The organism is Nostoc sp. CMAA1605, from assembly GCF_021596505.1.
Lineage (GTDB): Bacteria > Cyanobacteriota > Cyanobacteriia > Cyanobacteriales > Nostocaceae > Trichormus.
Map to the genome: position 1 here is coordinate 1 of NZ_PJIZ01000023.1, position 88,779 is coordinate 88,779.

The window sequence follows — 88,779 nt, forward strand, 5'->3', positions numbered from 1 at the left end:
TTCTATATTTTAATGTCTTCAGGTTGGACTGTTACAACAATTCATCCATCAAGGTCATGACTTTGATTGCCCCTGGTGACAATTCTAGGGGTGTGGTGAATTTTAGTTGTGCTTCCAATACACCTTTTAGTGATATCAACTTGAGGCTATTTTCTGCTAGGGTTTGGGCGATCGCATCGGCTGCTGGTAAGTATCCAATCGCACCTAAATCTGCTAATACAGCGCGTCGCAGTTGTAAGTCATCATTAGCTAGGGCTTGTACTAAGCGATCGCCATACTGACTCGCCAATTGTGGCTCTGGAGTCAGTTGATACATAGCACGGGCGGCGGCAAACTGCACACGGGGAACAAAATGATCAAGAAAAGGCAAAATATCAGGAATCGCTTCCTGTGCGCCGAGAGTTCCCAAGGCTTCTAAAATTGCATCAAAGGGTTGAGCTAGTTGAGGCGGTTCTGGTGCAGGTAATGTACCGGGAACTTGATCATTAAGTAACTCGATTAATCTGGGAATGCAAGATAAATCTCCCAACATTTCTAAGGATTGGGCGGCTGCTTCCCTGACATAAAAATCAGAACATTCCAACGAGTGGATTAATGCTGGAACAGCTCGCTTGTCTCCTAATTTGCCTAAAGCTCTAGCTGCATTACGTCGCAGAGGATAACCACCTGCATCTGTGCGATCGTCCTCATCTTCTAAGGAGGCGATTAAAACATCAATTGCTACCGGCTCATTCACCCGAAACCGTCCCAACCACCAAGCAGCATACACACGCAAACCCAAATCCTCTCCTTGCAGATTGGCGATCGCCTGTTCTACCGTTAATGAACCATCACTTTGAATTTCAGAGACTTCATCCATAACTTTTAATTGGGAAGGGCTTGATTATATCTTGGAGTTGAAGGGGTGTAGGGGTGTGAGGGTGTAAGGGTGTAAGGGTGTGAGGGTGTGAGGGTGTAAAGATTTAATTGATTATTTTCTCCTAAACCCCTAAACCCCTACACCCCTACACCCCTATACCCCTACACCCCTACACCCCTAAAAATAGCAATGCCCGGAGGAGTAAACAACAACTAACCTGAGTCAGCAATTGCATACCCCTCCGGGCAAAGAACTATCGCTAATTAGCTTAATGCGTTGATAGCGTAGTCAATGTAGGAGTTTGCTTCAACAGCAGGATCACCGCTCAAACCGTGGTTAGCTTTGATGTACTTGAGAGCCTCAATGTACCAGCTAGGAGACAAGTCGAAGGTGCGGTTGATTTCAGCAATACCACTGATGAGGTAGTCATCCAATGGGCCTGTACCACCAACAACTAAGCAGTAGGTGATCATCCGCAAGTAGTAGCCGATGTCACGTACACACTTGTCTTTACCTGTTTGGGTAGAAGCGAAGTTAGGCCCTTGCATGGAGGTGGTGTAAGGGAATTTTTGGTAAACTGCGTTAGCAGCACCAGAAGCCAAGCTAGAAGACTTTTCGGTCAATGCTTTAGCAGCTTGGATGCTAGCAGAAGCTTGACGGAAGCGACCAAAAGCGATTTGAATTTCGGTGGAGCTGAGGAAACGGCCTTGGGAATCAGCAGCTGCTACTGCTTCGGTTAGAGGGGTTTTCATTGTCGGATTCTCTCCAAATAATCTTGTTTTAAGGATTTTATTGATGACTCAAAACCGCTTGTGGCGGGTTAAATGATTGGCTCAGTCGCCTTCTTATGCAACTGCTGATGCAGCCTTATCAAAGTAGCTAGCTACTTCAGCCATCAATGCAGAGCAGTCACCACGGGTAATACCATTGGTATCACCTGCGATCGCCAATGCAGCATCCTTCATTTTTTGAACGCCAACTGCTACGGAAGCACCAGGAGTTCCCAAAGCCAAGTAGGTTTCTTTCAAACCGTTGAGGCAGCGATCGTCTAATACACTTGCGTCACCAGCGAAGATTGCGTAGGTGATGTAGCGTAAGATGATTTCCATGTCGCGCAAGCAAGCAGCCATACGACGGCTTGTGTAAGCATTTCCACCAGGTGCGATCAATGCAGGCTGTTCTGCGAACAATGCACGAGCTGCATTTGCAACGATTGTAGAAGCATTGCTGGTGATGCGGTTTACGGTGTCCATGCGCTTGTTGCCATCTGCAACCATTGCGCTCAGAGCATCTAGTTGAGAAGTGGTGAGATAGTCACCGCGTGCGTCAGCTTGGGAAACCACTTTTGCAAAAGCGTCGAACATATAACGTCAATCTCCGTAATGGATTTATTCGAGTCTGGTTCAGGTTACAGCCAAACTGGATTCAGCTCAAATGCTTTCGCCAGTGGATGACAACCCTTGAAATGCTCCCTGATCTTCCACAGGGAAGCTTGGGAAAATTTACATTTCTTTAATAGTCGGAAAACTTTATTCATACAGGTGACTGGGTATATCTCACCGCCACCTCGTCCTTAAGTTTTCCATTACTTTGTTTATACTATGTCGTTGGATCGATATTTATTACAAATTGCAAACACTTGTTTCGTTATAACAAGCCTGTAAACACAGGTGTATTGCTTACAGGGTAAGGTTTTCAAGGCATAAACTGCCCCATACAGCTTAATGAAACGCAATCAATTACATAAAAATTCGTCCGGGAATATTGAGTTACAGGAATCTGAGCGGCGAATATTAAGAAATGTTGCGAAAATGAAAGGGGATTGGGGATTGGGGATTGGGGACTGGGGATTGGGCATTGGGCATTGGGCATCGGATCAGAAATTCTACCTTGTCTACCTTGTCTACCTTTCCTCCCCTGCCCCCTGCACCCTGCCCCCATGCCTGAGATTCCCTTACTCACTGGTAACGAGTAGCTTTCGTTCTAGGTCAAATAAGAAGCCGTGAATATACTCTTCTGTCCATTCCGCACCGTAAAAGCGGTTAAACATTCCCCTGGCTGGGTCTTTCTCGGCTCGATAGCGTAGATAACGTAGCTGCGCCTGCTCAATATCCTTTAAGGATTCAGCATTGGTATAGGCTTCTGCTTGCTCTACAAAATCCAAATATGCCTGGAGATAGTCTTTAAATGCGGCAAAAACGTGAGTTTCTACAACTTCCGTTTGTTGGGGACGCGTCCAGAGAAAGGCAGGCGAAAAAAATGGTTGAGCTTCGGCGGGAAAGTCGCCTCCCCAGGGCAAATGCTGCTGATGTGCTTGAAAAATTGACAGGATAGGCTGGGTGTATTTCGCCTGATAGGTCGGATCATCACGAAATAAAGGCTGCATATCCAAGGCAATCAAGTGTCCTCCTGGCAGAGTAACTAAATCTGCTCCAAAAAAGGGCAAATCATAGTTTAAATGCGGGAAAATTACGAAATTTAACACTTGTAGGGATTTTCCTCCCTGGACATGAGCTGCGCGGATTTGTCGAAGTTTAGGAGATTGATAGGCGTAGCTAGTCGTCAAGACTTCTTCTTGATGTTTACCTTTACCTACAGTTGCTTGCTTCGATTCAAAGCCGGCAGGAATGGGATAAGAACGCAAATCCAAACGCTCCTGCAACAGCGCGATCGCATAATCTAAAAACGGCTGATAGAGAGTCATATTCAATTCAAAATTCAAAATTCAAAATTCAAAATGATTAATAACTAATGACTATTGACTAATGACTATTGACTATTGACTCTTATTTACCAACCTTAGCGGCTAAAGGCACAGCGTCTTCAAACAAAAACTCATGTAAAAACCGTTCTGACCACTCATGACCAAAATAGCTGCTAAATAAACCAGAGGCGGGGTCACGGTCAGCACTGTATTGGTCGTAATCTTTTTGAGCTTTGACAATCCGTTGAATGTCTGACTGATCACTTAGAGGCTCTGCGGCTTCTAGCATTTGCCAGTATAAGTCCAGATAATCTTTGAAGGCGGCAAACACCCGTGTTTTCACTGTTTCTGCATCGGTTTTAGCAAATAGCAGATATTGGGAGAAATACTGATTAGCATCATAAAACTTCATTTCCAAGTCTTGTGACAGGTCTGGATATTTCTCGTGCAATGTCTGCAACGGCTGAATATATTTTTTTAGATAAGCCTCATCCTGAAATAAGGGCTGGAAATCCATCACAATCAGGTTTTTCACCTGACCAAAAGACAGAAAGTCTATACCTAGTAAGGGTAAATCATAGTGGTGACTAGGATAAATCACGCTATTCATAATTTGCGCGCTTGCGCCTGCGTCAATGTATGTATAGCGAATTTTCCGCAACTCAGGACATTGATAACACCAGCTTTGGATGGTAGCAGGGTTTCTACCGCGATCGCTAACTTTATATTCTAGTCCTGCTGGAATTGGGCGACTCTGTAATGAAAACCGTTGCAAAAGCGATTTTTCTAGATGCTCAACAAAGCACTTATACATAAGAATTTATAGACTCATCTGCCTTAACCCATCAGAATAAAGGATTTCAGGACAGGTAGTCTCGAATACGTTAAACAAAGTAACGATCCTTAACGTGAGCGAAAAGGGACTTCTAACTAAAAAAATACAATCGCTGTGGCAACAGGGGGCAGGCTTCCGCCGTGAGCGTCAGCCGAACGGGAGCAGGGGGAAAATTAAAATATTCTCTCTCAGAAATTGGATAATTTATTTTCTGTAAGTCATCAAAGAGATTTCCAAAACTTGGAGAACAGCCAATTTTTGCTTTTATTGTTCCCCGTTTCCTGTTCCCTTCCCTCCACCACAGAACTTTGCTTAACTCAACCTTATTGTTCTTGAACTATTTTCCAATGGCGAAAAGGGCTGAAACTTACTTTTGAAGTTTCTCCCCTACAAGGCTATGGGTTACACAAAATTCATCAAATCACTGCTACCAAAAATTAAGCAAAAGTCATTGCTTCCTGTAATTGAGGTGCAGAGATGCGGTAAATATTACCCCAAAATGTATCCCAATTTTGTTTAGCTTTCTGATAACCAGCCGCTAAATCACTCACGCAAGCCAGATCAACATCTACTATTTCATTGATTCCCTGTCTAACTAATTTGCGATGAGTAACATCAGCATCACCAACATGAATATTCCAAAATTCCCAATCAATGGTTTTTTTATTATCCTTAATATAAGGATTCTTGAGCAGATTCTTATACATATTAGTCAGATAAATCTGACAAAGACATTCTCCTCCCATGCCACACAAGCCAATAGCATATGCTGGCGACTTATGGATAGTTAATTGCTTAATCTCATTCAATAAAGCGGTATTTTCCTGATTGATGGAATTTTCTAGTGCATCTTCCCTAATCCCAATACTGAGGAGAAAATCATCAAACAGTCTCAGGTGTGTCAGCTTGTTATCCCCTTCTCCTAATTCTTCTGCCAAGATTTGTGCCATTAAACTTTTCATCTTTCCATAAGGAAGTTTAGAAACTAAAACACCGAGATTATTAGGATACTCTTGAATAAAATACCGATATTGAAGGCAGATATTTTGTAGTGTTTCTAGTGGAGCAATCTGTAAATAATGTAATTTCCTGTCAGCTACATATTCAGTTTCCAAGCGAGTATCATCTGCGAGAATCCAAAAATCATCACGGGTAATCATGCCAACTCCCTCATACAAAAATAAATTTCCGGTCGCCCTCAACTAATACAGAATTATACTGAGTTTGTTGTTCGCCTCATACTAAATTCTCATGAAGTATGCGTAAAAAATCAGCAGATATACGTAGTTAATTCTGGGGTAGTAATTATACTGTTTTAAGGACACCAAAAATTATAAATATGCGATGAATTGCTACTGATTCACCAAAAATTATGATATCGAGGCAATTTCTAAAAGCTTTGCTGAGTCTGACTTTTGTAATCAGTGAAATCTGAATTTATACGAGTTGTGCTGAAACACGAAAAAAGGCAATAAAATTCAAGCAATTACTTATAAAATCTACGATTAACCAATAGATAAAACGTATGATTTACAAATTTTTAATTCCCCATTCCCCATTCCCCATTCCCCATTCCCCATTCCCTATTCCCTATTCCCCATTCCCTATTCCCATTGTTTAGACTGATGCTCTAGACAAATTGTGTTGCATCATGGTTGCTAAATTCGCATCAGTCAAATAGCGGCGTTCAGAGCAGTAGGTCATTAAATAGACACCGCTCATCATCCGCACGGTACTAACACGCACGCGGAAATCATCTGTCATAAACCAACAGCGTTCTTGTCCTTGGTTACTCTCATATTCAGTATCGATAGTTAAAATCCCATCTTTACCAAACCAGTAGCGACTAACCACAGGAATCCTTTCTACATAGCCTTGATTACGAAGTAATTTACCTGATGTGCCAGTTTCGTCATCAGGTACATCCACCAGTACAGCTGCATGATCAGGATTGGGTTCTCGGTCATCTTCATGTTCTTGCCACATGAAGCTAGCTCCACCGTTGGCTTTTGTAGGATCAATACCTTGCTGTTCACAAATGGCTTGGACTCGCGGATCATCGACTGTAATCACGCCTACGTAAAGCTTTGATTCTCCCGACTGATCCGCCACCGCATCAAAGTGATGTACTGTACGTTGTGTAAACCAGACCCCTTCACTCTTACGAAAGAAGTCCATCATATTCATTGGTGGTAAAAATGGCATAAAAAATTTTAGATTTGGGATTTTGAAATTTATTAGTCAATAGTCATTAGTCAATAGTCATTATTCAAAGAATTACCATATTTGATACTCTTTTGATTCTATTAACTCGTAGGTATTACCAACGGCTTGGCTAAACTTATGCTCTATGGTGACTAAATCTTCTGGGGGTATGGCAAACCACTGTTCTTTGGTTGCCCAACGGATAATAAATGTGACTTCTGTAGGATCATGGGGGTTAATCCATACTTCTTTACCTAAAAACCCTGGATACTTAGCTAAGGCAGTTGTCCAAATAGCTGCATCCTGTTGGAGATAATTGTCTCGTGTTTCAGGGGCAACTTTAAACTTCAGAAATTCTATAACCAAAACCTTTCACCCCGTCTCTTCGCCAATTTGCCAGAATAGAGCTGTAGGCTAGATTAAACTAAGCTTCCAGCATAGCTTGATTGCACACACTCACAAGCAAGGATTAGCTGGTTTGAAATAAATAACAGGAAGGAAGTATGGACAGCAACAACTGGTTGCAGCAACTAATGATGCTTGGTATTGGGACGACTTCTCTAATGGCGGAGAAACTCAAAGAAGTAAGCGATGAATTAGTAAAGGATGGCAAACTGAATCCTGAACAAGCAAAAACCGTGATGGATGACATTGTAGAGCATTTAAAGTCCGAGCAGGGAACTTGGGAAACTCAAATGCAACGGCAAATGCGAAATATGATGCAGGATTTAGGAGTGGCGCGTCAGTCAGAGGTAGATGAACTGCGGGGGAGAATTGACCGTTTAGAAAGACAAGTCAGAGATTTAGAGAATAAGCTTTGGCGTTAAGAACTGCTTGTGCTTTAAACTAATTTTGTCCTGTTGGTAATTTTCATTGCCAAACTACCTCTGTAGGGAGGGCTAATTTTGAAAGCAATTTTACTCAGCGTGGCTGTCATGCTGGTCTGTGTTGTAGTGTTAGTGTTGTCACAAATTGGTGGTAAGCAGGAATCTGCTATTGCTGGGACTGTGACCCCAACTACTCCAGTAGTGGCCACAAGCGTTACAGAAAACAATACCTTAATAGCGAATAATCATATGTCTGATGCTTTGTCTGATGCTTCCAACGCCGTTACTACCCCTTCTGGTCTAAAGTATGTGGAACTAGAAGAGGGAACTGGTGCAACACCAGAAAAGGGACAAACTGTGACAGTACATTACACTGGTACTTTAACAGATGGTACTAAATTTGATAGTTCCCGCGATCGCAATCGTCCCTTTAGTTTCACTATTGGCGTTGGTCAAGTAATTCAAGGCTGGGATGAAGGACTTAGTACCATGAAAGTTGGTGGTCGTCGTCAATTAATCATCCCCCCAGAACTAGGTTATGGTTCTCGTGGTGCTGGCGGCGTGATTCCCCCTAACGCTACTCTGGTGTTTGATGTGGAATTATTAGGGGTGAAGTAGATTATAGGGGTGTAGGGGTATAAGGGTATAGGGGTGTAGGGGTAAAATCCTATCCTCAATACCCAGTCAAAAGTTAACACTTAGCAGTCAATAGTCCCCCAAAATGTCTAAAAATTCTTCTTACAGTCCTTTGTTTTCTCTCAATTCTCAACAGGAAAAATGGCAGCAACGCATAGCACAGGTTACACTTCGGTTTAATAAACAATATCAAAATCAGCTTTTTGAATTGCCTGAAGAAGTGCAGGCGATGCCTATATTTCAAGAGTGGAAATCGGGACTTTTGACAGGAAGAATTGTTTCGCCTTTTTGGGAAATAGCTAAACCCCAAAAAAATCACCACTGTTTAGATATTGGTTGTGGTGTGAGTTTTTTGATTTATCCTTGGCGTGATTGGCAGGCGTTTTTTTACGGTCAAGAAATTAGTAATGTGGCACGAGATACGTTGAATTCTCGTGGTTCACAGTTGAATTCTAAGTTATTTAAAGGGGTAGAGTTAGGGGCGGCACATCAATTAAATTATGCTTCTGGGACATTTGATTTAGCGATCGCTACCGGTTTTAGCTGCTATTTCCCCCTAGAATATTGGAGTGCGGTCTTAACAGAAGTTAAACGGGTGTTGAAACCAGGCGGGCTGTTTGTCTTTGATATTCTCAATCCCGAACACCCTTTAGCAGAAGATTGGGCGGTGCTAGAAACTTACTTAGGTGCAGAAGTATTTCTAGAAACTGTCAATGAATGGGAAAAAACCATCAAAGCATCTGGGGCTAAAATTGTCACCAGACTAACGGGAGAATTATTTGATTTATATAAAATCAAGTTTTAGACTCTGTTTAAATCCCCATCCAAAAGCATCCCTATTCCCTGTTAACCCATTACTTGGTTTAAAGCCAACAATAATTCGTTAATAGTGTAGGGTTTAGATAAAAACGTGGCTGCGCCGGTGTTGACTATTTCTCCCAGCTTATTTTTAGCAATTAAGCCACTGGTGGCAACAATTTTGACATCGGGGTTAATTTTTTTGAGAGTGCGGATAGTAGTTAAACCATCCAGTCCTGGAAGCATGAGATTTACTAATACAGCACTAATTTTATCTACATATTTAGCGTAGACTGCGATCGCTTCAATCCCATCACTAGCAACTAAAGTTTGATATTCGTGGCTTTCTAGGGATGTTTTGGTAATATCGCGGATTGCTGGTTCATCATCGACAATCAAAATTAATTCGCCCTTGCCCGTGGATGGAATCAACTCGTCTGTACTAAATATTTCTGTACTTTCTACGGCTGGCAAGTAAACTTTAAATATAGTACCACTCCCCAAAACACTATCTACATTCACAAAACCACCGTGGCTTTTCACAATCCCAATTACTGTCGAAAGTCCCAAACCTGTGCCTTGTCCTACGGCTTTGGTAGTAAAAAACGGTTCAAAAATGCGGTCTAAGTTATCTTCAGAAATACCTACACCTGTATCTGCAACCGTCACCACTATATAAGGGCCGACGGTAGCTTCTAAATTCATGCGCGCATAATTTTCATCAATTAGGAGATTTTCCGCCGTAATCGTCAGAGTTCCCCCATTAGGCATGGCATCACGAGCATTGACACAAAGATTCATCATCACTTGATGTAACTGCGTACTATCTCCAGAAATCATCCATAAATCTTTCGAGATATCTGTAATTACTTCAATAGATTTAGGCAATGTTTCTTTTAAAACTTTGGCCAGTTCTGCAATAATATGCCTCAATTGCAAAGTGATACGTTTACCTTCTACACCTCTAGCAAAAGACAATACTTGTTTGACTAAATCAGCACCACGTTTAGCATTGATTTCTAAAATTTCTAATAAATGCTGTGTGCGTTCATCTACGTCGGGAAATTTTAGAGGTAATAATTGCGCTCCGGCTAAAATCGGTGTCAGAATATTATTTAAATCATGAGCAATACCACTTGCTAAAGTGCCTATACTTTCTAATCTTTGGGTACGCAATAATTGGGCTTCTAAATATTTTTTCTGGGTAATATCTGTGTCTACAGTCAGAATTGATTTTGGTTTATTATCTTCATCACGAACTAAACTCCAGCGACTAGCAACGACAATTTCTTTACCATTTTTAGTCACTTTGTTTAATTCTCCTTGCCATTTCCCCTGAGAAATAACTTGTAGAAGAGCTAATTCGATCTCTGGGGAAGGTTCAGGAAACAATACTTCACTGGCATTTTTTCCGATTACCTCTTGCGCTTGCCAACCGTATAAATTTTCTGCCCCTTTATTCCAAAAAAGTATCTGATTTTGTAAATCACGTACACAAATAGCATCGGTGCTGATGTTGATTAATGCTGCTTGCTCACGAATTTTAGCTTCTGCTAATTGACGCTCTTGTAAAGCAATTTGTTGTTCAGTAATATCGATGCTGGCACAAGTTATACCAACAATTTCTTGTGATTCATTTTGTAAGGGTTCAACGGTCAAATCATAATATCTCATACCTTTATGAGTCGTAATCGATACTTCAGCACGAGTGCCTATCCCTGTAGTTAAAACATGATACTTAATTGCCGTTAAAGCTTGGGCATCGGTATGGGGCATGATTTCACAGTCTTGTTTGCCCAACATTGTTTGTTCTGTCCACCCAGCCCTTTGGTTATAAACCCAGGTATAACGTAAGTCTCTATCTTGATTGAATACAAAAATAGGAGAGTTTTTTAAAGCTACTCGGAATCGTTCTTCACTTTGACGCAGTGCATCTTCTATGTGTTGGCGTTCTATGGCGTAACGCATAGAACGGACAAGTAAATCACCAGTTACTTGTCCTTTGACTAAATAATCTTGCGCGCCTTCTTGCATGGCTCTTAAGGCCAAGTTTTCATCATCTATACCAGTCAGGACGATAATGGGAATGGTTTTAGCTTGGTTATAAGCTTGAATAAAAGTTTCAATGCCTTGGCTATCGGGTAAGGATAAATCTAACAATATGACATCAAACTCAGAGCTATTAACCTCTCTAGTTAGCAGGTGAACAACTTCTGACAATTGCTCAACTGTATGTAAATTTACATTAACTGTATGAACTTCTTTGATTAACTCTTGAATTAAAAAAACATCACCAGGATTGTCTTCTACTAATAAAACTTGAATATTTTTATCTGCCATAGCCTTACTCCGGTGGCAGTTTGACGATCGCAAACCAAAAGTTTTCTATAGATTGTACAATTCTAACGAATTGATCAAAATCAACTGGCTTGGCAATATAGCAGTTAGCAGCTAAGTTATAAGCCCTAAGAATATCTTCTTCAGCTTGGGAAGTTGTCAGCACTACTACAGGAATACGCTTGAAATTGTCATCGGTTTTAATCTCGGCTAAGACTTCCCGTCCATCTTTTTTCGGTAAGTTCAAATCCAGTAGCACTATATCGGGATGGGGTGCATCGGCATATTTATCTTCTTTTCGCAAAAATGCCATTGCTTCCACCCCATCTTCCACAACATTGAGATTGACAGAGATTTTGCTATCTTCTAAAGCAATGCGTGTCAATTCCACATCCCCTGGATTGTCTTCTACTAACAAAACCTGAATTGGCATAACATTATTGGTATTAATCACGATTGTTGACCTGCTCTGGAATTGTGAAGTAGAAAACTGAGCCTGCACCTGGTTGAGATTCAACCCAGATTTGACCTCCATGACGCTCAATAATTTTCTTACAAATTGATAGCCCTATCCCCGTACCAGGATATTTACTGCGTCCATGCAGACGTTGAAAAATCACAAAAATCCGTTCTAGATATTGTTTTTCTATCCCTATACCATTGTCGCGGACTGAAAATAGCCATTGGGAATGGGAATGGGGCATTGGGAATGGGGCATTGGGAATGGGGCATTGGGCATTGGGTATGGGAGTAACATCTACCTTGTCCCCAGTCCCCAGTCCCCAGTCCCCAGTCCCAACTACACCAATATGAATCTCGACGGGAACTTCTCGCCGGAATTTGATGGCGTTCGCAATGAGGTTTTGGAAAACTTGGGTGAGTTGAGTGGGATCGGCGGTAACTGTGGGTAAAGGATCATGGGTGATGATTGCGCTAGATTCTTCTATGGCGATTTTGAGGTTTGTTTTGACTCGTTCTAAAATGGCGGCACAATCTACTGAGATGAAGGGTTGTCCACGGGTGGTAAGACGAGAATAGTTTAAGAGATCGTTGATGAGGGTTTGCATCCGTTGCGCTCCGTCAACGGCGTAACTGATAAACTGTTCTGCGGTGCCGTCTAGTTGAGGTTTATAGCGGCGTTCTAGTAATTGTAAGTAACTAGTCACCATCCTTAATGGTTCTTGCAAGTCGTGGGAAGCGACGTAGGCAAAACTTTCTAATTCGGCGTTGGAACGGGCTAGTTCTTGGCTTTGGCGGGTTTGTTGTTCTAGCAACTGCGCCTGGTATAAGGCTATACCTATTTGGTTGGCTAACTGTTGTAGTAAATCCAACTCAAATTGATTCCAGTCGCGGGGTGTATGACATTGATGGGCGACTAGTAAACCCCAAATGCCCGCGTGGTTGAGAATGGGGACGACAAGGTTAGCTTTTACGCCAAATTGTTGTAAAAATTCTCGATGGCAATCTTGAATATCTGCTTGAGTAATATCTGTAATTGCACTGATTCTACCTTGACGATATTTTTCTACGTAGCCTTGTTGGAAGCAAGGATCAACAATGTTTTTGCCCAAAATTACAGGCCAGTCTGGTAACACGGCTTCTTGTTCTACTGTGCCGGAACCGTCAGGCCACAGACGAAAAATTAATACTCTGTCAGCTTGCAGGAGTTTTTGTACTTCTTGGACAGAAGTTTGTAAAATTTCTTGAATGTGTAGGGTTTCGCGAATTTTGACGGTGATTTCTGCAAATAGTTGCGATCGCAAATTTTGCTTTTGGAGTTCGGCTTCTGTTTGTTTGCGTTCTGTGATATCTGTATGAGAACCCACCATTCGCACTACATTACCAGTTTCATCCCAAAGTGCTTGTCCCCGATCCAAAATCCATTTATAGCTACCGTCTTTACACTGCACTCGATGTTCTGTAATGTAATACGGTGTTCTTCGGTCAAAATGAGCTTGAATAGCCTGTATTACCCAGTCTACATCATCGGGATGGACTCGCTCTGACCACTCCTCTAGATTATTAGAGATTTCATGGTCTGCATATCCCAACATTTGCTTCCAACGTGGAGAAAAAAAGACTTGATTAGTTTTGAGATTCCAATCCCAAATCCCATCATTGTTACCTTGTAAAGCTAATTGCCAACGTTCTTCACTTTCTTTGAGTGCGGAGGCTGTGTGATGTTTTTCGGTAATATCTTGAAAATACACAGATAAACCGTCTTTACTAGGATAAGCATGAACGGCAAAACATTTATCTAGCGGTGGATAGAATTCCTCAAATTCTACGCTTGTTTGTTGGGCTACTGCTTTTTGATATTCTCTTTCAAAGGATGTGCCTACTATTGCGGGAAATGTTTCCCAGATATTTTGACCTAGTAATTCAGTGCGATTTTTTTGTAGTAGCTGGGCAGCTTGATTATTAATATAAGTAAATCGCCATTGTTGATCTAGGGTGAAAAACGCATCAGTGATACTTTCGAGGATATTACTAATGCGATCGCTCACTATTTCTGATTCTCTGCGTGCATTCTGCTCTTGATTGATCATTTGTTCGCTAATCTGTGCGACATGAGCCACATTCCGCCTGAGTTCTAGTTGAGCAATTACTAGGTGACTTAAAGCTACAAGCGCATCAATTTGTTGTTGACTCAAGGCTTTAGGCTTTTGATCAAGCACACAGAGAGTTCCTAACATCTGACCTTGCGGACTAAGTAGGGGTACACCTGCGTAAAACCGCACGTATGGGTATGCGGTTACTACTGGATTTTGGGCGAGGCGATCGTCTGCTAATGTATCGGGAATGACGACAACATTTTGTTGTTGTTGGCATAGATATGAAAAACCCACATTACGCGGCATTTCTGAGACATCTAAACCCAATTTAGCCTTAAACCACTGACGATGTTCATCAATAAAATTTACCAAAGCTATAGATGTACCACAGATAAAGGCTGCTAAATGTGCCAAGTTATCATAAGCTGCTTCTGGTTCAGTATCTAGAATTTGATACTGATATAGTTCTGCCAGTCTCGCCTGTTCCTGATTAGTAAAGTGAGATGTCATAGGACTTTGATTAAAAATATAGTCAGTGTTGTCAGATTTGCAACATTGGAGTTTTTATTGAGACTAATTTTTGGTTAAAAAACGCAACAAAATTTGATTTAAATATCTGTTTCTAGAATAAAACGTTGCACTAATTTTAGGATATAAAACTTAATTTAAATAAATTAACCTTCTGATCAGTAAAACAAAAATTCCATCTGAATATTTCTTACTTCAGAATCATTCCAAACAAATAATATCCCCAACTTTTGGGTAAAAGTCGGGGATATTTACTCAATAAATTTGCTTAATTAAGTAGCTAGGCAAAAATAATTAAAGGTTTGTAGTGTTCGCGCAAGCGTCTCGTAGAGAGGACTTTAGTCCTCCGAGAAGGACTAAAGTCCTCTCTACGAGCCTAATCGAATTTTTTTACATTACTTAATGTAGTTTGATTGATTTTCGCCCACTTACTTACTTGATTATGCTGGTGTTAAAACTGCATCCCGAAGACGTTCAACTAAATTATGTAAATTACCTGTATTCAGTCGATAGCTGAGAGGGTGAGCAATTAATCTGGCTGTGCTTTCATACAAAGTAGTAATCTCTACTAAGCCATTTTCTCTCAAAGTTCTGCCACTAGACACTAAATCAACGATCGCCTCTGACATCCCTGTAATCGGCCCTAGTTCTACAGAACCATAAAGCGGCACAATTTCCACTGGTAAATCTAAACTTTGAAAGTATTCATTAGCGCAATTAACATACTTAGAAGCAACCCGACTATGGGGTGGTAAATCCACAGGCAATTTATAAGGACTAGATGCTTTCACCGCTACTGACATCCGACAATAGCCAAAACCCAAATCTACTAAATGAGCAACTTGTGGTTGTTTCTCTCGCAGAACATCGTAACCAATAATACCAATTTGCGCCTGACCATATTCTACATACACAGGCACATCTTGCCCTCTGACTAACAATCCTTTGGCTGTTCCGCTAGCATCAGTAATTTGCAATTGGCGAGTTCCTGAGTCTAAAAAAGCACTAAAATCTAAACCCACAGATTGCAGCAGGCTGATGCTATTTTTTAGTAGTTCCCCTTTCGGCAGTGCAACAGTTAACATTCTCTTTCTTGGTATCCTTGGCTATGGACACTTTATCAGGATTTATGCAAGGGTGTAAGGGTGTGGGGGTTTAGGGGTGTGAGGGTGTACGGGTGTGGGGGATGAATAATTAATTGGTGTTACTGATTGATAATATGAATTTGTCTTACGTATATAGCTTTGCAAAACCCACAGTGTCAGTACAACAGTAGGAAGAAAAAAGGTGATTTTGGTGTTTCCTACTCTGACTAAAGCCAAATCATTGATATTTTTCTTTCCCCTACACCCCTATACCCCTATACCCCTACACCCCTAGCAATATGAAAATTTTACTCGTTGATGATGAAGTAGAACTCACCGATCCTTTAAGTCGTGTCTTAACGCGGGAAGGTTACACCGTTGATGCGGCTTATCATGGTGCAATTGGTAGAGAAATGGCACAATCAGGAAGTTATGACTTACTAATTTTAGACTGGATGCTGCCTGGCAAAACAGGCTTGGAAATTTGCCAGGAATTGCGTAATCAAGGACAAATTACCCCTGTTTTGTTTCTCACAGCCAAAGATACATTAGATGATAGGGTAAAAGGTTTAGATGCTGGTGCGGATGACTATTTAGTTAAACCCTTTGAACTGCGGGAATTATTGGCTAGAGTCCGCGCTTTGTTGCGGCGTTCAGGTTCGCACAGCTATGAAACAACTACAGCCAGATTAACTGTAGCTGACTTAGAACTGGATCATGACAATCAAGTCGCCTACCGTCAAGGTAGAGTCATTGAACTTTCCCAAAAAGAAAGTCAGCTGTTGCAATATTTTATGGAACATACGGGACAGTTACTCACTCACGCCCAAATTCTGCAATATCTTTGGCAAGATGAAGAACAACCTAGCAGTAATGTGATAGCTGCCTTAATTCGGCTACTGCGACGGAAAATTGAAGTAGGTAAGGAAGAACCCTTAATTCATACAGTTTATGGTAAGGGCTATCGTTTTGGGACTTCATCTGTGGACGAGAGATAGATTTTGCTCAAAATTATAGATGAAAAGCTGGTAAATACATAAGCTATTCAAATGATAGATTTATTTAACTGTTATACATAAGTTTGATATATTCCTAACAATAACAAAGCTTGATATTACTAGGTTGCGATAACTTATCATTTATTGCCCTAAAAGTGTTGTCTAAATTTCCTTGATAACGCTTTAGGGCATATGTTTATAGATTTTTGATCGCGACTTAGTGAAAATTTGCTGTGGAAAGTGAGGGTGAATCGTGAGTAAAGTTAATGGATTTGTTGGGCGCAGAAACTTTTTAAAATTAGCTGGTGTAGGTGGTGTTGGTATAGGTGCTAGTGCGGTTGGGAATGTACTTTTATCAGGAGAATCAGCAGTTGCACAAACACCTACCACAGTTACAGAAGAAAAACCACAGCCAGTTAATCCCCAGGCTGCTTTAACTCGTTTATTAGAAGGAAATAAAAGGTTTGTTGAAGGTAAACGTCTAACTCCTAATCAATCAAAACTCAGATTGCAGGAAACTGCTGAAGCTCAATATCCCTTTGCTGCCATACTGGGATGTGCAGATTCTAGAGTACCGGCAGAAATTGTTTTTGATCAGGGATTGGGTGATTTATTTGTGGTAAGGGTGGCTGGTAATGTTGCAAGTCAAACTGCAATAGGTAGTTTAGAATTTGCTACAGCTGTCTTAGGCGCGCAATTAATTGTAGTTTTAGGTCATGCAAGATGTGGTGCAGTAGTCGCAGCAGCTAAAGGTGATCCCTTACCTGGAAGAATTGGTGTGTTTGTGGAAGAAATCAAGCCGGCTGTAGAAAGAGTGAGAAATAAAACCGGCAGTTTGGAAGAAAATTCTATTATTGCAAATGTGCAGTATCAAGCGGAAAAATTAGGAGAAAGTTCCACCATCCTCAGAGGTTTAATTAAAGAGGGTAAATTGAAAGTTGTTGGTGGTCGTTATGATTTAGCTAGTGGTAAAGTTACTTTGTTGACTTGATTGCTAACTTAATTTATTCATTGAAGAATGTTGATTTTTCTTCAATGAATACTTTCAAAGTCTACAGATACCATTTCTATAGTTTTTTGAGAAACTACTAGCGGAAAATATTATGTTCCTGGACGAGAACGGAGATGATCGGGTATATGATGGCGATCGCCTAATATTTCTAACAAAGGGCCATTAACATCAAATTTAACCATACTTACGGACGCAACCAAAATATTCACCCGATAGCGATAGCGTCCTAAATCAATTCCTAGTAAGCTACAAAGTATAATCCGAATCGTAGCTTTATGGGAAACTACTAAAACATTTCCTTGGGGATGTTTTTCTTGAATTTCAGCAATTACCGTCATGGAACGGTTAGCAATCTCTACCGCCGTTTCTCCACCTATTGGTGCATTCCAAGCGGGTTCTGTCAGCCATTTTACATAGTTATCTGCGTAATTATCTTGAGCAAAGGATTTACTCTTAGCTTCCCATGCACCGTAACTCCCTTCTCTGAGTCCATCTCGCAACTGCATCTCCATACCAGTAGCATCACAAAATGGCTTGGCAGTTGCAATTGTGCGCTTCATCGGGCTAGCATAGACTGCTTCCCACTTCAATTTTTGATAAACATCGGCAAAACTCTTGGCCATCTGTATTCCTTCTGATGTCAACTCTGCATCAGTTGCACCGCAGAAGTTACCACTTTGACTAAAAGTAGTTTCTCCATGTCGCAGTAAGTATAAATTGAGTGTCATATTTTGTATGTTGATGGGGTCAAGGAGTCTGTGCAAATATAAACTACCATCACTTTCACCGGAGAATGTGTGATAACAGGACAAAGTCATCAACTAAAAAAGTCAATTAACCACAGACTTTTGAAATAGAAGACAATTGAGTTAGTAAGTAAGCCGGTGCGAAAAAACCAAACTACATTAAGCAATGTAAAGATTGGAAAATTCGTTTTGTAGTAAGGACTTCAGTCCTTATGAGAGGACTAAAGTCCTCTCTACGAGACGCTTGCGCGTAGCTTGCTTCCCCGGAGGGGTACACTACAAACCTTGAGTTATTTACACCGTTCTACTTAGTTGGTTGATTTGCATTTGTAATTGTTCACGCAATTGATTAGCACGTTGATAAACTAATCTTCTAGCATTATTGCCTTGGTGATTACAATCTATTTTGCCGTTGATTGTTGCCAGTGGTTGAATAAAATAACGTAGGCGAGTTTTCATCGCCCAAACTCCCATTGAAGGAAAGAGAATGAGGATGAACATTAAAGGCGATATGGGGCAAAAGGGTAAATTAAATAGTCTTTGTAACTTTTGTAAATTTACCGTCCAAGGATGTAAAGATTCGCTACCCATACAAACGACTGGCAAAATGGGAATATGATAGCGATCGCTTAACTGTAAAAAACTCACATCAAATTTTTGGAGTTGATAGCGTTTCCCCCAACCCTTCAACGGGCCACGTAAACCTTCCGGCGCATATAACAAAGTTTTACCCTGGGAAATAGCCTCCTCAAAATCAGCCAACTCTGCACGCACACCACCCAAAACCTGCGACCATTTTGGAGGTAGCCACCACACCATCCAAGGATGTTCAAATAATGATACTCCCGCCAAAGGTTGCACTGTCCAACCTTGTTTTTCCCCCAATAAATAACCCAAACTAATAAAGTCCCAAGGAAAACACATCCCTGCATGGTTCATAGCTATAATTAACGAGCCTGTGGAGGGTAAATTCTCTATTTGGTGCAATTCCCCACGAAAATAATATTTCACAATAAAAGCTAAAATTTCTTCACGAAAAGCCCGTTGATAGTCGGGATTAAATTCTATAATTTCTGTTCGAGGAGAACGACAACCCAAACGCAACCATCGACTTAAAAACGCCAGATAGAATCCCCCAGGAATTAAAAATAGTAAATATTCTAGCCAATGCCAACCGTCGGGATCTGCGTGATAATGTTGCCAATGACGGTTAAATAAAATTAACCAACCAGGAGGATACCACAAACAAAACCAGTCAAACCAGCTAAATTGATATGGTTGCTGAGTTGTAGTTGCTGAAGAATGTATCAGACTTGCAGAATGTTGATTAATCACAATTACTGAGTAAATTAAGATATCAATTATATTTGACTGCTATCTTAGCCTGATAAATTTATAATGCGTATCCAACTACGGGCGTAAAAAATACTACATCAATATCACAGAGTTACGATCAACAAAATCTATCAAACGAGCTAGCTTAGATATAAGTTTCTGTGAGTGGCAATGATGTTATTAGAACTCAAGCGCATCTATATTCCACCTGGACAAACAGTAGTGTTACGAGATGTAACTTGGCAAGAATTAGAAACTATTCTCGAAGAGTTAGGAGAACACCGCGCCGCCCGCATTGCTTATGATAGGGGAATGTTAGAAATTATGGCACCATTGCCAGAGCATGAATACGGTAAAGAAATTATCAGTGATTTAGTCAAAGCACTGTTAGAAGAACTAGATACCGAATTTATTAGTCTTGGTTCTACCACCTTCAAAAATCAATTCATGGCTCAAGGTATAGAACCTGATCAGTGTTTTTATATCAAAAATGAACCTCAAATTCGTGGCAAAAAGAGACTAGATTTAACTATAGACCCTCCACCAGATTTAGCCTTAGAAATTGATATTACTTCTCGCACCCATCCCAAAATTTATCAATCGTTACAAGTGCCAGAACTGTGGCGGTTTGAAAAAGGTAATCTACAAATTAATGTTTTGCAAGATGGTGTTTATATAGAATCTGAAACTAGCTTAATTTTTCCCAAATTGCCTTTAATTGATGTCATACCACAATATCTTGAGCAAAGTAAAATCATTGGCAGAAACACGACTATCAAGAACTTTCGGATTTGGGTAAGACAGCAGCTACAACAGTCCTAAAATTGGTGACTCATGATGACAGCTATATTTATAGAAAACATTACGTTAGAAGAATTTTTGAAACTTCCACACATAGATGAGTCACCAGCATGGGAATATATTAACGGACAGGCACTTCAAAAAACTATGCCAGGTGGAAAACATAGCCTTTTACAAAAACGTTTAGTGGGAGTAATTGATACAGCAGGAAGTAATTACGAAGCTTTTCCTGAATTGCGCTGTACGTTCGCTAATCGTTCCATAGTTGCTGATATTGCAGTGGTTGCTAGTAACCAAATTCCCTTAGATGAAAGTGGCGATATTAGCAGCACAGGTATTAATTTCGCACCAGCTTGGATAATTGAAATTCTCTCACCTGATCAAAGTCAAACTAGAGTAACAGGTAATATTCTGCACTGTATGAGAAATGGTACTCAACTAGGATGGTTAATAGATCCCTATGAACGCTCAATCATAGTTTATCGGTTAGATGTACTCCCCGATATATTATCAGGAGCAGATGTATTACCAGTCCTAGAAGGTATGAATTTAACGCTTGCTGTTAATGATATCTTTGCTTGGTTGCAAAGAGTTAGCTAAGAGATGAAATTAATTTTACAACTCTTTCTTTGACTTCATCACGAACACGGCGAAATGTGTCTATAGATTCTCCTTCAGGGTCATCTAATTGCCAATCTTCAAAGACTTCTCTTAATATCCAAGGTTCTGGTAAATTCACACCGCAACCACATAAAGAAATCACCGCATTGTAATCTTCAGGATTGAAATCACTTAATGGTTTAGAAGTTTGATTACTAATATCAATACCAATTTCAGACATGACTTGTACAGTGATGGGATCTACCTCGCTAGAAGCTAAACCAGAACTAGAAACCTCTACTTTACCTGCACCTAAAACTTTGGTAAATCCTTCAGCCATTTGGGAACGGCGAGAATTTTTCTTGCAGACAAACATGATTTTTTCATTGTTTTTTATTTTTGATGAATTAATTAGCTTTGATTTCCAATGCACTGTTTGCTATTTGAATAGTTGCTTTTGCGGCTTGTTCTTTACGTTCGCTGTAGCGGTCTGTGAGATAATCAACTTTATCTCGCAACAGGAAAGTAAATTTATACATTTCTTCCATGACATCAACCACGCGATCGCGGTATGATGAATCCTTCATTGTGCCGTCTTCATGAAACTCCTGATAAGCTTTCGCTACGGAAGATTGATTGGGAATTGTAAACATTCGCATCCATCTACCCAAAATTCGCATTGTATTCACAGCATTAAAAGACTGCGAACCACCACTAACTTGCATAACTGCTAAAGTTCTCCCTTGGGTGGGTCTGACTGCACCTAAACTTAAAGGTATCCAGTCAATTTGGTTTTTCATAATGCCAGTAATATTACCGTGCATCTCAGGAGAAGACCACACTTGACCCTCAGACCACATACTTAATTCTCGTAACTCTTGTACCTTGGGATGAGTATCTGGAACACTGGCATAAATTGGTAATTCACGGGGGTCAAAAAACCGCACTTCCGCACCAAATTCTGTAATGATTCTGGCGGCTTCTTCTGCTAACAAGCGACTATAAGAACGCTCTCGCAAAGAACCATATAAAAATAATATTCTGGGAGGATGATCGAAAGATTTCATGTTTTTATTAACACAACAATAATTATTCAATAAATTTCTTCTGGTTGATCAAGATTGGTAAAATTCAAATAGTCATACATTTTATTCCTGAAAATCACGAAATCCTCTAGAAAGCTGACTGTAAATTATTACTGCTAATTGCGCTCCTAAAATTGGTGCAATCCAATAAACCCAATGATGTTGCCATATTCCCCCTACAAAAGCAGGTGCGAAAGAACGCGCCGGATTCATACTTGCACCTGTAATCGGCCCCATAAAGGGCAGCTTCTACTCCCACTGTTAAGCCAATTGCTAAACCTGCAAAACCAATAGGTGCGCGACGGTCTAATCCTGAACCAAAAATCACCAACATTAAAATAAATGTGAGGACAATTTCTAAAATAAAAGACTGTAGCCAGCTATTATTTAAAGGCAATGTTGCACCTAAATTAGCAACTCTACCCAAACTGAAAAGCAGTAAAATAGAAGCTGCGATCGCACCTAATAATTGTGCCAAAATATAAGGCAAAACTCGCCTTTTTGGGAAAAATCCACTCGTCCAAAATGCTAAGGTCACGGCTGGGTTAAAATGTGCGCCGCTAATATGTCCTAGACTATAAATTAAAGCCGCTACAACTGCACCAAAAATACAGCTAATCCCCAAATGTGTCACCGCACCTTGACTAATTTGATTGACCATCACAGCACCAGTACCAGCAAACACTAAAATAAATGTGCCGATAGCCTCTGCTAAAATTTCGCGTTGGTATTGAGCAACTTCTTTGAGGAAATATTTCATCAATTTAAAACTTGTTCCTCTTTCCCTGTAATTATTTCTATCATTTCAAAAAAAATTGATATGTCAATCAGTTCAAGGGTGGTATTCACAAAAATTCATCAAAAAAAATTGATATATCAGGAAATGTTATCACAGCAACGCGTGGGTAATATCTGCCCCAAGCGGTGAAAATCTGCTAAATACTGCTCTAAGACGGTGAATTGAGGTAAATTGAGGCTGTAATAAATCCAACGTCCCTGCTGACGGGAGTTAACTAAGTCAGCTTCCTTGAGAGTCTTGAGGTGAAACGATAACTTCGACTGACTCACCCCTAATGCTTCACACAAGTCACAGACGCACAATTCACGCTGGCGTAACAATTCTATGACATTAAGTCTAATAGGGTCAGAAAGTGCGTGAAAGCCTGCAACAATCAAGCTGGTAGTGGTAGCATTAGGAGATTGCATTAACTTAACCTTGGTTCGGCAACGGTATAAATCTTGCTATATTCAAGCATTTCTAGTCTTGCTCATTTATTCGTCTCAAATAACGGACTTCTTCCAGTAATATATTAAATCTCTGCTCGTTTTTGGCGTTAATTAATATCCTCTATTTTACTGTGGAGAAGCAAGGAATTGAGAGGATGATGTAGGTTATCTTAAACCTTGCTCACGCAATAACTGATCTGCCCAAATCGTGTCTGCTGCTGACAATGGTGGAACTGGTTCTTGACGATAATCTACAACCAAATCATAACCAGATACGTCATATATTTCATTTAATAAAATCTGTAAATCTATCACTGGTTCATTATCACCAGGACGCAAGGGTAAAGGGAAAGCAGGAATGACATCTCGTAAATTGAAAGCATATAAATCAGCTAGGGGACGACGATTTCCCCGACAAACTAAAATTCGATAATCACTGGCAATATGATCACCGAACATTGGCATAGGTTCGCCTTTGCGTAAGAAATCAATTTCTACTAAATTTGTCTGACTTCTTAACACTTTTTCTCGTTTTTTTTCATAAGCTTTTCTGCCTTTAACTGGACGTTTATTAGTGGGAGAAAGAATTTCTATCGTAGTAATTAACTGTTCTGTACCTACTTCTTTAACTTCTAAATATCCTTCTTTTACAGTTATAGGTGTTGGTACTGTAACTTGGACAGGTTTAGATGTTGGTGTGGCAACAGCTACATTTGTACCGTCAGCATCACTGTTATGCTGGCGAGTTGTTACCATCACATCAGGAATCCCAACAGTTATCGAAGGATTATCGGCGGTTTCATACATCCGCACTTCAACGGCGACACGGTATTTGGGACGCAGTTGGGGAGATAAAAACCTAGCAATTTCAATAATTAACCAGTGATGTAATCCAGGAAATAAATCCGGGTGTTCTAAATATGGGTTCATTCCTGGAAATACCGAAGCCATGATTTATACTCCTAGTTCTGAGCCTGCAATGACAGTTTCGGGTTGATAACGAATACCGGCTTTTTCTATGCGGCGTAAGGCTTCACCCAGGCGATCGCAATCTGCAATCAAGCTAATACGCACATATCCTTCCCCAGCCACCCCAAAAGCATTACCAGGGGTGACAACAACGCCTGTCTGTTGCAACAAGTTCAAAGCAAAATCCGTTGAACCCATACCCACAGGACATTTCACCCACAAGTACATTGTAGCTTTGGTTTTGGGGATATCCCAACCCAGCTTTCCGAAACCTTCAATTAAGAAATCTCGGCGAGTGCGGTAGCGTTGCTGTACTTCGTGTAGGTAAATATCCGGTAGTTGTAAAGCTGTTTCGGCGGCTGTTTGCAAAGCTGCAAAAATCCCATAATCCAAGTTAGTTTTTAATGTCCGTAAGCCTTGGATGACATGACGATTACCCACTACAAAACCCACACGCCAACCAGCCATATTGTAGGTTTTAGATAAGGTGTGAAACTCTACGCCAATATCTTTCGCCCCAGGAATTTCTAGTAAGCTAGTGGGTTGATAACCATCAAAAGCTAACTCGGCGTAACACAAATCATGCACCAAGAGAATTTCGTATTTTCTGGCAAAGGCCACGATTTCCTCGAAAAATTCACGGGGTGCGGTGGCGGCTGTGGGGTTGCTGGGATAGTTGAAATACAGTATCTTGGCTTTTCTTGCCACTTCGTCGGGAATGGCGGTTAAATCAATTAACCAATTGTTTTCCTCTTTTAAAATCAGGCTGTGGACTTGACCACCCGCAATCACAGGCCCGCGAAAATGGGCGGGATAGGCGGGGGAGGGAACTAAGACCACATCCCCAGGATTAATGTAGGCGATCGCTAAGTGCGATAATCCTTCCTTAGAACCCAACAATGGCAAAGCTTCACTATCAGGGTCTAGTACCACACCATAGCGACGCTTATACCAAGTTGTAATCGCACGGCGGAAGTTAGCAGTCCCTTCAAAGGGGGGATAACCGTGATTACTAGGGTCTTGCAAAGCTTTCATCGCCGCTTCCACCACTGGCTGTGGTGTCGCGCCATCGGGATTCCCCATCCCCAAATCAATTAAATCAATGCCTTGTTCTCTAGCCTTAGCTTTTAACTCATCAAGACGGGCAAATACATAGGGTGGTAGTTGCTGTATCCGATCTGCTGGCTTAATCCAATCCAAACTCATTCCTCAACCTCGTCAACCCCTGTGGGGAATTCAAAATACTCTACGAGAAGGCTTGCGCCTACAAAATTCAAAATTCTTTGCACTAGCTTTCAGCAGTCAAAGTAATTTGTAGTTGTGCGTGTTGCTTGCCAGAGGATAGTATTACGAATTATTCATTTCATTACTTGTTTCCCTGGTGGAGACACGATTAACTAAGTCTCTACTTTCTGTCGGTGCAGTGGTAGAAACCATCGCCGCCATTAGCTGTTCTAATGCAACCTTAAATGGGAGTCGATGAATATCAGATTCAGGTGCTAATGCGACTTCGGCGGCGGTTTGCAATTCACCCAGGGTAATGTTCCCTAAACCCAAATCTGCTAATTTTTGTGGCAGTCCAATCTCTGCGTAAAACTTTAATAATTGTTGTCTGGATGCGGCTGCTAGTTGATTGCCTTGTACCATTTCTTCTAAACGCAGCTGCACTAAAATGCCGAAGGCGACTTTTTCCCCGTGGATGCTGCTGTGTCCGGCTATGTGCGTTAACCCGTTATGCACCGCATGGGCAGCCACAGTGCGACATTGCGCCCCACCCAAGCCACCAATTACCCCAGCTAGTAAAACAGAAGCGTCTACAACTTCTTGCCAAACTTCACTCCCTGGATTTTCCAAGGCGGTGGCTGATTTTTGGAATAAAATATCCCGTAAGACTCGCGCCTGTTGGACGGCGGCGATAATTAAAGTCTGTTCTAAATGCCCACTGCTAACCGATGCTTCATACCATTTAGCGATCGCATCCCCAATTCCTGCTACTAAAGTATGTGGTGGGGCAGTTTTCACTAAATCGTAGTCCAGGACAACCAAATCAGGACAGCGAGACAAAGCCACATCATATAAAAATGCCCCCGACTCAGAATAGACATTCGATAAAGCCGTCCAAGCGGCACAGGTAGCGGCTGAGGTGGGGATAGTAGCGATGGGTAACTGTAATTGATGGGCAACTAATTTGGCTGTATCTAAAGCCTTACCGCCACCCACACCGATAATCACATCGGCTTTATGTTCTTTTGCGGCTTTTCTCAGTGATTTCAAGCTAGTTTCGGCACAATCTGCACCATAGGAAACAGGGGTGACATAGAGATTGTGCTGTTCTAAAATTGGCTGTAAAATTTCTTGGGCCATCGCAATAGTGCTATTGCCTGCCACAATTAACGGACGACTGCCTAACTTGGCAATCTCTAAAGCTGCGACGGACAATATATTTGACCCACGCATCACTTTGGCAGGGGCTACTGCTAGCGTGAGTAGAGAAGTAGAAGTTTGAGTAGACAAGGCTGGAGTAGATATTTGATTAGACATATACTCTAGTTTGCCAAAAACCTTGATGTTTCTTAATAAATTTAAATTTATCGCAATAGCTGCTCGGACATAAACACCCCTGTGTTTCTACTGGGAGGCATTCACGGATACTGCTCATTGTCCATAAATTCAGAAATATCAAAGTTTTGAATAACTATATGGTTTATTAAAGATACCACTGTCAGAATACTCAGGGAAAGTAAATATTAGAGCGTCTAACGAATTTGATACAGGGTAGGCCGTATGTATATTGCGTGGATGACGCTGTTAAATTCAGTTAGGTAATATCTTAATCTAAAATTAACAAATATTGTATATCTAAATACAAAAAATAATTTTTTCTTAGGAAACGCTGATAATTAGCGTATGTATACGCGCTGAACTACAAGAGAGTCTCAAAACCTCAATTGCAGTTCAGTAAACGAGAATAGGTTAATTAAGCGGCAGATTTAGGTAATTGAGCGAACTTTTCGGGATATATTTCCACGGTTAAATTTTGGTCTTCACGAGTCACAAGCGATCGCCTAGCTTCACCTAAGTACAATGGAATAGATAAGCCTGGTTCTGGGTGAATAATGGTACGCGCCCGAATTATTAGCTGATTATCACCATTTCTACCCCCACGCCCGAAAGAATAGAGATTACTAGCAGCTTGCAGTAAGGTAGCTTCTACTTGATCCGGCGAAATCTGCGGTGAAGTGGCAATAACTGCTTGATTTGAACCATTATCATAAACTAGGGTATATTTAACTGCGCCAGGAATCACGGTACGGCTCAAAGGAACTATCGACAGGCCAAACAAACCAGCAGTTAGCACCAACATAAAGCCAGTTGTACCTACAAGCCGAAAGCGGATACCCCATTTAAACAAAAAAGCTAATATTGCTAAAGCAGCAAATACCAGTGTGGCAATACCTGACCATTGAGTGTATTGCAGAAATTCAGCTGTTGTGAGCATACAAATTGGCTACGAATGGCGTTTGATAAACATACCTATTTTACATAGCACTTACGAGTCGTGAAGCGTAAAGCCCCCAAGTATGAGGCACAAAACTTATTGGTTTTGTGCCTCATACGTCTTTTAAGTGGGGGATATAAGTTTCGACTACGCTCAACTGCCGCGAATGACCGAACGCCACTTGCTACAAGTCGGCAGAGCCGCCCAACGCGCTGCCTCAGAAATGGGGAACAGCAAGGAGCTTCACCCCCAAATAATTCTGAACGCAGTTCAGACAATGCGCGGGGTGAGCGAGTTGCTGTTAATAATTTATGTGTATGATTTACAATATATGTATGACTCAATCCATATCTGTTAAATGTAAGCTTATAGTCCCCCTTAACTTGTGCGGCGAAATTGACAGCACACTGGAGGGGTTTGCTGATGCCTGTAACCAGATATTGGAGGTAGCCAAGCGTGAGAATTGCTGGAATACTACCAAGCTTCACCACAAGGTTTATAAGCCTGTGCGTGAAACGACGGGGCTGAAAGCTAACCATGTTTGTCAAGCTATTAGACGAGTTATTGGTAATGCTAAAGCAGTTAAACAGATCCACAAATTTAGACCCACCTCTATCAGTTTGGATGTTCGCACCTTTGCCTATAAGGAGGAGAGCCAATCTGTAGGGGTGACTTTGATGTGTGGGCGAGTTGAATTTAAGTTGTCCATCGGAGGTTATCAAATTGCGCTGCTGAGGGGTCAAACTCCGACCAGTGCGACTTTGAAGAAAACCAAGCAGGGGAAATACTTTATCAACTTCGTTGTTGATATCCCAACTCAACCTACGGGCAAAACCCCTAAAGCTAGCACTGAGCGCAGCCGAAGTGTGATCGGGGTTGATTTGGGCAGGCGAGATATCGCAACTACTTCCACTGGTAAATCGTGGAATGGTAAGCAGATTCAATCGGTTCGTGACCGCTACAGCCAGGTCAGGGCTAAAGTTCAATCCAAACGCACTCGGTCGTCTAGGCGACTTCTGAGAAGGCTTTCTGGGAGAGAACGGAAGTTTCAAGAATGGTTGAACCACAATATTTCTAAGCAACTTGTTCAAGATGCAAAACGAATAAATACAGCATTGGCTTTTGAAGATTTAACTAACATCAGGGAGTCTTTGAATCAGAAGCCAAGAAGTAAAACTGAACGCCGCAGAACTAATAATTGGGCGTTCTATCAACTGCGTTTGTTTGTTGGATACAAAGCGAATATTGCTGGCGTTCCAGTGGTATTCGTGACACCTGCTTACACATCTCAAACTTGTTCGCGCTGCCACCACGTCCACCCGGTCAAGGGTAAGTCGTACCGCAGTGGAAAATTTTTTAAGTGTGGACATTGTGGATTTGAACATGATGCTGATATGAATGCGGCTAATAATATTGCTGCTCTTGGGGTGACTTTTGTAAACTCGCCCGAAATTTCGGGGATTGCTTGTCAATTAGAGGGACAGTTGTCTCTCTTCCCGACAGGCGAAATCTGGGATAAAGCTCCCGCTATAATCGGTACTCCGATTGAGCGGTGAGTTGTTTACACACTACGATTAAAAAGGACTGTTAAATTTTAAATTCGGAGCGCAGCGAAGTGACATCCACATTGCCCGAACCGCATCATAATGACTCATCCAACTGGGAGGAAGAATTAGATAGTGCCATTTTTAGCTTTGAAGACATTCAAGCAGAACTCAACTATAAACAAGCACAAACGGCACTGCGTAATCTAGTGGCTAGTCTGGATCTCAGTCCCCAGGAAAAAGCGGGTTTAGAGTCGGAAATTGCTGATTTGGAAACTATGCTGGGAAAATTAGACAGTATGGTAGTCCAGATTGCGGCTTTTGGCATGGTGGGCAGGGGTAAATCTTCGCTGTTAAATGCTTTAGTGGGACAATCAGTGTTTGAAACTGGCCCTTTACATGGTGTGACTCGTACTGCTCAAAGTGTCAATTGGAGTATCAGCGAAGAGGCTATTGGCAAAACAGAACGCGCTTTGCGGGTGACTTTACCAGGTGTTGGTAAATCCCAGGTGGAATTAATTGATACCCCAGGCTTAGACGAAATCGACGGGGAAACACGCACAGCTTTAGCGGAACAAATAGCAAAACAGGCAGATTTAATCCTGTTTGTGATTGCGGGTGATATGACTAAAGTTGAGCAGGTGGCTTTATCACAATTGCGGGAAGCAGGTAAACCGATAATTTTGGTATTTAACAAAGTAGACCAATATCCTGAAGCCGATCGCTTGGCAATTTATCGGAAAATTAAAGATGATCGGGTACGGGAATTACTCACACCTTTAGAAATCGTCATGGCGGCTGCATCGCCATTGGTAAAAACTGCTGTCCGGCGTGCAGATGGGACTAGGGGTGTACAGATGCGTCCTGGTGCGGCGCAGGTGGAAGAGTTAAAGCTGAAAATCTTAGAGATTTTGCAACGGGAAGGGAAAGCTTTAGTCGCACTCAACACCATGCTTTATGCTGACACAGTAAATGAGCAACTAGTGCAGCGTAAATTGCTGATTCGGGAACAGAACGCCAATCAGTTAATTTGGAAAGCAGTCATGGCTAAAGCTGTGGCGATCGCACTCAATCCCGTTACAGTAGTAGATATACTGAGTAGTATAGTTATTGATATAGCTTTGATTTTAGGTTTATCCAAACTCTACGGCATCCCTATGACTGAAGCTGGGGCTGTGCAGTTATTACAAAAAATTGCCATCAGTATGGGTGGTATCGGAGTTAGTGAATTATTAGCCAACTTGGGTTTAAGTGGCTTGAAAACTTTACTAGGTATCTCTGCATCAGCCACAGCCGGTTTTGCCCTTGGCCCTTATATTTCCGTAGCTTTAACCCAAGCTGGGGTAGCTGGTGTCTCTTCCTATGGGATTGGACAAGTTACCAAGGTGTATTTAGCTAATGGCGCAACTTGGGGGCCAGATGGGCCGAAAGCTGTCATTAATCGCATTTTGTCTACTCTAGATGAAGCATCAATTTTAAATCGTATTAAGGATGAATTGATGCACAAGGTAAAATTCAAAAATTAGTCAATGGTCAATAGTCAACAGTCAATAGTCAATAGTCAATAGTCAATAGTCAGTGCGGGTGGGTTCAGTGAGAATTTAACTAAACCTGCTCGTAAAACAGTCAACAGTCAATAGTTAGCAATTAGTATGAATAAGCCGAAAATTTTTATTGATGGGGAATCGGGAACTACTGGCTTACAGATTTACTCGCGCTTGAATCAACGGGATGATATTGAATTAGTTAGTATTGAACCATCTAAACGCAAGGATGCGACGGAAAGGGCAAAATTAATTAATGCGGTTGATGTTTTAATTCTTTGTTTACCTGATGATGCAGCCCGTGAGGCTGTCAGTTTAGTGAATAATGATCAGGTGAAGATTCTCGATGCTAGTACCGCCTATCGCACGGCTGCGGGTTGGGTTTATGGTTTCCCAGAATTGAATCCAGGACAACGAGAAAAAATCGCTCATGCTCAGTTTGTGAGTAATCCTGGCTGTTATCCTACAGGATTTTTAGCTTGCATTCGTCCGTTGATAGCTCAAGGGATTATTCCTCACACCTTCCCCATTACAATTAATGCGGTGTCTGGTTACTCTGGCGGCGGTAAGAATCTCATCCAAAAATACGATACTTTTCATGAACAGCAAACGGTAGCACATTCTCTTTATCCATACGGTATTTATGGTTTGCAGTTCGGACATAAACACGTTAAGGAAATGCACCAGCATTCTGGTTTAGCATCACCGCCATTATTTGTCCCCTCTGTGGGAGATTTCGCCCAAGGGATGTTAGTGCAAATACCCTTACCTCTATGGACTTTAGCTAATCCCCCATCAGGTGAAACAATTCATCAAGCGATCGCACAATACTACGCTGGTGAAAAGTTTGTCCAGGTAGCACCTTTTAAAGATACCAGTTTACTCAGAGATGGTACTTTCTTGGATGCAATGGCAATGAATGACACAAATATTGTGCAGTTATTCGTCTTTGCCAATGATGCCACCCAAGAAGCTTTATTAGTAGCGCGTCTCGATAATCTCGGTAAAGGCGCATCCGGCGCAGCCGTCCAAAATCTCAATATTATGTTGGGTGTTCCCGAAGATTTGGGGATTTGAGGGATTGGGAATAGGGCATGGGGCATAGGGCATGGGGCATTGGGGACTGGGGACTGGGGATTGGGGACTGGGGACTGGGGATTGGGGATTGGGGATTGGGGATTGGGGATTGGGGACTGGGATATAGTTATTCTCCCCTACACCCTTACACCCTTACACCCCTACACCCCTACACCCTTACACCCCTAATAAATCAACTTTTCTGCTTAAAAGACTCTACCCATTCTCGCATTTGTTCACGGGCGATATCTCTGCCGCCGAGGCCGAAGGCTAGGGCAATGGCAACGGCGATCGCACCTAGTAATAAGCCAAATGCTAAATTGACAATATCGCTGGCTATGCCAATCTGTTGTAATGCCATTGCGGAAACTAGGGTGATAATGGAAATCCGCGCTACTTGACCTAAAATCATGGCTTGGCGGTTGCCAGAACTGGTAATGATATTAAAGGCGAGATTGGCTAAAAATAAGCCGATGGCGAAGACTACTAAGCCAGCTAAAATTCGTCCAATAATTACCAGAATGCCTGTTACTAAAACCGTTAGTGCTGGAATGTTGAGGATATTAACGGCTGCTACAGTAGCAAATAATAAAATCCCGACTAACACCACAATCCCAGCAATTTCTGATGGGGTGCGTGTCGCCATTGTGGGGATGTGTGTATCATCTGCGTCGGTGACAGACTTGGCTTTGGGTACGGGTAAACCCAGAATGGCGAAAATATTATTGAAGCCTAAACTTGTGAGGATGCTGGTGACAATATCTGCTGCAAACCGTCCCAGAAAATAGGCGAAAATCAAGATGGCGATCGCTGTGAGGATGGCTGGTAAAACATTGAGAATCTGCTGTAACATGGCGATCGCAGGTACAGAGATAGCCTCGATTTTTAAGGCGTTGAGAGAGGCGATCGCGACAGGAATTAAAATCAAGATGTAAACTATTGTCCCTGTAATAGCTGAAAAAGACTGCATCCCAGCCGCAGGTGACAATCCTAATCTACTACCTAAATGATCAACTCCCGTTGTCGCTAGCAAGTTAGTGACAATTTGTTTAACTACATTCGCTAAAAACCAACCAACTCCAGCAATCAGTGTTGCAGCTAAGATATTCGGCAGAATCGAGAGGATTTCTGTAATTAAGGCTTGTATGGGCTGTAATGCTTCCTTGAGTCCCAAGGTATCGAGAACAGGAATGAGAAACAACAGGAAGATAAACCAATATAAAGCTTGTCCGATGGTTTCACTTAAAGATAAACCCTGAAACTTGAAACTACCATCTGATTCATCTTGCTGCAAACGTTCATCCAGTTTCAATGCTTGCAGTCCGCGTCTTGTCACCAACTTGACGATAGTCGCTAAAACCCAAGCCAAACCTAAAAGTACAGACGCGCCTACTACTTTGGGTAAAAATCCAATGAGTTTTTCGAGAAAACTATTGAGTGGGCGAGAAGCTACCTCTAAGCCTAATGTTTGTAAGACAGCTACAACTGTTAAAAGGATAATGCTCCAAAAAACAAGACCAGAAATAAATTTTTCAACTTGAGGTACATCCTGACGACCCGTAATTCCAGCCGCAATGCGATTATCAATATCGGTGTTGTTCAAGACTTTACGTACAACAGCCGCCACACCAGCCGCAACTAACCAGCCGACTAATAAAATTGCCGTTGCCCCTAGCAATCTCGGTATAAATTGCAGCACTGGCTGTAATATGCCTTGTAAATCAGCCAGACCTTGATTAACCTCCGGTGAGTCTACGGGTAAGTTGGGTGATTGTGCTAGTAGTTGCGCCCACCTCAATGATACATCTACTCTACTCGTCTGTAATATTCCTGAGAAAATAGTATTCATCATGTGTAAAAACATCAATATTTATAGCGAATTAATCCAGTCATTCCCAGCGATCGCCAACATTAAGTGTTGCAATCATTACTCAGAAACTCCTGGACGAGAAACTCTACAATTTATTAGGGGTGTAAGGGTTTAAGGGTGTAAGGGTATAGGGGTTGAAAGTGTTAAACAGGTATTTAACAAGAGTCCAACACGGCTGCCCCAAGGAGAAGGACTTTTAACCCAAGGGTTAGTTTGAGTCTAACTCTCTTCCCCTACACCCCTACACCCCTACACCCGCCCCAACGGGGCTTAGTAAAGACATCTCGGTAAATTCGCCAAAAAACGATGCTCCCTATTGTGTTCTATTGTTTTGCGTATTAATTTAGCAGTAAGAATCCATTTTTCATGAACCAGTAGAGTATTTTTTTACTTTTTTCAGTAAAACTTATACATCAGGGAACAGGAAACAGAGAACAGGAAACAAGCCAAAGACTCTTTTCTTTTTACTTTTACCTTTTACCTTTTACCTTTTGCCTTTCCCAATCCCCAGTCCCCAATCCCCAACCCCCAATCCCCAATCCTCCAATGCCCCAACTCCTAGAACAATCAATACAAATCAACGCCACAGCCACCTCAGTAGAACGGTGCTTCACTGATTTAGAATTAATGCACCGATGGCTCAACCCTGTGCTGCGTTGTGAACCTGTAGGTGAAACTTGGAGTACAGAGGTAGGCTGCAAAAGCCGCTTTTTAATTCAAATTCCTATTATTCAACCCACCTTAAATAGTGTGGTGGTGGAGAGACAACCTGGCTTAGTAGTGTGGGAATTTCAGGGATTTTTTCAAGGACGCGATCGCTGGGAATGTCAACCGACACCATCAGGTACACTATTACTCAACCGCTTTGAATTCGAGATTCCCAACCCCATAGTCAATTGGGGATTTAACACCTTCGCCGCCAAATGGACAAAAGAAGATATGCAATTACAGCTACGCCGCCTCAAACGAGTAGCAGAAGAAGCGCAAATGTTGTGTTAGTAGGGTATGAGGGTGTAAGGGTGTAAGGGTGCAAGGGTGTGGGGTGTAGGGGAGGATAATTATATTCCTATTTTCCAATGCCCAATGCCCAATGCCCAATGCCCCTAATTTCTTCTCGCCACCCTAGACTCCACTATAAACTCTGGTATTTCTGAGAGTTCAGCCTCACTCAAACTATACTGTTCACAAACTAAACTCAGTCGATTTCCAGGAGTTTTGACGGCGTTTACAGAATGGGTTAAGTCACCTTGAAAGTAAACTAAGCTATTCATTTGCGGCTTAATTTGTCCCAGTAGTCGTTTGTGGGACTTGAGTACCAATTCTCCCCCTTCCATATCCGGTGGTACGCGCACATAAAGGACGCTGACTACAGTAGGCGGTTCAACCGTTTTACAATAAGAACGCAAAGAGCGATCGATATGCGGATCAACACGAGAGCCTTCTTTGAGCAATAGAGGATTGAGGTAAAAAGCGTTACAGTCAGGACGGAGGGCTAAATCTAGGTAAGGCTTAAAGTAGGGAAATTGTGTCTCTACCTGTGGGATGTGGGATTTTTGAAACACCACAGAAAATCCTTTAGTACCCACAAAATCGCGGTTGAGGTTGTTGATAGAAAAGTAAGGACAAGCGTGAATTTCTCCCCAGAGATGTTTGAGATAGTCGCTAGGGAAGACGTTATCTTGTTTTTGACAGTATTTCACCTTGCTTTAATCATTAGTCAGGATAATTTTGGGGATGGGTAAGGCGATATTTTCGTCAAGGTTATCATTATTATTGGGATTAACTGCGATCGCTTGTATGGCTTTTAATAAAATCGCGCTTTGACTCAGTAATTCATCGACATCAATCCCACCGTAAATAGATGGGTAACGTCTGAGGCGATTGCTACCCTCCCCTAATAAAATAGCCGCACCCCGCCAGTTAAGATTTCCCATATGATAAAGAGCCACAGCGATTTGGAGAATACCTTGATAGAAGGTTTTTTCCGGTTCGGTGGCTTCAATCCATAAAGCTTCTAGGGTGTCATGACAGGCGTAGAACTGTCCAGCGTTAAATTGTTCTACACCTTGCCAGTATTCTAAAGGCATGGTTTCACTCATGCCATGGTTTCTCGTACTTCTTTAATCGTTTCCAGAGAGATTTCTTGACTTTGTCCGGCAAACTCATTATCTGGTGTCAGGAATAACATACAATGACACTCTTTGCGTTCTCTCATTGGCACACAAGGACAGTTCCAATATGCAGCATTAACTTCAGCTTCTTTATCTTCGTAATGGCGACAGGGACACAAAGGAGAACCTAAATCATCTTTATGTTTCGCTAACCCTTCAATCACCACCGCAGTCACCGAAGGTTCAGCACAAAAGAAAGTTCCTGTACGCTTGGCATATTGTTCTGAAAAGTGGCGCATGGCCTCTAAACTTTTATCGCTAGATGTTGTGTTCGCTTCAGATGAAATCATTGGGATCGGCAGCTCATAATTTAAACATTTCTTTGCATTGTACCGCAGGACTGGGGACTGGGGATTGGTGAAGGCAAAAGGCAAAAGTAAAAAGGCAAAAGGTAAAAGGTAAAAGAATATTTACTCTATTGCGAATTGCGTTAGCGTACCACTCCGTAGAAGCAAGCTACGCGGTAGCGTCTCGTAGAGAAGAGGGACGTTAGTCCATTGCGTTAGCGAAGCGGGGCGTTAGCCCATTGCGAATTGCGAATTGGTTTTATACTTTTTATTTGTTCTGGGATTGAGGATGGGGTGAAAACTTCCCTGTTCCCTAATAACTAATCTTCACAAATCTAAAAAAGGGAAAAGTTGAAGTAACACTCCACGTATCCTTAATAAGAAGACTGTTTGTCGTAATTTACTGCTTAACTTGGGAGGGGGACTGACTCGCAGTTGTTCTTGTAGTTGTGCATATTCAACGGCTGTTAAGGGTTTCCCATCTATGGGCGATCGCGCTTCGATGATAATCTCTGTACGTAGTATTTCTTCGGGAATATCTTCTACAGGTGGTAAAGCCATCACAGTCGCTCCTATTTGGCTCACTAACCACACCAAAATGCTACTAATGAGGCTAATCAAAAAAAACCTCATCCACTTCATGAATTTGGCGTACTTTGAGGCTAACAGCAAGTTTTCAACTCTCTCTACAGATGGCGATCGCTTTTAATTTTCTAGTAAAAATACTTATTTGGGTGCAATAAATATAACTATAATACTTTGATTTAATTATAAATTAACAAATCACAATCCCTATAATTTTTAGGTCTTTCCGACTCAGGACTTAGTTTTGCTTTCTACGTGATTTGGACACTGAAGTGATAAATTCAAAATCTTCATCAGTGTCCTTTACCTACTGCTCTACCAATAATAAACTACTGGCAAGGCTCTGATTGAGCTTTGAGCCGTTATGTGATGCAAAATGCAGCTATATCGATATTTTCACTTGTAACTAATGACCTCATTGAGTTTCATGAGGATTAGTTACAAACCTTTTTATAGAAGAATCAAAACTATCTTCTAGGGAGTGGTAGGAGCGGGGCTAGCAGCTGGGGTGGTAGCAGGGCTAGCAGCTGGGGTAGTAGCAGGGGTAGCAGGTGGGGTTGTACCTGAATCAGTAGGTTCAGCAGGGGTGGTAGTAGTAGTAGCAGGGGTAGTAGCATCGGGAGCAGGGGGATTTTCGCCACAAGCTCCTAAAAATCCAGCCAGACTCAACAGTAAAGCAAAACCAAAGATTTTTGTTTTCATAACTCCTCTTTCACCAATTGCGGCAATAAAACAATCTCGCCTGTTGAATACGATAACCTATTTTGCTGATTTTTTAAATTTTTTAAAGCTCTGCGAATGTATATTGAAAATCTATACTATGGGCGGAGTTTATTAGTTTTATTATGATGTGCGGGTCGTGCCAGAAACCGAAAATCTGTCAATTATCAGAATCTAGTAAATAGATCAGACATTATAGTATGCGATCGCCCTGCTGATAGCGTGGGGATAACACTTGAGTCGTTCAAACCAGTTTTTCGGTAAACTAACCTGATGGGCATCAATCCAAGTATTATTCGCATTTGTAACTAGAGGGTAAGTCTAACCTTAGCAAAAACGGATAATCAGATTACAATACATTATTTCTTATCGTAAAAAGTTATGGCTGCTGTTCGTAAATCAGCTGTTTCTACAACTGGTAGTTGGTTTCGCCAAGGTTCTACGCCCAGACGCAGAAGGCGAAAATCGACAAGTTTGGGTTCTAGTGCTATCACCGAATCCTCTCCAGTAATCACTAAAACACAACGTCCTACCTCAAAAGGCTTGTCTCTGCCCTTAAATCCTCGACGAGAAAGTCCTCTTTCACCAGCATCCTCAACCCTCAAAAGTCCATCACACCCGAAATTAAGAAACACAAACTCAGAATCTCTCGACTTACCTGTAGTGCCTAACGCCCAAGTTATGCCCTTGTGGTTGTTAAGACTCAACTCGTTACATCGCCATTCCTCGATCATCGCTTTTTTACTGGTGAGTTCAGTTCTAGCTGTCTATGGGTGGACAGTTTACGCCCAGGAACTTTGGGGGCAAAATTACCGGAGGTTGCAAAACCTCCAACGCTATGAACGACAAATGACAACTACTAACGCCACCCTCAAAAATAAAATGGCCGAGGAAGCAGAAAAATCAAGTACAGGGTTAGTATCGCCATCTCCGGCTAATAGCGTTTTCTTATCTACGACATCCCCACCAACCCCTCTAAAATCCCCAGACAAGAAACCAACTTCAGAAACAAAACAGCCTACTTCCTCCCCGATGGCATATTGATTTTCGGTCAACAATCAACACTCAACAGTCAACAGTCACCAGAAAAAATCAGGGTAATGCCAAAATCACCAAGTCAATTAAAATTCAGAAAATTGCGTCAGCCTGCGGAATTTCCTGGACGGCAAAGGGTTAATCGAGAACGGAATCGGAACAACACAGTCCCCTCCATTCCAGAACAAACATCAAATCCTAAATCCAGATTATTGACTGTTTGGGGCATATTAATGGCCTGTGGATTAGGATTGGCTATCAATTTGTATAATCTGCAAATTATCCAGGGTAACAAGCTCACACAAAGAGCAAGAAACCAGCAAATGGTGAATTTGCGTCCTTATATGCCCCGTCGTTTAATTGTCGATCGCAATGATAATGTGTTAGCGGTTGACCGTCCTGTGTATACTCTGTATGCCCATCCCAAGTTGTTTGACAAGTCCCAAGAAGCCATAGCGGAAAAATTATCTCCCCTCCTCGACAAAACTCCGGCTGATTTAGTCAAAATTTTTCAAAGCCGCAAAACGGGGATTACCCTTTCCTCAAGTTTGCCGGAAACCACAGCTGATCAAGTTACAGCCTTAAGGTTAAATGGTTTTGAGTTGATCCCCAAATATTCCCGATATTATCCCCAAGGAGACTTACTGGCGGATATTGTGGGATATGTCAATGTTGACAGACTAGGTCAAGCTGGTGTGGAACTTTCTCAACAACAGTGGTTGGAACGTTCTGTGAAAACTGTGCGTTTAAGTCGGGCTGGAAATGGCGCATTAATGCCAGACTACGCGCCTGAAGGTTTTCTGAATGCTGATGATTTACGGATGAAATTGACAATTGATAGCCGTCTGCAAAGGGCGGCTCGAACTGCACTGAAAGAGCAACTAGAAAAGTTTCAGGGTAAACGTGGGGCTGTCATTGTCATGGATGCTTTTGATGGCTCAATTTTAGCCCTGGTTTCTCAGCCTACTTATAACCCCAACGACTATTCTAAAGCCGATATTTCTCTATTTAAAAACTGGACAGTCTCGGATCTCTATGAGCCAGGATCAACATTTAAACCGTTAAATGTGGCGATCGCATTGGAAAATGGAGTCATCAAAGCCGATGATACATTTAACGACCCTGGCGCAATTCAAGTAGGAAAATACACCATTAGAAATGCTGGTTTGAATGGTTACGGGCGCATTAATATTGCTCAAATTCTGCAAAACTCCAGCAACATCGGGATGGTGCAAATCATCCAAAGGTTAAAACCTTCGGTTTATTACAACTGGTTAGAACGCTTGGGTTTAGGACAAGCAGTCGATACAGACTTACCCTCTGTAGCTACTAGTAAACTCAAAAATCAAGAAACATTTATTCGTTCACCTATCGAGTATGCAACCGCCTCTTTCGGTCAAGGTTTCTCCCTAACACCCTTACAGTTAGTCCAAATGCAAGGCGCGTTAGCTAATGGTGGAAAATTAGTCACGCCTCATATCGTACAAGGATTAGTTGATAGTAAAGGACAAGTTCACTACACACCTAATCGCCCAGCCCCACGCCAAATTTTCTCAGCAAGCACAGCACAAAAAGTTGTAGAAATGATGGAAACTGTGGTGACGGAAGGAACAGGAAAAGCTGCTCAAATTCCTGGTTATCGCATAGGTGGAAAAACAGGTACAGCCCAAAAAGCCAGTCCCAACGGTGGTTACATTCCTGGTGCGAGGATTACCAGTTTTATCGGCATTTTACCCGTGAATTCTCCCCGTTATGTAGTTTTAGCTGTAGTTGACGAACCCAAAGGTGCAAACGCTTACGGTTCAACTGTTGCAGCCCCCATCGTCAAGTCCGTGATGGATGCTCTAATTCCTATTGAAAAGATTCCCCCCAGTCAAGATATTGACTCACAATCTAATACAGATAATAAGAAACCAGCACCTAGAGATTAAAACATTGATCATTTATCAGGTTTATTGCGTGGATTGTGGATTGAATTCAATCTAAAATCCACAATCTAAAATTCCCAGTCCTCAGTCCCTTACTAATAAGTTTTTCTAAGTGTATTCTCAATAGACCCTACACTGTGAAAAATATCTATTAATTCATGAGATTTTGTACGGCGGTTTTCTAACATTAACTGCAATGGTGTTAACAATTTCACATCAGGATCATCTCCTAGTGCAACTGTTGCCGCTTGCAGGATTTGTTGAGCATTATTAAATATATCTTCGTGATCAAAACCTACTTTTGCTGATAGTTGATGTAGAGATGTGTCTGGCGTGATAGCTCTACCATTTAAGGAATCATCTAGTATTAAGCCTTTTAATAAGGCTAATAATGCGGCATAGATATTAAAATCATCACAAGTATCAAAGGCTTTAAACTCAATGCGTCCGACTTCGGCGGGTAAACGAGCTATTTTTGTGAGTGACGGCACACTTTTAATTAATTGTTCTGCTTCAGGTACAAATACTAAAGTAGCTGACCTTTTACCTGTTCTGATAAATGTCCTCACTGATAAACCTTCCCAAAGTGTGCCGTTATAAAAAGGCGAACTATAACTAAAAGGCACAATATAAGGACTGTAATAAGTCAACTTTTTCCCAATATCAATTACTTGCGGAATAGATAAATCTGGGCAAGAAATATTTAAGTCAGGCCCGTATGAAACCATGTAAATATAAGCAGTTTGTTCATCAGGATAGGCTTGTAACTGCTGAATTTCATATTCATTTAATGGTGGGTTTGGTTCAAAAACCGTTTTGTAGGGATTAAAACTCGTTAAAACTGGTGAAAATCCAAATTGAGCAGCTACTTGAGATAGTAAATCAAAACTATTGGATAATTCTTGGATTACATCCCGAATACAGGAGTGTATTGTAGTTCTAATTTCAATCCCTTTGGAGGTACAGTCAATAACTTCGTCGGAATCAGCAAATCTTTCAAATCCTTCGATATACCATCTTTTTTTCCTAATACCAGCATCACCTACGCGCAATTGCAAATGGTCATCAGGATATATAGGTAGTTGATCTACAATTTGAGCGAAATCTGCAAATTTTGTACAGGTAAAATCTGCAAACTTTCCTTCTCTGTTGAGGAAAGCCACTTCATGTTCAATACCAAAGAAAAAACTCATAGCAGTTAATAGGAAAAATTCTTAATAATCTCACCAGAATATAATACACCAAGCTAGTATGGTGGCGAGGTTTTTTAGGCGATCGCCATCTTCATGTTACTTTTGTTACATTCAATACCAGAGCTAATTAATGAAAAACCTGAGACACAAGTTAGTTATCAAGATTTTGATTGTGGTGGCTTTATTACTGATATCCCAGCAAGTCTTAGCACAGTCTTGGCGACCTGTTCGCGGTGGTATTACCTTTGGTATTAGTGGGATGTCAGTATTAAGCCAGAAAGATAATGCTGTAGATTTCCTAATTGTTCATGACAACAAGCAGAAAAATCAAGGTCGTTTAGCAATTATTAGTATTCAAGGTCAGGAATCTCCAGTATATTTTCCTATAGATTGGCCAAATAATACTGAATTACCCCTAGATTTAGAAGCCTTAACATCTATTCCTGGTAAAAGCAACTTTCGGTTTATAGCTTTTAGCAGTGCTGGCAAGGGTTATGATATGCAATTAAATCCTACAGATAGAACTATCTCACTCATCAAAATATTTGAATTAACTAAAATTCCTCCAGACAGTAACTTTGAAGGATTTACATTACAAAACATCGACGATAAATTAATTGCAGTTTGGGCGCATCGAGGCGCAGATAAAGAACCAGCGATTATTTATTGGGGATTATTTGACTTAGTGAAATATCAAATTACCCCCATAGGTTCTGCACAGATAAAAGTACCATTTCCCACTAACAATGTCCGCCACATTTCTGATATTAAGGTAGATGCAGCCGGAATTGTTTACATTACATCTGCTAGTGACACAGGTGATGATGGCCCGTTTGAATCTGCTGTTTATGTTGCTGGCTATTTGGGTTTATCTGGTGACAAAATCACCTGGAAACAAAACCCACAGCTATTTCCTCTCCACCGTTTTAACTATCACAAAATTGAAGCTCTGGAACTAGTTCCTGGTGCAAATGGTGGCTTAGTTGTGGGTACAGATGATGAAAATTTGGGTGGTTATATTTACACTTTGGGACAAGATAATTAACCCAGTTCGCAATTCGCAATGGACTAACGTCCCGCTACGCTAACGCAATTCGCAATTTGATTTTTCCGTGTTGTAACGGGGATTTCAACCCCGCCACAACACTTGCGGCTTGATAGAAGCCGGGGACTTAAAACCCCTAAATTTTGTTAATAGGGCATTGGGCATTGGGAATGGGTAAAATTTTATTTTCTTCCCTTACACCCCCACACCCTTACACCCCTACACCCTTAATTAACTACACATTAAATCTAAACAACATCACATCGCCTTCCTGCACAGTATACTCTTTACCTTCACTTCGCACTAAACCTTTTTCTTTCGCTGCGTTCATAGAACCCGTTGTGACTAAATCATTGTAAGCAACGGTTTCAGCACGAATAAAACCACGTTCAAAATCGGAGTGAATTACACCTGCTGCTTGGGGTGCTGACATTCCAGCATTAATAGTCCAGGCGCGGGTTTCTTTGGGGCCGCTAGTAAAATATGTGCGTAAACCTAAGAGGGTGTAAGTTGCACGAATTAAAGATTTTAAACCGCCTTCTTCTACACCTAAAGAAGCCAGAAAATCAGCTTTGTCTGCCTCTGGTAATTCTACTAGTTCCGCTTCTACTTGAGCCGAAACAATCACCACTTGAGCATTTTCTTGCGCTGCAATTTGTCGCACTTGTTCTACAAAATTATTACCTGTGGCTAAGTCATCTTCCGAGACATTGGCAGCATAGATAATAGGTTTATTCGTTAATAGTCCTAAGCCTTTAATAGTCTCGGCTTCTTCCTCAGTTAAACTGACTTGACGTACTGATTTACCTTCATTTAAAGCCGCAGCTAACTTTTCTAGAACTGTGACTTCAAATTGTGCTTCTTTGCTGGTGCGTGCTTGTTTGCGGGTGCGTTCAATGCGGCGTTCGATTTGTGCTAAGTCAGATAAACCTAGTTCTAAACTAATAATTTCAATATCTCGTGCTGGGTCAACTGAACCTGCTACGTGGATGATATCGTCATTCTCAAAACAACGTACCACATGAACGATCGCATCTACTTCGCGAATGTGCGAGAGAAATTGATTACCTAGTCCTTCACCTTGGCTAGCACCTTTGACTAAGCCGGCGATATCGACAAACTCAATACGTGCGGGGATAATTTGTGCTGAACCGGAAATTTGAGAAAGTTTGTTTAAACGCTCATCCGGTACTGCGACAACGCCGACATTGGGTTCAATGGTACAAAACGGAAAGTTAGCCGCTTCTGCTTTGGCGTTAGCGACTACAGCATTAAATAAAGTAGATTTTCCGACGTTGGGAAGTCCGACTATTCCGGCTCTTAGCATTTTAGATGTGATTTTGAGTTTGTTGACAAAGAAAAACTAAACGGGATTAGGTATCGTCTGGGGAATAGTTCCCGGAACTGTTTGGGGAATAGTCCCCGGAACTGTTTGGGGAATAGGAGCAGGTACGGTTTCTGGTACAGGCTCAGGTAAGGGCGGGGGAATTGTAGGTGCTGGTGATGGGTTGGGTTCTGGGTTGGTTTCTGGGTCGGGAATGTAAATAGCTTGAGGTCGAATCATGTCTATCACATCAATTATTCAACCTTCTCAACCTAGATGACAACTAGAACAATTGACATCTCCCCAAATGACTATGCCCAAGTCCTTTCATAATTTACCAAGAAAATCGGTTTAAAGCTCCGTTCTTCTAGAACGGCTTGCTGATAAAGTTCTCCAAACAGACAGGCTAAATCAAAACTGTCATAATCAAACCTTGCGTTTCTAGATAATCAAGCACTCGGTTAACACATTCTTCTACTGTAAATTTATCTGTTTGACAGATAATATCTGCATTATTTGGGGCTTCGTAGGGGTCAGAAATGCCAGTAAAATGTTTGATTTCTCCAGCCCTGGCTTTAGCGTAAAGTCCTTTGACATCACGAGATTCACAAACTTCTAGCGGTGCTTGGACGTAAATTTCGATAAAGTTGGTAGTCGTTTGTTTGAGTTCCTCTCGGACTTGACGATAGGGGCTAATAGCGGCAGCGATCGCAATTATGCCATGACGACTGAGCAAGTTAGCCACAAAGCCAATCCGACGCACATTTGTATCTCGGTCTTGTTTGCTAAAGCCTAGCTCTTGTGAAAGATGGGTGCGAACGACATCACCATCTAGTAATTCTACTGAGTAATTGCGTGCTTGTAGTTTTTGGGATAGTCTTTGAGCAATTGTTGTTTTGCCAGCACCACTTAACCCTGTGAGCCAGAGAATAGCACCTTGTTGTTTCATGTAAAATTTGATATTTAAGGCAGTGATTTTATTACTACAAGTATAGTCTACGTATCATCCGCAAATTAGGAACCTAAAATCTTTGATATTAAAAACAAAAGCGATCGCACTTCAAGTATCTCAAAATGCGATCGCTTTTGTTCTTATACCAATTCAATAAAATATTGATACGAGAAGTACAATACTAATCACGAGCGTCATCAACTAAGCAGGATTTAGTTGGTTTTTCAGGTTCGGCATTTGGGCTATTAACCAGCAATTGAGAAACTGGAGTATCTGGGGTAATCTCACCATTGAGATTGACCCAAAGTTCACCTATGCGGAATGATTTATCACATTTTACTTCTACTTTATCTCCTGTTTTAGCACCAAAAGATGATAATGATTTATCAATTTCTTTGACAGCAAGTTGACGACCAATGCTATTAGCAAATAGCTGCTGCACGGGTGATTGATTAAAGGCTTGTAGAAGCACAATTGACTCAGAGAAATACTCTTCTGGTGTAGCTTGGTAACAAGTACCATGTTTAATCCATTCGTGGCGGTGCAGATTGGATAATGTGCCAGGCATTACAGCTTGTAATTTTTGCCAAGTTTCAGGGGACAACTCTTTTTCTACTGCTGGTAATTTTGACCAGTCTCTATCATTACCATTATTGATCTTTGGATCGCCATCCAAAGCCCTGTCAGTTCTACTAACACCACAATAAACATTATCTTCAGGTTGAGGCCAAAGACCATGCAATGTGAAATTAGTGGCTTCAGGACGACTGGGATCTTGTGCTAATCGTTTGCATTCTTCTTTGTCTGGTTTGCTTTCACAAAATGCAGGTTGCCAACTGATAGCTAATAAGTAATCTTCACCGACGGTAATTGGAATTATAGGCGTATCGGGAGTGGGATTAGGAGTTGTATCAACTGGTAAACTCGCGATATTCAGACAACTAGCCTCAACCCAACGTTGAGGAGGATTAGCTTGAGAAATTTGTAACAAGTAGTGAGAGGGTATGTCTTTATTCTTGCCAACAATTTGGTAAGTTTCTCCCAGCTTTAATCTCACATTGCCGGGGTTAGTTGCTTTTTTAATAGAAACTACCGCTTCGCAAGCATTTGTAGCCGTGAATTGACCATCAAAGGAGATGAAAGCGAGAGCCGTGTTAGGCTGTAGTAAGAAAGAAAACACTAGTAGGACTGTTAATACAAGTGTTTTGATCAGCGATCGCAGCATTAGTATACTCCGTAAAATTCACTGAAAATGGTGATTTTCGCTCCTTATTAAAGATACAAGAGCAAATCACTACTTCCGGAGATTGTCTTTATATAGTTTGTCTTACTGGTGTATTGCGTAAGTTAATATACACTTAAATTTAAGTAAAATCTTGGTCAATATGGCAACAATAATATAAAAAATGCAACAAATTTAAAAAATATGACTAGAAATTACTCAAACTAATTATCAAAGGCATTAATTTTTAACAAATTCTCAGCATAAATTAATTTAATTAGACAGAAAAAGTATTAAATTAATTCTGGTATGAAAGTTTGAGGATTGTTAAAAAATGAAATGGAAATATTTAATCATTTTGGCAATTATTACTAATATATTTGTTGGCTGTACAGGGGAGCCTAGCAATAATCAAGTTGATAATCCAACACCCAATACTACTAAAACTAGTGCTAGTGCGCCTGTTGGAGCTGGTAATTTTCAAGCCGGAGAACACCCAACTAAGGGGAAAGTTGCAGTTGTCACAGAAGCGGGTAAACAATATCTAGAATTTGATGAAAATTTCAAAACGGATAATGGCCCAGACTTATTTGTGATTCTTTATCGTACTGATGCACCACCAGTAACCGGTATTAAAGAACAAGATTATGCTCAGATTGCGGCTTTGCAAAAAACTAGTGGTAAACAACGTTATGCTGTGCCACAAAATATCAAGCTAGCAAACTATAAATCTGTAGCTATTTGGTGTCGTAAATTTAATGCTACATTTGGTTATGCTGCTTTATAAAGCTACATAAATATTAAATTTGTGTAGTGAATCGATTTACATAGAAATAAAAATTGAATATCTGTTATTAATATGGAATTAGTAGATTTCTTAGGACTTATACATCCGGCGATCGCAGTTACCATTGTTTTTCCCTGCATTGGTATTGTGAGTTATTTTGCTTGGCAGACACGGGAACGCAGATTACAAAGCGCAGACGGTGGTAAAAGCAAGATTCCGCCAATTGTGGGGGGAGAACATAAGCGAATTGGCGAATGGCTATGTATTGCTGTTGTCGGTTTATGCTTATTAGGGTTAGCCTACCCCATTGGGAAAAATATCATCAAAAAGCAACTGTGGAATCAAAACTTATTCCCAGTAATATTTATTCTATTGATGTTTGTTTTGGCTATAATTTGTTTAGTCTTACTGTTGCGAGCAAGAGAACGTTTATGGCGTGGTGTATTCGCCACATTAACTGGTACAGCTTTAGTCATTTTAGGCTGTCAAGATGGCGTATTTCGTCGCACGAATGAATGGTACTGGTCACACTACTATATAGGTATTACCGCATCATTACTCATGATTTTTTCTGTGGCGATCGTCCAAGATATTTATCAAGATAGATCACATCGTTGGCGGTTAATACATACAATTTTAAATTGTGTGGCATTATTACTTTTTCTCGGTCAAGGATTTACAGGTTCACGAGACTTATTAGAAATTCCCTTAAATTGGCAAGAGTCATATATTTATCAATGTAATTACGTCCAAAAAACTTGTCTAACTCCAAATAATCAAGCTCCCAAGTGAAACAACTTCACAAATTGCACCCAAAAATAGATCCGTTTTCCTTACGCTTACGTTTAACAATTGGGATTGCTGTACTTTCTACTTTAGGTCTAGGAAACTTAGCATTCTGGACGGGGTGGAAAATACAGCAAATTTTAATCAATAACCATAAAAATAATACTGAAACAATTGCTCAACGGCTACCTCGTGATGTGCAGATTTATAGTGAAATGATGCCGCCAGAAGCTGCACTGCAAAAATCAATTGATAGCCTCACAGCAACCAATACATATTTATGGGTAAAAAATTCTGAAAATCAGATTATAGGTAAATCTAATAACTGGAACCAGTTACCGAATAAAACCACAACTGAATTAATGTCCCTGGGTGAAATGATCCTACAAGCACGCATAGAAAAAGTAGGGGGACGTTATTTTGTGTTGTGTGGTGGTGCTGTTCCCGTCAAGGGAAAAATTCTAGGTAACTTATTTGTGATTCAGGATGTCACCCGTGAACAGCAAATGTTTTTAGTGATGGTGCGGAGTTTGGGTGTTGGCAGTATTGTAACAATTATCGTCATGTCCATCGCGATCGCCATCTATGTTAAGCGTTCCTTGCAACCATTAATGCAGCTTAGTCAAATGACATCTGTAATTTCCATTGCGGATTTAGGACAAGCTAAATTATATCTAGATAAAGCACCAAGTGAAGTCAAAGAATTAGCCCAAACCTTCAATATGATGTTAGCTCGACTGTCCCAATCTTGGGAACAAGAGCGTCAATTTGTCAGTAATGTTTCCCATGAATTACGCACACCCCTAACAATAGTACACGGCTATTTACAAAGTGTTTTACGCCGCCAAACAAACCTGAATGAAATGCAGCGAGAAGCCTTAGAAACTGCTGCATCAGAAGCCGAAAGAACAATTCGACTCCTACAAGATTTATTAGATTTAGCAAGAGCCGATAGTGGTTACTTGCAATTTTGTTTAGAAGAATGTGTCTTAAATGATTTAATTGTAGAAGTAGCAGGGATGGCAGAAAAATATAGCGATCGCCAGATTATTATTGAAAATAAAACTAACCCAATTATCGCTAAAGCCGACTACAATCGCCTCAAACAAGTATTACTTAACTTAATTGATAACGCCGTAAAATATTCTGAAGCAAATACACCTATAACTTTGAAGTTAGATCAACAAGAACAAGCCGCTATCATTCAAGTTGCTGATCAAGGTTATGGCATACCTCTACAACAACAATCACGGATTTTTGAAAGATTCTACCGCGCCGACGAAGCTCGCACGAGTTCCATCGGTGGTTCTGGTTTAGGATTATCTATCGTCAAAACCCTTGTAGAAAGCATGGATGGTAATGTCACAGTGCGTTCTAGGTTAAATGAAGGAAGTACGTTTACCATTACTTTACCCAAGAGTTAGTCGCGAGGATTGGGGATTGGGGATTGGGGACTGGGGACTGGGGACACTTCGACAAGCTCAGTGCTTCGCTGGGGACTGGGGATTGGGGACTGGGGAACAGGTAACAAAGGTCACAGTCTTTTAATATAGAGTAATGAGTGCTGAGTAATAACATAATGACTAATGACTGTTGACTAATGACTAATGACTAATGACTAATGACTAATGACTAATGACTAATGACTATTGACTAATGACTATTGACTATTGACTATTGACTATTGACTATTGACTATTGACCATTGACTATTGACTAAAATCCTATGCCAACCATTTCCATTACTGATTCACTCGTTCCTAATCCAGTACCGAAATCAACAATCATTCGTCTAGAAAATATCTTTAAAATCTACGGTAGTGGAGAAACTGAAATTCAGGCTTTAAATAATGTCAACTTAGCAATCGACGAAGGTGAATATTGTTCCATTATGGGGCCTTCCGGTTCAGGTAAGTCCACAGCCATGAATATTATCGGCTGTCTCGACCGCCCAAGCACTGGACAATATTATCTAGATAACGTTGATGTGGCACAAATGAATGATGCAGATTTAGCGCACATTCGCAACAAAAAACTGGGGTTTGTCTTTCAACAATTCCACCTACTACCCCAACTCACGGCTTTAGAAAATGTGATGTTACCAATGGTGTATGCGAGTGTTAATCCCAACGAAAGACGCGATCGCGCTACAGAAGCACTAATTAAAGTAGGGTTAGAAAAGCGACTGAGTAACAAACCTACTCAACTTTCTGGTGGACAACAACAAAGAGTAGCGATCGCCCGTGCCATTGTCAACCGTCCCGTTGTTCTCCTGGCTGATGAACCAACCGGCGCACTCGATTCTCGCACTACCCAAGAAGTTCTAGATATTTTCACCGAACTTAATCAGAGTGGAATTACCGTCGTTATGGTGACACATGAACCAGAAGTGGCGCGTCAAACTCGACGCATTGTCTGGTTTCGGGATGGTCAGGTAGTGCATTCTCATCTCACACCAGAAGATTTACAGGAATCGCAATTTGCGGAGTAGGTAAATGCGAAAGGATATCAAACAAATATAGTTTTGACATCGTTAATTACCGTGGTAAGATATATTTGCCCAAAATATATACAGTCGTAAATCTCAAATCTGCTGTCAGCAACAGCCCTGACATCAAAGTGATAAACTCACCCCAAAATCACCCCATAACTTTGTGAAGCTAGCATCATCTTTAAGTGCCAGATCAGCAATAATAACTGCGTTGAAACAATAAAAACAATCGCAGTTATTCACGTTGCTCACTTTGCTAGAAGTATGCTATCGGCATTATTACCGTAAATCTATTCCCTGTAAATGTAGTGTCTCTAGCGGTAAATACAGCCAAGTTTCATAGTTTTAGTTCTATTAGTCTACATAGCTCTACTAGTCCTGATTATTAGTAGTCAAATCTTGCTATTTAATATTTGAGACATTCACTATTTACCCACACTCATAACCAGCGAAACCCAATCACCACAAGACTCATCAGTCAAGACTTCTACAAATCAACTTTGACCCAGCCACATCGAAAACAGAAAAATTTTTGTGATTTTCAACCAAAAATATAGTCAGTCAGTTTATATTATAATTTTGCAACCACTATCAGTTAGACATTCAGCAAACACTACAGATACCCTCAACTTACTTGTTGGTAGAAGTATATGTTTTCTGAATGCTACGGCAATCCTCAATTATTCCCCAGAGCTGAGAACCTGTGTTTCTCGAAAAATAAAATTTATGCTCGGAATTATTCCCAATCCCATAGGATTGTTAACTCTGTTCAAGATTAATTTATTCTTGAATTCAGACATACAATGGGTAGAGGCAGCAACCACAAGAAAGTGCGGTTTTTTCTTATCACCCCAGGTTTAACTAATGAGACTAGTTTACAGAATTGGTATCAGTCCATCTATGGAACGGTTCTTACAACAAGGAAGGGAATATGAGCAATTGATAATTATGTTGAGAGATATTTAAACTCATTATCAAAGCTTAAAGAAAACTCACAGATGTTTTTTTTGGTCTATTTCCGTTAAACCTACTAAATATCTAGTGCTAATATCGCCATGAATGCACATCGAGGATCTGCTGTACTCAGTTCTACCGCTTTTAGAATGCAGCCAGCCGCAACAGGGCTGACTGAAAATCATCGCTTGCGGCTTTTTTCTGGTTCTGCCAATATATCACTTTCCCAAGAAGTAGCCCGTTACCTGGGTATGGATTTAGGCCCCATGATTCGCAAAAGATTTGCAGATGGGGAATTGTATGTCCAAATTCAAGAATCAATTCGCGGTTGTGATGTCTACCTCATCCAACCGAGTTGTCAGCCCGTTAATGACCATTTAATGGAACTGCTGATTATGATTGATGCTTGTCGGCGTGCTTCTGCTAGACAAGTAACAGCAGTCTTACCCTACTATGGTTACGCTCGTGCCGATCGCAAAACCGCCGGTAGAGAATCCATCACCGCCAAGCTAGTGGCTAACCTGATTACCCAAGCAGGTGCTAACCGCGTTTTGGCGATGGATTTACACGCAGCGCAAATTCAGGGCTATTTCGATATTCCCTTTGATCATGTCTACGGTTCACCAGTCTTATTAGACTATTTAGTCAGCAAACAACTGCATGATATTGTCGTTGTCTCCCCTGATGTTGGTGGTGTAGCCAGAGCGAGGGCTTTTGCGAAAAAACTGAATGATGCGCCCCTAGCCATCATTGACAAGCGTCGTCAAGCACACAATGTAGCGGAAGTCTTAAATGTGATTGGTGATGTCAAAGGTAAAACCGCCGTTTTAGTTGACGACATGATTGATACAGGCGGAACTATTGCCGAAGGTGCGCGGTTGTTGCGGGAAGAAGGCGCACGCCAAGTATATGCTTGTGCTACCCACGCAGTTTTTTCGCCACCTGCAATTGAGAGATTATCGAGTGGCTTGTTCGAGGAAGTAATTGTTACTAACACGATTCCTATTCCCGAAGAAAAGCGATTCCCCCAACTTGTGACGCTATCAGTAGCCAACTTATTAGGGGAAACCATCTGGCGCATTCATGAAGATACTTCTGTAAGTAGTATGTTCCGGTAATTGGGGCATAGGGAATGGGGAATGGGGCATTGGGCATGGGGAATGGGGAATGGGATTTGCGTTCCTAGCCCCCCTGCTCCCTGCCCCCTGCCCCCTGCCTCCTACTAATTCCTCCAGTTCCGTCATCGCTCTTGTTAACTCTTCTACAATGGCAGTCAGTTGAATTTTTCTGAGTGCATCTATGAGTGTGCGATAATACCACAAAGTACCGTCTTTACCACCTTGGAAGCGTTGCCATAGAGATTCACCCACTAAACGATAATCTTGTAAGAGTGAGCGCAGGTTGTGGAGTTTATCGGCAGACGATACCAGTAGCACTGATGGCGAAGCTGTGGGTAGATGGGCAATATACGCTTCCTTGCGTTGTCGCCAAGGCGGTTTAGGAGTAGTATCAGCATCCGTGCAACCATCTACGATGTTGGTGACATTTTCACCAAAGCGGCGGAGAATTTCGGCGCGTGTAGCTGCACCCCCTTGGTCTTCTATGGCATCATGTAATAGAGCTGCGATCGCTTCATCTTCATTCGCACCATATTCTAAAGCAATACTAGTTACACCCAATAAATGAGCAATATAGGGAACGCCAGAACCTTTACGCACTTGGCTAGCGTGTAGTTCTGTGGCGTAGATTAAAGCTTGGCGGAAGCGTTCAGAAAGTATGATCATACAAATTACAACTGGCTCTACGGAAATTAACCTCCAGATAAATCCTCAGCCGTAATCAAAGTTAGCTCAACATTATCTAGCTTGTGGAGATTATGGACAATGCGATTTGCTTGTTGTTCAATACTGCGCTCAAATAAAGCACGGGCAAACCGGCCATTGCCAAAATTTCTGTCTCGTTTGACATGAGCCAGTTCAAAGGTAGCCTGTAAGATGATATGGGCTGAAGCATCTAGAGTGTAGCCGTTATCGTGACAGAATTTCTTGAAAATTAATAATAACTCTTGGGGATTGTAGTGATCTAAGTAAAATAAGCGGTGTAAGCGGGATTTAAAACCAGGGTTAGAAGCAAGTAACCGATCCATTTCTTCAGTGTAACCAGCAATGACCACCGCCAAGCGATCGCGGCAATCTTCCATCCGTTTAATTAATATCTGCAATGCTTCCTTACCATAGTCATTAGGGCTATCTTCGGGGACTAGGGCGTGAGCTTCATCAATGAACAAGACACCATCTAAAGCTTGCTGGACAGCATTTTCTACCCTCAGCGCAGTTTGACCAATATAGCCACTGACAATTCCCGCCCGGTCAGTTTCTACAACGTGTCCCCGTTCTAGAAATCCCAACTGTTTATACAACCTCCCCACCAAGCGCGCAATTGTAGTTTTACCCGTCCCTGGAGGCCCATACAGCATCAGGTGGAGGGAAATGTCTACAGTTTTTAAACCCCGTTTTTGCCGTTCAGTTTGGACTTTGAGGTAATTTGCTAAAGAAAAAAGTTGTTGTTTGGTGCGCTCATGTCCAACTAACGCCTTTAAATCTGCAAATACTTGCTCTAGACTATCTTCCAAAGGTGGCTCATGCTCAACAAAGTTAGCTTTGGTTTCGTATCTCGAATCATAAACCTCTAGAGTGCTATCACCCAAATCTTTGTCTGCATCCGGCGCGCTAACCATGAGACTGTGAACTTTCATTTTAATTTTGTCGTGGATGACAAAACCAAAATTCCGGCCGGGGACATCCATTAACTTATCGGCGGGAAATTTATCTACCAGGGTACTGTTAATGTAAAACTCGACAAAATTGCCCACTCGGCAAATCTCTAGTAAGTTAACAGCATTACCGCGCTGGATGCGATCGCAACGTTTCCAATCTGTATAATTGACAAAGCTACCATTCCTCACCTCAGCAATGCGATAACAAGCATTCCCAGAAATCACAAACTCAAAAAAATTGCGATCGTCCAATAGTCCCCAAACGAAGCCATAACCGTGATCCTCTACACCAGCAGCTTTTTCTAAGACCATGTGAATATGAAAATCGCTTCTGTCGTAAAAGAACTCCGTCGAATTCCACGATAGCCAATAAGCATCCCCTGCCCGTTTGTGGTCAAACACATAGTGACCCACTTCCATGTAAAGGCTGCACTCTGAGCTATCCCGTGTCACCCAACTACAGCGATTATCTTGAAAGTGTTCCTCAAAAATTAGCATTGCGTTCCTCTGTAGCTCTGTGTGTAGAATCAGCTGCTAACTATTTCATTCTAAACACGCCTCAACAGACTTACTTGTTTACTAAACTCTTCTAATCTTCCCCCCACAAGCACTTCAGCCTCTGGGGCAGATTTTCTTTATAGAACAGAAATTCCCCTGCTTTCCTCTCTTCCCCTCACGCACGACTAATGGTAAAAAACAATTAGCAATGAGCATATACCACCATGGCAAATTTTCTGCACACCCCCAGGTTACGTATTGGCGAAGATAACGAGGAAGAAAGACGCGCAACTTGGCTGGAGTTGTTTTATGATTTGGTGTTTGTGGTTGCAGTCTCTCAGCTAGCACACAATTTAAAAAGCGATATCTCCCCGTCTGGATTATGGGGATTTGTGGTTTTATTTATACCTGTTTGGTGGTCTTGGATTGGTACAACATTTTACGCCAACCGCTTTGATAGTGATGATATTGGACATCGCCTGCTAGTTGGAGTACAAATGCTAACCGCCGCAGCGATGGCGGTGAATATACATCATGGTTTGAGTGAGAGTGCAGCCGGATTTGCCTTAGCCTATGCTTTGGGGAGAGCGATTTTAGTAGTTCAGTATGTTTTGGCGGGAATACATATACCAGCAGCCAAGGCTCTAACTACTCATTATGCCATCGGTTTTGCGATCGCTGCTGTATTGTGGCTACTATCCGCCTTTTTACCTGCTCCTTGGCGATTTGTGCTTTGGGGTTTAGGAATCATCATTGATTTTGCCACACCCTTAACAGCACACAAAGTCCAAATGGGACTTCTTCCCCATGCTTCCCACCTCCCTGAAAGATTTGGGCTGTTTACGATTATTGTTTTAGGTGAAGCCATCATTGCTGTCGTCAATGGGGTTTCTGAACACCATTGGAATATTCTTACCGCCATTTCTGGTTTATTTGGGTTAGGTATTGCTTTTGGGTTGTGGTGGATTTATTTCGATAATTTAGGCGGAACACCCATTGAAGCCGCAAAAGTTAGTGGCAAAGTCAGTATTATGAATATTTGGCTGTATACTCACTTACCTCTAGTAATTGGGATAGCAGCTGCTGGTGTTGGTGTAGAAGAAGTCATCCTCAATCAGTCCAAGGTAGCACTTCCTGATCCGCAAAGGTGGTTAATATGCGGTGCTGTAGCTTTATGTTTAACAGCCATCAGTATTTTGCATAATTTTGGTGTGATTCGCTATTGCAAAATCCGATCTCAATATCGCATCATAGGGGCAATTTTATTAGTAGCGATCGCTATTTTTGGCAAAGGTTTATTACCCATTGCCGTTATTACCTTAGTGGCTGTAGTCGTTGCGGTGCAAGTCATCCAAGACTTATATCAAAGTCGCCCCAGCAACCGATTGAGCGACCCAGAATTTTAGGTTACTCAGCGCTCTTTTGGTCGTAGAGACGTTGTATTGATGATGAAAATCTATGACTATTGGTCTTTACAGAGATTTTGAGTGATTTGTTGACGCAGATTATTTAATTCGGCGGAAGGTGTATTGACAGAATATATTTGTTGCAATACGTCTGACCATAATTGATATTCGGCGAAATAGTTAGCTTTAGCAAGGGCGATCGCTTCTTGATTTGCCCCTTGTTTTTGCAGTTGTGCTTCTATAGTTTGCAATTGGGTTGTGATGCGATCGCGCTGTTGTGTATCGATGATTTGAAATGTAATAAATCTGTTGGAATTGACTTCCCATTTATAGCTTTGACCCGGTTTTAAAGGTTCACCATTATAGATAATCTGCTGAGTATCTTTGACTGGTTCAGACCACAAAACCTGATTCTTATTTACCGGTTTCACAGTAACTTCTCTCACATTACCTTGCCAGATAAATAACGGGCGATCGCTCCAAATTTTCCTTGTCGTCTTGGGCGCATCTGGAGAAATCATACAGATGATTTCTGTGGGGCGTGAACCACCTTTGCGCGGGCTAACAGGTGGTTTTTTCGTAAATAACAGCCGAGAAATATTAAACCAAGATGTATTAGGTGGATTTTTCTTTTCAGCTATAGTTAATTGCTGGGTTATTCCCATAAAATTAATTAAGCTGAGGGCTAAAATAGATAGATTTGAAACTACAGTTTTAACCATATTTTTTTCTAGGGAAGACAATAAGCAAAATATAAAAACACAATGTAGCTGATGGTAAAAACCAAGGCAATAGCACAGCAGATGATGTCATATATAATTGCAAACTGAGTATACCGTATAAGCCTGTAGTTATTGTAGTCATAGCTAATAATTTCTTAAAATCATGTTTTTGATGATTTTGCCATAAATATAGGCTCTTCCCCAAGATAATCGATATAGCAATTAGCCAAATATCAGGAATGGGTGTCACTAATCTTTTAGTTAATAAATGATGTACCATATACGCATGATATTCTCCTCCTGTTAATACCCGATTGTGATTGAAAGTATTTTGTTGTTGTCGCCAATATTTAACAGCTAAAGGTAAATCTGTGCCATGTAAATTATCTTCACCGTCAAAATCAACTCCTGCGTCGTCATATCCACCAGGCACAATCATCACAATTTGCTGGGATAAATTTGGCGGGATACCTTGATTTTCGAGTAATTGCCAAGCGGGGATTGTTTGATATATTTGCTGAGGCGGAATTGAGAAATCAACAATTGGGTGCATCCACATTTGTTCTAGCCAATAACTCAAGGCGGTAACTGGTTGTAGATGCGATCGCGGTGATGATAAAATAGTTTGATGACTTTTATTACCCTCTTTTAAAAACACATTAATCTGTTGTAAAAAGTCAATCTGACTATCTAATTTTGGTTGTGGTGAATTGGGTATTTTTTGTAATTGGTATGACAGTGTTAATAAACTCGAAAAGTACCAAGGTTGTGCTTGTAAATCATTTATAGGGAATAATTGCATATACCCAGGCAGAAATTCAATCTCGCCCTGTAAACTCCAATTGAGACTAGCAATATTTGGTAATGTCTGTAGCCATTCGCCTTTAGTATCAGAAGTAGCTGCAAAGACAAACCATGTCGGTTGGGGTTGAGAAACCGCAGTTTGAATGGAGTTAGCAAGGAAGCGATCGCTTTGTTCTTGGTGTCGATCTAAGAGATAATCAATACCGACTACCTTTGCTTGATTAGCCACTAATTTGTCAACGATACTGGCTAGATATTTGCGATCTAATGGTTTTGGGTTAGATATTTTGGCTTTGCGGATAGACTCTTCATCAATTTCTACTAAAAGCACTGGTGGCTGATTATTGGTGGTTTCTACCTGATTAGTTAATTGGCGATAAATAGCTTGTACTAATAAACGTCTTTGTAATAAAAAATTTTGTACTGGTAATAGTAGACTAATAAATAAGATAATTGCTAGGGCGATCGCTTCTTTGCGGCTTGGTTGAAAACTTTGAATTAATTGCCGAATTCCAGAGGGTTGGAGGCGAAATAAATCGGTTTCAGGATAACGGAATAAAGACGGAATTAAATAAGCACTGGGATAAGTTAGATGTTTTTCTATTTGCAGATATTGAGCAGCAGTGATTAATGCTTCCTGGACATCTTGATAGTTAGCTAAAGCCTGGATAAATTGCTTCAAAAAATCTTTAGCTACATCATTATGGATGGGTTCGCGCATCACTGCTACTTGACTTAAGCCTAAATCAATTAATTTATTGGCGATGCTTAACCCTTGACATGAATTGAAAATTGCAAACTGTAATCCTCTAGATTTAGCAGTAATTAATGACTGTTCTATTTCACTAATAGATAAAGCAGTATGGGGAGCGATCGCAATTTCTCCCCCAGTCAAACTAGTTTCATTACTGTGTCCGAGAAATAAGAGAATATCCCAACCTGAATCTGCTGCGATCGCCTTTACAATTTGCGTTTTTAATTCATTAATATTAACTGCTGGTTGCCAACCAATAAAAGTTGTTTCTACAAGAGAACCTAAAGCAGCTATAGCTTTTTTTTCAACCTGAAAATTTAAACCTGTTTCATCCCCTAAAATCACCAAAATCTTAGCTTTACCATTGCGTCGCCTATGATTAACTGCTTCCTTGCGATTTAAAGCTGTGCGAACAATTCTAATCTTCCTAGTAGACGATTTCCCAAACTCTGCACCAAATTCCCAGAGTTCCCAAGGTAAACGCGCTAAATCTAAAGGATGGCAAGTCAGAAAAACATCAATATTAGTAGTAGCCTGGGCGATAGTTGCCCGAATTTCGTACAATTCTGCACTGCGTAACCAGTGATGAAACGCTGCTAAAAGTTGGGCTTCTGCTTGAATTAATTGTGAATTCCAGTCTACAGGAGGTGCGACTAAACTACCAACTTCTTCTACTCTACCTCGCATTCCATTATTATAAAATCGCAGATAAATACGCTGCCATTCTTGATATTTTAATTTTAGTTCGTCAGGATAGGCAACTGTCACTAAAATTTGTTGACCTTGCCCCAGGATAATTCAAAAGCACATGATTGTTCAAATTGTTGAACTTTTAAATAAAACGTTGTTGCAATCATAATTATCCGCCAATAAACGCTGACAAATTAAACTTTTAACTCTTTTAATTACTTAATTTTGAACTGTTTCGGACTCACCAATCAAAGTAAATGCAGCCCAATCTCTAGGATTTGGATACTTGTTCATAGTTATCAGCATGGCATTTCTTAACGCCACAGCCTTATCGGAATTTTTCTCCCATTGTCGATAAAACTCTGTCATCAATTCTGAAGTGGGAGAGTCAGGAACAGCCCACAGCGAAACAATCACACTTGGCGCGCCTGCTGTAATAAATGCGCGAGATAAGCCAATTACCCCATCACCCGTAATTGTTCCTCTCCCGGTGTCGCAAGCACTTAAAACTACTAATTCTGCATTGATTTTTAAATTCAGAATTTCCGCCGGTGTGAGTAAACCATCGTCATTACTGGTGGGTGCAAGAGCAATGGCAGTTGGTATCCTCTGACGAGGATCATCTAACAATCCATGCGTCGCTAAATGAATAATTTTAGCTGTTGATAACTTTTGTTTTAATGCTGCTTTTGTCGCATCCTTACCAGTGATCGCCTTAGTTTTAAATAAATTCGCAATAGTTAATACTTCCTTTTCTGCGCCTTGAAGCGGATCAAGTTGTACAGGTGGAATTCCTACTTTTGGCATGATAGGATTCCCTATAACTAACATCTCTTTACCTGTGATTTTTTGTCTTTGTTGACGAGTTAAATCGAGAACTTGAATTGCTGGTGCAGTTACAATTGTGTGTTTTGTAATTAAATATTGATCATTCTTATCTTGTAGGGCTGCGAATGGTACTAAAAAGAGTGAATCATGAGGAATAAAAATCACCTTCTCTTGTGGTTTGTTAGGGAGAAGTGAAGCAATAGGTGTAATCAATACTTCATGTAATTGCTGCAAATATTGTTTTTTGTTAGCTCCGTTTTTGGGGTTTACTTTAATACCTCTTCCCCCAGCACCAATGGCTAGACGACTTTTATTTACTAATGTGGTCAGTGGTGTTTTTAATGATTTTAAGTCTACTTGTTTAAAAGCGATTTCGCCATTCGCTTTGATCACCCAGATATAAAGTTTTGATATTTGCGGCTCTTGTTTACTGTTAACTCTCAGAGGTTCGTCAATAATTGAATACTCTACTAGAGTAGCATTTTGTGCTTTTGCTATTTGTCGAATTTGCTCAATATTAGGTGGCTTGATAGTTTGATTATTGTTATTATTTAGCGATATATTTAAGGATAATAATTCAACTAAAGCTCTAGCTCGACCACGTTCGGCAATTTCTAATGCTGTGTTAATTTTATTTTGGTTAATTAAGACTTGTTGTAAAAAGCGATAGTTAGAAGCTTGTTTTTCAAAAATTGATATTTTCTGATCATCAGATAATTCTTTTGTTCTTAAAGATTCAAAAACTTCAATAGCAGCAAACAAGGTTTTTTCTGCATCTGCATAGTTACCCAAACTGTTGTACGATGCTGCTATATTACTGAGCGTTGTACCGACACCTTCTGTATTACCAACTTGTTTTAAAATCGCTAGAGCTTGCTGATAAAAGTCTAAAGCCTTAGTATAATCTCCCTGATGATCGTAAATTGTCCCAATATTGTTGAGGGAACCACCGATATTGGCTTTGTCATCAATAGTTTTGACGATCGCTAAAGATTGCTGATAGTGTTCTAATGCTTTGGTATACTCTCCTTTATTGCGGTAAACGTTACCAATATTGTTGAGAGTTGTACCTATACCTGCTTTGTCACTAATTTGTTTTTGAATCGCTAAAGCTTGCTGATGAAAGTCTAAAGCTTTAGCATACTTTCCTTGAGTGTTGTAAATTACTCCAATATTGTTAAGAATAACCGCTTGACTGGTTGGATTACGAATTTGTGTGAAAATCGCTAAAGCTTGCTGATAAAAGTCTAAAGCTTTATCATATTGTCCTAAATTACGGTATGTTGAGCCAATATTGTTGAGATTTGTAGCTATACCTGCTGTGCTATTAATTTTTTTTTGAATCGCTAAAGCTTGCTGATAAAAGTCTAAAGCCTTAGCATATTCTCCCTGAGATTCGTAAATTGCTGCAATATTGTTGAGAGTTGTGCCTACACCTGCTGTGCTATTAATTTGTTTTTGAATTGCTAAAGCTTGCTGATAAAAGTCTAAAGCCTTAGCATATTCTCCCATATAGCTATAAATATGCCCAATATTGCTGAGAGTTATACCTACACCTGCTGTATCGTCAATTTCTTGGCGAATTACTAAAGCCTGCCTAAATAAGTCTAAAGCTTTGGTATACTCTGCCATATAACTATAAACAAACCCTATACTGTTTAGAATTCTAGCTATACCTGCCTTGTCATTAATTTGTTTGGCGATCGCTAAGGCTCGTTGAAAGGAGTTTAAAGCTTTGGTGTACTCTCCTTGATTGACGTAAACTCCCCCCATATTGTTGAAAGTTCTAGCTATACCTGCGGTATCATTAATTTGTTTGGCGATCGCTAAGGCTTGCTCAAAACTTTTCAAAGAATCTTGAAATTGGCCTTGGTTTAGCTGCTGAAGACCTAATTGATTCAGGCGTAATACTTCATCCCTGCGTTCTTGGGTAGTTTGTGTTTGTGCAGTAGTCAGTGTATTTATTTTTGACTCAGCAACGCTTACATGGAAGACTGGCCATAGCACTGAAGTAACCAGAAACAGAAATACGAGACGGTGATGCACAGGAAGCTATCCTCCAAGCAGAGTAAGATTTTGCTTGCTTCTATATACTTCTCATGCTTTGGAAGGTTATGCAAAAATTTTGTCTCATTTAAGGTATTGAAACTTCACAGTTGATTATTGCTCCCCTTCCCTGGTAGGTAAGGAGTTAGGGGTTAGGTTTCACGTTAACTTTTCCACATAGCGTAAAAAGTCAGGATGAGAAATTGGTGAAATATTTCACTCTTACACAAAATTTTGTTACCAAAACTGTAACCAGCACACCTAAATTACTTTCTTGGGACAGAATGTAAATGGAGGTAAATTCACCTCTACCCCATCTATTAAACTCACAGTTACTAAAAACTTTTCATCCCAATTACCAACTACACGCGTAAATAAATAAGCTTCTCCCTGCTGTGGATTTATTCCCTTTTCTACTAACACCCCTGTTTGGTCACTTACTCTTAACTTTAAGTGTACAGGTAAAGTTTGATGAGAAGCTGTACCCAAGACTAACAACAATGTCCATAAATGCGGGTCTGATTCTGATAACAAATGCCAAGCTACAGCATATAAACGCAGGGGAATTCCTGTTAAGAGAAAATCTTGATATGCACCCCGCGCTTGCATGGGGATTTCAATATTTCGCTGTTGTAGTTGAGTGACAATTGCTGTAAATTCTTCTGTCGGACTCCTCATAGCGGCGGCGGGGGTGACAACTGGTAATAATTGCCAAGCAAATTCTTGTGCTAATTCATCTAATTCATCCCACAGCCAACGACCTACATTTAAAGCAGGCTGGGTTAATAATTTGAGTAAGTCTTTTAAACTGTTTTGTGATGAATAATCATGTGGTTGCTGGGGTAAATTATGCACCCAAGTGAGTAATTCTGGATGGGTGATTACAGCCATTCCCTGTTCCCAAGTTAATATTTGCCACAGTTCAATTTTTGGTGACTGCAATTGAGGTAATAAATTCAATAATTCCTGTTGAACTTTGGCTAATACCTGATTATTCTTGTTGTTTATTAGGGGTAAAGTAATTGCTACTGGTTCTAAACACCGCAAGTATAACAGTAAGCGGTCTGGATCAGACACAAACCAATTTGTAGGAATATGATAATTCCAGTCGGCTGTCGATTTTAAGTTGGTTTTTAAACAATTTTCTGTTAATTGGTGATAGGTTAAAAAACTAGTAATAATTACAGTATCTTGTTCTTCTAAGACTTCCAGTAAAACATAAAAATGAGCAATATACTCTGGTAAATCTACAACGGCTCTCGGTAAAATAACTTGATTATCAGTGAGACTAGTAGTTGTGAGTAAACACAGCTTGAATTCACCTATTTGTAAATTGGCAACAGCCGCGATCGCAGTTGCTAATCCTGGTTGCAAAAGGGTACAATTTTCACGGTTAATCTTCAGGGAATCTGAGCGTTCATCTAGCCATGACTCAAAGGCAATTAACGCTAAAGCCTGAAGATAAACTTGCCATTGTTGCGGCGAATGATTAATTTGATTACTGATTTCTACAGCCTGAGTAATTTGTGCAGTAGTCAGAGTAATGGCGGCTGTTGGTAAAGTTTCAAATTCTAGCCGCTTTGGGGAATCGTTAGTTGTTAAGTTATTCATTTCACCTCATTAATGACATCAAGATAGCGGCAGAGTCTATCATTAAATAAACTGGTTTTAATATAAGGTCTTGCCGTTTGTGCTTGGATTTCTGCTTCTCTAATGACAGATTCAACTTGTTCATTTAGAGCTATTTTAATTTGCTGTTCTAAAGTTGTCAGGCTTTCTATCTGGGAATATTTTTTAGCTAGTTCCAGCACGCGATCGCATAACATCATTAAAAGCTGCTGACTAACATCATTGCGAAATTCTTTGAGTTTTAAAAGGCGTGTGACAGCATCTTGGGCGCGTAATCCTACCCTAGCGGCGATATCTGTCATAGATAAATTTTGACAGTGAAATAACTGGAGTGCTGTTAAAAACTGTTTAGCTTTTTCGCCCTTTTTTCTTTGTAACTTATCGACTCGTGATTGTGTCACGACAGCTAACGCTTGTTCTAAACAACTTAAAAACTGTGGTCGATATAACTGTAAAAACTCTAATGGTTCATCTTCATTATCTAACAGTTTTGGAGTATCAATATAGTTATTCGGTAGGAGATTATCTAAAGATTCCGTCGGTAAATATCCACCACGAATATAAATCCGATATTGTCGCAGTCTGTCAGCGAGTTGTTGCAATTTGGTCAACACAATTTCACTTTTGAAATTTTGACCTGTTTTACTTGCTAGAAGAGTGGCAATTTGTTGGAGTTGTTGTGTTGTTGGTACACTACATTTACCCCCTTTGCCCTGCGCCCGTTGTTGTAAACGTGCAGTACGATAAATAGCATGATAGCTTTCTAAAAGTTGTTGTGCTTGTTGGATTTCATGGGGCGTTAGTGAGTAAAACTCTGTAAATATACGTTGTATTTGATGAGGTCGAGTATCATTCAAAATTGCCCAATCACTCACCAAATACACCCCGCACTCTAGCAAAAATTTATTGAGTCCGGCATCATGTTTAACTCTTGTAGTTGTCCAGGTTGTCAGGCTGCTTTGTTGGGGGTCAAAAGTTTGCAAAATCTTGCGTGCAGAACATTGATAGTCATCACTAGGTTGAATAGAACCGTCATCATCTAAAACATAGGGTAATAAATCAACACTACTAAACCCATGAGTAGTTCCAAACTTCTCTGCTATCTGCAAGCAAGCCTGTTCAATTTGCCAAGAGATCAAGCACAACAGACAACGCTGTGCTAACAAGCATCTATCAATGGGTGCATCCTGCGCCACTTGCAGCAATTCCCGTTGAATTTCTGCATCGGGAAGGTCATTATCTGCATTATGTGCGATCGCCGGAAACAATTCAGCAAAAAACACCTTAGCTGGCGTAATTTCTTGAACCTGTCGCCGCCCTACTCCATCAATTTTCACCAGTTGCCAATATCGCGATGTCACACCCATAAGTATGTCAACTTAACCATCAATAGCAGTATCGCCTGACATCTGTTCTTAATTCTAGGCTGGTTGACCTTATGTAGTTTTTGGGGATTGGGGATTGGGGACTGGGGAGACAAGGGAAGGTAGAATTTTTACTCAATGCCCAATGCCCTATGCCCTATGCCCATTGTCATTGATTCTGTTTTTGACTTTCTACTAATAACCATTTATGAAATAGATGATGAAGAATTTCTTGATACTTTTGGGGTGTTAACTCAGCCGGGATAAATTCTTCTACCATGAGTAGGTGATAACCTTGTTCAGTTTTTAGAGGGCCGATTAACTGTTGGGGTTGGGATGTGAATACAACTTTAGCAATATCTTTGAGCAGGTTAAAGCGATACACTTGACCCTCATAACCGCACTTTCTCCTGCGCGAGATATCTATATTATAAAGATGAGCAGCTTCATAAAAGCTAATTTCGCTATCTTCGATTTGATAATAAATTTCTTGGGCAAGTTTTTCAGAATCGACAATGATTTGGTAGTAAATAACTTGCTCAAAGTCTAGTTTATTTTTATAGAAAAAATCTTCTACTTCGGCGGCAAATAATACATTAGCTAATTTTTCCGACAACAGGCGATCGCGAATTCCCAGTTCCCAGTCATCTGTCGTCACGACTTCTTCCTGCAACCATGCTAACGTATCGGCGGCTTTCTCTAAATGCCTCTCCCGTCGCTGGCGGTTGGCTTCAGCTTCGATTTCTTCATCTGTGACGATAATCCCACGTTCTTGGGTAACTTGCCAAATCACTTTATTAAACAGAATTTTTTGATAAACTTCCTTAAAAGTCATCTCTCTTTTGAGTAAGTTCACCACTTCCTCTGGTGTAATCAATATGGGATTTGGTTCGTTCATCTCTTCAGAATTGTTGAAAATTCAATCATATACTCATTTTCAAAAATTCTGCACTTTGGCAAAGAAAAAAGCAGGAAGCTTATAAAATAGTCAACTCCCTGCTTGAGTTCAATTTGTTGTATAAGTTAAAAGTTTATCAAGTATTAGTAATCCTATCTGGGAGGACGAGGATTACAGTTTTTGACAGAAATAAGAACTACAGGTTCTACAATTGATGACAAAATTTCAACGATTACTGAGTCTATTCTCATTTTGACTACTGTGGCTATAAATAGAGTATAAATACTCAAATTAAACTAGCCCTAGTCAGGAAAATTATCTACTTTTCCTCCACCATTGGGAAACTCGACAAAGAGCATTGACTGTGTAAATTTAAGGAAGCCAGCACTCCCAGTTTTACCTGCTCACATTTCCTGAGAATTGTACTACTAATAGTAATAGTTAATTTGTCACTTTAGTTTTATCAACTGATGACTTCAGCACAAGTTATCAGTTAGGTATATCTCATAGTCGGTTAATCACTGATTTTACCCTGAAAATTGAGTCAGCCAGCTAATTACCCAAGTTTTGAGTCGTACCCTTAATATATAAGATTTCATTACTGAATATTTGCCATTTTGGCAGAGTTTAGCGGTAAATTCAGCAATTCCTGACAATCAGACTCTCAGTAAGATGGATGTTAAAAAAATCCCACACCTTCAAGTGTGGAAGTAAGTAGCCATCATGAACTGCGTACACAAGAAAACATTAAAAAGTCTTTCCCTTACACCCCTATACCCTTATACCCCTACACCCCTTTTTCAAGTCAGTAGTAAGAACTTTAGTTCTCAGAAAAGGACTAAAGTCCTTACTACGAACTGAATAATAAATAATTTTCTAATTATTGATCAGATTCAGTTCACCAGCATTTAGGGATTCTGAATCAAATTGTATGGGTTGAGTTTCGTAAATTTTCTGAGCAAACCACGAATCAATACTACCGCCACGAATCTCTGTTTTTTGCTTACCCACTACTTCAAAGTATGCCAAGTCTTTAATCTTACTTAAACAACTAGAAGAAGTATGCGTCTCGGATGATTTACCCATTGTGGCATTACTTTGATGTGATTGTTGCGCTCTTCCAGATTCCGAGTTTTCTTTGAGTAGCCGATTATAGGTGCGGTAGGGAATATAGTGTAAGGGATTATAGCCTGCAATACGTAGCATTAAAACACAAGCCCAAGAATATTTCCCAGCCAAAATTGCTTCAACTACTTTGTCAAATTGCTGAGGATTAACTGCTTTATTGGGGTTGTTGATGCTTGTAATATGTTGATTCATAGTGGTTGTTGTCTGAAGAAATACTACTTTGGCTGTGTGTGTGATGATTGATACGGCATTTAAAGCTTGCCGATCGCAATTCAATTAACTTAATGAAAAAGCTGTACTAGCAGATATTGCAGGAATAAATAGCTAGATTAAAAATGCACACAAAACTTGCTGTGTCTTCGGTATGAAGCAAGACTTGTCTTGTTTCATACCTGGAAAAATAAAAGTAAATTTTTTAAGGATATTTAGATAAGTAGGTGCAGATGACATCTGCCAGAAATATACTTGCTGCTTTGTATTAAATAACTGAATGTAAGATGTGGCATTTTCTACAGTTTGGGACATTTCTACCAAAGGTGCTGTTAATTTGACAACGCGATCGCTACTGCTAATTGTTACCCTTTTGATGACTACTCTTAAGTCTTGGTAAACATTATCTGGCTTCATCTTTTAACTGCTCCTTGTCATTGATTTTGACTAGCAGACAAAAGTCTCACTTCGGATTTTGGTAGATACAGTTTTTCGTACTTAACTGTCACATTTCCCAATTATCTTACCCCTGATATTTTCACTGTGTGATATTTTCCTCTGTATAAGAATAAAATACTTATCATCTTCAGTGTTTTTGAGTATGTTACTGAAAAATTATTGATTCATACTCAATATATCAAGTGTGATATTCGTATTTATACTATTTTTTTTCATGAATGTCACCTACGGATCTGGGATTTTAACCATTAAATTTACGGAATATTTTCAATGTGGATTTTTTTGCTGTACTGTTTTTCATATTGAATACTTTTGACTAGGTAATGAGGGGTCTAACCCCTCGCCCGTCGTGCATTTGAGACTTTAAACCCACTAAGAAAATTTACCACTAAATAGGGTTATAAGCAACAATTAAAATTCAGAATTAATACCGTATAAAAGCTCATTAAATAACTTTTTGGGTGAGGGGTCAAACCCTTTTTCAATGATTGAATGTAATCGCAATTGCTTGTGAGGCAGTAAACAGCCGACAAGAGGAGAAGGAATAACGTTAATTTAATTCTTCAGTTATGTCACTTATTGATTTGCCAGATACCGTCTCTGCTAAATGAATAGCATAGAGACACAAAACTATTCGGTAGCAGACAACTGATACAGAATGTAGATATAGACTACTTTTTAATGATTATTAATTATCTACTTACACAAAAATAAAATAAATATAAAATTTGCCTTCAAAAACGAATAAATATGTATTCAGTATCAGTATTATTCAATTTATCCAAAAAACTTTTACTAAAAATGTTGAGTCATTAGTCATTAGTCATTAGTCATTAGTCATTAGTTATTGATAGTTCTTCTACCTTGTCTACCTTGTCTACCTTGTCTCCCTTGTCTCCCAGACCCCAATCCCCAGTCCCCAACCCCTACCTCACTGCTAACTGATGATAAATACCTGCAATGTTCATCAGTTGTTCGTGTGTGCCTTGCTCAATAATCATGCCTCTGTCTAGGACTAAGATATAGTCGGCATGGCGCACATTGGCAGCGCGATGAGAGATGATAAATGTAGTGCGGTTTTGAGTGATGAGAGCTAAATTATCGTGCCAGTCTGCTTCGGTGTCGATATCGGAGTTAAAAGTCACTTCATCAAAAATCAAAATTTTGGGGTTTCTAATTAAAGTGCGGGCGATCGCAATTTTTTGTTTTTGACTGACGGAAAGCCCTAAACCCCTTTCACTAATCTTTGTATCGTAACCGAAAGGTAATGCTTGAATAAACTCATGGGCGTTAGCCAACTTGGCAGCCGCAATGGCTTGTTCTCGGCTAAACTCTGGATCATGTAAGGTAATGTTTTCTAAAATTGTCCCAGAAAACAGAAACACATCTTGTAATACTAGTCCCAATTGACTCCGCAGGGATTGGGTAGACATGATGGCTGTATCATGATCATCAATGAAGATTTTGCCGGATGTGGGTGTGTATAAGCCTGCGAGTAAATGACCTAAAGTGGTTTTACCGGCACCACTATGGCCGATAATGCCAATAATCTGTCCTGGTTTGGCAATCAAGGAAATATTTTGCAGAATTTCCCGTTCTGGTCGGTCATGATAGTGAAAAGACACACTTTCTAACCTTACCTCCCCGTCAATAGGAGGCATTACCAACAGTGTAGTTTGCTGATTTTCTTCTGCACCGGCTGCAAACACATCATTAAGTCTTTCGGCTGCAATTAGCACTTGTTGAAATTCATCCCATAATCCCACCAAGGCTAAAACTGGGTTAGTAATACTACTAATTAGTAGATTAAAAGCGACAAACTGACCAAGGGAAATTTGTTTTCCCATGACTAGTGTCACCCCAAACCATAAAATCAGGGTGCTACTGATATGGTTAATTAAGCTGCGGGTTAGCTGTAACCGATTAGCTAATTTTTGTCCTTGCAACCGCGCTTTTAACATTTTCAAGAAGCGTTCTTCCCAATACTTTTGCAGTCCCCGTTCGGCTGTGGCGGTTTTGACGGCGGTAATCCCACTAATCATATCGACAATTGCTGTTTGTTGTCCGGTGGATTCTTGCCAAACTTCTCTGGATGCTTGCTTAATATAAGGACTGACACCTAGCGCAAAAAATGCGATCGCTAAAATCCAGCTTAATACCAACAAAGTTAATTGCCAGTTGTAGGAAATCATCAACCCCAAATAAATGATGACCATCAAAGCATCGATAGTTGCACCAATTGCCCGACGAGTAATAAATTGTTGAATTCTTTGATTTTCTTGGACGCGACTGACAATATCTTCTACGGAACGAGTAGCAAAAAACTGCAAGGGTAATTGTAAGGTGTAGTGAATAAAACTACCAATGAGATTGAGGTCAAGACGACTGGCTAAATAATCAAGTAAGTATTGATGTTGCACCGTTAAGATGTTTCGCCAAATCCCTAAACATAGGTAAGCAATGGCGAAGACATTTAATGTATCTAAATTCTTACTAGGGATAAATTGGTCGAGAACAATTTGTGTACAAAGAGGTGCGGCTAGTCCGAATATCTGAATTAAGAGGGAAGCGAGAATAACTTGCTTGAGTAACTTTCGGTAATGCCACAATATTTGCCCATAGCGACCTAGTGATACTTTCTCACTTTTGAGGGCATAAAAAACATCAGTGGGATTTAATAACAGGGCGTAACCCGTCCAATTAGCTGTAAATTTGGCACGTTTTAGCCATCGTTTACCCAAAGCTGGGTCAGAAATTAAGATGCGATCGCCTTTAATTTGCCACACTACTATATAGTGAATGCCTTGCCAGTGGGCAATCCACGGGTTAGTTTGCCATTCTAATTTATTTAAACTAGCGCGGACTGGTAGGACATCGTAACCCAAGGTTTGGGCGGTGTTGGCTAAACTTTCTAAAGTTGCACCTAATCTATCGACTTGGGCTAACTGACGTAGAGTAGGAAAACTTAAGCGTTTACCCCAATACTGACTAATCATCGCCAAACAAGCCACCCCACAATCAGATAAACTCTGTTGCTGAATGAAGGGATAAGTAAACCAAAACCTGCGTTTTACTTCTTGTTGGGGGAAGTCAATTCCCTCTTCCCCATTCCCTGTTCCCTGTTCCCTGTTCCCCGTTCCTCGTTCCTCGTTAACAACTTTGCTATCTGCTTCGGGATGATGGGTATGATTTTCCCGCACTGACACATTCGTAATTGGTGGTAGGAGGATTTTAGTTTTACTCTCCGTAGTTTTCGCCACTGGTTTGGCTGCTACTGCTGGATGATGATTAATCCAAAAATTAGCTGCTAAAGCCTTGGCTGTATCCCAGTTTTCTATAGATAGGTGATACACTAACAAGTCTGTTTGCGCCTTCCCGTCTGGTGGTGTCAGTTCTGGATATCCCCAACTATCACCCATCGCCGGGGTTACACTCCCCACAGATATAGACTCGACTTGGCCACGCGCTAGCCAAAATCGTCCAGCTTCTGGGGGAGTAGCTGTTGATAAAGGTGTATCGGCGGGGATTTGTGTAGTGGTTAATAAAGGTGATAATTCTCGCAGTGTGGTGCTTTTGAGCGAGTGTAAATCAGTGTAGCTTTTGAAGAAAATTAGCGTTTGTCGTTCATTAGCTAACTGCTGTAAATAATCTTCTAGTTGGGGTATGCGTTCTAACCACTGTTCTAGTTCGGTGACAGAGATTTGCACCAGACTACCAGGACTAGCTGCGATCGCTCGATATGGTAAACAATGATGCCAAAATAAATAATCTCCCCCAAAAACTTGTCCATCTAACAATAATTGAGTCGAAACTTCCCGCCCTAACTTGTGATTCAAACTCAACAACCGGACTCGGCCTTGACAAACTAAAGAAACAATATTATTACTATCTACAACTTCCCCACCTAAACTATAGCTAGTCAACTCATCACCTAGCTGGAATTCCCGCACCACCCAAGCTTGGCTAAACTCCGTCATTAGACTCGTATCCCCTGCAACTAACCTCAGCAATTTGAGGATAGGCGCGACTGGAGTGGAAGATGGCTGATTGCTAGCATATTGATTCAGCCCTCCCGAAACTCTTAACGGCGAAGAGGGGTTCATGGTTTAACTTCAGATTGGTGTATAAACTCTTGGTCAGATTTAGCTCAAAGTTGCCAATGTCAAAAATTCATGCTGATTTGAATCATGAAAATTGGTTCATTTCAACATTTCATTATTCATGCAATCATGAGATTTTTCCCCAATAATTGCTTTATGGCAAAATGGTTTTTTCACCACCAGCCAATCATCAATAAATCAGCAATTTGGCATAAACTTTGACTTATTTTTGAATTGATCTGAGTGGCATTCAGGGTGACTTGCCAATTTTATCAAATTTTCACGAATTCTTTAACCAGTGTTCATAAACTTAGCTTTGGGGATCTGGTGGCTGTTCATGAGAAAATTAAGCGCAAAGTCAAAACTGAGTAATTTGCCAGAAGCCTATATTTACTTTGTTAATCAGTCTTGGAATTATTCCCACAGTGTTTCTACTAAAAACTTGTTAAAAGTAATTTTTCCACTCCCTAAATGTTCACTAAGAACTAAATTTTGCTGTTTTTAGTAATATCCTAATTGGGTAGATTAACACGGTTATACATACACAAAATAAATTTTATTTGTGAGACTTGATAGTTTTCTTAACCTAGTTACACTTTCCTGTTATTGATTAGATAACCGGAAAATCAAACCAAAAATTGTGAATGCTTTTTATTTTTTTTAGATAGAATTCTACCCAAGAGAGAGATACTAAAGCATTTAAAACAGCTATTATGTATCCTGTGCTACAGATTTTCGCAGATATGGCTAACTAATTGCCGTAAAGTTGCCAAGATAGCTGTCACCCCTCATGAAGTTGTTTGACTTCTGTAATTCAGTCAGCAAAACCATCAAGGAAAGTTTAAATTTTTCACAATAGCAAAGTTAGCCATTTCCAACGGCGATTTCGACAGCAGAGATCAAGATAAACTTAATTAAAAATTTATATTTCGCCTAGATAAACAGAAGCAACTGGCGTGGAGAGAACCACCTCCAGCTTAGATAAGCTAATCAGCATTTAAGTTGCATAAAACCCAATACAGTTCAGTTAACTGAACCGTATTGGCATAAAACCAGGGCTAAAGCCCTTACTACAAGCGAATCAGGCGTTGCATAAATGCGGGATGAATTGAGACTTTTGTACAAAGCAGAATATTAATTCTTTGCGCCTTTGCGCCTTTGCGCCTTTGCGTGAGACAAAAATCATCCCACTAATCAGCAACGCCGCGAATCAGTCTGGAAAAATGAATGACGATTAGCTTACTGCAAGCAGGGCTGTTTCATTCCCTTGTGTTGGGTGGGGTTTAAATCCCCCTGTTCCCCGTCCCCTGTTAAGTAACTTCCTGCATATTTTTCACAATCTTTGTGACCAAATTTCTGGGGATAAATCTCACCATTTCCGCCAGCATTTTATTTTTCAGCCCAGGAATAGCCACAGTTTTACCTGCCATTAAGGCACGATAACCGATTTTTGCGACTTTTTTGGCATCCATCATATTATTACTTTCTATTTGCCTAGCACCTGCAAGTCCTGTGCGTTTATGAAAAGCTGACTCTGTTGGGCCAGGACAAAGGGCTGTTACAGTTACACCTGTATTTTCTAATTCCCTCGCTAGTGCTTGGGAAAAAGATAAAATATAAGCTTTGGTGGCAAAATAAACTGCCATTAAAGGGCCTGGTTGAAATGCAGCAGCAGAAGCAAGATTTAATATCTTGCCATCACCTTTTCTGACCATGTCTTTAAGGAATAACTTAGTTAGATGAGTCAGAGTTACTAAATTTACTTGCAGCATTTCTAGTTCAGTATTCAAGTTAGTTTCACTAAATAAACCATGAATACCAAATCCAGCATTATTTACTAAAACATCAATCTGAATAGATTCTTGTTGTAATTCTGCAAAAATATCTTCTGGTGAAGTATTGATAGACAAATCCTTAACTATTGGTTTTACCCGAATTTCAAATTGATGCCTAATTTTATCAGCAACATCGGCTAGCTTTTGCGGCATGATATCTACTAATACAAGATTATAGTTATTCTGGGCAAAAATATATGCCAATTCATAACCAATACCGTTAGCAGCTCCTGTAATCAGAACCGTTTGGTTGCGTTGATGTGATTTTTTCATCAGAAAAAATATGTAGATTATACGTGATTGACTTGGCTTGTCTAAAATTTATGCAAAATAAGCGTGGAACAAATGCAGATACTTAACATCCTAAGTTTATGGTCAATGTAAGTTAAAAAATAAAATTTTTAACTCATCAAAACCAGTAATTAATCTCCTCTTTCTTAAAGATAGTTCCATAACTATAAAGCTGTTGTATATCGCAAGACAAACTGCAAAAATCGTAAAGTTATCGTTTGCCAACAGTAGCTTCAATTAATACCCAAGTAGTATTCTGGAAATCTCTAGGATGATTTTCAGCTTTCTAGATATCATCCAAATCTAAAATGCGCTAGAATAGCTCATTTCTCAGATATTAGATATTAGTTGAAAGTTGCGATCGCTACAAATTCTCAAAACCTCTGATATCAAAATCCAGTTTAATTGTGAACATATCTCAAACCGCATATTTATATAAGTATATAAAATATTCATGTAATTTAAATTACATGAATATAACTGTTGTGAACCTAGTGAAGCACACACTTCATGATGGCTACTTAACAGTCGATAAATATCATTTAAAGATATTTGCTTAAAAACAAATTGACGCGCTTTTACAAATCTAGATAACTCCTAGCACCAAGAGAAATTGCTGCACATATTGCAAATTTTGTTGCAATAGTGTTATATTTATTTACACAAAGTTACAAAAGTATAAAAAAGAGGTTAATTATGACAATTCTAGTTGCAGTAACACTTTTAGGTTGGGTAGCAGCTTCCGTACTAGGCACTTTAGCCTACTTCTTAGGAGAACAGAAAAAGCCCATCCACGAAAGAAACTGGCGTTCTGAATCTTTTGAAAAATTAGCAAAATCGATTACAGGTGCAGACATAGACTATAGCGATCGCACCCCCGCCTATGCTATGGATGCTTACACTAGCCGCAATTTACCTCAATAGCTGTAATGGACAGCAATAATAAAACCCCCAGTAATTGACGCTGGGGGTTTGTTTTTTAGGGGTGTAAGGGTGTAGGGGTGTAAGGGTGTAAGGGTGTAAGGGAGAAGTGGAGAAAGAAAACTCAATGCCCAATGCCCAATGCCCAATGCCCCATTCCCAATGCTTTACAAAGGACGATAAACCCGATAATTGATATTAGGGAAGATATTGTCCATTAATTCGACTTTTTCTAGCCAACCACTGTCGATTTTGCCGACTTTCACATCTTCATAGAGTTTATTAAAGCGCATTAAGTGCGATCGCGTGCGTCTCACCGCATAGGGAACCATTGTTCCTGTCCGCATAATAAACGCCCAGTCGGAAGATTGCGCCAATAATAATTCTCTCGCGGCTTGATTTAAAGCCTTCCAGCCTAATTCATCCTCTGGTTCTAATTGGGAGATTTCAATCATCCGTTCCGCAGCTTTATGCAGATGAGGGTAAATCCAAGCATTAGTCTCATTCAACCAATACTCATGGAAACCTTTGTAACCCCAACTCGACTGGGAAGGGCGACACACTTGTTGAGTCGGTTCAGCCCGTAAATAATCAGCCAAGTGGGTCATTTGATATGTTCCTTGGTCATACCAAGATTTACGGAACAGGTAATCAATAAACCAAGGGCCTTCATACCACCAATGACCGAATAATTCCGCATCGTAAGGCGAAACAATAATCGGCGGACGCTGCATAATGCTATAAAGATGTTCTGCTTGTCGTTCGCGGTTATACATAAAGTTAGCCGCGTGTTCTGCCGCCTTTTCCCTCGCCCAATAAGGATCATAAAGTGCCTTATCAGATAAACCTAAGCCGCGTCCGGTGATTTTGTGATACTTAATCCCCGTATTTTTACGCTGACCGTTGGGCATAATGTAGGGCTTGATGTACTCATACTCAGCTTCCCAGCCCAAGTCTTTGTAAAATTCCCGATATTCCGCCGCACCAGGATAACCCACCTCAGAAGACCATACCTGCTGAGAAGATTCATGATCTCGACCAAAAGCCGCCACACCAGTTTCAGTGTAAATTGGCGCGTAAGTACCAAAGCGGGGACGGGGACGCGCATACAAAATACCATGTCCATCGGTGAGGAAGTAACGCAAGCCAGCATCAGCTAGCATCCGTTCTAAGCCTTCATAGTAAGCGCATTCCGGCAGCCAAATTCCTTTAGGTGGACGACCAAAAGTTTCTTCGTAGTGTTCACAAGCAACCTGAATTTGCGCCCACACCGCTTGCGGATACATTTTCATCAACGGTAAATAGCCGTGAGTTGCACCACAGGTAATAATTTCTAAATTATTAGTTTCTTGGAACTGTTTAAACGCCGTCACCAAATCGCCATTGTAGCGTTCCCACATCTGGCGCGCTTCGTTAAATTCAGTGGCGTAGTGTTCCGCCAAATAACGCATATGCCCATTGTGGATATTGCGTTCGGCTTCCAGTTCTATAAGTTCTTCTAATTGTGCTAAATGTGCATCGTAGCGTTCTTGTAATAATGGATCACGCAGCATGGACACTAATGGGGGTGTCATACTCATCGTGATTTTAAAGTCTATACCGTCTCGCTTTAAGCCTTCAAATACTTTTAATAAGGGGATGTAAGTTTCTGTAATAGCTTCATAAAGCCATTCTTCTTCCAACACATAATCACTTTCTGGGTGACGCACGAAGGGTAGATGTGCATGAAGTACAAGCGCGACGTAGCCAATAGCCATAATTTTCTGGGGTGATTCTTATAAATTGAAGGTCTAGGGAGTAGGCAGAAATTAACAATATTTTAAGACCTTCTGGGGATCGTAGGAGATTAGTAATTTCAGCAAATTAAATATCAAGAAAGGGAACGGGGAACAGGGAACGGGAAACAGGGGGAGAACCCTATAAATAAATTTAGGGGCTGGGAAATGCTGTTATTCTTCATCATGATATAAATCTTGTAGACCTTGCACTTGAGTACGTCGGGAAGTGCGACGATATTTTTTACTTTCTAGTTTGGGTTCGTATTGGCTTTGGCCTTTGCCTTTGGTTTTGCGCTTTAAGGTCGATTCGGGATCGGCTTGTTGTTGGAGTTGTGTTTGTCTGGCGATCGCTGCGTCTAAAAACTCTAGATAATGTTCATAGCGTTCCCAATCACCCCGCACAGCACAATCTGGTTCATCTCGATGTAAACAATCATTAAATTTACAGTGAGCATGGGCGAGGCTTTCACTGGCTTCAGGGAAGTAATGTACTAATTCTTCGGGACTGCAATCTAAATCAGGCTGATTAAAGCCTGGAGTGTCTGCGAGTAAACCGCCGCTAGGTAACTCAAATAATTCTACGTGGCGTGTGGTATGACGACCACGAGCTAATTTCCCGGAAACTTCGCCCACGCGCAGGTTGATATCGGGAATCAGGGCATTAATTAAGCTAGATTTACCCACTCCAGAAGGCCCAGCCACAACCGTAATTTTCTGGCTGAGATGTTTTGCTACTTCCTCAATATTAATTTGCTGCTGAACGCTGATAAATAGGGGTTGATATCCCCAACTTAACAGGCGATCGCGAATTTCTGCTTGCTCTTGGGGTGTGACTAAATCGCTTTTATTCAAGCATAAAACCACATCTAAGCCCGTAGATTCAGCCTTAATTAAAAATCGGCTGAGTTGGTAAGGTTCGAGGGGAGGGTCAGCCACCGCAAAAACCAGCAGGATTTGGTTCGCATTGGCGATTGGTGGACGGTCTAATTCCGTTTGACGGGGTAAGACATCCGCGATCGCTCCTCGTTCTCCAGACCAATCTGGCTCTTCTACAATCACGCGATCGCCCACCATCACCTGCTGACCGATTTTTTTCAGTCGAGTCCGACGAGTACATAGGAGGAAGGGGAGCAGAGGAGAATTTAAATCTAATTCTCCCCCTGCACCCCTGCACCCCTGCACCCCTGCCTCAAAATCTAGCTGTACCTTGTAGAAATTCGCCTGTACGGCTAACACCGTACCCAAAAACTGTCCAGTAGTACCAAGTTTCATTAGGCGTTTACAGGACGGCGAACTAACAAAGCAAAATAGTCGGCACAGTCGGTAATTTTTTCTACTTGATAACCGGCCATGGTCAAACTATCGGGGACTTGCTCAATCGGCTCACCAGGGTCTAGCCATACCTCCAACAAAGTACCAGGGGACATTTGCTCCAAACGGAGTTTAGTCCGCACGAAATTAATCGGGCAAGGAGTGCCGCGCAAATCTAGTTGAGCATCAGGAGTTGATAGAGAAGATAACTTCATTACTTAAACAGATTTCCCAAAAAACCTTCTAAACCGCCTTTACCAGTACGGTCTCCCTTAATTTTAGCTAGCTTCTCTAACAATTCTCTCTCCTCTGGTGTCACCTTAGTAGGAATATCAATTAACACCGTTAATAGATGATCCCCTCGGCTCACGGGATTACCCAAGCGGGGTACACCACGATTTTCTAATTTCATCACCGTATTGGGTTGAGTCCCGGCGGGGATAATTAACTCTACTGGCCCATCTACGGTATTCACTTCCAAGCGACAGCCTAAAATCGCTTGTAAATAGCTCACCTTAATTTCTGAGAGGACGTTAATGCCATCACGTTGGAATTCCTCATCCTCATTCACGAACAAATATACGTACAAATCCCCTGGCGGGCCACCACGTTGACCAGCATCACCTTCTTGGGATATGCGTAAGCGTGTACCGTTGTCTACACCTGCGGGGATGGTGATTTTCAGTTTCTTGGTAATTTGATTAGTACCTTTACCATCACAGGTATCACATTTGTCTTCAATTACCATACCCGTGCCATTACAGGTGGGACAAGTGGATACTTGAGTAAAACTACCGAAGGGCGTTCTGGTCACACGCCGTACCTGACCAGAACCACTACAAGTGGAACAAGTACGGGGACGAGTCCCTGGTTTGGCACCAGAACCAGCACAGGTCTCACAGGTTTCTAAATGGGAAATGCGAATTTCCTTTTCACCACCAAAAACTGCTTCCCGAAAATCTAACTTTAAGTCTAGCCGTAAATCATCGCCTCGCGCCGGCCCGCTACGCCGTCTTTGTGTGGGGCCGCCCATACCACCGGCAAAACCGCTAAAAATACTTTCAAAGATATCGGCAAAGCCACCCATATCGCCCATATCTTGGAAGCCTACACCAGCACCAGAAACTCCTTCAGGCCCAAAGCGATCGTAACGTGCGCGGGTTTCTGGCTCGGATAGGACTTCGTAAGCACGGTTAATTTCTTTAAATCGTTCCTCCGCACCAGATTCTTTGTTCACGTCTGGGTGATACTTCCGGGCGAGACGACGATAAGCCTGTTTGATTTCTTCCTTGTCAGCGTCACGAGAAACGCCAAGAACTTCATAGTAGTCGCGGGCCATATAGCAAAGGTAAAAGTGAGGACGGATAGATAATTAAAGCAGCAGACACCACTAGGGCGGCTGGCTATCAACTAGGCAGAAGGTAGACGTTAACTTATTTTAATAATTGATTTTACCTTTTACCTTTTACAAAAATCACCAGCAAATAGCAAGTTAAGAGAGCTTTTCTTGATTCAACAAAAGAAAGCTACTGCATTTGAGAGTCAGAGAACAACAGCTGAGATTTGTGACTCACAAACTTGGCTGTCTCTTTTACAATTGTGCTACGTACCACGAAAAAAGCCTGCCCACAAACTAGAGGGGCTAGCCGCACCATCAGGTGTGGAAAACCCCCCTTGCAATAAGTCAAAAGGTAAAAATCAAAAGGAAAAACATCCTTTTCCTTTTTCCTTTTAACTTTTGCCTTTGTCATTCCTAATCTATCGCTTCATAATCAGCTTGCGCTGTGCTTTCCTCATCAAAATCAAAATTAAATTGAGGGATCAGAGTCCCATTCATCGGATGTTCCATTTCGGGAGGTAACGCTTCACCGGCGATCGCATCTATTGTCTCATCGCCTTGACCGCCTGCGCGTTGGTAGACATCCGCACCAATCGCAAACAGAGTTTGTTGGAAGTCTTCTAGACACTGTTGAAACTCTTTGAGGGAGATCGCAGGATTTGTCATCACACTCTGAAGTAGAGCGACTTTTTCGTTGGCCAGAGCTTTCATTTGCTCCCCAATCAGTTGTCCGTTATCTTTGATAGTCGATTCATAACTAGACAACAGATTGTCAGCTTGGTTTTTGAGTTCCACAAGTTCTTTGCGTCTTTTATCTTCTTCGGCAAAAACTTCGGCTTCTTGGCGCATCCGTTCTACTTCGTTGGTACTCAATCCACCTGTATTGGTAATGCGAATGCTCTGTTCTCTACCCGTGCCTTTATCCTGGGCTGCAACCTTGAGGATACCGTTAACATCGATTTCAAAAGATACCTCAATTTGCGGTACACCACGGGGGGCTGGCGGAATTCCTGCTAAGAGGAATTTGCCGAGACTTTTATTATCTCTTGCCATCGCCCGTTCACCTTGGAGGACATGAATTTCCACGGAAGTTTGACCATCCACGGCGGTAGAAAAGACTTGTGATTTGCTGGTGGGAATTGTGGTGTTACGTTCGATGATTTTGGTGAAGACTTCGCCCAAAGTTTCAATGCCCAAAGATAGAGGTGTGACATCCAACAGCAAAAGATTATCAACCTCGCCACCCAAAACACCTGCTTGAATAGCTGCACCCAAAGCTACCGCTTCATCCGGGTTCACAGAACGGTCTGGAGTTTTGCCGTTAAAAAATTTAATTAGGGCGTTTTGGACAGCCGGAATGCGAGTAGAACCCCCTACAAGAATAATTCTGTTGATATCTTGAGGTTGGAGGTCAGCATCTTTGAGGGCTTGCGTCATTGGTTGGATGGTAGCTTCAATTAAATATCCCACCAATTCTTCAAATTTAGAGCGGCTCAGTTCCATTTCTAGATGCTTTGGCCCAGTGGCATCGGCCGTAATGAAAGGCAAGTTAATGGAGGTACTGACCATACTAGAGAGTTCTATTTTGGCTTTTTCTGCGGCTTCTCGGAGTCGTTGCAGTGCCATTTTATCTTGAGCTAGGTCGATGTTGTCTTGTTGTTGGAAGCGTTCAATCATCCAATTGACAATACAACTATCAAAGTCATCACCACCTAATTGATTATTGCCACTGGTAGCTTTGACTTCAAAAACCCCATCCCCTAGTTGCAGGATAGAGACATCGAATGTTCCGCCGCCTAAGTCAAAAACTAAAATCAGCTGCTCCTGGTCTTGCTTATCTAAGCCAAACGCTAAAGCCGCAGCTGTCGGTTCATTGATAATTCTTAATACTTCTAAACCAGCAATAGTGCCAGCATCTTTAGTGGCTTGTCGTTGAGCATCGGTGAAATATGCTGGTACGGTAATTACGGCTTGCGTGACAGTTTCGCCCAAGAAATTTTCTGCATCTTGCTTGAGTTTTTGCAAAATCATGGCAGATATTTCTTGGGGCGTGAAATTTTTATTGCGAATCTGCACATCAACAGTTTCGTCTCGACCTTTGACACAGTTATAAGGGACGCGATCGCGCTCTGATTCCGTGTCATCCCAACGACGACCGATAAATCTTTTAATACTAAAACCGTGTTTTCTGCGTTAGTAACAGCTTGGCGTTTGGCTAATTGACCGACCAAGCGATCGCCACTTTTACCAAATCCCACGATACTTGGAGTAGTTCTTCCGCCTTCGGAATTGGCGATGACAATTGGCTGTCCACCTTCTAAAACCGCAACACAACTATTTGTAGTGCCTAAGTCGATTCCAATAACTTTTCCCATATTAAGGTATTTTTACTGACTGCTGTTGCCGTAATGCTATATGCGCGGACAACCTTGAGGCCAAAGAGGGAGATTTAGGGGTGCAACACTGGAGGAATTTAGGAAAGGAAATTTCCGATTATGCCTCATACAAGGTTTCACCAATCCTCAATCGCCAGTTGCCAGTTCCCAATACCCAACACTGAGCAATGCTCGCCTCCACTATAATCCAGGCACTATTGGTCAGTGAGGCGAGCAAATACAGTAATTAACTGTCGGCTGGACTCGACTGACTTTCTGGTGCAGGTGGTGCATCTTCCTTGGGAGCAGCCACTTTCACCATCGAATGGCGCAAAACGCGATCGCCCAAGTAATATCCGCGCACTAACTCTTCTAACACTGTTCCTTCAGGATGTTCATCCGTAGGTTCGCGCATTACTGCTTCATGAAGGTTAGGATCAAATTCTTGACCTTCGGGACGCATTGGTGATACACCCAGTCGCTTCAGGGAATCTACCAGTTGTTTATAGACTCCTTGATAACTTTTATGAATTGTCATCTCACCTTCAGTTTGCGGTTTCAGGTGCGCTCTTGCCCGTTCAAAATTATCAACTACGGGCAGTAACTCCATAATTGTGTTGCGCTTTACCTGCAAATCTAACTCTTCTTTTTCTTTTTGTGTACGTTTACGGTAATTTTCAAAATCAGCCGCAATTCTCATGTACTGCGTACTACGTTCTTCCAGTTGCGCTTTGAGTAAATCAATTTGCTGATTTAATTCTGCCAAAGCGGCTGTTTCGATCTGAATTGTTTCTGGTGCAGCAAAGTTATTTTCTTCTGTGAGTACAGTGTCTCCCGATACATTATTGGGGGCTGCCACTTGCTCAGTAACCTCGCTGCCAGATTCGTGAGAATTAATTGGGGCTTGGGAGTCGCTCATCATTGCTTGATTTACCTCTGTTGATTCACCCAACGGCTGGCTTGTATTGTTGACCTGTTTATTTTCGTCCATCATTATCTAAGTCTACTCATCCCAGGTGTGCTTTACGGTAGAATTTCGCCACAAGTACCCACCATTTTGATCAATGGCTATACACTCAGGCTGATGTTTGACCGCAATTTCCCCAGAAATGCTTTTACAGTCATCTTATTTTGACAAATGGTGAACAGACCTTCTAGGTGTGAGAAACCGAAATTAGTCAATAGGCAATAGTCAATAGTCAACAGTCCCCAGTCCCCAGTCCCCAATCCCCAGTCCCCAATCCCCATTCCCCAATCCCCATTCCCCAGTCCCCAGTCCCTAGTCCCCAATCCCCAATCCAGACATTTTAAAGTTTTCACCTGAATTTACTTAGTCTTAATGAAAATTATTTAGCTCAGGTTGGGAATACTCTAAGCAGAGGTTTTCCCTACTCATTGCTCATCTATGACTCAATCCTCTCCGCAACGGCGCAGTACCGCTCTCACGACAAGAACGGAGTTTTCGCCTTTTGGTAGTAAATTAGTCCAGTCTGGTTATGTCAATACTGACCAGATGAGGCAAGCGTTGATTGAAAGTCGCAAGTCTGGTAGACCATTGACAGACGTGCTAGAGTCAATCACCGGGCGACAATTATCACCTGAGTTTCTCAGACAATACAAGAAACAACAATTATTTGAACTGAAGATACTATACGGTGTCGAATTCCTTGATCCGGAAGCCAACAATGTTGGCGATACAATGGTGGGTCAACTGATAGAATCTCTGATTCCAGTTGATATCTGCCGTCGTCATCGTTTAGTACCCTTATCAAAAAATGATCAACAAAATCCACCCTACATTCTGGTGGCAATGGTTGATCCAGATAACTTAGAAGCGTCTGATGACCTGAATCGTATCTTGCGCCCCCAAGGTTTAGCACTCAAGCGCATGGTAATCACCCAGGAGGATTATCAGCAACTGATCAATCAATATCTGGATGATTTGGCTGTCCGACAAAAACACATAGAACAAGAAAAATTTACAGATATTAATCAGGATTTAGAAAACCTCAGCAATCTCAACCTGGAAGATGCCCCAGAAGAAATGGAGGCGGATTTAGGGGCGGCGATGAAGGGTGCAGAGGATGCGCCAGTGATTAATCTGGTGAACCGCATTCTGGCGAAAGCTTTGCACGAGAAGGTTTCTGATATCCACATTGAACCCCAAGAAGAAAATTTGCGGATTCGTTTCCGTAAGGACGGGGTGTTGCGAGAGGCTTTTGATCCTCTACCGAAAAAAATCATTCCGGCGGTCACAGCCCGATTTAAGATCATCTCCAACTTAGATATTGCAGAAAGACGTTTACCTCAAGATGGACGGATTCGTCGGATGTTTGAGGGACGCAAAGTAGACTTTCGGGTCAATACCCTACCCAGTCGCTATGGGGAAAAGGTGTGTCTGCGAATTTTGGATAACTCTTCTACCCAACTGGGATTGAATAAGTTAATTACCGACCCAGAAACCTTGCAGATTGTTCAAGATATGGTCAGCAAGCCTTTCGGGTTGATTTTGGTCACAGGGCCTACTGGTTCTGGTAAAACAACTTCACTGTATTCAGCACTAGCAGAAAAGAACTCTCCTGGTATTAATATCAGTACGGTAGAAGATCCAATTGAGTACAGTTTGCCGGGGATTACTCAAGTCCAGGTAATTCGGGAAAAAGGACTAGATTTCGCCACTGCATTACGGGCGTTTTTGCGACAAGACCCCGATGTGCTACTGGTGGGGGAAACACGAGATAAAGAAACAGCCAAAACAGCGATTGAAGCTGCTTTGACTGGTCACTTAGTATTAACTACTTTACACACAAATGATGCTCCTGGAGCGATCGCTCGTTTGGGAGAAATGGGTATTGAACCATTTATGGTGTCAAGTTCTCTAATTGGGGTGTTAGCACAACGTCTAGTGCGGCGTGTTTGTTCTGAGTGTAAGATTGCCTATACTCCCACACCAGAAGAGCTAGCCCGTTATGGGATGTCTGCTTCCCAAGAAGTTAACGTCACCTTCTATAAGGCTAATACTGTACCATCAGAGGCGATCGCGGAAGCTAAAAACAAAAATCAGCTTTGTCCCGCCTGTAACGGTGTCGGCTACAAAGGCCGTTGTGGTGTTTATGAAGTCATGCGGGTGACTGAACAGCTACAAACTTTAATCAACGAAGAAGCACCCACAGAACGCATCAAAGAGGTAGCTGTTGAAGAAGGGATGAAAACCTTGCTGGCTTACAGTTTAGACCTAGTACGCCAAGGTTCTACCACCTTAGAAGAAGTAGAACGGGTGACATTCACAGACACAGGTTTAGAAGCTGAATTAAAAGCTAAACGTAAGAGTGGACTGACCTGTCGCAGTTGCAACGCCGTCTTACAACCAGAATGGCTCGATTGTCCCTACTGTATGACACCTCGGTTTGATGATTAGTCAGAAAAGAAGAGGAAACACACCCAAGATGTTTCCCCTATACCCTGACACCCTTATACCCCTATACCCTTTTTGCATTTTGAATTGGAGTGCAGCGAACCTATGGAAATGATGATTGAAGACTTGATGGAGCAGATGATTGAAATGGGTGGTTCGGATCTGCACTTATCCGCAGGTTTACCCCCCTATTTTCGGATCAGTGGTAAGCTCACACCCATCGGGGATAATGTCTTGAGTGCGGAGCAATGCCAAAGACTAATTTTTAGTATGCTCAATAATACCCAACGCAAAACCCTAGAACAAACCTGGGAGTTGGACTGTTCCTATGGTGTTAAGGGTCTAGCTCGTTTTCGGGTAAACGTTTATAAAGAGCGTGGTGCATATGCTGCTTGTTTACGCGCTCTGAGTTCTAAAATCCCTAATTTTGAGAAATTAGGTTTACCAGATGTAGTCAGAGAAATGTCTGATAAACCCAGAGGACTAATTCTGGTGACAGGCCCTACAGGTTCTGGTAAAACCACCACTCTAGCGGCAATGATTGATTTAATTAACCGCACTAAAGCCGAACACATTTTAACAGTAGAAGACCCCATTGAATTTGTTTACGAACCAATTAAAAGTCTAGTTCACCAAAGACAATTAGGTGAAGACACTAAGAGTTTTGCTAATGCTTTGAAAGCTGCTCTGCGGGAAGATCCAGATATTATCCTGGTGGGGGAAATGCGGGATTTAGAAACAATTTCTTTGGCCATTTCCGCCGCAGAAACAGGACACTTAGTATTTGGTACATTACACACCAGTTCCGCCGCCCAAACTGTTGACCGGATTATTGACGTTTTCCCCCATGAAAGACAAACCCAAGTACGGGTGCAATTATCTAACTCTTTAGTAGCAGTATTCAGTCAAACCTTAGTACCGAAGAAGAATCCTAAACCCGGTGAATATGGACGGGTAATGGCGCAGGAAATCATGATTGTTACTCCCGCTATTTCTAACTTAATTCGTGAAGGGAAAACATCACAAATTTACTCTGCAATTCAAACAGGCGGTAAATTGGGAATGCAAACTTTAGAAAAAGTTTTAGCAGATTACTACAAAGCAGGCGCAATTTCTTTTGAAGCTGCAATGTCTAAAACTTCTAAACCTGATGAAATTCAACGCCTCATTGGTACTGCTCCCCCACAAGCCGCAGGTGCAAAACCCGGTGCTGTCAAAGCACATTAATCTTAGTCAACAATCAATAGTCAACAGTCAACAGTCCACTAATAAACTATGGACTATTGACTATGGACTATTGACTAAATTAATAATTTTGAATTTTGAATTATTATGCCAACATTTGTTGCCCGTGTTCGGGATTCACAGGGAAAAACTAGAAGCGAAAAAGTGGTTGCTGAATCTTTGGCGGACGCTCGCACTAATTTGAGAGATAAAGGTTTTGTAGTTCAAGACTTAAAGCAGTCAGGCGGTGGTTTTGACTTCCAAAAATTCCAGAATTCTTTTGCAAAAGTTACTGTTAAAGAAAAGGCGGTCTTCTCTAGACAATTAGCCACCTTGGTCAATGCTGGTGTAGCTATTGTGAGAGGTTTAGGTGTACTCGGTGATCAGTGCGAGAATCCTAAAATGAAGCAGGCTCTCATTGATATTAGTAATGATGTTCAAAGTGGTGTGAATCTCTCAGATGCTATGCGGAAGCATCCTGATTGTTTTGATGGATTATATGTCAGTATGATCCAAGCAGGAGAGGTTGGTGGTGTTCTGGATGAAGTTCTCAATCGCCTCGCCAAATTATTAGAAGATATGGCTAGATTACAGAACCAAATTAAATCTGCTCTAGCTTATCCTGTGGTGGTTGGTTTTTTGGCAACTGCTATCTTCGTGGGTATGACTGTATTTTTGATTCCTATTTTTGCAAAAATCTTCCAGGAATTAGGAACAGAATTACCAGCACTGACGGCATTTCTGATGACTTGTAGTCAAATTTTAAGAAGTCCTTGGGCATTAGTAATTATTGCCTCACTTGTAGGTGTAAGATTTGCTTTTACACAATATTATAAAACCCGTGTTGGTAAGGAAACTATTGACCGTCTTTCTTTAAAGATGCCTTTGTTTGGTGATTTAATTCAAAAATCTGCAGTGGCGCGTTTTAGTCGTACCTTTGGTTCTTTGACCCGTTCTGGTGTACCGATTTTGACATCATTAGAAATTGTACGAGATACATCAGGTAATCAGGTAGTTGCTAATGCTATTGATGGAGCCAGAGCAGAAATCCAACAAGGGGGTATGATTAGTTTGGCTCTACAGAAAGCGAATGTTTTTCCAGCAATGGCGATTCAAATGATTAGCATTGGTGAAGAAACTGGGGAACTAGATGGGATGTTAATGAAAGTTGCTGACTTCTATGAGGATGAAGTTGAGCAAGCAGTAAAAGCATTAACTAGCGTGTTAGAACCAATTATGATTTTGGTGTTAGGGGGTATGGTGGGGACAATTTTGTTAGCTATGTATCTACCCTTATTTAAGGTGTTTGAAAAATTGGGATAGTCAAAAATAAACCATGAATTGTAAAATTTGAATTGATTATGCCTGTGCAGAAATCTTATTATGAAGCGAGTTTAGCAGAGTATAGCAATCATTTAGCAGCGATCGCATTACTCAAGCAATACCGTCCCTACTTGGAAATGCTCCCTAGTCTGCGCCGTCCACATGAAAGCTTAATCTCTATTCCTCTGCCAATTGTGCGTTTACGCAACATTCAGTCTGCAACTACACAGGCTATTCATCTCCCCTGTGATGTGGCAATTTTAATGTGTGATCCTGAGTGGAAGGTGAAAACCGGAGCAGAAATTTTACTATTTATCCATCGTCCCGATGAAGATTTTTCAGATTTGTTAGGACGTTGGCGACAAACTCAGGTGTTTTTAGATCAAGATTATGAATGGTTGATGCCCTATCGTCACAGTCATATTTTCAGTGAGGGGGCTAATAGTATATATCCTTTATTTATTCTGTTTAATGAGACTTCAGAACGTATTCAAAGGGGTCTGATAGGTGCAGAATTGCCATTTGTCATTCAAACGCCTACTTTACAACTTTCTGATGAAAATCAGGATGAAGAAAGTTTAGAAACGTGGGAATAACAAATTTAACCACCTCATTCAAGCCTCTGCTAAATTGCCAATTATATATCAGGATGAAGATGCGATGCGATCGCCTTCGTCCCAGTGTGTGCACGCTATCCCTATGAAGTCTGGATAGCTCCCATTCAGCCAGTCAGCAGTTTTACAGAACTAACTCCAAAACAACGTTTGGGACTGGCTAAGGCATTGAAAACCGTCACCCTCAAGTATGACTGCTGGTAGCATCGTCTGTTTCCTTACCTAATGGCTATTTCTGTCTGATGGGAAAATAGGTAAATTTAAAAAGGCGCATTTCATAAATAATGCGTCTCATGTTGAATAATTGGTTAATATCAAATTAGAATATATAAAAATTCTACAATTTAGGTAAATATGAGAGTTAAAGGTATAAAACGTGGTCAAAATATTGAACTGTTAGAACAACTAAACAATATTCCCGATGGTACAGAAATAATAATTGACTTGGAATTGATTGAACAGCAAATAACCGAACGAAAACTACCTTTAACAGAAGAAGAGAGATTAGCTAAATTAAGGAAATTATTTGGGGCGTGGAAAAATCAACCAGATTTAACAGAAATATTTGCAGAAATTGACCAACAACGCCATACTTACCAAGGTAGAACCATAGACTCAATTGATCATCAGGAGAACGGCTAATGTATCTGTTAGATACTAACATTTGCATTGCACTTCTCAAAGATAACCCCCAAGCAGTGAATAAATTTAATCACTACTTTAGCCAATGTTATCTATCCACAATTATAGTTGCGGAACTTTATAAAGGCATTTACTATTCTCAACAGATAGCTACAAACCTGAAGACTTTGCAGCAATTTACTGAACTATTACCCATAGAACCATTTGACTTAGACGCAGCTATTGAATTTGGCAAGATTCAAA

General features: G+C 40.9%; 78 protein-coding genes and 4 pseudogenes. 30 read left to right on the top strand and 52 right to left on the bottom strand.

Annotation, left to right across the window (positions count from 1 at the left end):
* Nucleotides 1-31: 31 nt before the first annotated feature.
* The 3 genes from CV014_RS10620 to CV014_RS10630 form a co-directional block, all read right to left on the bottom strand.
* Nucleotides 32-859, bottom strand: a complete 828-nt coding sequence (locus CV014_RS10620) for a HEAT repeat domain-containing protein (RefSeq protein WP_236141996.1) — start codon at nucleotides 857-859, stop codon at nucleotides 32-34.
* Nucleotides 860-1,122: 263 nt separating this feature from the next.
* Nucleotides 1,123-1,611, bottom strand: coding sequence for a phycocyanin subunit alpha (gene cpcA / locus CV014_RS10625; protein WP_236141997.1), 489 nt, complete (start codon nucleotides 1,609-1,611; stop codon nucleotides 1,123-1,125).
* A gap of 93 nt (nucleotides 1,612-1,704) precedes the next feature.
* Nucleotides 1,705-2,223 carry a phycocyanin subunit beta gene (locus CV014_RS10630; RefSeq protein ID WP_103138957.1) on the bottom strand — a complete coding sequence of 173 codons (519 nt, stop codon included), beginning with the start codon at nucleotides 2,221-2,223 and terminating at the stop codon, nucleotides 1,705-1,707.
* Between the two features lie 458 nt (nucleotides 2,224-2,681).
* Here CV014_RS10630 and CV014_RS10635 point away from each other — a divergent pair, with 458 nt between their 5' ends.
* Nucleotides 2,682-2,834 (top strand): hypothetical protein, encoded by a 153-nt coding sequence (locus CV014_RS10635; protein WP_236141998.1) that lies wholly within the window; start codon nucleotides 2,682-2,684, stop codon nucleotides 2,832-2,834.
* Here CV014_RS10635 and CV014_RS10640 read toward each other — a convergent pair.
* The 5 genes from CV014_RS10640 to CV014_RS10660 form a co-directional block, all read right to left on the bottom strand.
* Nucleotides 2,814-3,563, bottom strand: a complete 750-nt coding sequence (locus tag CV014_RS10640) for a phycoerythrobilin:ferredoxin oxidoreductase (RefSeq protein ID WP_236141999.1) — start codon at nucleotides 3,561-3,563, stop codon at nucleotides 2,814-2,816. The genes CV014_RS10635 and CV014_RS10640 overlap by 21 nt on opposite strands.
* An 82-nt stretch (nucleotides 3,564-3,645) precedes the next feature.
* Complete coding sequence (locus CV014_RS10645; protein ID WP_236142000.1) at nucleotides 3,646-4,377, bottom strand: 15,16-dihydrobiliverdin:ferredoxin oxidoreductase; 732 nt, start codon at nucleotides 4,375-4,377, stop codon at nucleotides 3,646-3,648.
* Nucleotides 4,378-4,835: 458 nt separating this feature from the next.
* Complete coding sequence (locus CV014_RS10650) at nucleotides 4,836-5,558, bottom strand: iron-containing redox enzyme family protein (protein ID WP_236142001.1); 723 nt, start codon at nucleotides 5,556-5,558, stop codon at nucleotides 4,836-4,838.
* Nucleotides 5,559-6,015: 457 nt separating this feature from the next.
* Complete coding sequence (locus CV014_RS10655) at nucleotides 6,016-6,579, bottom strand: phycobiliprotein lyase (RefSeq protein ID WP_236142002.1); 564 nt, start codon at nucleotides 6,577-6,579, stop codon at nucleotides 6,016-6,018.
* A gap of 96 nt (nucleotides 6,580-6,675) precedes the next feature.
* On the bottom strand, nucleotides 6,676-6,969 hold the full coding sequence (locus CV014_RS10660) for a TIGR03792 family protein (RefSeq protein WP_236142003.1): 294 nt from the start codon (nucleotides 6,967-6,969) through the stop codon (nucleotides 6,676-6,678).
* 137 nt (nucleotides 6,970-7,106) lie between these two features.
* On the opposite strand from CV014_RS10660, the gene CV014_RS10665 reads away from it, so the two are divergent.
* The 3 genes from CV014_RS10665 to CV014_RS10675 all read left to right on the top strand — a co-directional run bounded on the left by CV014_RS10665 (nucleotide 7,107) and on the right by CV014_RS10675 (nucleotide 8,871).
* Nucleotides 7,107-7,430: a phasin family protein gene (locus tag CV014_RS10665; protein WP_103138963.1), complete on the top strand. Its 324-nt coding sequence runs from the start codon at nucleotides 7,107-7,109 to the stop codon at nucleotides 7,428-7,430.
* Between the two features lie 78 nt (nucleotides 7,431-7,508).
* A complete protein-coding gene (locus CV014_RS10670; RefSeq protein ID WP_236142004.1) occupies nucleotides 7,509-8,048 on the top strand; it encodes an FKBP-type peptidyl-prolyl cis-trans isomerase in 540 nt (179 codons plus the stop codon).
* 103 nt (nucleotides 8,049-8,151) lie between these two features.
* The gene (locus CV014_RS10675; RefSeq protein ID WP_236142005.1) at nucleotides 8,152-8,871 is read left to right on the top strand and encodes a class I SAM-dependent methyltransferase; all 720 of its coding nucleotides are present in this window, start codon (nucleotides 8,152-8,154) and stop codon (nucleotides 8,869-8,871) included.
* A gap of 41 nt (nucleotides 8,872-8,912) precedes the next feature.
* On the opposite strand, the gene CV014_RS10680 is transcribed toward CV014_RS10675, so the two are convergent.
* From CV014_RS10680 to hisG, 4 genes are all read right to left on the bottom strand, one after another.
* Complete coding sequence (locus CV014_RS10680; RefSeq protein ID WP_236142006.1) at nucleotides 8,913-11,204, bottom strand: hybrid sensor histidine kinase/response regulator; 2,292 nt, start codon at nucleotides 11,202-11,204, stop codon at nucleotides 8,913-8,915.
* Nucleotides 11,205-11,208: 4 nt separating this feature from the next.
* Nucleotides 11,209-11,634 carry a response regulator gene (locus tag CV014_RS10685; protein WP_236142065.1) on the bottom strand — a complete coding sequence of 142 codons (426 nt, stop codon included), beginning with the start codon at nucleotides 11,632-11,634 and terminating at the stop codon, nucleotides 11,209-11,211.
* A 13-nt stretch (nucleotides 11,635-11,647) separates the two neighbouring features.
* Complete coding sequence (locus tag CV014_RS10690; RefSeq protein ID WP_236142007.1) at nucleotides 11,648-14,266, bottom strand: GAF domain-containing protein; 2,619 nt, start codon at nucleotides 14,264-14,266, stop codon at nucleotides 11,648-11,650.
* A gap of 458 nt (nucleotides 14,267-14,724) precedes the next feature.
* Nucleotides 14,725-15,369, bottom strand: a complete 645-nt coding sequence (gene hisG, locus CV014_RS10695; RefSeq protein WP_236142008.1) for an ATP phosphoribosyltransferase — start codon at nucleotides 15,367-15,369, stop codon at nucleotides 14,725-14,727.
* Between the two features lie 299 nt (nucleotides 15,370-15,668).
* Between hisG and rppA the strand changes: the two genes are divergently transcribed.
* Together rppA and CV014_RS10705 are read left to right on the top strand one after the other, a co-directional pair.
* Nucleotides 15,669-16,367, top strand: coding sequence for a two-component system response regulator RppA (rppA, locus tag CV014_RS10700; RefSeq protein ID WP_236142009.1), 699 nt, complete (start codon nucleotides 15,669-15,671; stop codon nucleotides 16,365-16,367).
* 253 nt (nucleotides 16,368-16,620) lie between these two features.
* Entirely contained in the window at nucleotides 16,621-17,358 is a 738-nt protein-coding gene (locus CV014_RS10705) for a carbonic anhydrase (RefSeq protein WP_236142010.1), read from the top strand.
* Between the two features lie 110 nt (nucleotides 17,359-17,468).
* Here CV014_RS10705 and CV014_RS10710 read toward each other — a convergent pair whose 3' ends face one another.
* Nucleotides 17,469-18,107 carry a histidine phosphatase family protein gene (locus CV014_RS10710; RefSeq protein ID WP_236142066.1) on the bottom strand — a complete coding sequence of 213 codons (639 nt, stop codon included), beginning with the start codon at nucleotides 18,105-18,107 and terminating at the stop codon, nucleotides 17,469-17,471.
* Nucleotides 18,108-18,419: 312 nt separating this feature from the next.
* Nucleotides 18,420-19,460 carry a 1-acyl-sn-glycerol-3-phosphate acyltransferase gene (locus CV014_RS10715; RefSeq protein WP_236142011.1) on the bottom strand — a complete coding sequence of 347 codons (1,041 nt, stop codon included), beginning with the start codon at nucleotides 19,458-19,460 and terminating at the stop codon, nucleotides 18,420-18,422.
* A 174-nt stretch (nucleotides 19,461-19,634) separates the two neighbouring features.
* Between CV014_RS10715 and CV014_RS10720 the strand changes: the two genes are divergently transcribed.
* Both CV014_RS10720 and CV014_RS10725 read left to right on the top strand, forming a co-directional pair.
* Entirely contained in the window at nucleotides 19,635-20,282 is a 648-nt protein-coding gene (locus tag CV014_RS10720) for a Uma2 family endonuclease (protein WP_236142067.1), read from the top strand.
* Between the two features lie 15 nt (nucleotides 20,283-20,297).
* Nucleotides 20,298-20,861, top strand: a complete 564-nt coding sequence (locus CV014_RS10725) for a Uma2 family endonuclease (RefSeq protein WP_236142068.1) — start codon at nucleotides 20,298-20,300, stop codon at nucleotides 20,859-20,861.
* Here the strand turns inward: CV014_RS10725 and arsC are convergent.
* The 8 genes and pseudogenes from arsC to CV014_RS10765 all read right to left on the bottom strand — a co-directional run bounded on the left by arsC (nucleotide 20,854) and on the right by CV014_RS10765 (nucleotide 27,641).
* Nucleotides 20,854-21,237 (bottom strand): arsenate reductase, glutathione/glutaredoxin type, encoded by a 384-nt coding sequence (gene arsC, locus CV014_RS10730; RefSeq protein ID WP_236142012.1) that lies wholly within the window; start codon nucleotides 21,235-21,237, stop codon nucleotides 20,854-20,856. The two genes, CV014_RS10725 and arsC, sit on opposite strands and share 8 nt — an antisense overlap.
* A gap of 31 nt (nucleotides 21,238-21,268) precedes the next feature.
* Nucleotides 21,269-21,928 carry an arsenical resistance protein ArsH gene (gene arsH, locus CV014_RS10735; RefSeq protein WP_236142013.1) on the bottom strand — a complete coding sequence of 220 codons (660 nt, stop codon included), beginning with the start codon at nucleotides 21,926-21,928 and terminating at the stop codon, nucleotides 21,269-21,271.
* A gap of 81 nt (nucleotides 21,929-22,009) precedes the next feature.
* A pseudogene (locus CV014_RS10740) lies at nucleotides 22,010-22,706 on the bottom strand (MIP/aquaporin family protein).
* 116 nt (nucleotides 22,707-22,822) lie between these two features.
* Nucleotides 22,823-23,152: an ArsR/SmtB family transcription factor gene (locus tag CV014_RS10745; RefSeq protein WP_236142014.1), complete on the bottom strand. Its 330-nt coding sequence runs from the start codon at nucleotides 23,150-23,152 to the stop codon at nucleotides 22,823-22,825.
* Nucleotides 23,153-23,338: 186 nt separating this feature from the next.
* Nucleotides 23,339-24,124 carry a DUF4058 family protein gene (locus tag CV014_RS10750; RefSeq protein WP_236142015.1) on the bottom strand — a complete coding sequence of 262 codons (786 nt, stop codon included), beginning with the start codon at nucleotides 24,122-24,124 and terminating at the stop codon, nucleotides 23,339-23,341.
* Nucleotides 24,125-24,127: 3 nt separating this feature from the next.
* A complete protein-coding gene (locus CV014_RS10755; protein ID WP_236142016.1) occupies nucleotides 24,128-25,348 on the bottom strand; it encodes an aspartate aminotransferase in 1,221 nt (406 codons plus the stop codon).
* A 141-nt stretch (nucleotides 25,349-25,489) separates the two neighbouring features.
* Nucleotides 25,490-26,683: an iron-containing alcohol dehydrogenase family protein gene (locus CV014_RS10760; RefSeq protein WP_236142017.1), complete on the bottom strand. Its 1,194-nt coding sequence runs from the start codon at nucleotides 26,681-26,683 to the stop codon at nucleotides 25,490-25,492.
* A gap of 436 nt (nucleotides 26,684-27,119) precedes the next feature.
* Complete coding sequence (locus tag CV014_RS10765; protein WP_236142018.1) at nucleotides 27,120-27,641, bottom strand: Ycf51 family protein; 522 nt, start codon at nucleotides 27,639-27,641, stop codon at nucleotides 27,120-27,122.
* A 335-nt stretch (nucleotides 27,642-27,976) separates the two neighbouring features.
* Between CV014_RS10765 and CV014_RS10770 the strand changes: the two genes are divergently transcribed.
* From CV014_RS10770 to CV014_RS10785, 4 genes are all read left to right on the top strand, one after another.
* Nucleotides 27,977-29,197, top strand: coding sequence for an RNA-guided endonuclease InsQ/TnpB family protein (locus CV014_RS10770; RefSeq protein WP_236142019.1), 1,221 nt, complete (start codon nucleotides 27,977-27,979; stop codon nucleotides 29,195-29,197).
* Between the two features lie 59 nt (nucleotides 29,198-29,256).
* A complete protein-coding gene (locus CV014_RS10775; RefSeq protein ID WP_236142020.1) occupies nucleotides 29,257-30,711 on the top strand; it encodes a GTP-binding protein in 1,455 nt (484 codons plus the stop codon).
* Between the two features lie 126 nt (nucleotides 30,712-30,837).
* Nucleotides 30,838-31,806 carry an N-acetyl-gamma-glutamyl-phosphate reductase gene (gene argC, locus CV014_RS10780; protein ID WP_236142021.1) on the top strand — a complete coding sequence of 323 codons (969 nt, stop codon included), beginning with the start codon at nucleotides 30,838-30,840 and terminating at the stop codon, nucleotides 31,804-31,806.
* Between the two features lie 39 nt (nucleotides 31,807-31,845).
* Complete coding sequence (locus tag CV014_RS10785; protein WP_236142022.1) at nucleotides 31,846-31,995, top strand: hypothetical protein; 150 nt, start codon at nucleotides 31,846-31,848, stop codon at nucleotides 31,993-31,995.
* A 4-nt stretch (nucleotides 31,996-31,999) separates the two neighbouring features.
* On the opposite strand, the gene CV014_RS10790 is transcribed toward CV014_RS10785, so the two are convergent.
* Complete coding sequence (locus CV014_RS10790) at nucleotides 32,000-33,655, bottom strand: mechanosensitive ion channel (RefSeq protein ID WP_236142069.1); 1,656 nt, start codon at nucleotides 33,653-33,655, stop codon at nucleotides 32,000-32,002.
* Nucleotides 33,656-34,222: 567 nt separating this feature from the next.
* Between CV014_RS10790 and CV014_RS10795 the strand changes: the two genes are divergently transcribed.
* Nucleotides 34,223-34,675: an SRPBCC family protein gene (locus tag CV014_RS10795; RefSeq protein WP_236142023.1), complete on the top strand. Its 453-nt coding sequence runs from the start codon at nucleotides 34,223-34,225 to the stop codon at nucleotides 34,673-34,675.
* A gap of 104 nt (nucleotides 34,676-34,779) precedes the next feature.
* Here CV014_RS10795 and CV014_RS10800 read toward each other — a convergent pair whose 3' ends face one another.
* From CV014_RS10800 to CV014_RS10820, 5 genes are all read right to left on the bottom strand, one after another.
* Nucleotides 34,780-35,376: a 2OG-Fe(II) oxygenase gene (locus CV014_RS10800; protein WP_236142024.1), complete on the bottom strand. Its 597-nt coding sequence runs from the start codon at nucleotides 35,374-35,376 to the stop codon at nucleotides 34,780-34,782.
* Nucleotides 35,377-35,382: 6 nt separating this feature from the next.
* Nucleotides 35,383-35,775 (bottom strand): DUF309 domain-containing protein, encoded by a 393-nt coding sequence (locus CV014_RS10805; protein ID WP_236142025.1) that lies wholly within the window; start codon nucleotides 35,773-35,775, stop codon nucleotides 35,383-35,385.
* On the bottom strand, nucleotides 35,772-36,137 hold the full coding sequence (locus CV014_RS10810; RefSeq protein ID WP_236142026.1) for a ferredoxin thioredoxin reductase catalytic beta subunit: 366 nt from the start codon (nucleotides 36,135-36,137) through the stop codon (nucleotides 35,772-35,774). The genes CV014_RS10805 and CV014_RS10810 overlap by 4 nt, the downstream gene beginning before the upstream one ends.
* A gap of 324 nt (nucleotides 36,138-36,461) precedes the next feature.
* On the bottom strand, nucleotides 36,462-36,776 hold the full coding sequence (locus CV014_RS10815; RefSeq protein ID WP_236142070.1) for a hypothetical protein: 315 nt from the start codon (nucleotides 36,774-36,776) through the stop codon (nucleotides 36,462-36,464).
* Between the two features lie 417 nt (nucleotides 36,777-37,193).
* Complete coding sequence (locus CV014_RS10820) at nucleotides 37,194-37,421, bottom strand: hypothetical protein (protein ID WP_236142027.1); 228 nt, start codon at nucleotides 37,419-37,421, stop codon at nucleotides 37,194-37,196.
* A gap of 399 nt (nucleotides 37,422-37,820) precedes the next feature.
* Between CV014_RS10820 and CV014_RS10825 the strand changes: the two genes are divergently transcribed.
* Nucleotides 37,821-38,483, top strand: coding sequence for a hypothetical protein (locus CV014_RS10825; RefSeq protein WP_236142028.1), 663 nt, complete (start codon nucleotides 37,821-37,823; stop codon nucleotides 38,481-38,483).
* A gap of 56 nt (nucleotides 38,484-38,539) precedes the next feature.
* The gene (locus CV014_RS10830; RefSeq protein WP_236142029.1) at nucleotides 38,540-40,405 is read left to right on the top strand and encodes a peptidoglycan D,D-transpeptidase FtsI family protein; all 1,866 of its coding nucleotides are present in this window, start codon (nucleotides 38,540-38,542) and stop codon (nucleotides 40,403-40,405) included.
* 92 nt (nucleotides 40,406-40,497) lie between these two features.
* Here the strand turns inward: CV014_RS10830 and CV014_RS10835 are convergent, their stop codons facing one another.
* Nucleotides 40,498-41,595, bottom strand: a complete 1,098-nt coding sequence (locus tag CV014_RS10835; protein ID WP_236142030.1) for a glutamate--cysteine ligase — start codon at nucleotides 41,593-41,595, stop codon at nucleotides 40,498-40,500.
* Nucleotides 41,596-41,725: 130 nt separating this feature from the next.
* Between CV014_RS10835 and CV014_RS10840 the strand changes: the two genes are divergently transcribed.
* The gene (locus tag CV014_RS10840) at nucleotides 41,726-42,640 is read left to right on the top strand and encodes a hypothetical protein (RefSeq protein ID WP_236142031.1); all 915 of its coding nucleotides are present in this window, start codon (nucleotides 41,726-41,728) and stop codon (nucleotides 42,638-42,640) included.
* Between the two features lie 235 nt (nucleotides 42,641-42,875).
* On the opposite strand, the gene ychF is transcribed toward CV014_RS10840, so the two are convergent.
* From ychF to CV014_RS10860, 4 genes are all read right to left on the bottom strand, one after another.
* On the bottom strand, nucleotides 42,876-43,967 hold the full coding sequence (gene ychF / locus CV014_RS10845; RefSeq protein WP_236142032.1) for a redox-regulated ATPase YchF: 1,092 nt from the start codon (nucleotides 43,965-43,967) through the stop codon (nucleotides 42,876-42,878).
* A gap of 36 nt (nucleotides 43,968-44,003) precedes the next feature.
* The gene (locus CV014_RS10850; protein WP_236142033.1) at nucleotides 44,004-44,204 is read right to left on the bottom strand and encodes a hypothetical protein; all 201 of its coding nucleotides are present in this window, start codon (nucleotides 44,202-44,204) and stop codon (nucleotides 44,004-44,006) included.
* Between the two features lie 166 nt (nucleotides 44,205-44,370).
* Nucleotides 44,371-44,940 (bottom strand): adenylyl-sulfate kinase, encoded by a 570-nt coding sequence (gene cysC / locus CV014_RS10855; protein ID WP_329608370.1) that lies wholly within the window; start codon nucleotides 44,938-44,940, stop codon nucleotides 44,371-44,373.
* Nucleotides 44,941-45,097: 157 nt separating this feature from the next.
* The gene (locus CV014_RS10860) at nucleotides 45,098-46,141 is read right to left on the bottom strand and encodes a ribonuclease T2 family protein (protein WP_236142035.1); all 1,044 of its coding nucleotides are present in this window, start codon (nucleotides 46,139-46,141) and stop codon (nucleotides 45,098-45,100) included.
* A gap of 331 nt (nucleotides 46,142-46,472) precedes the next feature.
* Here CV014_RS10860 and CV014_RS10865 point away from each other — a divergent pair, with 331 nt between their 5' ends.
* The 5 genes from CV014_RS10865 (at nucleotide 46,473) to CV014_RS10885 (ending at nucleotide 52,274) form a co-directional block, all read left to right on the top strand.
* On the top strand, nucleotides 46,473-46,925 hold the full coding sequence (locus tag CV014_RS10865) for a DM13 domain-containing protein (RefSeq protein ID WP_236142036.1): 453 nt from the start codon (nucleotides 46,473-46,475) through the stop codon (nucleotides 46,923-46,925).
* A 72-nt stretch (nucleotides 46,926-46,997) separates the two neighbouring features.
* Entirely contained in the window at nucleotides 46,998-47,717 is a 720-nt protein-coding gene (locus tag CV014_RS10870; protein ID WP_236142037.1) for a DUF4079 domain-containing protein, read from the top strand.
* Complete coding sequence (locus CV014_RS10875) at nucleotides 47,714-49,135, top strand: sensor histidine kinase (protein ID WP_236142038.1); 1,422 nt, start codon at nucleotides 47,714-47,716, stop codon at nucleotides 49,133-49,135. Before CV014_RS10870 ends, CV014_RS10875 begins: the two co-directional genes overlap by 4 nt.
* Before the next feature lie 302 nt (nucleotides 49,136-49,437).
* Complete coding sequence (locus CV014_RS10880) at nucleotides 49,438-50,202, top strand: ABC transporter ATP-binding protein (RefSeq protein WP_268964627.1); 765 nt, start codon at nucleotides 49,438-49,440, stop codon at nucleotides 50,200-50,202.
* 1,055 nt (nucleotides 50,203-51,257) lie between these two features.
* Nucleotides 51,258-52,274 (top strand): ribose-phosphate pyrophosphokinase, encoded by a 1,017-nt coding sequence (locus CV014_RS10885; RefSeq protein WP_236142039.1) that lies wholly within the window; start codon nucleotides 51,258-51,260, stop codon nucleotides 52,272-52,274.
* A 105-nt stretch (nucleotides 52,275-52,379) separates the two neighbouring features.
* On the opposite strand, the pseudogene CV014_RS10890 reads toward CV014_RS10885, so the two are convergent.
* Nucleotides 52,380-52,934, bottom strand: a pseudogene (locus CV014_RS10890) (HD domain-containing protein); the annotation flags it as partial.
* 32 nt (nucleotides 52,935-52,966) lie between these two features.
* Nucleotides 52,967-54,430, bottom strand: coding sequence for an AAA family ATPase (locus tag CV014_RS10895; protein WP_236142040.1), 1,464 nt, complete (start codon nucleotides 54,428-54,430; stop codon nucleotides 52,967-52,969).
* Between the two features lie 224 nt (nucleotides 54,431-54,654).
* Between CV014_RS10895 and CV014_RS10900 the strand changes: the two genes are divergently transcribed.
* Entirely contained in the window at nucleotides 54,655-55,836 is a 1,182-nt protein-coding gene (locus CV014_RS10900; RefSeq protein ID WP_236142041.1) for a low temperature requirement protein A, read from the top strand.
* Nucleotides 55,837-55,892: 56 nt separating this feature from the next.
* On the opposite strand, the gene CV014_RS10905 is transcribed toward CV014_RS10900, so the two are convergent.
* From CV014_RS10905 to CV014_RS10950, 10 genes are all read right to left on the bottom strand, one after another.
* Nucleotides 55,893-56,558, bottom strand: a complete 666-nt coding sequence (locus tag CV014_RS10905; RefSeq protein ID WP_236142042.1) for a hypothetical protein — start codon at nucleotides 56,556-56,558, stop codon at nucleotides 55,893-55,895.
* On the bottom strand, nucleotides 56,551-58,884 hold the full coding sequence (locus tag CV014_RS10910; RefSeq protein WP_236142043.1) for a CHASE2 domain-containing protein: 2,334 nt from the start codon (nucleotides 58,882-58,884) through the stop codon (nucleotides 56,551-56,553). The genes CV014_RS10905 and CV014_RS10910 overlap by 8 nt, the downstream gene beginning before the upstream one ends.
* 141 nt (nucleotides 58,885-59,025) lie before the next feature.
* On the bottom strand, nucleotides 59,026-61,641 hold the full coding sequence (locus CV014_RS10915; RefSeq protein ID WP_236142044.1) for a CHAT domain-containing protein: 2,616 nt from the start codon (nucleotides 61,639-61,641) through the stop codon (nucleotides 59,026-59,028).
* A gap of 300 nt (nucleotides 61,642-61,941) precedes the next feature.
* A complete protein-coding gene (locus tag CV014_RS10920; protein ID WP_236142045.1) occupies nucleotides 61,942-63,291 on the bottom strand; it encodes a DUF1822 family protein in 1,350 nt (449 codons plus the stop codon).
* Entirely contained in the window at nucleotides 63,288-64,676 is a 1,389-nt protein-coding gene (locus tag CV014_RS10925) for a hypothetical protein (RefSeq protein ID WP_236142046.1), read from the bottom strand. Before CV014_RS10925 ends, CV014_RS10920 begins: the two co-directional genes overlap by 4 nt.
* 166 nt (nucleotides 64,677-64,842) lie before the next feature.
* Nucleotides 64,843-65,571: a foldase protein PrsA gene (locus CV014_RS10930; RefSeq protein WP_236142047.1), complete on the bottom strand. Its 729-nt coding sequence runs from the start codon at nucleotides 65,569-65,571 to the stop codon at nucleotides 64,843-64,845.
* An 876-nt stretch (nucleotides 65,572-66,447) separates the two neighbouring features.
* The gene (locus CV014_RS10935; protein ID WP_236142048.1) at nucleotides 66,448-66,891 is read right to left on the bottom strand and encodes a HetP family heterocyst commitment protein; all 444 of its coding nucleotides are present in this window, start codon (nucleotides 66,889-66,891) and stop codon (nucleotides 66,448-66,450) included.
* Between the two features lie 132 nt (nucleotides 66,892-67,023).
* Complete coding sequence (locus CV014_RS10940; RefSeq protein WP_236142049.1) at nucleotides 67,024-67,326, bottom strand: hypothetical protein; 303 nt, start codon at nucleotides 67,324-67,326, stop codon at nucleotides 67,024-67,026.
* A gap of 968 nt (nucleotides 67,327-68,294) precedes the next feature.
* Nucleotides 68,295-71,471, bottom strand: coding sequence for a cysteine peptidase family C39 domain-containing protein (locus CV014_RS10945; RefSeq protein WP_236142050.1), 3,177 nt, complete (start codon nucleotides 71,469-71,471; stop codon nucleotides 68,295-68,297).
* Nucleotides 71,472-72,778: 1,307 nt separating this feature from the next.
* The gene (locus tag CV014_RS10950) at nucleotides 72,779-73,576 is read right to left on the bottom strand and encodes an SDR family NAD(P)-dependent oxidoreductase (protein WP_236142051.1); all 798 of its coding nucleotides are present in this window, start codon (nucleotides 73,574-73,576) and stop codon (nucleotides 72,779-72,781) included.
* 714 nt (nucleotides 73,577-74,290) lie between these two features.
* On the opposite strand from CV014_RS10950, the gene CV014_RS10955 reads away from it, so the two are divergent.
* Nucleotides 74,291-74,518 carry a photosystem II protein, Psb35-related gene (locus tag CV014_RS10955; protein WP_236142052.1) on the top strand — a complete coding sequence of 76 codons (228 nt, stop codon included), beginning with the start codon at nucleotides 74,291-74,293 and terminating at the stop codon, nucleotides 74,516-74,518.
* Between the two features lie 164 nt (nucleotides 74,519-74,682).
* Here CV014_RS10955 and CV014_RS10960 read toward each other — a convergent pair whose 3' ends face one another.
* The 7 genes and pseudogenes from CV014_RS10960 to CV014_RS10990 form a co-directional block, all read right to left on the bottom strand.
* Nucleotides 74,683-76,272 (bottom strand): glycoside hydrolase family 57 protein, encoded by a 1,590-nt coding sequence (locus CV014_RS10960; RefSeq protein WP_236142053.1) that lies wholly within the window; start codon nucleotides 76,270-76,272, stop codon nucleotides 74,683-74,685.
* Between the two features lie 192 nt (nucleotides 76,273-76,464).
* A complete protein-coding gene (gene rsgA / locus CV014_RS10965) occupies nucleotides 76,465-77,565 on the bottom strand; it encodes a small ribosomal subunit biogenesis GTPase RsgA (protein WP_236142054.1) in 1,101 nt (366 codons plus the stop codon).
* A complete protein-coding gene (locus tag CV014_RS10970) occupies nucleotides 77,565-77,819 on the bottom strand; it encodes a sulfurtransferase TusA family protein (RefSeq protein ID WP_236142055.1) in 255 nt (84 codons plus the stop codon). Before CV014_RS10970 ends, rsgA begins: the two co-directional genes overlap by 1 nt.
* Nucleotides 77,819-78,943 (bottom strand): molecular chaperone DnaJ, encoded by a 1,125-nt coding sequence (gene dnaJ, locus CV014_RS10975; RefSeq protein ID WP_236142056.1) that lies wholly within the window; start codon nucleotides 78,941-78,943, stop codon nucleotides 77,819-77,821. The genes CV014_RS10970 and dnaJ overlap by 1 nt, the downstream gene beginning before the upstream one ends.
* 414 nt (nucleotides 78,944-79,357) lie before the next feature.
* Nucleotides 79,358-81,318 (bottom strand): annotated as a pseudogene (gene dnaK / locus CV014_RS10980) (molecular chaperone DnaK).
* Between the two features lie 247 nt (nucleotides 81,319-81,565).
* Nucleotides 81,566-82,312, bottom strand: coding sequence for a nucleotide exchange factor GrpE (gene grpE, locus CV014_RS10985; protein ID WP_236142057.1), 747 nt, complete (start codon nucleotides 82,310-82,312; stop codon nucleotides 81,566-81,568).
* Between the two features lie 74 nt (nucleotides 82,313-82,386).
* Nucleotides 82,387-82,638 (bottom strand): hypothetical protein, encoded by a 252-nt coding sequence (locus tag CV014_RS10990; protein WP_236142058.1) that lies wholly within the window; start codon nucleotides 82,636-82,638, stop codon nucleotides 82,387-82,389.
* Between the two features lie 85 nt (nucleotides 82,639-82,723).
* Here CV014_RS10990 and CV014_RS10995 point away from each other — a divergent pair, with 85 nt between their 5' ends.
* From CV014_RS10995 to CV014_RS11025, 7 genes and pseudogenes are all read left to right on the top strand, one after another.
* A complete protein-coding gene (locus CV014_RS10995; protein ID WP_236142059.1) occupies nucleotides 82,724-84,736 on the top strand; it encodes a GspE/PulE family protein in 2,013 nt (670 codons plus the stop codon).
* A 102-nt stretch (nucleotides 84,737-84,838) separates the two neighbouring features.
* Nucleotides 84,839-85,960, top strand: coding sequence for a type IV pilus twitching motility protein PilT (locus tag CV014_RS11000; protein ID WP_236142060.1), 1,122 nt, complete (start codon nucleotides 84,839-84,841; stop codon nucleotides 85,958-85,960).
* Nucleotides 85,961-86,065: 105 nt separating this feature from the next.
* A complete protein-coding gene (locus CV014_RS11005; RefSeq protein WP_236142061.1) occupies nucleotides 86,066-87,280 on the top strand; it encodes a type II secretion system F family protein in 1,215 nt (404 codons plus the stop codon).
* A 38-nt stretch (nucleotides 87,281-87,318) separates the two neighbouring features.
* The gene (locus CV014_RS11010; RefSeq protein ID WP_236142062.1) at nucleotides 87,319-87,876 is read left to right on the top strand and encodes a hypothetical protein; all 558 of its coding nucleotides are present in this window, start codon (nucleotides 87,319-87,321) and stop codon (nucleotides 87,874-87,876) included.
* A gap of 63 nt (nucleotides 87,877-87,939) precedes the next feature.
* Nucleotides 87,940-88,095, top strand: a pseudogene (locus CV014_RS11015) (galactose-1-phosphate uridylyltransferase); the annotation flags it as partial.
* Nucleotides 88,096-88,248: 153 nt separating this feature from the next.
* A complete protein-coding gene (locus CV014_RS11020; protein ID WP_236142063.1) occupies nucleotides 88,249-88,536 on the top strand; it encodes a hypothetical protein in 288 nt (95 codons plus the stop codon).
* Nucleotides 88,536-88,779: type II toxin-antitoxin system VapC family toxin (locus tag CV014_RS11025; protein WP_236142064.1), on the top strand; the 244-nt coding region annotated here is incomplete at its 3' end. The genes CV014_RS11020 and CV014_RS11025, both read left to right, overlap by 1 nt.

Bases quoted from the DNA above. Each gene is read 5' to 3' on its own strand.
- grpE (WP_236142057.1), bottom strand. From the start codon at position 82,312: ATGATGGACGAAAATAAACAGGTCAACAATACAAGCCAGCCGTTGGGT.
- CV014_RS10650 (WP_236142001.1), bottom strand. From the start codon at position 5,558: ATGATTACCCGTGATGATTTTTGGATTCTCGCAGATGATACTCGCTTG.
- CV014_RS10930 (WP_236142047.1), bottom strand. From the start codon at position 65,571: ATGAACGAACCAAATCCCATATTGATTACACCAGAGGAAGTGGTGAAC.
- CV014_RS10885 (WP_236142039.1), top strand. From the start codon at position 51,258: ATGAATGCACATCGAGGATCTGCTGTACTCAGTTCTACCGCTTTTAGA.
- CV014_RS10955 (WP_236142052.1), top strand. From the start codon at position 74,291: ATGACAATTCTAGTTGCAGTAACACTTTTAGGTTGGGTAGCAGCTTCC.
- CV014_RS10750 (WP_236142015.1), bottom strand. From the start codon at position 24,124: ATGGCTTCGGTATTTCCAGGAATGAACCCATATTTAGAACACCCGGAT.
- CV014_RS10760 (WP_236142017.1), bottom strand. From the start codon at position 26,683: ATGTCTAATCAAATATCTACTCCAGCCTTGTCTACTCAAACTTCTACT.
- CV014_RS10900 (WP_236142041.1), top strand. From the start codon at position 54,655: ATGGCAAATTTTCTGCACACCCCCAGGTTACGTATTGGCGAAGATAAC.
- CV014_RS10860 (WP_236142035.1), bottom strand. From the start codon at position 46,141: ATGCTGCGATCGCTGATCAAAACACTTGTATTAACAGTCCTACTAGTG.
- CV014_RS10645 (WP_236142000.1), bottom strand. From the start codon at position 4,377: ATGTATAAGTGCTTTGTTGAGCATCTAGAAAAATCGCTTTTGCAACGG.
- CV014_RS10865 (WP_236142036.1), top strand. From the start codon at position 46,473: ATGAAATGGAAATATTTAATCATTTTGGCAATTATTACTAATATATTT.
- CV014_RS10690 (WP_236142007.1), bottom strand. From the start codon at position 14,266: ATGACATCTCACTTTACTAATCAGGAACAGGCGAGACTGGCAGAACTA.
- CV014_RS10755 (WP_236142016.1), bottom strand. From the start codon at position 25,348: ATGAGTTTGGATTGGATTAAGCCAGCAGATCGGATACAGCAACTACCA.
- CV014_RS10805 (WP_236142025.1), bottom strand. From the start codon at position 35,775: ATGAGTGAAACCATGCCTTTAGAATACTGGCAAGGTGTAGAACAATTT.
- argC (WP_236142021.1), top strand. From the start codon at position 30,838: ATGAATAAGCCGAAAATTTTTATTGATGGGGAATCGGGAACTACTGGC.
- CV014_RS10655 (WP_236142002.1), bottom strand. From the start codon at position 6,579: ATGATGGACTTCTTTCGTAAGAGTGAAGGGGTCTGGTTTACACAACGT.
- CV014_RS10640 (WP_236141999.1), bottom strand. From the start codon at position 3,563: ATGACTCTCTATCAGCCGTTTTTAGATTATGCGATCGCGCTGTTGCAG.
- CV014_RS10815 (WP_236142070.1), bottom strand. From the start codon at position 36,776: ATGAAGTGGATGAGGTTTTTTTTGATTAGCCTCATTAGTAGCATTTTG.
- CV014_RS10825 (WP_236142028.1), top strand. From the start codon at position 37,821: ATGGCTGCTGTTCGTAAATCAGCTGTTTCTACAACTGGTAGTTGGTTT.
- arsH (WP_236142013.1), bottom strand. From the start codon at position 21,928: ATGAAATCTTTCGATCATCCTCCCAGAATATTATTTTTATATGGTTCT.
- CV014_RS10840 (WP_236142031.1), top strand. From the start codon at position 41,726: ATGAAAAACCTGAGACACAAGTTAGTTATCAAGATTTTGATTGTGGTG.
- arsC (WP_236142012.1), bottom strand. From the start codon at position 21,237: ATGTTTGTCTGCAAGAAAAATTCTCGCCGTTCCCAAATGGCTGAAGGA.
- ychF (WP_236142032.1), bottom strand. From the start codon at position 43,967: ATGCTAAGAGCCGGAATAGTCGGACTTCCCAACGTCGGAAAATCTACT.
- CV014_RS11010 (WP_236142062.1), top strand. From the start codon at position 87,319: ATGCCTGTGCAGAAATCTTATTATGAAGCGAGTTTAGCAGAGTATAGC.
- dnaJ (WP_236142056.1), bottom strand. From the start codon at position 78,943: ATGGCCCGCGACTACTATGAAGTTCTTGGCGTTTCTCGTGACGCTGAC.
- CV014_RS10850 (WP_236142033.1), bottom strand. From the start codon at position 44,204: ATGATTCGACCTCAAGCTATTTACATTCCCGACCCAGAAACCAACCCA.
- CV014_RS10870 (WP_236142037.1), top strand. From the start codon at position 46,998: ATGGAATTAGTAGATTTCTTAGGACTTATACATCCGGCGATCGCAGTT.
- CV014_RS11020 (WP_236142063.1), top strand. From the start codon at position 88,249: ATGAGAGTTAAAGGTATAAAACGTGGTCAAAATATTGAACTGTTAGAA.
- CV014_RS10745 (WP_236142014.1), bottom strand. From the start codon at position 23,152: ATGCAATCTCCTAATGCTACCACTACCAGCTTGATTGTTGCAGGCTTT.
- CV014_RS10940 (WP_236142049.1), bottom strand. From the start codon at position 67,326: ATGAAGCCAGATAATGTTTACCAAGACTTAAGAGTAGTCATCAAAAGG.
- CV014_RS10835 (WP_236142030.1), bottom strand. From the start codon at position 41,595: ATGAGTTTTTTCTTTGGTATTGAACATGAAGTGGCTTTCCTCAACAGA.
- cpcA (WP_236141997.1), bottom strand. From the start codon at position 1,611: ATGAAAACCCCTCTAACCGAAGCAGTAGCAGCTGCTGATTCCCAAGGC.
- CV014_RS10810 (WP_236142026.1), bottom strand. From the start codon at position 36,137: ATGATTTCATCTGAAGCGAACACAACATCTAGCGATAAAAGTTTAGAG.
- CV014_RS10830 (WP_236142029.1), top strand. From the start codon at position 38,540: ATGCCAAAATCACCAAGTCAATTAAAATTCAGAAAATTGCGTCAGCCT.
- CV014_RS10935 (WP_236142048.1), bottom strand. From the start codon at position 66,891: ATGAATCAACATATTACAAGCATCAACAACCCCAATAAAGCAGTTAAT.
- CV014_RS10820 (WP_236142027.1), bottom strand. From the start codon at position 37,421: ATGAAAACAAAAATCTTTGGTTTTGCTTTACTGTTGAGTCTGGCTGGA.
- CV014_RS10630 (WP_103138957.1), bottom strand. From the start codon at position 2,223: ATGTTCGACGCTTTTGCAAAAGTGGTTTCCCAAGCTGACGCACGCGGT.
- CV014_RS10895 (WP_236142040.1), bottom strand. From the start codon at position 54,430: ATGCTAATTTTTGAGGAACACTTTCAAGATAATCGCTGTAGTTGGGTG.
- CV014_RS10960 (WP_236142053.1), bottom strand. From the start codon at position 76,272: ATGGCTATTGGCTACGTCGCGCTTGTACTTCATGCACATCTACCCTTC.
- CV014_RS10720 (WP_236142067.1), top strand. From the start codon at position 19,635: ATGTTATTAGAACTCAAGCGCATCTATATTCCACCTGGACAAACAGTA.
- CV014_RS10680 (WP_236142006.1), bottom strand. From the start codon at position 11,204: ATGGCAGATAAAAATATTCAAGTTTTATTAGTAGAAGACAATCCTGGT.
- rsgA (WP_236142054.1), bottom strand. From the start codon at position 77,565: ATGAAACTTGGTACTACTGGACAGTTTTTGGGTACGGTGTTAGCCGTA.
- CV014_RS10770 (WP_236142019.1), top strand. From the start codon at position 27,977: ATGACTCAATCCATATCTGTTAAATGTAAGCTTATAGTCCCCCTTAAC.
- CV014_RS10665 (WP_103138963.1), top strand. From the start codon at position 7,107: ATGGACAGCAACAACTGGTTGCAGCAACTAATGATGCTTGGTATTGGG.
- rppA (WP_236142009.1), top strand. From the start codon at position 15,669: ATGAAAATTTTACTCGTTGATGATGAAGTAGAACTCACCGATCCTTTA.
- CV014_RS10920 (WP_236142045.1), bottom strand. From the start codon at position 63,291: ATGAATAACTTAACAACTAACGATTCCCCAAAGCGGCTAGAATTTGAA.
- CV014_RS11000 (WP_236142060.1), top strand. From the start codon at position 84,839: ATGGAAATGATGATTGAAGACTTGATGGAGCAGATGATTGAAATGGGT.
- CV014_RS10710 (WP_236142066.1), bottom strand. From the start codon at position 18,107: ATGACACTCAATTTATACTTACTGCGACATGGAGAAACTACTTTTAGT.
- CV014_RS10620 (WP_236141996.1), bottom strand. From the start codon at position 859: ATGGATGAAGTCTCTGAAATTCAAAGTGATGGTTCATTAACGGTAGAA.
- hisG (WP_236142008.1), bottom strand. From the start codon at position 15,369: ATGTTAACTGTTGCACTGCCGAAAGGGGAACTACTAAAAAATAGCATC.
- CV014_RS10925 (WP_236142046.1), bottom strand. From the start codon at position 64,676: ATGGGTGTGACATCGCGATATTGGCAACTGGTGAAAATTGATGGAGTA.
- CV014_RS10725 (WP_236142068.1), top strand. From the start codon at position 20,298: ATGACAGCTATATTTATAGAAAACATTACGTTAGAAGAATTTTTGAAA.
- CV014_RS10970 (WP_236142055.1), bottom strand. From the start codon at position 77,819: ATGAAGTTATCTTCTCTATCAACTCCTGATGCTCAACTAGATTTGCGC.
- CV014_RS10945 (WP_236142050.1), bottom strand. From the start codon at position 71,471: ATGAACCCCTCTTCGCCGTTAAGAGTTTCGGGAGGGCTGAATCAATAT.
- CV014_RS11005 (WP_236142061.1), top strand. From the start codon at position 86,066: ATGCCAACATTTGTTGCCCGTGTTCGGGATTCACAGGGAAAAACTAGA.
- CV014_RS10995 (WP_236142059.1), top strand. From the start codon at position 82,724: ATGACTCAATCCTCTCCGCAACGGCGCAGTACCGCTCTCACGACAAGA.
- CV014_RS10950 (WP_236142051.1), bottom strand. From the start codon at position 73,576: ATGAAAAAATCACATCAACGCAACCAAACGGTTCTGATTACAGGAGCT.
- CV014_RS10880 (WP_268964627.1), top strand. From the start codon at position 49,438: ATGCCAACCATTTCCATTACTGATTCACTCGTTCCTAATCCAGTACCG.
- CV014_RS10795 (WP_236142023.1), top strand. From the start codon at position 34,223: ATGCCCCAACTCCTAGAACAATCAATACAAATCAACGCCACAGCCACC.
- CV014_RS10685 (WP_236142065.1), bottom strand. From the start codon at position 11,634: ATGCCAATTCAGGTTTTGTTAGTAGAAGACAATCCAGGGGATGTGGAA.
- CV014_RS10675 (WP_236142005.1), top strand. From the start codon at position 8,152: ATGTCTAAAAATTCTTCTTACAGTCCTTTGTTTTCTCTCAATTCTCAA.
- CV014_RS10905 (WP_236142042.1), bottom strand. From the start codon at position 56,558: ATGGTTAAAACTGTAGTTTCAAATCTATCTATTTTAGCCCTCAGCTTA.
- CV014_RS10790 (WP_236142069.1), bottom strand. From the start codon at position 33,655: ATGAATACTATTTTCTCAGGAATATTACAGACGAGTAGAGTAGATGTA.
- CV014_RS10765 (WP_236142018.1), bottom strand. From the start codon at position 27,641: ATGCTCACAACAGCTGAATTTCTGCAATACACTCAATGGTCAGGTATT.